The 115,343-nt window shown below is 66.1% G+C and carries 96 protein-coding genes and 1 tRNA gene (1 of these 97 running past the window's edge); 53 read left to right on the top strand and 44 right to left on the bottom strand.

The window, feature by feature from the left end; all coding sequences use genetic code 11:
- Together nagA and ACZYZ7_RS18050 are read left to right on the top strand one after the other, a co-directional pair.
- On the top strand, nucleotides 1-1,084 hold the 3' portion of the coding sequence (nagA, locus tag ACZYZ7_RS18055; RefSeq protein WP_463741469.1) for an N-acetylglucosamine-6-phosphate deacetylase. Its footprint begins 62 nt before the window's first position; 1,084 of the gene's 1,146 nt are visible here — the last part of the coding sequence; the start codon falls outside the window, past its left edge; the stop codon is at nucleotides 1,082-1,084.
- 64 nt (nucleotides 1,085-1,148) lie between these two features.
- On the top strand, nucleotides 1,149-3,857 hold the full coding sequence (locus tag ACZYZ7_RS18050; protein WP_463741468.1) for a helix-turn-helix transcriptional regulator: 2,709 nt from the start codon (nucleotides 1,149-1,151) through the stop codon (nucleotides 3,855-3,857).
- Here the strand turns inward: ACZYZ7_RS18050 and ACZYZ7_RS18045 are convergent, their stop codons facing one another.
- Nucleotides 3,858-4,067 (bottom strand): hypothetical protein, encoded by a 210-nt coding sequence (locus tag ACZYZ7_RS18045; protein WP_463741467.1) that lies wholly within the window; start codon nucleotides 4,065-4,067, stop codon nucleotides 3,858-3,860.
- 20 nt (nucleotides 4,068-4,087) lie between these two features.
- On the opposite strand from ACZYZ7_RS18045, the gene ACZYZ7_RS18040 reads away from it, so the two are divergent.
- Together ACZYZ7_RS18040 and ACZYZ7_RS18035 are read left to right on the top strand one after the other, a co-directional pair.
- Nucleotides 4,088-4,447, top strand: a complete 360-nt coding sequence (locus tag ACZYZ7_RS18040; protein ID WP_463741466.1) for a DUF488 domain-containing protein — start codon at nucleotides 4,088-4,090, stop codon at nucleotides 4,445-4,447.
- Between the two features lie 60 nt (nucleotides 4,448-4,507).
- Nucleotides 4,508-5,158, top strand: a complete 651-nt coding sequence (locus ACZYZ7_RS18035; RefSeq protein ID WP_463741465.1) for a GNAT family N-acetyltransferase — start codon at nucleotides 4,508-4,510, stop codon at nucleotides 5,156-5,158.
- Nucleotides 5,159-5,172: 14 nt separating this feature from the next.
- On the opposite strand, the gene mbtN is transcribed toward ACZYZ7_RS18035, so the two are convergent.
- The 6 genes from mbtN to crcB (ACZYZ7_RS18005) are packed head-to-tail and all read right to left on the bottom strand — an operon-like array spanning nucleotide 5,173 to nucleotide 10,064.
- On the bottom strand, nucleotides 5,173-6,342 hold the full coding sequence (mbtN, locus tag ACZYZ7_RS18030; RefSeq protein WP_463741464.1) for a mycobactin biosynthesis acyl-ACP dehydrogenase MbtN: 1,170 nt from the start codon (nucleotides 6,340-6,342) through the stop codon (nucleotides 5,173-5,175).
- A complete protein-coding gene (gene mbtM, locus ACZYZ7_RS18025) occupies nucleotides 6,339-7,904 on the bottom strand; it encodes a long-chain-fatty acid--ACP ligase MbtM (protein ID WP_463741704.1) in 1,566 nt (521 codons plus the stop codon). The genes mbtN and mbtM overlap by 4 nt, the downstream gene beginning before the upstream one ends.
- 5 nt (nucleotides 7,905-7,909) lie before the next feature.
- On the bottom strand, nucleotides 7,910-8,179 hold the full coding sequence (locus tag ACZYZ7_RS18020) for an acyl carrier protein (RefSeq protein ID WP_463741463.1): 270 nt from the start codon (nucleotides 8,177-8,179) through the stop codon (nucleotides 7,910-7,912).
- A 60-nt stretch (nucleotides 8,180-8,239) separates the two neighbouring features.
- Nucleotides 8,240-9,310: a DUF190 domain-containing protein gene (locus ACZYZ7_RS18015; RefSeq protein WP_463741462.1), complete on the bottom strand. Its 1,071-nt coding sequence runs from the start codon at nucleotides 9,308-9,310 to the stop codon at nucleotides 8,240-8,242.
- Nucleotides 9,307-9,672, bottom strand: a complete 366-nt coding sequence (crcB, locus tag ACZYZ7_RS18010) for a fluoride efflux transporter CrcB (protein WP_450072842.1) — start codon at nucleotides 9,670-9,672, stop codon at nucleotides 9,307-9,309. Before crcB (ACZYZ7_RS18010) ends, ACZYZ7_RS18015 begins: the two co-directional genes overlap by 4 nt.
- The gene (crcB, locus tag ACZYZ7_RS18005; protein ID WP_135453418.1) at nucleotides 9,669-10,064 is read right to left on the bottom strand and encodes a fluoride efflux transporter CrcB; all 396 of its coding nucleotides are present in this window, start codon (nucleotides 10,062-10,064) and stop codon (nucleotides 9,669-9,671) included. Before crcB (ACZYZ7_RS18005) ends, crcB (ACZYZ7_RS18010) begins: the two co-directional genes overlap by 4 nt.
- Nucleotides 10,065-10,135: 71 nt before the next feature.
- Between crcB (ACZYZ7_RS18005) and pgm the strand changes: the two genes are divergently transcribed.
- The 3 genes from pgm to ACZYZ7_RS17990 all read left to right on the top strand — a co-directional run bounded on the left by pgm (nucleotide 10,136) and on the right by ACZYZ7_RS17990 (nucleotide 13,151).
- Nucleotides 10,136-11,770, top strand: coding sequence for a phosphoglucomutase (alpha-D-glucose-1,6-bisphosphate-dependent) (gene pgm, locus ACZYZ7_RS18000; RefSeq protein ID WP_463741461.1), 1,635 nt, complete (start codon nucleotides 10,136-10,138; stop codon nucleotides 11,768-11,770).
- Nucleotides 11,767-13,023 carry an MFS transporter gene (locus tag ACZYZ7_RS17995; RefSeq protein WP_463741460.1) on the top strand — a complete coding sequence of 419 codons (1,257 nt, stop codon included), beginning with the start codon at nucleotides 11,767-11,769 and terminating at the stop codon, nucleotides 13,021-13,023. Before pgm ends, ACZYZ7_RS17995 begins: the two co-directional genes overlap by 4 nt.
- A gap of 55 nt (nucleotides 13,024-13,078) precedes the next feature.
- Nucleotides 13,079-13,151, top strand: a tRNA-Ala gene (locus ACZYZ7_RS17990).
- A gap of 95 nt (nucleotides 13,152-13,246) precedes the next feature.
- Here the strand turns inward: ACZYZ7_RS17990 and ACZYZ7_RS17985 are convergent.
- Entirely contained in the window at nucleotides 13,247-14,110 is an 864-nt protein-coding gene (locus ACZYZ7_RS17985) for a hypothetical protein (protein WP_463741459.1), read from the bottom strand.
- A 188-nt stretch (nucleotides 14,111-14,298) separates the two neighbouring features.
- Between ACZYZ7_RS17985 and ACZYZ7_RS17980 the strand changes: the two genes are divergently transcribed.
- Together ACZYZ7_RS17980 and ACZYZ7_RS17975 are read left to right on the top strand one after the other, a co-directional pair.
- Nucleotides 14,299-15,549, top strand: coding sequence for a cytochrome P450 (locus ACZYZ7_RS17980; RefSeq protein WP_463741458.1), 1,251 nt, complete (start codon nucleotides 14,299-14,301; stop codon nucleotides 15,547-15,549).
- Between the two features lie 629 nt (nucleotides 15,550-16,178).
- Nucleotides 16,179-31,373 carry an amino acid adenylation domain-containing protein gene (locus tag ACZYZ7_RS17975; protein WP_463741457.1) on the top strand — a complete coding sequence of 5,065 codons (15,195 nt, stop codon included), beginning with the start codon at nucleotides 16,179-16,181 and terminating at the stop codon, nucleotides 31,371-31,373.
- Between the two features lie 16 nt (nucleotides 31,374-31,389).
- Here ACZYZ7_RS17975 and ACZYZ7_RS17970 read toward each other — a convergent pair whose 3' ends face one another.
- The 4 genes from ACZYZ7_RS17970 to ACZYZ7_RS17955 all read right to left on the bottom strand — a co-directional run bounded on the left by ACZYZ7_RS17970 (nucleotide 31,390) and on the right by ACZYZ7_RS17955 (nucleotide 34,012).
- Entirely contained in the window at nucleotides 31,390-31,815 is a 426-nt protein-coding gene (locus ACZYZ7_RS17970) for a DUF6319 family protein (RefSeq protein WP_450072909.1), read from the bottom strand.
- Between the two features lie 230 nt (nucleotides 31,816-32,045).
- Complete coding sequence (locus ACZYZ7_RS17965; RefSeq protein ID WP_463741456.1) at nucleotides 32,046-32,375, bottom strand: cupin domain-containing protein; 330 nt, start codon at nucleotides 32,373-32,375, stop codon at nucleotides 32,046-32,048.
- A 45-nt stretch (nucleotides 32,376-32,420) separates the two neighbouring features.
- Nucleotides 32,421-33,509 carry an LLM class flavin-dependent oxidoreductase gene (locus tag ACZYZ7_RS17960; protein ID WP_463741455.1) on the bottom strand — a complete coding sequence of 363 codons (1,089 nt, stop codon included), beginning with the start codon at nucleotides 33,507-33,509 and terminating at the stop codon, nucleotides 32,421-32,423.
- Between the two features lie 20 nt (nucleotides 33,510-33,529).
- Entirely contained in the window at nucleotides 33,530-34,012 is a 483-nt protein-coding gene (locus tag ACZYZ7_RS17955) for a flavin reductase family protein (RefSeq protein ID WP_463741703.1), read from the bottom strand.
- A gap of 433 nt (nucleotides 34,013-34,445) precedes the next feature.
- On the opposite strand from ACZYZ7_RS17955, the gene ACZYZ7_RS17950 reads away from it, so the two are divergent.
- The 6 genes from ACZYZ7_RS17950 (at nucleotide 34,446) to ACZYZ7_RS17925 (ending at nucleotide 40,322) form a co-directional block, all read left to right on the top strand.
- Nucleotides 34,446-35,216 (top strand): SDR family NAD(P)-dependent oxidoreductase, encoded by a 771-nt coding sequence (locus ACZYZ7_RS17950; protein WP_463741454.1) that lies wholly within the window; start codon nucleotides 34,446-34,448, stop codon nucleotides 35,214-35,216.
- A gap of 114 nt (nucleotides 35,217-35,330) precedes the next feature.
- Nucleotides 35,331-36,185, top strand: a complete 855-nt coding sequence (locus tag ACZYZ7_RS17945; RefSeq protein WP_135451340.1) for a mycofactocin-coupled SDR family oxidoreductase — start codon at nucleotides 35,331-35,333, stop codon at nucleotides 36,183-36,185.
- A 13-nt stretch (nucleotides 36,186-36,198) separates the two neighbouring features.
- Entirely contained in the window at nucleotides 36,199-36,756 is a 558-nt protein-coding gene (locus ACZYZ7_RS17940; RefSeq protein WP_135451341.1) for an acyl-CoA thioesterase, read from the top strand.
- On the top strand, nucleotides 36,719-37,810 hold the full coding sequence (locus tag ACZYZ7_RS17935; protein ID WP_463741453.1) for an S-(hydroxymethyl)mycothiol dehydrogenase: 1,092 nt from the start codon (nucleotides 36,719-36,721) through the stop codon (nucleotides 37,808-37,810). The genes ACZYZ7_RS17940 and ACZYZ7_RS17935 overlap by 38 nt, the downstream gene beginning before the upstream one ends.
- Nucleotides 37,807-38,439, top strand: a complete 633-nt coding sequence (locus ACZYZ7_RS17930) for an MBL fold metallo-hydrolase (RefSeq protein WP_463741452.1) — start codon at nucleotides 37,807-37,809, stop codon at nucleotides 38,437-38,439. The genes ACZYZ7_RS17935 and ACZYZ7_RS17930 overlap by 4 nt, the downstream gene beginning before the upstream one ends.
- Before the next feature lie 488 nt (nucleotides 38,440-38,927).
- Nucleotides 38,928-40,322 carry an APC family permease gene (locus tag ACZYZ7_RS17925; RefSeq protein WP_167857777.1) on the top strand — a complete coding sequence of 465 codons (1,395 nt, stop codon included), beginning with the start codon at nucleotides 38,928-38,930 and terminating at the stop codon, nucleotides 40,320-40,322.
- A gap of 13 nt (nucleotides 40,323-40,335) precedes the next feature.
- Here the strand turns inward: ACZYZ7_RS17925 and ACZYZ7_RS17920 are convergent, their stop codons facing one another.
- Complete coding sequence (locus tag ACZYZ7_RS17920) at nucleotides 40,336-40,872, bottom strand: TetR/AcrR family transcriptional regulator (RefSeq protein WP_167857778.1); 537 nt, start codon at nucleotides 40,870-40,872, stop codon at nucleotides 40,336-40,338.
- Nucleotides 40,873-41,372: 500 nt separating this feature from the next.
- Between ACZYZ7_RS17920 and ACZYZ7_RS17915 the strand changes: the two genes are divergently transcribed.
- The gene (locus ACZYZ7_RS17915) at nucleotides 41,373-41,615 is read left to right on the top strand and encodes a hypothetical protein (RefSeq protein WP_135453425.1); all 243 of its coding nucleotides are present in this window, start codon (nucleotides 41,373-41,375) and stop codon (nucleotides 41,613-41,615) included.
- Entirely contained in the window at nucleotides 41,612-42,265 is a 654-nt protein-coding gene (locus ACZYZ7_RS17910) for a 3,4-dihydroxy-2-butanone-4-phosphate synthase (protein ID WP_463741451.1), read from the top strand. The genes ACZYZ7_RS17915 and ACZYZ7_RS17910 overlap by 4 nt, the downstream gene beginning before the upstream one ends.
- A 76-nt stretch (nucleotides 42,266-42,341) precedes the next feature.
- Here the strand turns inward: ACZYZ7_RS17910 and ACZYZ7_RS17905 are convergent, their stop codons facing one another.
- Nucleotides 42,342-43,838, bottom strand: coding sequence for a potassium/proton antiporter (locus ACZYZ7_RS17905; protein ID WP_450072854.1), 1,497 nt, complete (start codon nucleotides 43,836-43,838; stop codon nucleotides 42,342-42,344).
- Nucleotides 43,839-43,917: 79 nt separating this feature from the next.
- Between ACZYZ7_RS17905 and ACZYZ7_RS17900 the strand changes: the two genes are divergently transcribed.
- Nucleotides 43,918-44,610: a potassium channel family protein gene (locus ACZYZ7_RS17900; protein ID WP_450072910.1), complete on the top strand. Its 693-nt coding sequence runs from the start codon at nucleotides 43,918-43,920 to the stop codon at nucleotides 44,608-44,610.
- Between the two features lie 140 nt (nucleotides 44,611-44,750).
- Here ACZYZ7_RS17900 and ACZYZ7_RS17895 read toward each other — a convergent pair whose 3' ends face one another.
- Nucleotides 44,751-46,025, bottom strand: coding sequence for an HNH endonuclease signature motif containing protein (locus ACZYZ7_RS17895; protein ID WP_463741450.1), 1,275 nt, complete (start codon nucleotides 46,023-46,025; stop codon nucleotides 44,751-44,753).
- A 57-nt stretch (nucleotides 46,026-46,082) separates the two neighbouring features.
- Here ACZYZ7_RS17895 and ACZYZ7_RS17890 point away from each other — a divergent pair, with 57 nt between their 5' ends.
- The gene (locus tag ACZYZ7_RS17890; RefSeq protein WP_463741449.1) at nucleotides 46,083-46,367 is read left to right on the top strand and encodes a hypothetical protein; all 285 of its coding nucleotides are present in this window, start codon (nucleotides 46,083-46,085) and stop codon (nucleotides 46,365-46,367) included.
- Between the two features lie 3 nt (nucleotides 46,368-46,370).
- Here ACZYZ7_RS17890 and ACZYZ7_RS17885 read toward each other — a convergent pair whose 3' ends face one another.
- The 3 genes from ACZYZ7_RS17885 to ACZYZ7_RS17875 all read right to left on the bottom strand — a co-directional run bounded on the left by ACZYZ7_RS17885 (nucleotide 46,371) and on the right by ACZYZ7_RS17875 (nucleotide 49,601).
- Complete coding sequence (locus ACZYZ7_RS17885) at nucleotides 46,371-47,753, bottom strand: NtaA/DmoA family FMN-dependent monooxygenase (protein ID WP_463741448.1); 1,383 nt, start codon at nucleotides 47,751-47,753, stop codon at nucleotides 46,371-46,373.
- A gap of 19 nt (nucleotides 47,754-47,772) precedes the next feature.
- Complete coding sequence (locus ACZYZ7_RS17880; protein ID WP_463741447.1) at nucleotides 47,773-48,933, bottom strand: LLM class flavin-dependent oxidoreductase; 1,161 nt, start codon at nucleotides 48,931-48,933, stop codon at nucleotides 47,773-47,775.
- Nucleotides 48,934-49,088: 155 nt separating this feature from the next.
- Complete coding sequence (locus ACZYZ7_RS17875) at nucleotides 49,089-49,601, bottom strand: methyltransferase family protein (RefSeq protein WP_463741446.1); 513 nt, start codon at nucleotides 49,599-49,601, stop codon at nucleotides 49,089-49,091.
- Nucleotides 49,602-49,689: 88 nt separating this feature from the next.
- Here ACZYZ7_RS17875 and ACZYZ7_RS17870 point away from each other — a divergent pair, with 88 nt between their 5' ends.
- Nucleotides 49,690-50,286: a TetR/AcrR family transcriptional regulator gene (locus tag ACZYZ7_RS17870; protein ID WP_450072860.1), complete on the top strand. Its 597-nt coding sequence runs from the start codon at nucleotides 49,690-49,692 to the stop codon at nucleotides 50,284-50,286.
- On the opposite strand, the gene ACZYZ7_RS17865 is transcribed toward ACZYZ7_RS17870, so the two are convergent.
- Genes ACZYZ7_RS17865 through ACZYZ7_RS17855 form a run of 3 tightly spaced genes read right to left on the bottom strand, consistent with a single transcriptional unit; the run spans nucleotide 50,283 to nucleotide 52,727 of the window.
- Complete coding sequence (locus ACZYZ7_RS17865; protein ID WP_450072861.1) at nucleotides 50,283-50,921, bottom strand: nucleotidyltransferase domain-containing protein; 639 nt, start codon at nucleotides 50,919-50,921, stop codon at nucleotides 50,283-50,285. The two genes, ACZYZ7_RS17870 and ACZYZ7_RS17865, sit on opposite strands and share 4 nt — an antisense overlap.
- Complete coding sequence (locus tag ACZYZ7_RS17860; RefSeq protein WP_450072862.1) at nucleotides 50,908-51,714, bottom strand: Fic/DOC family protein; 807 nt, start codon at nucleotides 51,712-51,714, stop codon at nucleotides 50,908-50,910. The genes ACZYZ7_RS17865 and ACZYZ7_RS17860 overlap by 14 nt, the downstream gene beginning before the upstream one ends.
- Complete coding sequence (locus tag ACZYZ7_RS17855) at nucleotides 51,708-52,727, bottom strand: putative nucleotidyltransferase substrate binding domain-containing protein (protein ID WP_450072863.1); 1,020 nt, start codon at nucleotides 52,725-52,727, stop codon at nucleotides 51,708-51,710. The genes ACZYZ7_RS17860 and ACZYZ7_RS17855 overlap by 7 nt, the downstream gene beginning before the upstream one ends.
- A gap of 171 nt (nucleotides 52,728-52,898) precedes the next feature.
- Here ACZYZ7_RS17855 and ACZYZ7_RS17850 point away from each other — a divergent pair, with 171 nt between their 5' ends.
- The 5 genes from ACZYZ7_RS17850 to atzF are packed head-to-tail and all read left to right on the top strand — an operon-like array spanning nucleotide 52,899 to nucleotide 59,537.
- Entirely contained in the window at nucleotides 52,899-54,440 is a 1,542-nt protein-coding gene (locus ACZYZ7_RS17850) for an amino acid permease (RefSeq protein ID WP_450072864.1), read from the top strand.
- 3 nt (nucleotides 54,441-54,443) lie between these two features.
- Nucleotides 54,444-55,271: an urea amidolyase associated protein UAAP1 gene (locus tag ACZYZ7_RS17845; RefSeq protein WP_450072865.1), complete on the top strand. Its 828-nt coding sequence runs from the start codon at nucleotides 54,444-54,446 to the stop codon at nucleotides 55,269-55,271.
- Nucleotides 55,268-55,888 carry an urea amidolyase associated protein UAAP2 gene (locus ACZYZ7_RS17840; protein ID WP_450072866.1) on the top strand — a complete coding sequence of 207 codons (621 nt, stop codon included), beginning with the start codon at nucleotides 55,268-55,270 and terminating at the stop codon, nucleotides 55,886-55,888. Before ACZYZ7_RS17845 ends, ACZYZ7_RS17840 begins: the two co-directional genes overlap by 4 nt.
- A 5-nt stretch (nucleotides 55,889-55,893) precedes the next feature.
- Entirely contained in the window at nucleotides 55,894-57,879 is a 1,986-nt protein-coding gene (locus ACZYZ7_RS17835) for a 5-oxoprolinase/urea amidolyase family protein (RefSeq protein WP_450072911.1), read from the top strand.
- A complete protein-coding gene (atzF, locus tag ACZYZ7_RS17830) occupies nucleotides 57,876-59,537 on the top strand; it encodes an allophanate hydrolase (protein ID WP_450072867.1) in 1,662 nt (553 codons plus the stop codon). Before ACZYZ7_RS17835 ends, atzF begins: the two co-directional genes overlap by 4 nt.
- 18 nt (nucleotides 59,538-59,555) lie before the next feature.
- Here atzF and ACZYZ7_RS17825 read toward each other — a convergent pair whose 3' ends face one another.
- The gene (locus tag ACZYZ7_RS17825) at nucleotides 59,556-60,134 is read right to left on the bottom strand and encodes a TetR family transcriptional regulator (protein WP_450072868.1); all 579 of its coding nucleotides are present in this window, start codon (nucleotides 60,132-60,134) and stop codon (nucleotides 59,556-59,558) included.
- 183 nt (nucleotides 60,135-60,317) lie between these two features.
- Here ACZYZ7_RS17825 and ACZYZ7_RS17820 point away from each other — a divergent pair, with 183 nt between their 5' ends.
- Nucleotides 60,318-61,919, top strand: a complete 1,602-nt coding sequence (locus tag ACZYZ7_RS17820) for an FAD-dependent oxidoreductase (protein WP_450072869.1) — start codon at nucleotides 60,318-60,320, stop codon at nucleotides 61,917-61,919.
- Here the strand turns inward: ACZYZ7_RS17820 and ACZYZ7_RS17815 are convergent.
- Together ACZYZ7_RS17815 and ACZYZ7_RS17810 are read right to left on the bottom strand one after the other, a co-directional pair.
- The gene (locus tag ACZYZ7_RS17815; RefSeq protein WP_450072870.1) at nucleotides 61,897-62,796 is read right to left on the bottom strand and encodes a DMT family transporter; all 900 of its coding nucleotides are present in this window, start codon (nucleotides 62,794-62,796) and stop codon (nucleotides 61,897-61,899) included. The genes ACZYZ7_RS17820 and ACZYZ7_RS17815 overlap by 23 nt on opposite strands.
- Nucleotides 62,797-62,823: 27 nt before the next feature.
- Nucleotides 62,824-63,456, bottom strand: coding sequence for a TetR/AcrR family transcriptional regulator (locus tag ACZYZ7_RS17810; RefSeq protein WP_450072871.1), 633 nt, complete (start codon nucleotides 63,454-63,456; stop codon nucleotides 62,824-62,826).
- A gap of 97 nt (nucleotides 63,457-63,553) precedes the next feature.
- Between ACZYZ7_RS17810 and ACZYZ7_RS17805 the strand changes: the two genes are divergently transcribed.
- From ACZYZ7_RS17805 to ACZYZ7_RS17790, 4 genes are read left to right on the top strand one after another with little or no spacing between them, the layout of a single operon-like run.
- A complete protein-coding gene (locus ACZYZ7_RS17805) occupies nucleotides 63,554-65,131 on the top strand; it encodes a bifunctional 3-(3-hydroxy-phenyl)propionate/3-hydroxycinnamic acid hydroxylase (protein ID WP_450072872.1) in 1,578 nt (525 codons plus the stop codon).
- Nucleotides 65,128-66,003, top strand: coding sequence for an alpha/beta fold hydrolase (locus tag ACZYZ7_RS17800; RefSeq protein ID WP_450072873.1), 876 nt, complete (start codon nucleotides 65,128-65,130; stop codon nucleotides 66,001-66,003). Before ACZYZ7_RS17805 ends, ACZYZ7_RS17800 begins: the two co-directional genes overlap by 4 nt.
- Nucleotides 65,996-66,997, top strand: coding sequence for a VOC family protein (locus ACZYZ7_RS17795; RefSeq protein WP_450072874.1), 1,002 nt, complete (start codon nucleotides 65,996-65,998; stop codon nucleotides 66,995-66,997). The genes ACZYZ7_RS17800 and ACZYZ7_RS17795 overlap by 8 nt, the downstream gene beginning before the upstream one ends.
- 12 nt (nucleotides 66,998-67,009) lie before the next feature.
- Nucleotides 67,010-68,041 (top strand): amidohydrolase family protein, encoded by a 1,032-nt coding sequence (locus ACZYZ7_RS17790; RefSeq protein WP_450072875.1) that lies wholly within the window; start codon nucleotides 67,010-67,012, stop codon nucleotides 68,039-68,041.
- Nucleotides 68,042-68,140: 99 nt separating this feature from the next.
- Here the strand turns inward: ACZYZ7_RS17790 and ACZYZ7_RS17785 are convergent, their stop codons facing one another.
- Both ACZYZ7_RS17785 and ACZYZ7_RS17780 read right to left on the bottom strand, forming a co-directional pair.
- Nucleotides 68,141-69,283 (bottom strand): acyl-CoA dehydrogenase family protein, encoded by a 1,143-nt coding sequence (locus ACZYZ7_RS17785; protein ID WP_450072876.1) that lies wholly within the window; start codon nucleotides 69,281-69,283, stop codon nucleotides 68,141-68,143.
- On the bottom strand, nucleotides 69,284-70,516 hold the full coding sequence (locus tag ACZYZ7_RS17780) for an acyl-CoA dehydrogenase family protein (protein WP_450072877.1): 1,233 nt from the start codon (nucleotides 70,514-70,516) through the stop codon (nucleotides 69,284-69,286).
- 161 nt (nucleotides 70,517-70,677) lie between these two features.
- On the opposite strand from ACZYZ7_RS17780, the gene ACZYZ7_RS17775 reads away from it, so the two are divergent.
- Entirely contained in the window at nucleotides 70,678-71,079 is a 402-nt protein-coding gene (locus ACZYZ7_RS17775; RefSeq protein ID WP_450072878.1) for a PAS domain S-box protein, read from the top strand.
- Nucleotides 71,080-71,083: 4 nt separating this feature from the next.
- Here the strand turns inward: ACZYZ7_RS17775 and ACZYZ7_RS17770 are convergent, their stop codons facing one another.
- Entirely contained in the window at nucleotides 71,084-71,737 is a 654-nt protein-coding gene (locus ACZYZ7_RS17770; RefSeq protein ID WP_135453451.1) for a ScbR family autoregulator-binding transcription factor, read from the bottom strand.
- A gap of 1 nt (nucleotide 71,738) precedes the next feature.
- Nucleotides 71,739-72,449, bottom strand: coding sequence for a TetR/AcrR family transcriptional regulator (locus ACZYZ7_RS17765; protein WP_135453452.1), 711 nt, complete (start codon nucleotides 72,447-72,449; stop codon nucleotides 71,739-71,741).
- A gap of 372 nt (nucleotides 72,450-72,821) precedes the next feature.
- On the opposite strand from ACZYZ7_RS17765, the gene ACZYZ7_RS17760 reads away from it, so the two are divergent.
- Nucleotides 72,822-73,700: an FAD-binding protein gene (locus ACZYZ7_RS17760; protein WP_450072879.1), complete on the top strand. Its 879-nt coding sequence runs from the start codon at nucleotides 72,822-72,824 to the stop codon at nucleotides 73,698-73,700.
- On the opposite strand, the gene ACZYZ7_RS17755 is transcribed toward ACZYZ7_RS17760, so the two are convergent.
- From ACZYZ7_RS17755 to ACZYZ7_RS17745, 3 genes are all read right to left on the bottom strand, one after another.
- Nucleotides 73,680-75,479 (bottom strand): putative bifunctional diguanylate cyclase/phosphodiesterase, encoded by a 1,800-nt coding sequence (locus tag ACZYZ7_RS17755; RefSeq protein ID WP_450072912.1) that lies wholly within the window; start codon nucleotides 75,477-75,479, stop codon nucleotides 73,680-73,682. The two genes, ACZYZ7_RS17760 and ACZYZ7_RS17755, sit on opposite strands and share 21 nt — an antisense overlap.
- A gap of 80 nt (nucleotides 75,480-75,559) precedes the next feature.
- Nucleotides 75,560-77,650 (bottom strand): Rv1355c family protein, encoded by a 2,091-nt coding sequence (locus ACZYZ7_RS17750; protein ID WP_450072913.1) that lies wholly within the window; start codon nucleotides 77,648-77,650, stop codon nucleotides 75,560-75,562.
- Between the two features lie 74 nt (nucleotides 77,651-77,724).
- On the bottom strand, nucleotides 77,725-78,480 hold the full coding sequence (locus ACZYZ7_RS17745; protein ID WP_450072880.1) for a hypothetical protein: 756 nt from the start codon (nucleotides 78,478-78,480) through the stop codon (nucleotides 77,725-77,727).
- Between the two features lie 459 nt (nucleotides 78,481-78,939).
- Here ACZYZ7_RS17745 and purU point away from each other — a divergent pair, with 459 nt between their 5' ends.
- The 4 genes from purU (at nucleotide 78,940) to ACZYZ7_RS17725 (ending at nucleotide 82,710) form a co-directional block, all read left to right on the top strand.
- Nucleotides 78,940-79,830 (top strand): formyltetrahydrofolate deformylase, encoded by an 891-nt coding sequence (gene purU / locus ACZYZ7_RS17740; protein WP_450072881.1) that lies wholly within the window; start codon nucleotides 78,940-78,942, stop codon nucleotides 79,828-79,830.
- Nucleotides 79,831-79,852: 22 nt separating this feature from the next.
- Complete coding sequence (locus ACZYZ7_RS17735) at nucleotides 79,853-80,305, top strand: MaoC family dehydratase (protein WP_450072882.1); 453 nt, start codon at nucleotides 79,853-79,855, stop codon at nucleotides 80,303-80,305.
- A gap of 147 nt (nucleotides 80,306-80,452) precedes the next feature.
- Nucleotides 80,453-81,805 (top strand): flavin-containing monooxygenase, encoded by a 1,353-nt coding sequence (locus tag ACZYZ7_RS17730; RefSeq protein ID WP_135460177.1) that lies wholly within the window; start codon nucleotides 80,453-80,455, stop codon nucleotides 81,803-81,805.
- Nucleotides 81,802-82,710, top strand: coding sequence for an alpha/beta hydrolase (locus ACZYZ7_RS17725; protein WP_450072883.1), 909 nt, complete (start codon nucleotides 81,802-81,804; stop codon nucleotides 82,708-82,710). The genes ACZYZ7_RS17730 and ACZYZ7_RS17725 overlap by 4 nt, the downstream gene beginning before the upstream one ends.
- A 17-nt stretch (nucleotides 82,711-82,727) precedes the next feature.
- Here ACZYZ7_RS17725 and ACZYZ7_RS17720 read toward each other — a convergent pair whose 3' ends face one another.
- The 3 genes from ACZYZ7_RS17720 to ACZYZ7_RS17710 are packed head-to-tail and all read right to left on the bottom strand — an operon-like array spanning nucleotide 82,728 to nucleotide 86,265.
- Entirely contained in the window at nucleotides 82,728-84,218 is a 1,491-nt protein-coding gene (locus tag ACZYZ7_RS17720) for a class I adenylate-forming enzyme family protein (RefSeq protein WP_463741445.1), read from the bottom strand.
- A gap of 6 nt (nucleotides 84,219-84,224) precedes the next feature.
- Nucleotides 84,225-85,046 (bottom strand): mycofactocin-coupled SDR family oxidoreductase, encoded by an 822-nt coding sequence (locus ACZYZ7_RS17715; protein WP_044517170.1) that lies wholly within the window; start codon nucleotides 85,044-85,046, stop codon nucleotides 84,225-84,227.
- Nucleotides 85,047-85,083: 37 nt separating this feature from the next.
- On the bottom strand, nucleotides 85,084-86,265 hold the full coding sequence (locus tag ACZYZ7_RS17710; protein ID WP_450072885.1) for an acyl-CoA dehydrogenase family protein: 1,182 nt from the start codon (nucleotides 86,263-86,265) through the stop codon (nucleotides 85,084-85,086).
- A 90-nt stretch (nucleotides 86,266-86,355) separates the two neighbouring features.
- Here ACZYZ7_RS17710 and fabG point away from each other — a divergent pair, with 90 nt between their 5' ends.
- The 5 genes from fabG (at nucleotide 86,356) to ACZYZ7_RS17685 (ending at nucleotide 91,499) form a co-directional block, all read left to right on the top strand.
- The gene (fabG, locus tag ACZYZ7_RS17705; protein ID WP_167857920.1) at nucleotides 86,356-87,144 is read left to right on the top strand and encodes a 3-oxoacyl-ACP reductase FabG; all 789 of its coding nucleotides are present in this window, start codon (nucleotides 86,356-86,358) and stop codon (nucleotides 87,142-87,144) included.
- Nucleotides 87,141-88,358: an acetyl-CoA C-acetyltransferase gene (locus ACZYZ7_RS17700; protein WP_450072886.1), complete on the top strand. Its 1,218-nt coding sequence runs from the start codon at nucleotides 87,141-87,143 to the stop codon at nucleotides 88,356-88,358. Before fabG ends, ACZYZ7_RS17700 begins: the two co-directional genes overlap by 4 nt.
- Entirely contained in the window at nucleotides 88,355-89,548 is a 1,194-nt protein-coding gene (locus ACZYZ7_RS17695; protein WP_135456661.1) for an acyl-CoA dehydrogenase family protein, read from the top strand. Before ACZYZ7_RS17700 ends, ACZYZ7_RS17695 begins: the two co-directional genes overlap by 4 nt.
- 3 nt (nucleotides 89,549-89,551) lie before the next feature.
- Nucleotides 89,552-90,220, top strand: a complete 669-nt coding sequence (locus ACZYZ7_RS17690; protein ID WP_090434129.1) for a GntR family transcriptional regulator — start codon at nucleotides 89,552-89,554, stop codon at nucleotides 90,218-90,220.
- A gap of 91 nt (nucleotides 90,221-90,311) precedes the next feature.
- Nucleotides 90,312-91,499, top strand: a complete 1,188-nt coding sequence (locus tag ACZYZ7_RS17685) for a CaiB/BaiF CoA transferase family protein (protein ID WP_450072887.1) — start codon at nucleotides 90,312-90,314, stop codon at nucleotides 91,497-91,499.
- A gap of 2 nt (nucleotides 91,500-91,501) precedes the next feature.
- Here ACZYZ7_RS17685 and ACZYZ7_RS17680 read toward each other — a convergent pair whose 3' ends face one another.
- From ACZYZ7_RS17680 to ACZYZ7_RS17650, 7 genes are all read right to left on the bottom strand, one after another.
- A complete protein-coding gene (locus tag ACZYZ7_RS17680) occupies nucleotides 91,502-92,329 on the bottom strand; it encodes a TIGR03619 family F420-dependent LLM class oxidoreductase (RefSeq protein WP_450072888.1) in 828 nt (275 codons plus the stop codon).
- 78 nt (nucleotides 92,330-92,407) lie between these two features.
- A complete protein-coding gene (locus ACZYZ7_RS17675; RefSeq protein WP_463741444.1) occupies nucleotides 92,408-93,901 on the bottom strand; it encodes a class I adenylate-forming enzyme family protein in 1,494 nt (497 codons plus the stop codon).
- Nucleotides 93,894-95,330 (bottom strand): class I adenylate-forming enzyme family protein, encoded by a 1,437-nt coding sequence (locus ACZYZ7_RS17670; RefSeq protein ID WP_463741443.1) that lies wholly within the window; start codon nucleotides 95,328-95,330, stop codon nucleotides 93,894-93,896. The genes ACZYZ7_RS17675 and ACZYZ7_RS17670 overlap by 8 nt, the downstream gene beginning before the upstream one ends.
- Nucleotides 95,323-96,771, bottom strand: a complete 1,449-nt coding sequence (locus ACZYZ7_RS17665) for a class I adenylate-forming enzyme family protein (protein ID WP_450072891.1) — start codon at nucleotides 96,769-96,771, stop codon at nucleotides 95,323-95,325. Before ACZYZ7_RS17665 ends, ACZYZ7_RS17670 begins: the two co-directional genes overlap by 8 nt.
- On the bottom strand, nucleotides 96,771-97,544 hold the full coding sequence (locus ACZYZ7_RS17660) for an enoyl-CoA hydratase/isomerase family protein (RefSeq protein ID WP_463741442.1): 774 nt from the start codon (nucleotides 97,542-97,544) through the stop codon (nucleotides 96,771-96,773). The genes ACZYZ7_RS17665 and ACZYZ7_RS17660 overlap by 1 nt, the downstream gene beginning before the upstream one ends.
- Nucleotides 97,544-98,350, bottom strand: coding sequence for an enoyl-CoA hydratase/isomerase family protein (locus ACZYZ7_RS17655; RefSeq protein WP_463741441.1), 807 nt, complete (start codon nucleotides 98,348-98,350; stop codon nucleotides 97,544-97,546). The genes ACZYZ7_RS17660 and ACZYZ7_RS17655 overlap by 1 nt, the downstream gene beginning before the upstream one ends.
- Before the next feature lie 12 nt (nucleotides 98,351-98,362).
- Complete coding sequence (locus ACZYZ7_RS17650) at nucleotides 98,363-99,157, bottom strand: enoyl-CoA hydratase/isomerase family protein (RefSeq protein WP_463741440.1); 795 nt, start codon at nucleotides 99,155-99,157, stop codon at nucleotides 98,363-98,365.
- A 91-nt stretch (nucleotides 99,158-99,248) separates the two neighbouring features.
- Between ACZYZ7_RS17650 and ACZYZ7_RS17645 the strand changes: the two genes are divergently transcribed.
- The 3 genes from ACZYZ7_RS17645 to ACZYZ7_RS17635 are packed head-to-tail and all read left to right on the top strand — an operon-like array spanning nucleotide 99,249 to nucleotide 102,136.
- Nucleotides 99,249-100,022, top strand: a complete 774-nt coding sequence (locus ACZYZ7_RS17645) for a FadR/GntR family transcriptional regulator (protein WP_463741439.1) — start codon at nucleotides 99,249-99,251, stop codon at nucleotides 100,020-100,022.
- Nucleotides 100,012-100,908, top strand: coding sequence for an enoyl-CoA hydratase/isomerase family protein (locus ACZYZ7_RS17640; protein WP_463741438.1), 897 nt, complete (start codon nucleotides 100,012-100,014; stop codon nucleotides 100,906-100,908). The genes ACZYZ7_RS17645 and ACZYZ7_RS17640 overlap by 11 nt, the downstream gene beginning before the upstream one ends.
- A gap of 52 nt (nucleotides 100,909-100,960) precedes the next feature.
- Entirely contained in the window at nucleotides 100,961-102,136 is a 1,176-nt protein-coding gene (locus tag ACZYZ7_RS17635; protein ID WP_135456641.1) for a thiolase family protein, read from the top strand.
- Nucleotides 102,137-102,199: 63 nt separating this feature from the next.
- On the opposite strand, the gene ACZYZ7_RS17630 is transcribed toward ACZYZ7_RS17635, so the two are convergent.
- Entirely contained in the window at nucleotides 102,200-102,964 is a 765-nt protein-coding gene (locus ACZYZ7_RS17630) for a TetR/AcrR family transcriptional regulator (RefSeq protein ID WP_463741437.1), read from the bottom strand.
- Between the two features lie 260 nt (nucleotides 102,965-103,224).
- Between ACZYZ7_RS17630 and ACZYZ7_RS17625 the strand changes: the two genes are divergently transcribed.
- From ACZYZ7_RS17625 to ACZYZ7_RS17585, 9 genes are all read left to right on the top strand, one after another.
- Nucleotides 103,225-103,986: a crotonase/enoyl-CoA hydratase family protein gene (locus ACZYZ7_RS17625; RefSeq protein WP_135456637.1), complete on the top strand. Its 762-nt coding sequence runs from the start codon at nucleotides 103,225-103,227 to the stop codon at nucleotides 103,984-103,986.
- A gap of 7 nt (nucleotides 103,987-103,993) precedes the next feature.
- Nucleotides 103,994-104,788: an SDR family NAD(P)-dependent oxidoreductase gene (locus tag ACZYZ7_RS17620; protein WP_463741436.1), complete on the top strand. Its 795-nt coding sequence runs from the start codon at nucleotides 103,994-103,996 to the stop codon at nucleotides 104,786-104,788.
- Between the two features lie 23 nt (nucleotides 104,789-104,811).
- Entirely contained in the window at nucleotides 104,812-105,819 is a 1,008-nt protein-coding gene (locus ACZYZ7_RS17615) for a dihydrodipicolinate synthase family protein (RefSeq protein WP_463741435.1), read from the top strand.
- A gap of 111 nt (nucleotides 105,820-105,930) precedes the next feature.
- Nucleotides 105,931-106,752, top strand: a complete 822-nt coding sequence (locus ACZYZ7_RS17610; protein WP_463741434.1) for an enoyl-CoA hydratase — start codon at nucleotides 105,931-105,933, stop codon at nucleotides 106,750-106,752.
- A 4-nt stretch (nucleotides 106,753-106,756) separates the two neighbouring features.
- Nucleotides 106,757-108,007, top strand: a complete 1,251-nt coding sequence (locus tag ACZYZ7_RS17605) for an amidohydrolase family protein (protein ID WP_450072901.1) — start codon at nucleotides 106,757-106,759, stop codon at nucleotides 108,005-108,007.
- 5 nt (nucleotides 108,008-108,012) lie between these two features.
- The gene (locus tag ACZYZ7_RS17600) at nucleotides 108,013-109,644 is read left to right on the top strand and encodes an acyl-CoA synthetase (protein WP_463741433.1); all 1,632 of its coding nucleotides are present in this window, start codon (nucleotides 108,013-108,015) and stop codon (nucleotides 109,642-109,644) included.
- Nucleotides 109,641-110,477, top strand: coding sequence for an amidohydrolase family protein (locus ACZYZ7_RS17595; RefSeq protein WP_463741432.1), 837 nt, complete (start codon nucleotides 109,641-109,643; stop codon nucleotides 110,475-110,477). The genes ACZYZ7_RS17600 and ACZYZ7_RS17595 overlap by 4 nt, the downstream gene beginning before the upstream one ends.
- Entirely contained in the window at nucleotides 110,477-111,541 is a 1,065-nt protein-coding gene (locus tag ACZYZ7_RS17590; RefSeq protein WP_463741431.1) for an acyl-CoA dehydrogenase family protein, read from the top strand. Before ACZYZ7_RS17595 ends, ACZYZ7_RS17590 begins: the two co-directional genes overlap by 1 nt.
- 10 nt (nucleotides 111,542-111,551) lie before the next feature.
- Nucleotides 111,552-112,742, top strand: a complete 1,191-nt coding sequence (locus ACZYZ7_RS17585; protein ID WP_463741430.1) for an acyl-CoA dehydrogenase family protein — start codon at nucleotides 111,552-111,554, stop codon at nucleotides 112,740-112,742.
- Between the two features lie 108 nt (nucleotides 112,743-112,850).
- Here ACZYZ7_RS17585 and ACZYZ7_RS17580 read toward each other — a convergent pair whose 3' ends face one another.
- Together ACZYZ7_RS17580 and ACZYZ7_RS17575 are read right to left on the bottom strand one after the other, a co-directional pair.
- Nucleotides 112,851-114,083 carry an amidohydrolase family protein gene (locus ACZYZ7_RS17580; RefSeq protein WP_450072906.1) on the bottom strand — a complete coding sequence of 411 codons (1,233 nt, stop codon included), beginning with the start codon at nucleotides 114,081-114,083 and terminating at the stop codon, nucleotides 112,851-112,853.
- Between the two features lie 90 nt (nucleotides 114,084-114,173).
- A complete protein-coding gene (locus ACZYZ7_RS17575) occupies nucleotides 114,174-115,322 on the bottom strand; it encodes a thiolase family protein (RefSeq protein WP_450072907.1) in 1,149 nt (382 codons plus the stop codon).
- Nucleotides 115,323-115,343: the final 21 nt, after the last annotated feature.

Genomic DNA, 115,343 nt, shown 5'->3' with positions numbered 1-115,343 from the left:
CGTGTCCGGTGACCGGGTGACGGCGGTGGGTGCGGGTGCGCCACCCCGGCCCGCCGATCGTGATCTCGGCCCGGTGACCGTCGTGCCGGGTTTCGTCGACACCCATACGCACGGTGGTGGCGGCGGCAATTTCTCGGTCCCATCCGAGGCCGACACGTCGGCCGCTGTGGCGCTGCACCGGCGGCACGGCACCACCACCATGATCGCCTCCCTGGTCACCGCGAGCCCGGACGATCTGCTGCAACAGGTCGGTGCGCGGGCCGAGGACGTTCGGGCCGGGCGGATCGACGGAATCCACCTCGAAGGTCCGTGGCTGTCGACCGTGCGGTGCGGGGCCCATCAACCCGCGCTCATGCGCGACCCGGATCCGGCGGAGATCGACCGGGTGCTCAGCGCCGCCGCGGGGACGATCCGGATGGTGACGATCGCGCCCGAACGTAGCGGTGCGCTTGAGGCGATCCGGCAGTTCGTCGGCGCCGGTGTGGTGGTGGCCGTGGGTCATACCGAGGCGACCTACGAGCAGACCCGCGCAGCGATCGCAGCCGGTGCCACGGTGGGCACGCATCTGTTCAACGCCATGCGTCCGATCGACCGGCGCGAACCGGGCCCGGTGATCGCCCTGCTCGAAGACCCCGCCGTCACCGTCGAACTCATCACCGACGGGGTCCACATCGATCCGGCCATCTACCGGCACGTCACGCGTTCGGTCGGTCCGGATCGCGTTTCGCTGATCACCGACGCGATGGCGGCCACCGGCATGTCCGACGGGCGTTATCACCTGGGGCCGGTGCGGGTCGACGTGATGGACGGGGTCGCGTTCGTCGGCGGCACCGACACCATCGCCGGGAGCACGGCGACCATGGACCGGGTGGTTCGATTCGCCGTGGCCCATTGCGGGTTGACGAGTGACGAGGCTCTGCTGCTCGGTGTTCGCCAGGCGTCGATCAACCCGGCGCGGGCGCTGGGCCTTCCCGGTGGCGGCCTGATCCCCGGGGCCGCAGCCGATCTCGTGGCACTGGATGCGGATCTGACCGTCGCCGCGGTGATGCGCCGAGGCGTGTGGGAGCTGGAACCGGCGGCGTAGTCGCCCAATGGGCATGTGGGCCCGAGAAGTGTTTTCTGAGGCAAGGATTCGCGTTGCTGCGGCGGTGATTAGCCGTTACGAATTCTTGCACCGGCGTACCGTCACCCGGGTAACGCCGCAGAGCATCTGGGGGTCGTTCTTGCCGGACTGGCCGTTTGTCGCACGGGATTCCGAACTGCGCGAAGCCGCGCAGGCGTTGCGGGGCGGCGCCCGCGGGGTGGTCTTGGCAGGTAAGGCCGGAGTGGGAAAGTCGGCGCTGGCCCGCGTACTGGCTGAGGGCCTTGAGACAGACGGTTGCGCCGTCCGGTATGTGCTGGGCACCGAGACCGGGCAGGCGGTGCCGCTCGGGGCATTTCGCCACGCGCTCACCCTGACCGACGCGCGTGACCCGACGGTGATGCTCGCCGTGGCACATGAGATGTTGGCCACCGATCCCGACCTCGTCATCGTGGTCGATGACGCTCAGCACCTCGACCCGTTGTCGGCGCTGTTGGTCCAGCAACTGGCCGTGCACGGCGCGCCGAGGCTGATCGTCACCATCGGGAACGGCGCGGCTCCGTCCGATGCGGTGACCGCCTTGTGGAAAGAACAGCTGTTGCTGCGGTTGGACCTCGAACCCTTCACCCGGGAGCAGACCGCTGAGTTGGCTGCCGCGGTGTTGGGCGGCGAAGTCGACGAGCGTGCGGTCGGAGAACTGCACCGGTTCTCCTCGGGAAGTCCGCTCTACCTCCGGGGTTCGCTCAACGCGGCCCTGGGCGACGCGGTGTTCGTCTGCGAGCAGGGACGCTGGCGGTTGCGCGGGCAGCTGCGGGCGAGTGCCGATCTGCACGCACTGATCAATTCGCGGTTCGACACCCTCACACCGGACGAACGCGACGTGATGGAGGTGGTCTCCACCGCCGAGGTGCTCGACTGGGACGTGTTGGTGGGAGCCTGCGACCTCGACGCGATCGCCAGGCTCGAGCGCAGGGGAGCGATCCAGGTGCTCAACGACGCGGCCTGCACCCTCGTGCAGCCCGGCCACCCCATCATCGGTGAGGTGGCCCGCAGCCGGTGCCCGAAAACCCGTTCCCGGCAGATCAATACGCAGTTGGCGGCCCTGCTGGGCGCGCACCTGGAATCGCCGAACAACGGCCGGCTCCCTGACGTCCGGGGACGCATACAGCTGGCACGATTCATGGCGGGAGGCAATGGTCCGGCCGATCCGGGCGCCATCGCCGACGCCGCGGCCAGTGCGGTCACGATGTCCAATCTGGCGCTGGGAGAAGAACTGGCGCGATACGCACTGGATCACGGCGCCGGGGTGCCCGCGGCGATCGTCCTGGCCGACGCGATGAGCTGGCAGGGCCGCGGCGAGCAGGCCGAGGAGTTACTGGCCCGGTCGGTGCCACCGGCCGACGACGAACCGATGCTGGCGCGTTGGGGCTGCCTGCGGGCATCCAACCTGTTCTTCGGGTGTGCCCGACCTGACGCCGCGCGTTCCGCACTCGCCATGATTCGGCGGCAGGTGCACTGCCCGCAGACGTTGAGCCTGGTCGTGGCGATGGAGGCGGTTTTCGCGTTCTTCGCCGGTGAGCTTGCCGGTGCGATCACGCTGGGCATCGAAACACTCGGCGCTGAGGCGTGGTCGATGGCCAACAGGTCGACGGCCGACGTATGGGCGGCACTGGCCACCTCGAGTGCGCTGGCCTTGTCTGGTCGCCCGGGTGAGGTCGCCATGGTGGCGCAGGCGGGTGAATTGGCCGCCGAGGATTGCGAGTCGGGGCCGCAGCGTTACTGGCTGGCCTTTGCACAGGTCGCGGCGGCCGCGGCCGAAGGGGATCTGGCACGGGCGCAGCGGGTCTGTGACCGCTACGCGGTGTTGGCGGCCGGTTCTCCGCAGGCCGAGGCCATCGTCACCGCGCTGAGTGGGCGGGTGGCGTTGGCCCGCGGCTGTCTGCCTTCGGCGGGTGAAGCACTGCAGGCCGCGGTGTGGACCACCCCGCAGGTACTCCCGCCGGGGTGGTTGATGGTGGTCGCCGCGTGGCTGGCCCAAGCCGAGGGGATGCGCGGTAACGGCTCCGCCGCGGGCGCCGCGTTGCTACAGGCCGAGTCTGCCGCGGTCGGGCCGCTTGAGGTGTTCCGGCCCGAGCTGGAGTTGGCCAGAGCCTGGACGGCGGCAGCGAACGGTGACACGGGATCGGCCGTGGACCACGCTGCCCGGGCGGCGCAGTGCGCCAAAGCGGGCGGAATGAACACGGTCGAGCTCACGGCCCTGCACACAGCGTTGCGATTCGGGCAGACCGCGGGTGACCGCAGGATCCAGCAACTGGCGCGCCGCCATGGTGGCCGGCTGGCCGAGGCCATCGCCGCACACAGCCGCGGCCTCGCCCGCCATGATCCTGATCAACTCGTCGCGGCCACGGACCGGTTCGAGGCGATCGGTGCGTTGGGGCTGGCCGCCGATGCGGCCGCCCACGCGGCCAGGGAGTATGCCGGGGCCGGCTGCCGTGGCGGTGAATTGGAATCGGCTGCCAGGGCACTGTGGCTGTCGGGCCAGAGTGGTGCGATGACGCCGGCCCTGTGCTGCGCCGGAGACCCGCTGCCGCTCACCGAGCGTGAGTGGGAGATCGCCACTCTCGTCGGTATCGGGATGAGCAACCGCCAGATCGCCGGCAAGTTGTGCGTGTCGGTGCGCACCGTCGACGGACATCTGTACCGCATGTTCGCCAAGCTCGGTGTGGAGGACCGCGACCACCTGGCCCGGCTGGCGCGCTTCGGCCCGGCCAGTTGATCAGGCGGGGTGTTCGGGGTCCTCACTGGAACTCCGGGCACCCACGAATTCGAGGAGACGCGGATCTGTGGAGGTGAACCGGTCCGCTTCCTCGCCGCCGTCGCATCGCAGTAACGCGATCGTGAGGCTGTCGGCGGTGCGGGTGAGGACGCGCCAGTGTGCGCCGGAATCCTCCCAGCGCTGTAGATCTGCCAACCGGTCCGGGCCCATGCCTCCTACGATGGCATGTCATGGCCCCAAAAAACCGGGTGCGGGTGGCCCGTGTGTACACCGAACCGGAACCCGATGAGGGGCAGCGGGTCCTGGTCGACCGATTGTGGCCCCGGGGCCTGAAGAAGACCGATCTGCGGGTAGGGCGTTGGCTGCGCTCGGTTGCCCCGTCCACGGAGTTGCGTCACTGGTACGACCATAAGCCGGAGCGGTATGACGAGTTCGTCGCGCGCTACACCCAGGAGTTGCAGTCCGGCGAGGAGGCCGCGGCTCTCGATGAGTTGCGGGCGTTGGTCAGCGACGGCCCGGTCACCTTGGTGACCGCCACCCGTGAACTCGACCTCAGCCACCTGACCGTGCTGGCCAAGCTGCTGACCTGAGCTTCGAGCCCGGAGGAAGGTAAACCTACCCTCATTCGCTGCGGTAGGCTCGGCGCTCAAATGAGCGATATCGATACCGACGTGACCGACGTGCCGGGGGCCCCCGTACTGAAGCGCGAGCTGACCGACATCACCGCCGAGGTGCGCGCCGTCGAGGCCCCTCGCACCCCGGTCCTGGCTGAGCCGTACGACATCCGTCCGGCCGACGCCGGTGCCGACGCCGAGCTGGTGTCGGAGTGGATGAACCGCCCGCACCTGGTGGAGGCCTGGGAGTACGACTGGGCGCCGGAGCGCTGGCGCCGGTACCTGCAGGCTCAGCTCGACGGTGAATACTCACGGCCTTTCATCGCGAGCTTCCGCGGGAAGCCCGTCGGGTACATCGAGTTGTACCGGGCGGCCAAGGATTCCATCGCGCCCCGCTACGCCGCCGATCCGTACGACATCGGCATGCATGCCGCGATCGCCGATCTGAGATTCGTCAACCGCGGCATCGGCCCGATCCTGTTGCCGCGCATCGTGGCCAACGTGTTCGAACTCGAACCGAACTGCCGGCGGGTCATGTTCGATCCGGATCATCGCAACACCGGCGCCCGGCGGGTGTGCGAATGGGCGGGGTGTGAATTCCTGGGCGAGCACCAGATGTCCAACCGGCGGATGGCCCTCTATGCGCTGCCGCGCACACCCGACGACGCCCTCGGCGCCGCCGGGTAACTCCGACAACCGGTTCAGGCGCCGGCGAATTCGGCGTAGCCGTCGTAATCGGGCTTCATGGCCGCGGCCACCAGCTCCCACAGCACCTCATCGGTGCCACCACCGACGCGGGCCAGCTTCATGTCGCGCCACCACTTGCCCAGCGGCGTCTCGTCGACGAGATAGCCTGAGCCGCCGAAGATGTGCATGCACTCCGACGCGACCTCCTCGCCCAGCCGTGCGGCGGTCACCTTGAAGGCGGCGGCGGCTCGGAGATCGAGCTTGCCCTGCGCGGCTGCCCCGGCCAGGGCGTAACGCAGCAGGTCGACGCGAGCCTGCAGATCGGCGATCCGCATCCGCAGCGCCTGGTGCTCATAGAGGGTGTGGCCGAACTGCCGGCGTTTCATCATGCGTGCCAACGTGATTCCGAGGATCCGTTGTGAACCTGCGGCGACCTGTCCGGCGATCGACATGCGTTCGTGGGCCAACCCCCAGGAGATCGCCGCCAGCCCGGTGCCGGCCCTGGCCACCAGATGATCGGCGGGCACCCACGTGTCGATGTGCACCGCAGCAGTGGCCAGCGGGCCGTTGCCGACCTTGCGATAGGGCGGCTGGATCTCGACCGCCGAGGTCGGCACCGCGATGACGACGACGTTGCCGTGCCTGCTGGTCGGATCGTGGTCGACGCTTCGGGCCACCACCATGATGTGGTCGGCGATCGTCGACAGGGACACGAACTTCTTGATGCCCTTGATCTCGAATCCGTCTCGGGCCGTGCGGACTTCGGTCTCCACGATCTGCAGGTCCGAACCCCCGGATTCCTCGGAGGCCGCGATGCACAGCACGGCTTCGCCGTGGACGGCCTGTTCGCAGATGGTGCGCAGGTGATCGGATTTGCCGAAGCGGCGTAGCAGGGCGATGGCCGAATCATGCAGGCTGACACCCACACCGATACCCGAGGAACCGGTCCGGCCCAGTGCGGCGGCCAGTTCGATCAGCTTGGCCACGTCGGGTTGTTGACCGTCACCCCACTTCTCGCTGAACACCCCGTTGCGGCCGAGGTGTTCGATGAGCCGGCGCGGAAAGCTCTCGGTCTCTTCGGCTTCGGCGGTCCAGGCCTTGACCTGATCGTCGAAAACCCGATCCAGCAGGTCTCGGTACTCCTCGACCGTGGTGGTGGCCGGCGTTGGCGTGAGCGCGGTCATGACTTCGCTGTCTCCAATTGTCGTTTGACCTCCAGGCGGCGCAGCTTGCCCGAGGAGGTGCGGGGGAGCGACCCCGGCGTCAGGAACACCACGTCGGCGGGCACGATGCCGCACTCGGATGCCACCTGTTGGATGACCTGGCTGCGGGCCCCGGCCTCGTCGGGTCCACGGAACTCGGCCGCGATCACCAGGCCGGAGCGGACCGACTTCTCGCCGGCACCCACGGCCACGACGGCGCCTTCCCGAACGCCCTTGACCTGAGCGGCAACTCGCTCGATCTCGGTGGGGAAGATGTTGCGCCCGGCCACCGTGATCAGTTCCTTGGTGCGCCCGCAGACCACCAGTCCGCCGTCGACGAAGTAGCCGAGATCGCCGGTGGCGAACCAGTCGTCAGGCTTCAGCGGTGGCTGACCGAGGTAGCCCGACATCATCGAGGTGCCGCGGATCTCGATCTCGCCCACCTCGCGGTCGACGATGCCCGCGTTGTCCTCGCCGGGCCGCAGGCGCACTTCCATCCCACCGATGGCGTCACCGAGCACGGCGAGCTGCTGCCGATTGGACCCGGCGTCCGTCGCGACGGTGATCTCGTCGAGGACCACACCGTGCCCCGGCACGGGAACCGTGACCGCGCAGGATGATTCGGCCATCCCATAGGACGGTGAGAGGGCGCCGGGGTTGAAGCCGAAGCGGGACAGTTCGGTGCCGAACCGGCTCGTCGCCTCGCAATCCACCGGCTCGCCGCCGTTGAGCGCGAACCGCAGGGCCGACAGGTCCAGATCGGTCAGGCGTCTGGAGTACTTGCCGATCAGGCCGTAGGCCATGTTCGGCGCGGCGGTCAGGGTGGCGCGGCTCTCGGTGAGCCACCGCACCCAGCTGAACGGTGAGGCTGCGAAGGCCATTGTCGGGGCCTGCCACACCTCGATGCCGTTGACCGCTCCGGCCAGCAGGAAGGTCAGTCCCATGTCGTGGTACAGCGGCAGCCATGAGCATCCGATGTCGCTGTGCGACAAGCTGATCCGATCGCTGAGCCCACGTAGGTTGGCCAGCACCGCCGATGGCGTCAGCTGGGCGGTGCGAGGAGTGCCGGTGGAGCCGGCGGTGCCCTGCAGGACCGCGACCGGGCCGGTTCCCGGCGCCAGCGTGGTGGAGCGTTGAGCGTGGGCGACGACGGCGTCGTCGTGGATCCTCAGCGAGGTCTCGGCCGTCCGCAGCAGATCCAGGTGGGCGCCGTGGCTGAATACCGTGCCCGCGCCGATGTCGGAGAGCCGGTTCACCGTGGACTGCGCCCAGGTATTCGCGTCCGCGCCCCGGATCGGGCCGGGCAGTACGGACAGTGCCGCGCCGGCCAGCAGAGCGCCGAGGACCGTTGCGATGCCCTCCACGGTGGGCTCACCGACCACGCCGACTGCGGTCGAACCGTCCTGGCCGATCTGTTCGGCGACGTTCTCGGCGCGCGTGTACACCTGGCCCCATGGATGGCGGGCCCAGGTGCGTGTCTCGTGGTCGTAGACCACGAGGTCGGCGTCGGTGGTGGTCAGCGACGCGGCGAGCGCCGTGGCCAGCACGCTCACTGGCTGCTCTGCGCGGCAGGCACTTTCGCCAGGATGGCCGCCTCGAGATCACCGACGGTGTCGCAGCTGAGCAGGTCCTCTTCGGACAGGGCGACCCCGAGCTTGTCCTCGATCGCCACCATGCCGACGGCGAACGCCACCGAGTCCAGGCCGACGTCGTCGATGAGTCGGGATTCCCTGGTCACCCGGCGGACATCGACATTCATGTCGTCACGAAGGATATCGGTGAGAGCGGCGCTGACCGCTTCGGGTGTTGTCGACTGCATGGGGTGGCACGGTACACGCCGGAGGAAAGGTAGGCTAGCCTTACCGGGCCGCCTGTGAGGTCAGTAACTGAAGCGCGCCAGATCGGTCCCGCCGTGCCGGTGTCCGGCATCGACAACCGTTGCCGAGGGCACCATCTCGGCGCTGACCACGCCGTGCTCGCGGGTGATTTCGTCGACGATCTCGAACGATGCGGCGATCCGGTCGGGGGTGTCCACCACGATGGTCGTCACCGGGACGTGCCGTCCCATCTGGAAAAGCTTGTCCCCGCGGGGTTTACCGTCATCGCTGTAACCCCAGACCCCACGCAGCACCGTCGCGCCGCCGGCCACATTGGACTCCAGCAGCCTGCGGACGATGGCCCGGTGGATCGGCACCCCGTCATGTTGTGCGGTTTCGGCGGTGTGGACCATCAGCTTCTGCCACAGCGGACGGCCCTGAGCGTCGGCGCCGGGCAGCGCGGCCGGCCGGGTCAGCAGCTGCCCGCCCTGCTTGCACAGTTGCGCCCGTTCGACGGTGAGCAGCGGGTTCTCCAGCAGCTCGGTGAGTTCGCCCAGCACCGCATTCACCTGCGCCCCGGTTCCCAGCCCGATGATCATGAGCGGCACCTCGGCATTGCGGCTGAAGAACGCGGCGCGTCGACGCTGGCCGTGGGCGGTCCCGTCCACCCCGAGAAACACCGTGGTCGCGGCGAAGCCGCGCCGGTGCAGCAGATCGCACACCGCGCGGTAGGCCGGAATACCGGCGACCCGGTGATGACGGCCGACGTACACCGTCAGCTTGCAGACGTCGGTAACCGTTGGGGCCGGCGACTGGCGGCGGACCAGCTGGGCCCGCTCCAGGGTGATCAGGCCACGGGGAAGCAGCTCCACCGTCTGCTCGGCCAGCGCGGAGATCTTGTCGGCCGCATCGACAGCGGCGATCGCGACCGGGGGATCCTCTGAGGCACTCAGTGTCTCGTCGGTGCGCAGGTGGTGGTGTGGACCGAAGCTGGAGATCCCGCGCAGCATCACGCTGATCGCGATGTCGCTGGCTCCGTACAGGTCCAGGAGCGCATCGGCGACGAAGCGGTGCTCGTGGCGCAGCCGCTCGGCGAAGTACGCGGTCAGCTTGAGGTAGTCGGTGGTGGTCACAGCCGGCTCCCCAGTGACATGCCGAGCCACGCCGCGGCCAGGCCGAGTACCACGCTGACGACGATGTTGCCGACCGCGGGCCAGATCCGGCGCTCCTCGCCCAGGCGCTGGGTTTCCAGCATCCAGGTGGAGAACGTCGTATAGGAGCCGACGAATGCGGTGCCGGCCAGCAGCGCGGCGTGCCGGTCCAGGGCCAGGCCGCCGAGGAAGCCGAGCAGGAAGGCGCCGCTCAGGTTCACCGCCAGGGTGCCGAACGGGAACCCCCGGGTGTGGCGTGCGGACACCGCACGGTCGAGCAGGAACCGGCAGACCGCCCCGACGCCGCCGAGCAGCATCACCCCGGCCCAGACGACGGCGGTCATCGCACCGCGGCCCGGCGCACCAGAGCGGTAGCGAGGACCACCGCGAGTAGACCGGCGGCGATGCTGGCGGCGGTGTAGCCCGCGGCCAATGCCCAGTTTCCGTGCTCGAGCATCGTGATCGTCTCGACCTGCATCGTGGAGAACGTGGTCAGCCCGCCGCACACCCCGGTACCCAGCAGCGGCCGTCGGTAACTCGACACCGGCAGCCGCTCCAGCAGTCGCGTGGTGAAGTACCCCAGCATGAACGCGCCGATGATGTTCACGATGAACGTCGGCCACGGCCAATGGCCGGGTTGAGGTGCCGCGAGCACCGCCAGGACGGCGCGCGCCAGCGTGCCCAGGGCGCCGCCGACGAAGACCGCGGCCAATTCTCGGGGGTCATGGCCAAACATGAAGTAAAAGTATGGCGGCAACTGCGCGACTGGCGGGCACCGACATCCGTTCGGGAGCAGAATCGGGAACCATGGCTGCCAATCCCCGTGCCGGGCAACCGGCTCAACCCGAGGATCTGATCGACATCGCCGCGGTGGTGACCGCCTACTACACCAGGCGGCCCGACCCCGATGACATTGCGCAGCAGGTGGTGTTCGGTACCTCCGGGCACCGCGGCTCCAGTCTGGATACGGCGTTCAACGAAGGCCACATCCTGGCCACCACCCAGGCCATCGTCGAGTACCGGGCTGCACAGGGCACCACGGGCCCGTTGTTCCTCGGCCGCGACACCCACGCCCTGTCGGAACCGGCCTGGGCCTCGGCACTCGAGGTGCTGGCCGCCAACGATGTTGTGGCGATGATCGATTCGGCCGATCGCTATACCCCGACCCCCGCGGTCAGCCACGCCATCCTGACGTTCAACCGCGGCCGTGACGCCGACCTGGCCGACGGCATCGTCGTCACCCCGTCGCACAACCCACCGCGCGACGGCGGCTTCAAGTACAACCCACCCAACGGCGGTCCCGCCGATACCGATGCCACCGGGTGGATTGCCAAGCGCGCCAACGAGATCCTGCGTGAGGGCTTCAAATCGGTCAAACGCATGCCGCTGTCGCGGGCGTTGCAGATGGCCCAGCGCCACGACTACCTGGACGCCTATGTCGCGGACCTGGCGAATGTGGTGGATCTGCACGCGATCCGGGCCGCGGGCATCCGCATCGGTGCCGACCCGCTCGGCGGGGCCAGCGTGGACTACTGGGGCGCGATCGCCGAGCGGTACGACCTGGACCTGACCGTGGTGAACCCGCTCGTCGATGCGACGTGGCGGTTCATGACCCTGGACACCGACGGCAAGATCCGGATGGACTGCAGCTCACCGAATGCCATGGCTGGGCTCATCGCCAACCGGGATTCCTATCAGATCGCCACCGGCAACGACGCCGACTCCGATCGGCACGGCATCGTCACCCCGGATGGCGGGCTGATGAATCCCAACCACTATCTGGCCGTGGCGATCGACTACCTCTACACCCACCGGCCGAACTGGCCGGCGGCCACCGCGGTGGGCAAGACCGCGGTGAGCAGTTCGATCATCGACCGGGTGGTGGCCGGGCTGGAGCGCAAGCTGGTCGAGGTGCCGGTCGGGTTCAAGTGGTTCGTGGACGGGCTGATCGGCGGCGGCATCGGTTTCGGCGGCGAGGAGAGTGCCGGGGCGTCGTTCCTGCGAATGGACGGGTCGACGTGGACCACCGACAAGGACGGCATCATCCTGGCGCTGCTGGCTTCGGAGATCCTGGCGATCACCGGGTCGACGCCGTCGCAGCGGTATGCCGAACTGGCCGAACGCTACGGGTCGCCCACGTATGCGCGCATCGACGCGCCGGCCGACCGCGAGCAGAAGGCGCGGCTGGCGAAACTGTCGCCCGAGCAGGTCAGCGCCACCGAGCTGGCTGGCGAACCCATCACCGCGAAGCTGACCTCCGCGCCGGGCAACGGCGCGCCGCTGGGCGGGCTGAAGGTCACGACGGAGAACGCCTGGTTCGCGGCCCGACCGTCGGGCACCGAGGATGTCTACAAGATCTACGCCGAGTCCTTCCTCGGCCCCGACCATCTTGCGGAGGTGCAGGAGGCCGCCAAGGACGTGGTTAATACAGTCATTGGGTGAGCGTTACGGAGGATGACTGTCAGACCAGGGCGAAGCTACCTGGTGAAGTCTGGGTCCTGATCGTCGCCAACGCCGTCATCGCGCTCGGCTACGGCGTGGTGGCGCCGGTGCTGCCGGCCTACGCTCGCCACTTCGGGGTCAGCATCAGCGCCGCGACGTTCGTCATCACTGCGTTCGCACTGATGAGGCTGTGTTTCGCGCCGGCCACCGGTGTGCTGATCCAGCGGCTGGGCGAGCGTCGGATCTACGTGTGGGGTCTGCTGATCGTCGCCGTCACCACCGGTGCCTGTGCGTTCGCGCAGACGTATTGGCAGCTGCTGCTGTTCCGGTCGCTGGGCGGGATCGGCTCGACGATGTTCTTCGTGTCGGCGCTGGGGCTGATGATCCGGATCAGCCCGGAGGACGCCCGCGGCCGCGTGGCCGGCATGTTTTCCTCGGCGTTCCTGGTCGGGTCGGTCGGCGGGCCGGTGCTGGGGAGCATGACCGCGGGTCTGGGCCTGAGCGCTCCGTTCGTCATCTACGGCGCCGCTCTGTTGGTGGCGGCCGCGGTGGTGTTCATCAGCCTGCGGCACTCGTCGTTGGCCGCGCCCGCGCCGGATGAGGGTGCCAAGGTGACCGTCCGCACGGCGCTGCGCAACCGCGCCTACCGGGCGGCGTTGTTGTCGAACTTCGCCACCGGGTGGTCGGCCTTCGGGCTCCGAATTGCCTTGGTGCCGTTGTTCATCGTCGACGTGTTGCATCGCAGTCCCGGGATGGCGGGGCTGGCGCTGGCCACTTTCGCCGTCGGCAACGTGTCCGCGGTGATCCCCAGCGGGTATCTGTCCGACCGGGTGGGGCGACGCCATCTGCTGATCGTCGGGCTCACCGCGGCCGGGATCTCGACCGTGATGGTCGGGTTCACCGACGGGCTGACGCTGTTCCTGGTGAGTGCCTACATCGCGGGCTTCTCGACCGGCATCTTCACCGCACCGCAGCAGGCTGCGGTGGCCGACATCATCGGCAACAAAGCCCGTGGCGGCACCGCGGTGGCGACGTTCCAGATGATGGCCGACGTCGGATCGGTCGGCGGGTCGCTGCTGGTCGGGCTGATCGCGCAGTACCTGTCGTTCTCGTGGGCCTTCGTGATCAGTGGGGTGATCCTGCTGGTGGCCGCGGTGGGCTGGGTCTTCGCTCCGGAGACCCGCGGGCGGCCGTCTGCCGAGCACACCCCGGCCCGTGCGCTGGGCCCAGAGGCCGGTGGAGAGGTTCCCTGACCAGCGATTTTGAATGGGGGGTAGCGGTGGTGTAACTTCGTGGAGCACGGAAAACGGGGCTATGGCGCAGTTGGTAGCGCACCACACTGGCAGTGTGGGGGTCAGGGGTTCGAATCCCCTTAGCTCCACGTTTGAAAAACCCGCTCTGACTTCGGTCAGGGCGGGTTTTTTGGTTTGCTGCCGGGTTCTGTTTTTCAGTGAATATTCACAGCGAACCGTGCGTTCACGCAACGGGTATGAGGCGTTTGATGAGGCGTGCGGGGACAGCGGGCGAGAGGTTCCAGACGGCCGCGTTGTCGATCCCTGAATAGGCGGGTATGCCGTCGACGAGTAGGCCCGGAACGCGTGACTCGCCGAGCTCGTCGGCTGACCACGTGAACAGTGCGTCGATGCGTGGGCGGATCAGCCCGACGTCGAGGACGTGGCCGAAGCTGTGTTCAGCGTCCACGAAGTCCGAGAGGTTCCCCTGTAGCGGGTACGTGTCCGGCAGAACTCGCGAGAGGGACAGGAAGATGCCGGTCATGCCGAGGCGCGGGTCGCCGAGCAAGGGGGCCAGCGGGGCGCACCAGCCGAGCGCGAGACGGGGCGCTGAGACGAGTGCGTGAGCGAACAGCACCCGCACCAGCACCAGGTTGATGAAGAACCGCTCGATCGGGTTCTCCTTCGCCGCCAGCTGTTCATGGTCGAGATAGGCCGCGACCACAGCGGCGTTGTGGGCGCGGTACCAATTGTGAACCGTTGGGCACCGGGCGAATTCGATGCACAGCCGTGCGCTGGGTGAGGATGCCTCGTTCTTGTACCCCTCCAGAACCGCCCTGGATTCAGCGGTGTCGTGAAGCAGTCGCTCGTTCACCGCGCGCCACCACGGGCTTCCTGGTGGAATCTCGCCGGCCGGCCGGGCGGGATTGAGCAGCCCGCGGCGGAACTGCCAGTCCATGAACGCCAAGGCCGCGCGGCGGTAAGGCAGATGGTCGCCCCGTCGGTTCGGAGAGCCCTCGTAGAGCGCGGCCATCAGGGCGACCCGTCCGGCCGGGTCGTCGCGGACGGTTGCCACCTGGTCGGCGGCGCGGTCGGCGGCGCTCTTCATCAGGAGAAATTCTGCCTCGGAACAGTGGCGCAGGCGGCGTTCCCGCAGGAGCCGCACCAAGTCGGACAAGACCTTGCGGGCCGCTTCGACCCGCGACCGTCGCCGCACGCCCTGCGCCACCCCTATGTCGGCTGTTTTCCGTACCTCTGCTGAGCGCCTAGCATTTGTGTAGCCCCAAGGGAGGCGAAATGAGCGGACCCGAGGACCTCGACTTCTTTACCGACAAGTCGCTAGTCGATAACCCCTACGACTATTACGACGCCCTCCGCCGTTGCCCTTTACGGCGCGAGCCGGCGCACGGCGTAGTGATGGTGTCGGGGTACGACGAGGCCATCGCCGTGCAGCGCGACACGGAGGAGATCTTCTCGGTATGCAATATCGTCAGCGGACCATGGTCGGGGATTCCGATCGCAGCCGACAGCGATGACGTCTCGGATCTGATCGAGCGGTACCGCGACAGGGTTACATTCGGCGACTACTTCATTACGTTCGATCCTCCGCGACACACCGCACACCGCTCGCTGTTGAACCGGCTGTTTACGCCGAGGCAACTCAAGAACAACGAGGAATTTTTGTGGCGTCTTGCCGATGAGCAACTCGACCATGTTGTTGCGGATGGCAAGTGCGAGATCGTCGTCGACTACAACTTTCCGTTCACCCTCGACGCGATTACCGACCTGCTTGACGTGCCCCAGGCCGACCGTGAGCGATTCCGCCGCGCGGCGATAGCCAGCAGGCTCGAAGGCGAACGCAGCGGTTTCGTTGGTGTGAAAGAGGAGTGGTTCGTCGACTACATCGAGGAACGTCGGCGCGAGCCGCGCGACGACGTCCTCACTGAGCTTGCGCTGGCAAAGTTTCCAGACGGCACGACACCCGAGGCCATCGACGTCGCCCGTGTCGCCACGTTCATGTTCGCCGCCGGCCACGGCACGACGATCGACCTGCTGAGTCTCGCGATGCTGATGCTGGCGGAGCGACCGGACTTGCAACAGCAGCTGCGCGAGGACACGTCAAAGATCCCCGGCTTTATCGAGGAGATGCTGCGCTTCGAAAGCCCGATCAAATCGAACTTCCGCATGGCGCGGCGCAGTACCAAGATCGGCGACGTCGATGTGCCGGCCGGTACCAGTTTGCTGGTGATGAACGGTGCTGCGAACCGCGATCCGCGACGGTTCGACGAGCCCGGAGAGTTCCGCCTCGACCGTCCAAACGTATTGCACCACATCGCGTTCGGTCGTGGTATTCACACTTGTCCGGGGGCTCCGATTGCACGCGCCGAAGTGCGGGTGAGCCTGGAACGTATCCTTGACCGGATGGCCGACATTCGGCTTTCAGAGGCCGAGCACGGTTCTGCAGGCGCGCGTCGATTCAAATGGGACCGCACCGTTCTGTTCAGGCGCCTCAAGGAATTGCACCTCGAGTTCACTCCGGTTCACTGAACATTTCCTTGGTGAACACCGACGATCGCGGTCGAGTAGGCAATTGTCAACCAACGGAACGGCTGGGATCTGTGAACTAGCAAGCAAATCCGGGCTGCGCTTCAACCTCTGGGTGGGTATCCGAGGGCGGGACATCGTCTCGCCGGATGTTTGGTCCAACGCCCGCCCGGGAATTTGAACTTAGGTTCGGGGGTCTTCGTAACATCTGTTAGGAGGACGCTTACGACGAACATCGCTAGTGCGCTGGCAGCCCCGGCTGATCAATGGACTCGTCGTCGAATCGGACCACCCGAGCCGCCTGCCCGATCTGTTGGTGCGTCACCGAGGACGCCCAGCGGCTCGCACGGACTCGGGCGAACCGATGACGAGAGGCGGCGAGCCATGCTGGGCACGACCTCCCGGCAACCCGCGTGGCGCACCGAAGTGTGGCCGTCTGAATCACGCCGAAAACCCCGCCCACTCGGCTGCCCTCCAGCGGGGCTTGGCCCTGGTCACGGCGACGCGGGGGTTGGAGAACACATGAGCGTCAACCTTTTTGACGACAACGAAGGCAGCTCTTTCGACTTGGCCGTACACGGGGAAGCGGACCAACCGACAAGGGTCAGGCGTCGGCTTGATGGGACAACTCGATGGAAACACGGCTAACTGATCGTGTGTTTCCGCTGATGCGGGGACAGCTGGACATATGGCTTGCGCAGGAAACGGATCGTCTCGCTGCGAGGTGGCAGCTGGGCTATCTCGTGCGACTCGAGGGCACGGTCGACCCCGGTTCGCTTGAGTGGGCGGTCCGTCAGGTGGTGCGCGAGGCCGAACCACTTAGAGCCGTCTTTTTCCAGGTGGATGGCCAGGTTTTCCAGAAGACGGTCGATTGCCCGGATGTTGAGCTTGCCTGCCATGACCTCAGAGGCGCGCAGGATCCCGTCCGGGAAGCCCATCGGCTGGCATCCTCGATTCAGCGCACGGTGATGGCGCTTACTGGCCCGCTGTTCAAATTTGCGTTGTTGCAGACGCGGGTAAATGAATTCTATTTTTTCGTGTGCTGCCATCACATAGTGGCAGACGGAATTGGCCTTGCTCTTGTTTGTCATCGGATCGGCGATGTCTACAGTGCGGTAGCTTCGGGCGCATCGATTCCCCCGGCTTATTTCGGGTCGCTGGGAGATCTGATTGCTTGCGAGTCGGAATACGAAGCGTCCGCCGACTATCTCGATGATCGGGCCTACTGGACCGAGAACCTGCCGCAGGAAAACGAAACACGGTATCGGTTGGCGCCCGCGGCCGCGGCCGCGGGCGAGCGTGATCCGTATGAGTCGTCTGTACCCGTTGAATTGGACCCTGTCGTCGTCGCCGGGATCCAGGCGTTCTCTGAGGCGTTGGGGGTGCGGCGCTCATCGGTGCTAACCGCGGCGTGCGCGCTGCTGGTGCTTGGGTGCGACGTCGAGAGTTCAGAGGTGGTGTTCGAATTTCCGGTAAGTAGGCGTGTGCGTCCGGAGGCGCAGACCGTGCCCGGAATGGTTACCGGGTTCGTCCCACTGGCGTTGAGAGCTTCGCCGGGGTCTGAGGTTTCCAGCTTTTGTGAACACGTCGATGCGCGACTGCGGGAAGCGCTGCAGCATCAGCGGTTCCCGGTGCGTGCCATCGAGAACAAGGCACATCTCCGCGGCTCCGCGCAGGCGCCAAATCGCGTAATTCTCAATTTCATTCCGACCACGCACCTGGCGAATATTGCCGGCGCGACGGCAACGGGGACCCTGACCCATACCAACCTCGTCGATCAGTTCGGACTGGACTTCTTTATTGACGATGATCGGCTGTTTCTCGGCGCGCAGCCGAGCGAGACGACGAGTGGGTCCGCGGGTGCTGGGCAATGGCTTTCGGATTGTGGTGCCCGCGATTTGGTGCAGCGGTTGGAGCGGGTGTTGGTGGGGTTGACTGCTGATCCGACTCGGTTGTTGTCGTCGGTGAATCTGCTTGGTGCCGATGAGCGTGCTCGCTTGGATGGGTGGGGTCATCGGGGGGTGTTGAGTAGGTCGGGGCTTGCGCCGGTGTCGGTTCCGGAGTTGTTCGCCGAACAGGTGGCTCGCTCACCGGAGGCGGTGGCGGTCAGTTTTGAGGGCCGCGACCTGACGTACCGAGAGGTGGATGAGGCCGCTAATCGGTTGGCACACTTGCTGGCTGCTCATGGTGTGGGCTGCGGTCGGTGTGTGGGGGTGTTGTTGCCACGGTCGGTTGAGGCGGTTGTGGCGATTTTGGCCGTGCTCAAGACGGGGGCGGCGTATTTGCCGATTGATCCGGGGCATCCGCGAGAGCGGATTGGGTTCATGCTCGGTGATGCTGCGCCGTTGGCTGTGGTGACTGCCACGGGTTTGCGTTCGCGGTTGGATGGGTTTGATGTGGTGGTCATCGATGTGGATGATCCACGCATTCAGAGCTTTTCGTGTGCGGCGATGCCGGCGCCGGCTCCTGACGATGTGGCGTATCTGATTTACACCTCGGGGACTACCGGTGTTGCGAAGGGGGTGGCGATCACCCACCGCAATGTGACCCAGTTGTTGGTGTCGTTGGATGTGGGGCTGCCGACGGCGGGCGTGTGGAGCCAGTGCCATTCGTATGCCTTCGATGTTTCGGTGTGGGAGATCTTCGGTGCGTTGTTGCGCGGCGGGCGGCTGGTGGTGGTGCCCGAGACGGTGGTGAGTTGCCCGGAGGATTTCGCTGAGGTGCTGGTTGCGGAGGGGGTCAGTGTTCTGACTCAGACTCCGTCTGCGGTGGCGGCGCTTTCGCCGGTGGGGTTGGGGTCGGTGGCGTTGGTGGTGGCTGGTGAGGCGTGTCCGGCTGAGGTGGTGGATCGGTGGGCTCCGGGGCGGGTGATGGTTAATGCCTATGGTCCGACTGAGACCACGATGTGTGTGGCGGTCAGTGCGCCTTTGGTGGCGGGGTCGGGGGTGCCGCCGATCGGGTCGCCGGTGGCGGGGGTGGCGTTGTTTGTGCTCGATGGGTGGTTGCGTCCGGTGCCGCGCGGTGTGGTGGGGGAGTTGTATGTGGCTGGTGCGGGGGTGGGGGTTGGGTATTGGTGTCGGGCTGGGTTGACGGGTTCGCGGTTTGTGGCGTGTCCGTTTGGGGTGTCGGGGGAAAGGATGTATCGCACTGGGGATTTGGTTTGTTGGGGTGCTGATGGGCAGTTGCGGTATCTGGGGCGTGCTGATGAGCAGGTCAAGATTCGTGGGTATCGGATTGAGTTGGGTGAGGTTCGGACGGCGCTGGCGGGGTTGGCTGGGGTTGAGCAGGCGGTGGTGATTGCTCGTGAGGATCGTCCGGGGGATCGGCGGTTGGTGGGTTATGTCACCGGGGTGGTAGATCCGGTCGAGATCCGCGCTGCGCTGGCCGAGCGGTTGCCGGAGTTCATGGTGCCGGTCGCGGTGGTGGTGTTGGACGCGTTGCCGTTGACGGTCAACGGCAAGTTGGATGTTCGGGCTCTGCCGGCACCTGAATATCGAAGTGGCGGTGGTGGTTACCGTGCTCCGGCTGGTCCGGTCGAGGAGATCTTGGCAGGTATCTATGCTGACGTGCTCGGGCTGGGTGTGGAGCGGGTCGGGGTCGATGACTCGTTCTTCGATTTGGGTGGGGATTCGTTGTTGGCGATGCGGGTGGTCGCCGCGGCCAACACCGCACTGAATGCTGACCTTTCGGTACCCACCGTGTTCGACACACCTACGGTTACCGGGCTGGCGCTGCGCATCGGCGCGGATTCGAGTCGGCCTGAGCCATTGGTGGCAGGTGAGCGGCCGGCGGTGGTGCCGTTGTCGTTTGCCCAGCAGCGGTTGTGGTTTATCGACCAGTTGCAGGGGCCCTCAGCGGTATACAACATACCGGCGGCGTTGCGGCTGGAGGGGCACCTGGATGCCGAGGCGCTGGGAGCGGCGCTGTCCGATGTGGTGGGCCGCCACGAGAGCCTGCGCACCTTGTTTGTGGCGCCCGAGGGCATCCCCCAGCAGTTGGTGGTGGCGCCCGAGCGGGCCGACTTCGGTTGGCAGATCATCGATGCCACTGGGTGGCCGGAGAGCCGGCTGGGTGGGGCCATCAACTCGGCGGCGTGCTATTTGTTCGATCTCGAGAATGAGATCCCTTTGCGTGCATGGCTTTTCCGAGTGGCTGACGATGAACACGTGCTGGTCGCGGTGGTGCACCATATCGGCGCGGATGGCTGGTCGATCACCGCGCTGGTGCGTGACCTAGGTGTCGCCTATGCCAGCCGGTGCGCGGGGCGGGCCCCGGGCTGGGCGCCCTTGCCGGTGCAGTACGTCGATTACACGCTGTGGCAGCGCGCCCAGTTCGGTGATCTGGAAGACAGCGGCAGCAGCATCGCTGCGCAGCTGGCGTACTGGGAGCAGGCCCTGGCCGGGATGCCTGAGCGGCTGCAGCTGCCCGCCGATCGGCCTTATCCGCCGGTGGCCGATTACCGCGGCGCCAGGGTGTCGGTCGATTGGCCGGCCGCGCTGCAGCAGCGCGTGCGCGAGGTGGCCCGCGAACACAATGCGACCAGCTTCATGGTGATACAGGCCGCCCTGGCGGTGCTGCTGGCGAGGCTCAGTGCCAGCCCCGAGGTGGCCGTCGGATTCGCGATCGCCGGCCGACGCGATCCCGCGCTGGATGAGCTGGTGGGGTTCTTCGTCAACACTCTGGTGCTGCGGGTCGATGTGGCCGGTGATCCCACCACCGCTGAACTGTTGGACCAGGTGCGCGCGCGCAGCCTGGCCGCCTACGAGCATCAAGATGTGCCTTTCGAGTTGCTCGTCGAGCGGCTCAGCCCCACCCGCAGCCTCGCCCATCACCCACTGGTTCAGGTGGTATTGGCCTGGCAGAACTTCCCCGGGCACACCAGCGACCCTGCCGCCGGGTTGGCCTTGGGCGATGTGCAGGTCACGCAGATGCCGGTGGACACCCAGTCGGCCCGCGTGGATCTGACATTCACGCTGGCCGAACGTCTCACCGATGCCGGTGAGCCCGCCGGGATTTATGGAGACGTGGAATTTCGCACCGACGTGTTCGACGCGGCCGGCATCCAGGCGCTGATCGAGCGGTTGGAGCGGGTGTTGGTGGCGATGACCGCCGACCCGGGCAGGCGGCTGTCGTCAATGGATCTCCTCGATGCCGGTGAGCACGCTCGTCTGGATGAGATCGGTAACCGGGCGGTGTTGACCCTGCCTGCGGGCACGCCGGTGTCGATTCCGGCGTTGTTCGCCGAGCACGTGGCCCGCACACCGGAGGCGGTGGCGTTGACCTTCGAAGGCCGCTCGATGACGTACCGCGAGCTGGACGAGGCCGCCGACCGCGTGGCGCACTTGTTGACCGCCCATGGTGTGGGCCCCGGCGAGTATGTGGGGCTGTTGTTGCCCCGCTCCGCCGAAGCGATCGTGGCGATCCTGGCGGTGCTCAAGACCGGGGCGGCCTACCTGCCGATCGACCCGGCCCACCCGGCGGCCCGCATCGAGTTCATGCTCGCCGACGCGGCACCGATGGCGATCGTCACCACCGCCGGGCTGCGCCCGCGGCTGACCGGGCACGACCTGACGGTCATCGACATCGAAGACCCCCGCATCGCCACCTACCCCTGCGTCGGATTGCCGGCACCGGACCCCGGCAACATCGCGTACCTCATCTACACCTCGGGCACCACCGGGGTCCCCAAAGGCGTGGCGATCACCCATCAAAACGTCACCGCACTGATGGGGTCTCCGTATGCGAATCTGCCGACGGCAGGAGCATGGACGCAGTGTCATTCCTATGGCTTTGACTTCTCGGTCCACGAGATATGGGGTGCACTTCTCAGTGGCGGGCGGCTGGTGGTGGTGCCCGAAGCGGTGGCCCGCTCGCCGGAGGACTTTCGCCGGGTAGTGGTTGCTGAACGCGTCAGCGTGCTTACCCAGACCACTTCGGCTCTGGCGGTTTCGTCGCCGCAGGGGTTGGAGTCGGTGACGACGTTGGTGTTCGGCGGTGAGGCCTGCCCGGCCGAGGTGGCGGATCGGTGGGCGCCCGGGCGGGCGATGATCAACCAATACGGTCCGACCGAGACCACAGTGTTTGCGGCGGTCAGTGCGCCCCTGGTGGCGGGGTCGGGGGCGGCGCCGGTCGGCTCGCCGGTGCCGGGGGCGGCGTTGTTTGTGCTCGATGAGTTGTTGCGCCCGGTGCCGGTGGGCGTGGTCGGGGAGTTGTACATCGCCGGTGCCGGTGTGGGAGTTGGGTATTGGCGTCGGGCCGGGTTGACCGGGTCGCGGTTTGTGGCGTGTCCGTTCGGGGCAGCGGGCGAAAGGATGTATCGCACCGGGGATTTGGTGTCGTGGGGTGCTGACGGGCAGCTGCAGTACTTGGGGCGTGCCGATGAGCAGGTCAAGATCCGCGGGTATCGCATCGAATGTGGTGAGGTGCAGGCGGTGTTGGCTGCACTCGACGGGGTCGAGCAGGCGGTGGTGATCGCCCGCGAGGACCGCCCCGGGGATAAGCGTCTGGTGGGCTACATCACCGGGACGGCCGACCCGGCTCAGACCCGCGCGGCGCTGGCCGAGCGGCTACCGGAGTTCATGGTGCCGGCCGCAGTGGTGGTCATCGACGCCATACCGTTGACGGTCAACGGAAAACTGGATAGCCGCGCCCTGCCGGAACCCGAATACCAAAGTGGCGGTGGTGGTTATCGCGCTCCGGCGAGTCCGGTCGAGGAGATCCTGGCCGGCATCTACGCCCGGATACTCGGGCTGGAGCGGGTCGGGGTCGATGACTCGTTCTTCGATCTGGGTGGGGATTCGCTGCTGGCGACGCGGGTGGTCGCCGCGATCAAGACCGTCCTGGATACCGGCCTCGCGGTGCGCACCTTGTTCGACACGCCCACGGTTGCCCGGTTGGCGCCTCGTCTCGGCGGGGATGGGGGTGGGCGTAAGCCGTTGGTGGCGGGTGAGCGGCCGGCGGTGGTTCCGTTGTCGCATGCTCAGAGCCGGCTGTGGTTCCTCAACCGGTTCGAGGGCGGGGCGGCGACCTACAACATGCCGACCGCGTATCGGATCAGCGGAGCGCTGAATATCGAGGCGCTGAGCGCGGCCCTCGATGATGTCATCGCCCGCCACGAATCGCTTCGCACCATATTTCCCGACATCGACGGTGTGCCGTTCCAGCAGGTGCTGCCGGCGCAAGCCGGGATGTGGCGGCGCGGGGGCGCCGCGGTGGTGTCGTTGCCGGAGTCGGGTGTGATCAGCGAGTTGACGGCGCTGGCGGGGTACCGGTTTGAGTTGGCGACCGAAATTCCGATTCGTGCGCAGATCTACTCGTTAGGGACCGAGCGGTATGTGGTGGGAATCGTGGTGCACCACATTGCTTTTGATGGGTGGTCACTGGCCCCGATGGTCAGGGATGTAGGCGTGGCGTACGCCAGCCGGTGTGCGGGCGCCGAACCCGATTGGGCGCCACTGCCGGTGCAGTATGTCGACTACACGCTGTGGCAACAGGAGTGGTTGGGAGCTGAGTCCGATCCGGACAGCGTGATCGCTGAGCAGTTGCGGTACTGGCAGCACGAGCTGGCCGAGCTGCCGGAGGTGGTGTCGCTGCCGACGGATCGGGCCCGCCCGCCGGTGCCCAGTTATCGCGGTGATGGGGTGGGGTTGTTCATCAACCCGCAGATGTGGGCGGGTATCAAGCGGTTGGCCGCGGCGCATAACGCGACCGCCTCGATGGTCCTGCAGTCCCTGGTGGCGGTGTTGTTGTACCTGGTCGGGGTGGGCGAGGACGTGGCGATGGGCACGCCGATCGCCGGACGAGTCGATGAGGCGCTCGACGATCTGGTTGGCTTCTTCGTGAACACGTGGGTGTTGCGGGTGGGTGTCAATGCTGCGCAGCGGTTCAGCGATGTGCTTGAGCAGGTGCGTCGGAAAGCGCTGGACGCCTACAGCAACCAGGATGTGTCGTTCGAGCTTCTCGTCGAGCAGCTCAACCCGACGCGCTCCACGTCGCACCATCCGCTGTTTCAGGTAGGCATGGCCTTCCAGAACAATGTGCTCCCCCAGGTGGCATTCGACGGGGTCAGCGTCGAACCGGTGACGGCGCCCGTCCTCACCGCAAAGTGGGATCTGGATTTCGATCTGAGAGAGGTGGCCACCGAGGACCCGGCCGCGCCGATGGTCACCGGGACGGTCTCGTATGCCACGGACTTGTTTGACCGGACCACCATCGAGCGATTGGTCGGCTGGTTTGGGCGGTTGGTCGAGGCGGTTGTCGCCGACGCGTCGGTGGTGGTCGGGGAAGTGGCGCTGCTGGACCGTGACGAGCGTGATCTGTTGCTGGATCAGTGGTCTGGTGTGGGTGTGGCAGCTCCGGTGGGGGTGGCTCCGCAGTTGCTGGAGGCGGCCGTAGCCGCCGATCCGGATGCAATGGCCGTGCTCGATGGTGCGCGGGCGCTGTCCTATCGCGAACTTGACGAGGCATCGAACCGATTGGCGCGGTTGCTGATTGAGATGGGGGTGGGTCCAGAGCGCACGGTCGGTGTAGCGATGGATCGGTGCGTCGAGCTGGTGGTGGCGTGGTGGGCTGTGGTCAAGGCCGGTGGGGTCTATGTACCGGTGGATCGGACCCATCCCGGTGAGCGGATCGCCACGGTGTTGGACACGGTGGCCGCGGTGTGTGTGCTGACCTGTGGCCCCGACATGGTGGCCGGCGCCGCGGGGCGTCCGGTGATTCGCATCGACGCTCTGGACCTGTCGGGGCGATGCGCAGAGGCGATCACCGATGCCGACCGGTTGGCGGCGCTGGGGGTGGATGACGCCGCCTATGTGATCTTCACGTCGGGGTCCACCGGTGTGCCCAAAGGGGTGGCGGTCAGCCACGCGGGTCTGCTGGGGATGGCCCAAGCGCAACGAGCGGTCTTCGGGCTGGGCGCGGATGCGCGGGTGCTGATGGTGGCCGCGCCGACCTTTGACGCATCGGTGTTCGAGTTGTTGTTGGCGGCGGGATCCGGGGCGGTGTCGGTGGTGGCCCCGCCGGACGCCTATGCCGGGGAGGCCTTGACCGCCCTGCTGCAGAGCCAGGGGGTCAGCGCAGCGGTGTTGACCCCGACGGTGCTGGCGTCGCTGGATTCGGCTCAGGTGGACGGGGTGGACACGCTGATCACCGCGGGCGAGGCCTGCCCGGCCGAGTTGGTGGCCTCCTGGGCGCCGGGTCGACAGATGTTCAACGCGTATGGGCCCACCGAGACAACCGTCTGGGCCACCTGCACTGCGCCGCAGCCGGTGGGCCGGTCGGTGAGCATCGGCGCCCCGATCCCAGGGGTGTGCGCGTTGGTGTTGGATGCTCGGCTGAACCCGGCACCGTTCGGAGTAGTGGGCGAGCTTTATCTGGCCGGACCCGCGTTGGCGCGCGGCTATGTCGGCCGGGCGGAGTTGACCGCCGACCGGTTTGTGGCCAATCCCTTTGGGGCTGCCGGGACACGCATGTACCGCACCGGCGACCTGGTGCGCTGGACCCCGGTTGGCACCCTGGACTACCTGGGCCGCGCCGACACGCAGATCAAACTGCGCGGACAGCGCATCGAACTGGGCGAAATCGAAAATACCCTGCTGGCCTGCCCGCAAGTCATACAAGCGGCCGCCACTGTGCACCACGGCATCACCGGCTCCCACCTCATCGCCTACGTCACGCTGGAGCACGCCAGCACCGCCGAGCAGGACGCCGAAATCGTCGACCGGTGGCACCACATGTACGACGAGCTGTACGGCGCCGAGGTCGCGGCACCCGCGTTCGGCATGGATTTTCGAGGCTGGAACAGCAGCTACACCGACGATCCGATTCCGCTCGAGGAGATGGCGGAGTGGCGGGCGGCCACGGTGGATCGCATCCTGGTCATGCAGCCGCGGCGCATGTTGGAGATCGGCGCGGGCTCCGGGCTGATGTTGTCCCAGATCGCCCCGTACTGCGAACATTATGTCGGCACCGACGTCTCGGCGGTGGCCATCGACGCCCTGGCCCGATCGCTGGAGCAGTTGCAGATCGGGTGGCGTGATCGGGTCCAACTGCTGACCCAGCCCGCCCACGTCACCGGTGCCTTGCCGCAGGGTTACTTCGACACCATCATCCTCAACTCGGTGATCCAGTACTTCCCCAACGCGGCCTATCTGGCCGAGGTCATCGACAACGCCATGGATCTGCTGGCTCCCGGCGGGAGACTGTTTCTCGGTGATGTGCGGAACCGCACCCTGCAGGGCGCGCTGCAAACCGGGGTCGCACTGGCCGGCGCCACCGCCACGTCCGATGCCGACGAAATCCGCCAACGTGTCCAGCGTGCGGTGCTCGGCGAAACCGAATTACTGCTGGCCCCAGAGTTTTTCACCACCTGGGCCGCCGACCGCCCGTCGGTTGCCGGACTCGGCATCGAAGTCAAACGCGGAGTGGCCGACAATGAACTCAACCGGTACCGCTACGACGTCACCATCCATAAGACCCCCGCGCCCGTACGCTCGCTGGCCGCGACAGAGTGCTGGGCGTGGACCGAGTGCGCAGGCCTGCGCGGGCTGCACGAACAGTTGACATCCCGACGCCCCGTTGCCGTTCGCGTCACCGAGATCCCCCGCGCCGGACTGCTCGGCGACGTCCACGTCGAACACGCCCTCGCCGACGGACTGTCCCTGGCCGACGCACTGGCTGAAGCCGGCGCCGCCGATGCCGTTGTCCCCGAAGAATTGCACCGCCTCGGCGAAGCTACTGGATACCAGGTCGCGGTCACCTGGGGCGCCCAACCCGGCACCCTGGATGCCGTCTTCATCATCCCCGTCGACCCCCACCGCCAGCGCACCCCAGCGCTGACCGACCTTTACATCCCACCCGACGGCGCCCGCCAACGCAGCACCCACGCCAACGACCCCCGCACCAACTCCAAACTCACCGCGGTGCGTCAGCGGTTGAGTGCGTGGTTGCCCGAATACATGGTGCCGACGCACATCGTGGTGCTCGACGAGTTCCCGTTGACCCCATCGGGCAAGCTCGACCGAAAGGCCTTGCCGGCACCGGTGTTTGCCGCCACGGCCTTCCGGGCGCCGCAGACCCCGACCGAAAAAATCATCGCCGGGGTGTTCGCCGAGGTGCTGGGGATGGACGCGGTCGGTGTTGACGACTCGTTCTTCGATCTGGGTGGGGATTCAATGTCGGCGATGCGCTTGATCGCCGCGGTCAACAACGCCCTGAGTGCCGATCTCTCGGTTCGCACAGTGTTCGAGGCGCCCACGGTTGCCCAGTTGGCGCCCCATGTCGGTGCGGATGCGGGGCGGCTGCCGCCGTTGGTGGCGGGTGAGCGGCCGGCGGTGGTGCCGTTGTCGTTTGCCCAGCAGCGGTTGTGGTTTATCGACCAGTTGCTCGGCCCTTCACCGCTTTACAACGTGGCGGTGGCGTTGCGGCTGGAGGGGCACCTGGATGCCGACGCACTCGGTGCCGCGCTGTCCGATGTGGTGGGCCGCCATGAAACCCTGCGCACCCAGTTGCCGGCGGTCGAGGGTATCCCCCGGCAGTTGGTGGTGGCGTCCGAGCGGGCCGACTTCGGGTGGCAGATCATCGATGCCAGCGGCTGGCCGGAGAGCCGGCTGGGTGAGGCCATCAACGCGGCGGTGCGCCACACATTCGATCTGGCAACCGAGATCCCGTTGCGGGCAGGGCTTTTCCGTGTTGGCGACGATGAACACGTGCTGGTGGCCGTGGTGCACGAGATCGCCGCGGATGGCTGGTCGATGACTCGGCTGGTACGTGACTTGGGTGTGGCCTATGCCAGCCGGTGCGCGGGGCAGGCCCCGGGCTGGGTGCCCTTGCCGGTGCAGTACGTCGATTACACGCTGTGGCAGCGCGCCCAGTTCGGTGATTTCGATGACAGTGAAAGCAACATCGCTGCGCAGCTGGCGTACTGGGAGCAGGCCCTGGCCGGGATGCCTGAGCGGCTGCAGCTGCCCACCGATCGCCCCTACCCGCCCGTGGCCGATCAGCGCGGCGCCAGGGTGTCGGTCGATTGGCCGGCGGAGCTACAGCAGCAGGTTGCTCGGGTGGCCCGCGAGCATAATGCGACCAGTTTCATGGTGGTACAAGCGGCGCTGCTGGCCCTGCTTTCGAGGCTCAGCGCCAGCAGCGATGTGGCGGTGGGGTTCGCGATCGCCGGGCGCCGCGACCCGGCACTGGATGAGCTGGTGGGGTTTTTCGTCAACACCTTGGTGCTGCGGGTCGATGTGACTGGTAATCCCACTGTGACAGAACTTTTGGACCAGGTGTGCGCGCGCAGCCTGGCCGCCTACGAGCATCAAGATGTGCCGTTCGAGGTACTCGTGGAACGGCTCAACCCAACCCGCAGCCGGGCCCATCACCCTCTGGTTCAGGTGATGCTGGGCTGGCAGAACTTCCCCGGACAAGTCAACGTCCCCGCAACCGGACTGCGTTTGGGTGATCTACAGGTCACGCCGCTGCTCGCGGATACCCAGGCCGCGAAAATGGATCTGGTGTTCTTCCTGAAAGAACGCTTCACCGATGCCGGTGAGCCCGCCGGGATTTATGGGGAAGTGGAATTTCGGACCGACGTGTTCGACGCGGCCGGCATCCAGGCGCTGATCGAGCGGTTGGAGCGGGTGTTGGTGGGGTTGACTGCTGATCCGGCTCGGTTGTTGTCGTCGGTCGATGTGTTGGTTGCCGGTGAGCGCGCCTGGTTGGGTGAGGTTGGTAATTGGGGCGTGTTGGGCGAGCCGGTGGGTGCTCTGGTGTCGGTTCCGGAGTTGTTCGCCGAACACGTGACGAACACCCCGGAGACGGTGGCGCTGGTACACGAGAGCCGCTCGCTGACGTACCGCGAGCTCGATGAGGCATCGAACCGGCTGGCGCACTTGCTGATTGGCCGTGGCGCGGGTCCCGGCCAACGGGTGGCATTGCTGTTGCCGCGCACGATCGAGGCGGTCGTGGCGATTTTGGCGGTGCTCAAAACGGGGGCGGCGTACCTGCCGATCGACCCCGCAATGCCGGAAACGCGGATCAGGTTCCTGCTCACCGATGCCGGGCCGATCGCCGCGATCACCACTGCGGGGCTGGCCGACCGGCTCGACGGGTGTGACCTGCCGGTCATCGATGCCGAAGACCCCGCCATCGAAACCTACCCGTGCACGGGCTTGCCGGTGCCCGCGGCCGATGACATTGCCCAGATCATCTACACCTCCGGCACTACCGGTGTCCCGAAAGGGGTGGTCGTCACCCACCACAACATCACCCAGCTGCTGTCGTCACTGGATGCCGGCCTGCCGCGCGCAGGTGTGTGGGCGCAGTGTCATTCCTTGGCCTTTGACGTCTCGGGCTGGGAGGTATTCGGTGCGCTTTTGCGCGGCGGGCGGCTGGTGGAGGTGCCTGAGTCGGTGGCCGGCTCACCGGACGACTTCCACGCCGTGCTGCTCAGTCAGCATGTCAACGTGTTGACTCAGACTCCGTCTGCGATTGCGGCACTCTCGCCGGAGGGGTTGGAATCGGCGGCATTGGTGATGGCAGGTGAGGCCTGTCCGGCCGAAGTGGTGGACCGCTGGGCGCCTGGGCGGATGGTGATCAACGCCTACGGCCCGACCGAGACCACGATGTGTGTGGCGATCAGCGCCCCGCTGACAGCGGGGTCGGGGGTGCCGCCGATCGGGTCGCCGGTGGTGGGGGCCGCGTTATTCGTGCTGGATGGGTGGTTGCGCCCGGTGCCGCGCGGCGTGGTGGGGGAGTTGTATGTGGCCGGCGCCGGGGTGGGGGTTGGGTATTGGCGTCGGGCCGGTTTGACCGGGTCGCGGTTTGTGGCGTGTCCGTTCGGGGTGTCGGGTGAAAGGATGTACCGCACAGGGGATCTGGTGTCGTGGGGCGCTGATGGGCAGTTGCGGTATCTGGGGCGCGCGGATGAGCAGGTCAAGATCCGCGGGTATCGCATCGAGTTGGGTGAAGTCCGGACAGCGCTGGCCGGGCTGGATGGGGTCGAGCAGGCGGCGGTGATTGCCCGTGAGGACCGTCCCGGGGATCGGCGGTTGGTGGGTTATGTCACCGGAACTGCTGACCCTGCCCGGCTACGCGGCGCGCTGGCCGAGCGGTTGCCGGAGTTCATGGTGCCGGCCGCCGTGGTGGTGTTGGACGCAATACCGTTGACGGTCAACGGCAAGTTGGATGTTCGGGCTTTGCCGGCACCTGAATATGTGGACGGCGGTGGTGGTTACCGTGCTCCGGCTGGCCCGGTCGAGGAGATTCTGGCTGGGATCTATGCCGATGTGTTGGGTGTGGAGCGGGTCGGGGTCGATGACTCATTCTTCGATTTGGGTGGGGATTCGTTGTTGGCGATGCGGGTGGTCGCCGCGGCCAACACCGCTTTGGATGCCCACCTTTCGGTACCCAACGTATTCGACACGCCATCCGTAAGAAGCTTGAGCCAGCAGGTGGAAAGGCAATCCAGCTCGTCGGATGTGGCTGCCGCCAACGGGCCCAGCTTCGAGTCCGTGCATGGCTGCGACAGCACCGAGGTGCACGCCCGCGATCTCACACTGGACAAGTTCATCGACGCCACGACGCTGACCGCGGCCCCGACGCTGCCACGCGCGAGCGCCAAGTTGCGGACGGTTCTGTTGACCGGGGCGACCGGTTTCCTCGGGCGTTACCTGGCCCTGGAATGGCTGGAGCGGATGGACCTGGTGGACGGCACACTGATCTGCCTGGTGCGCGCCAAGTCCAATGAGGATGCGCAGCAACGCTTGGAGAAGACCTTCGACAGCGGCGACCCGGGACTGTTGCGGCATTTCCAGGAGCTGGCCGCCGATCATCTGGAGGTCCTCGCCGGCGACAAGGCCGAAGTCAACCTAGGCTTGGACCAGCAGACCTGGCAGCGGCTGGCCGACACCGTCGACCTGATCGTCGACTCCGCGGCTCTCGTCAGCGGCGTCCTTCCTTATCGTGAGCTGTTCAGGCCCAACGTCGTGGGCACCGGCGAGCTGGTCCGCCTCGCGCTCACCACGAAGCTGAAGCCCTACACGTACGTGTCGACAGGCAACGTAGGCGACCAGGTCGAGCCGTCGGCGTTCACCGAGGACGCCGACATCCGGGTCGTCGGCTCCACTCGCACCATCGACGGCAGCTTCGTCAACGGCTACGGCACCAGCAAGTGGGCCGGCGAGGTGTTGTTGCGCGAGGCCAATGACCTGTGCGGGCTGCCGGTCGGAGTGTTTCGTTGCGACCTGATCCTGGCCGACACCACGTATGCGGGTCAGCTCAACGTGTCGGACCTGTTCACCCGAATGGTGCTGAGCCTGTTGGCAACTGGCATCGCGCCCGCCTCGTTCTACCAACTTGACGGCGACGGCAACCGGCAACGCGCGCACTTCGACGCGCTGCCTGTCGAATTCATCGCAGAAGCGATCACCACGCTGGGTGCCCGCGTGGCCGACGGGTTTGAGTGCTATCACGTGATGAACCCGCACGACGACGGCATCGGGCTCGACGAGTACGTCGACTGGGTGATCGAGGCCGGTTACCCGATCCAGCGCATTGGTCACTTCGGAGAGTGGTTGCCGCGGTTTGTGACCGCCCTGCGGGCCTTGCCGGATCGACAGCGCCGGCGCACCGTGCTGGAGATGTTGCCGTCGGGCGATGCCACGAATTTGCAGCCTGCAGAGCCGATGTGCGGGTCCTACGCGCCGACCGACCGGTTCCGTGCGGCGGTGCAGGAAGCGAAAATCGGCCCCGATCACGACATCCCGCACGTCTCGGCGCCGATCATCGTCAAATACGTCACCGACCTGCAACTGCTCGGCGTAGATCAATGGCGGTAGGCATCCACAAGCCCCCTCATTCCAAGTCGGAGAGGGCCTTTCGGGCAGCTTCGAGTTCGGCCTCGAGTGCGGCGACCTTGGCGGCCTGCTGGGAGCGTGCCTCCTCGATCACCTCGTCGATCGGAGTGGAGAGGTCCTCGTGCAATTCCTTGGCCGCACGCGAGACGGCAGCGGCCGCGACCGCGACGTTGCGAGCCAGGTAGGTGGTGCCCTGCTTGAGCTCGGCGTGCCATTCGCCGTCGGCGGTACCGGTGACGGTGAGAGTCAGCTCGATCGTCTTGGCTTTCTTGCTCACTGCCTTCTTGGCTGGAGCCTTCCTCGGCTTCTCGTCGGTAGGAGCTTCAGCGGCGGGCGTCGGTGTGCCATCGAGAGGAGTAACCAAGTCGTCGGGAGCGTCGGACTCGGTAGGTGAGGTTTCTGCTACCTGAGCGTCTACAGTCATCGTCACGCGAAACTCCTTCTGAACATCGCCCGCAGTAAGCGGGATGGGCGGCGTCCAGTATTAGAACACACGTTCGACGGTTTGGGTCAACCTGTGCGCGTGTCGGGCCACGAGGGTCACGGGTCGCATGGCGGCACCCGGTGAAATGTTCTGGTCCCCAAAGACATCGCGAAGCAGACGCCGCAGGTGGGCGATGCGGGGCATCCTTTCGGACGCCCCGCACCAATTGTCTAGCTGTTTATGACGAACACCTTGCGGATGGTTTCGTGAACCTTCCAGGTGGTGACCTCGCCGGCGTCGATGAAGACAAGGTCCCCGGCCGCGACGTCGATGCTGTCGCCGTTCTGGCCGCTTACCGTGGCCTTGCCGGCGAGGATGACGACGGTCTCCTGTCCGGGGAGATTCGCGTGAGTGCCCGGTTCGGCCTGCCAGACTCCGTGGAACTGTGTGTCCTCGTCATTGGCGTATAGCCGCTGCAAACGCACTGCGGCATCGCTGTCGGGGCGGGGCTTGTCCTCCAGGTCGATCGTCATCGGGTCGAACTTGCGGATGGTGGCCATATCCTTCTTTCGGTCGTGCTGAGTGGGTTTCTTTGGGGATACCGGCTATTCGCCGGTCAGATGGGCCAGGGCGGGGCGGACCTTGGTGCCCATCAGTTCGAAGCTGCGGCGGTACACGTCGGGCTCGTCGTAGTACTCGTGGCAGAAGGTGACCATGCTGCCGAAGCCTCCGACGTTCTGGTACAGCTCCTCGACCTTGCCGATAACCGTGTCCGGCGAACCGACGATGAGGAAGTTCTCTACCATCCACTCGATCGACAGGTCCTCGGGGGCGATCGTCCCGCCCGAGATCAGATCTCCGATGTGGAGCTTGTGAACGAACGTCGGGATGTTGTACTCGCCCCACAGCTTGCCCAGCGCACCGTTGTACACGCGGTCGAGGGCTTCGTCGTCCGTCTCGGCGACGAAGTAATCCCTGCAGATGCGCCAATCAGCGCGTGATGGCGTGCGTCCGGCCTCGGCGGCCGCTTTCGAGTAGGCGTCCCAGTGTTGAACGAGTACGGACTCGTGCACCTGCTGACTCATCGGGATCGCGCCCCGTCGCCCGGCCTCGGTCAGGGATGGCGAACTGGGTTGCATGCCGGTGATCATCAGCGGGATACCAGGCTGCTGGAGCGGTTTGAGATGGGGGCCGACGATATTGGGATCGAATGCCGGCATATCGACGGAGAAGAACTCACCTTCGATCTTGAACGGTCCGATCCGGGTCCAGATCGCTTCGATGATGTCGAGGGCCTCGACGAGCATCTTCGGATTGTTCTTGCCCGTGCCGAACAGTTGTGCATCGCTCGGGTAGGCACCTGGTGCGACACCGGCGATGTACCGGCCGCCGGTCATGTGATCCAGCCACATCATGCGATGCGCCAGGCCGACGGGATTGTGGTAGGGCAGCAGGTGGGCAGCCGCACCTAGCGTGATGTTGGACGTGAGCTGCGAAGCGGCGGCGATCATCTGGTCCGGTGCAGGGGACGGCTCGTCACCGAGCGTGTAGTGCTCGGCGAAGAACGCCTCGTCCAATCCGTACTCGTCGGCCCACTTGGTGATCTGCAGATCCCAGTCGATGACCTGGCGCGCAGTCCGCCGGCCTGACGAGTATCCCAGGGCATAAGGGATGTTGAAGACTCCGAATTTCATTGCACCAGTTTCCTTTCGATTCAGATGTGACAACAGGAGTTCAGGCGGGGGAAGCCCGACCGATGAAATACCAACGGCGCCATGGCGTGATGTTCGTGCGGTGACACGCTGGCGCCCAGGACCTTCGCCACCACGATCGTGTGGTCGCCGCCGTCGTAGTGGGTCTCGGCGCGGCAGTCGATCCAGGCACTGGCACCGTCGAGCCTAGGGCCGCCCTCAGTGGCATCGGACGTGTAGCCGATGCCCGCGAACTTGTCCGCGCCGCTCTGTGCGAACTGGCGGGCCAATCCGGACTGATGCTCGGCGAGCACGTTGACCAGGAAACGCCCACCAGTGGCAATTCGCGGCCAGCTCACCGATGTCTTCGCAACCGACAGGAGCACGAGTGGAGGATTCAGTGACAACGAGAGAAAGGACTGGATGGTCATCCCGATAGGTTCGGAATCACCTGTGGCCGTGATTATTACGACTCCAGTGGGGAAGTGTCCGAGTACTGACCGCATCGTGGATTCATCGACATGCGAATTCTCAGGGGTGCTCATGGAACGTCATCCTTGCGCCGGGTGCTCAACCATTCCGCTATATATGAACATTTGTTCAATGTTTCGATGAAGGTACTCGCAGACCCACCGGCCGTCAACCGTTTGGGTGCGGGAGTTTCCACTCGGCCATGTGGCGTCCTGGTGAACACGGAAACGGGTTGTTGAAAACTGCTGCAGTGAAGGTCATTTCAGCCCGGCTTGATGTGGCATCGGTTTGATGATCGGTCGACCAGTGGTCGGGGGTTGACAGCTCGAGGGTGGGGAGTGATCATGGATCCACCCAAGGTTGAACAAAAGTTCAAATTGGAAAGCCTGGTCCTCCTCGGCCGGCCCGTGCGGCATCCGGACATGCGGGTGGCGAGAGCGAACAACTGACAGGAATGGGGTAGCGAACGTGACTCTTGAGTTCGCCGGCAAGACGGTACTGATCTCGGGGAGTGCCCGAGGTCAAGGCGCCGCACACGCAATGCGTTTCGCCGAGGAGGGTGCCAACGTCGTCGTCTCCGACATTCGCGACGAGCTCGGGGAGGGCGTCGCCGAGCAGATCCGGCAGAAGGGTGGTCGGGCTGTCTATCAACACCTGGATGTCCGAGTCACGGATCAATGGGATCAGGCCGTCGCGCGCGCCGAGGAGGAATTCGGCGCCCTGGACATCCTGATCAACAACGCCGGAATCGTCAGCTGCGATGCGGTCGACGCGTGCAGCGATGACACCTGGGGCACCGTGCTCGATACGAACGCCGCCGGAGTGTTCAAAGGTATGCGCGCGGCAGTCCCGGCGCTGAAACGGGCCGGCGGCGGCGCGATCGTGAACACCGCATCGATGATGGGTGTCGTCGGATCGTGGGGCTACGCGGCCTACGTGTCCAGCAAGTTCGCCGTCGTCGGGTTGACGAAGTCGGCTGCACTGACCTATGCCGCCGACAACATCCGGGTGAACGCTGTCGCCCCGGGCTGCGTTGATACCCCCATGCTCGACGAGGAAAAGGCGATCATGGCATCGAACCCCTACTGGGACTTCGACGAATGGGTTGCCACACAGCCGATCTCAAAGATTGCCCAGCCCGAAGAGGTCAGCGAGCTGGTGCTGTTTCTGGCGTCGGACCGCACCCGCTACTGCACAGGCGGCGTGTATCCCATCGATGGCGGTTCCACCGCGGGCTGAACATCGCTGGTGCACCCGGCCGTCCTTCCGCGGCCGGCCCCACCACGCGCAACGTGTGCCCTCGGCCAGAAGGCACCCCGATGTCGACTCGACACTGAAAGAGGAGTTCCAAGAATGGGTTTACTGGACGGAAAAGTCGTCTTCATCACCGGTGGAGCCCGGGGGCAGGGACGTGCGCATGCCGTCGCCTCCGCACGTGAGGGTGCCGACGTGGCCCTGCTGGACCTCGCACACGATATCGACACCGTCGGTTATCCGCTGGGCACCGCAGATGATCTCGAGCAGACCGTGTCGCTCGTCGAGGAGTTTGGCCGGCGCGCTCTGCGTTTCACCGGTGATGTTCGGTCGCAGTCCGATCTCGACAGTGCGGTAGCGGCGACCATCAGCGAGTTCGGAAAGATCGACGCACTGATCGCCAACGCGGGTATCTGGGCTACGGGCCCGTTCTGGGAACTCTCAGACGAGCAGTGGTCGGACATGATCGGGGTCTGCCTGACCGGGGTGTGGCGATCCGCAAAAGCGGTGGCACCGCACATGATCGAGCGTCAATCGGGCTCGATCGTCATGACGTCCTCGGTGGACGGCCTGGAACCGGGCGGGATCTACGCCCACTACACCGCCGCCAAGCATGGTGTTATCGGATTGATGAAGAGCGTGGCGCTTGAATTGGCGCCCCATGGTCCGCGCTGCAACTCGGTCAATCCGGGAGCGGTGGATACCCCGATGCTCGACAATCAGCCCGGCTATGACCTGATCTCGGGTCATCCAGGCGGTACCCGGGAAGATCTCGTCGAGGGCGGTCACCGGTTCAATGTTCTGAGAGGCACTGACCTTCTCGACCCGATGGAGATCGCAAACACCGCGGTCTATCTGAACTCGGATCTGGCCGCCAAAGTTACCGGTACGACGGTGTTGGTAGATGCCGGGCACATGCTACTGACCGGCTATAACCACAGCCCGGTCCGCTGAGACGCGAGCGTAAATGAGCGGTTCCGCACTCAGCGCGAACTCGCCCCCGAGTGACTGCCGGTCCCTGGTCATGACGGTCCTGATGACACCCGATATGGCCAACTTCTCCGGAAATGTGCACGGAGGTGCCATATTGCGGATACTCGACCAGGTCGCCTACTCGTGTGCGAGTAGCTATGCCAAGAGCTATGTGGTGACGTTGTCTGTCGACCGGGTGCTGTTCCGCGATGCCATCCATGTCGGGGAACTCGTCACCTTCGCTGCGTCGGTGAACTACACGGGTCGGACATCGATGGAGATCGGCATCCGGGTCGACACAGCAGACATCCTCACCGGTGCGTCCAGACACACCAACAGCTGCTACTTCACCATGGTGGCCGTGGACCATGCCGGCGTGCCGGTGGACGTGCCGACCCTCGTTCCGCAAAACCCAGTTGAGACACAGCGATTCAACTCCGCGAGGTTGCGACGTAGGGCGCAACGCCGGCAGTTCGACAGCGCCCACGGGTGCGACCAGACAGGAGAAAGAAAGAATGAGTCAGACCGTTCGGGGTGTGATCTCCCGGAGTAAGAAGCAGCCCGTTGAGTTGGTCGACATTGTCATTCCCGATCCGGGTCCCGGCGAGGTGGTGGTCGACATCATCGCCTGCGGCGTGTGCCATACCGACCTGACCTACCGCGAGGGCGGGATCAACGACGAGTACCCGTTCCTGTTGGGCCATGAGGCCGCGGGCACCGTCGAATCGGTGGGTGAGGGCGTCACCCATGTCGAGCCGGGTGACTTCGTGATCTTGAACTGGCGTGCGGTGTGTGGGGAGTGCCGGGCCTGCAAGCGGGGCCGTCCGCAGCTGTGCTTCGACACCCACAACGCGGCTCAGAAGATGACGTTGACCGATGGCACCGAGCTGACCCCGGCGCTGGGCATCGGCGCGTTTGCCGACAAGACCTTGGTGCATGAAGGGCAGTGCACCAAGGTCGATTCGGCGGCGGATCCGGCGGTGGCCGGGCTGCTGGGTTGTGGCGTGATGGCCGGAATCGGTGCGGCGATCAACACCGGCGCGGTGACCCGCGATGACACGGTCGCGGTGATCGGCTGCGGTGGGGTGGGTGATGCGGCGATCGCCGGTGCCGCCCTGGTCGGGGCCAAGAAGATCATCGCGGTGGATCTTGATGAGCGGAAGCTTGTCCAGGCCCGTGAGTTTGGTGCCACCCATACCGTGAATGCGGCTCAGGTTGATGTGGTCACCGCGATCCGGGAGCTGACCGGTGGCTTCGGTGCTGATGTGGTGATCGATGCGGTGGGGCGGCCTGTGACGTGGGAGCAGGCGTTCTACGCCCGCGATCTGGCCGGCACGGTGGTGCTGGTCGGTGTCCCGACCCCGGACATGACACTGCAGATGCCGTTGGTGGACTTCTTTTCCCGCGGCGGCTCATTGAAGTCCTCCTGGTACGGCGACTGCCTGCCCGAGCGTGACTTCCCGACCTTGATCTCGCTGTATCTGCAGGGTCGGCTGCCGTTGGAGAAGTTCGTCTCCGAGCGCATCGAGCTGGACGCGATCGAGGACGCGTTCCACAAGATGCACGCTGGCGAGGTCCTGCGCTCTGTCGTGGTGTTGAAGAAATGAGCGGCCCCGCCCAGATCCAGCGGGTGGTCACCAGCGGCACGTTCGAGCTCGACGGTGGCAGCTGGGACGTCGACAACAACATCTGGATCGTCGGCGATGACTCCGATGTGGTGGTGTTCGACGCCGCCCACACCGCGGACCCGATCATCGAGGCCGTCGGCGGACGCAACGTCGTCGCGGTGGTCTGCACGCACGGCCATAACGACCACATCACCGTCGCCCCCGAACTGGGCAAGGCACTCGATGCGCCGGTGCTGCTGCACCCTGCCGACGAGATGCTGTGGCGAACAATCCATCCGGACGAGGATTTCCGTCCGATTGTCGATGGGGTCGGCGTGTTCGCCGGTGGTATCGAACTGCGGCCGTTGCACACTCCGGGGCACTCGCCGGGATCGGTCTGCTGGTCGATCCCCGACCTGAACGCGGTGATCTCCGGCGACACCCTATTTGCGGGCGGGCCGGGTGCCACCGGACGGTCCTACTCCGACTTCCCGACCATCCTGGATTCGATCTCCAAGCGGCTGGGCCTGCTGCCCGGTGAGACGGTGGTCTACACCGGCCACGGCGACACCACCACCATCGGCAACGAGATCGTGCACTACGACGACTGGGTGGCCCGCGGCCACTGATAGGTATGCCGAGGGCGTGAATTCGCCCGCACCCGGAGAGGTCACCAACGCACATCGGGGCGACCTCTCCGGGTTGTGTCATCGCTACGGCCAACGGCCGCATTGCAAGACTGGTTCACGATCACCGATTGACGGTGCCCGGGCCGGCCAACGCAGCCATTCTGCGCTCTGGCCGGTCCGATTTTGGTTTGTCGACTATCTGGTCGCAATCTCTAAAACCGCAAGGCGGCAAGGTATTTCGCCGAAACAGCCGCTCGGCTGCGCTGTGTGCGGTATTGCGCGAACATCTAGCACGGATGACGCAATCAGGCATTGACGTAGATCACACATGCGCTTATATTTTCCATCGGTTGAACTTTTGTTCAAAGTAGGCCGCGGCGAGACATGTCTCAGAAGGAGACCGTATCGAGATGACCACCACCCAAGACCCGACGGAGAGTGCGGGAGTGACGCCGCAGCAGCTCGTCGGTCGCCTGACCACGACCAAGTTGATCCTCACCGTGCTTGCCATGTCGGCTCCGCTGGGAGCGGTCGCCGGGATTGTGCCGCTGGTGATTTCGGAAGGCAATGGCATCGGTGCGCCGATGACCTACGCGGTCATGGGCCTCATCTTGCTGATGTTCGCCGTCGGTTTCACCACGATGGCACGCAATTTCCCTCGCACGGGCGCGTTCTACGCCTACATCACCGGCGGCCTGGGTAAGCCGATCGGCTTGCCGGCCGCTTTCCTCGCTCAGCTCGGTTATCTTGCTCTGCTGGTGGGCACGTACGCTTTCTTCGGCGACTCGGCCAAGGTATTGATGGTCTCGCTCTTCGGGGAAGCCTTTGTGCCGTGGTGGATCTGGGCGATCGCGCTATGGGCCGCGGTGTCGGCACTGGGGCACTTCAACGTCGAACTGTCCGGCCGCATCCTGAGTGTTCTGATGGTTCTTGAGGTCGTCATCGTCTTGATCTTCAACGTCAGCTTGACCGCCACGGGGGGACCTCACGGACTGCAGTTCGAGTCGTTCACTCCCTCGGCGTTCACCTCTGGTTCGGTCGGGGTAGCCATTCTCTTTGCGAGTGCCACGTTCCTCGGTTTCGAGGGAACCGCGATCTACCGGACCGAAGTCAGGGATCCCGCACGGACGGTGCCACGTGCTACGTACCTGGCGATCATCCTGATTGGCCTCTTCTACGTGTTCTCGTCGTGGGCGCTGGTCACCTTCTACGGCGTCGACGGTGCGGTGGATGCCGCGAGAGCGGACTCGACCGGAATATTCGCCGCTGGGCTGCGTTTCTATGCCGGCGACGTGGTCGCGGAGATCATGACTTGCATGGTGGTGACAAGTCTCTTCGCTGCCACTTTGTCCGCTCATAATCCATTGGCGCGCTACACGTTTGCACTTGCACGCGATGGTGTGTTGCCGCCGGCGTTGGGTCGCGTGCATCCGAGGCACGGGTCCCCGGCAATCGCCTCCGCAACGGTGTCGACCGTCGCGCTCGCGCTTACCCTCCCGTTCGTCTTCCTGGACGTGAATGCCGTGACGTTCTATTCGTGGATGTTCGGTATCGGCACGTACGCCATCCTGACTCTGATGGCGCTGACCTGTCTTGCCGTGCTGGTGTACTTCCGCCGCGTGCCGCATCAGGAGCGTCCGTGGAATACCCTGATCGCGCCTGGCCTGGGCCTGGCCGGTCTGATCACGATGCTGGCGATCAGCAGCTACTACTTCCCGTTGCTCGTCGGTGGCAACTTCGCCATCGGACTGGGGCTGCAGCTGTTCATTCTCGGACTCGCAGTATTCGGATTCGTTCTCGCTCTGGTGTGGCGCCGGACGCGCCCCGACGTCTACAGCAGGATCGGTGGCGAGGCAGCGACACCCGAAGGCGTCGATGTTTAACCCAGCGGTGCCGTCAGCCGGCCTTGGCCACTTTCCTGGAGGCGTTCTTGCGCTTGCCGGCTTTCGGCTTCTCCTGGCTCAGGATCAATCGGAACAGCGGTTCGGCGTCGCTCGCGGACTTCACCGAGCCGCCCATGACCAACTGGACACCGATACCTTCCCAGGCCGCTTCAAGACGTTGGGCTGTTTCGCTGCTGTAGAGGCGCGCGAGTTCCGAGCGGGTGGAAGCCGACCAGTTCTCGACCAACTTGTGATACGCGGGATCGCGAACGGAGTGGGCGTAGATCTCGAAGAGCAGGATTCGGTCCTTCTCGTCGCCGTACATGACGGAGAGCAGGTGGAGCACTGCGGCTACCAGCGTGTCCTCATCGACAGCAGTTCGGAACGGCGGCATGAAGCGGTCGCTCTGCGTTTGCACCCAGGCCGCAAACGCCTCGAACATCAGTTCATCGATGTTCTCGTAGTGATAGCTGGCCGAGCCGAGGGCAACAGATGCCGCGGCGGCGACGCGGCGGTGGGTGACTCCCTTGACGCCGTACTCGCTGGCCACGTCGAGAGCCGCTTGCCGCAAAGCGGCCCGTGTCGGTTCGGACCGGATGTTGTCTCGGGGCACCTGAGCTCTGCCTTTCCGCACCGTTCTTTCAACGTATGTTCATGGCTCAGAGTAACAGGGCGCCGGGGCGTACCTGTGCACGACAGGTGCGGTGAAGTGGTTCATACGAACACATCTCGGTCCTGTCGGACCAGGTCGACGACGCCGATCCGGCTTTCGCGGCCAGTCTCGCCGAAAATGCCGCAACGCATGGCTTTCCTCAACCAAATCAACAGTGGTGGGAGATGATGGTGAGACAGGACAGCGCACCGATTGTGCGCGAGCAAGCAGCCCAATCCAGTTCCGGCGCAAGGGCGCAAACTTCCAGTCGGCAATCGCGGAAGGTTCCCACGGCGGCCGCAGCTCCTGGTGATGTCGATACTCTCTCGGAATTCGATTGGGATTTGATCACTTTCGTGGTCCGGTGGGCTCGGTACGGTGGGCCTGACCCTGAAGAGGTGCTCCCGAACTTCGGGATGAGCTGCGCTCGCCTGCGTGAACGCCTCGGGCAGATCGTGGAGTACACGGATCGCCATCCCAACCGGGTGACCACCGCACAACGGGAACTCGTTGGGCGTGCGGAGCGCTGGTTGTCGACGGTTGACGCCGGTCGGCCCAACGGCACGCGGCCCGGTGGCGCTGACCTCCTCGAGTTGCTCGGCCGGCCGACGTTGAGGCGAGGGGTCTGGCGGTGGCGGTGAGCAGCGCATCTCAGGGCCTCGACGAGTTCGCACCCGCGCGTGTCGCTCAACTGCCACAGGGCTTCGAGGCAACGGTGGCCGATTATGCGCAGGGGGACCCGGTCATCATCGGCTACGGTGCCGAATGTTTGATGGCTCTTGCCGGGGCCCAGGCGACGCCCCACGGGACGGCCGAATTGGTCCGCTACGGAGCCGGGGTGATCTTCGTTGCGATGCACAGTCAACGGCTAGACGCCCTGCGCATCCCGCCTATGCCGGCCGATCATGGCTCTCGGTGCCCAAACAGCTACGTTGCCGTGGATGCGTCGAGCGGAATCAGCACCGGCATCTCGGCATTCGATCGGGCCACGACCATCAGGAGGCTCAGTGACCCCGACAGCACACCGGATGCTTTTCGACGCCCCGGCCATGTTCTACCGGTGGCGGCCGACCTGGTCGTAGGAGCGGTTGCCACGGCTCCGCAGATCGCGCTGATGTTGGCGTCTCTCGCCGGCATCGAGCCCGCGGTCGTAGCTTTCACTGCCCTGCCTTCGGTGGAACTTCCTTGGGAGAACGCCACTTCGGTTGAAGGTCGGCGTATCGCCAAGCGATTGGGCCGCAGTTTCATCGACAGGCTGACGATCGCGGCCGCCTTCTACGGTTGTCGGTAGTCGGCGCGGGTCTTATCCCGTCGTTCCGGCCGAGGCCGGAGTGCGTTGCTGGACGATCGCCAGCGGCGATACTCGTTCAGTCCTCCAGCCCGTATTCGTCGAACCAGTAGGCGAGTTTGCCGCGCCGGCTCACGGCCCGCATCCGCGCCTCGGCGGCGTGCCGCGTCTTGCTGGTGGTGACGATGAGCAGTTCGTCGCCGACGGCGATGCGGGTGTCCGGCAGCGGGACGAACGTGCGGCCGTTGCGGATGATCAACGTGATGACCGCGGGATCAGGAAGCCGCAATTCGAGGATCGTCACGTTGTGGAGCCGGGAATGGGGCTGCACGGTCATGGTCAGCAGCTCGGCGTCGAGCACATCAAGCGGAGCGGCTTCGACCTGGATCTCGCGGGTGATGTCGCGGGTGATCAGACCCAATGCATTGGCCACGAATCGAATACTGGGCGCCTGCACCAGGGTGAAGATCACCACGAGGACGAACACGATATTGAGCAGCCGGTAGCTGTCGGGCACGCCGGCGACGATCGGGAAGGTCGCCAGCACGATCGGCACCGCACCGCGTAACCCGGCCCACGATAGAAAGAGTTGTTCGCGCAACGGGATCCGGAATCCGGCCAGGGACAGCACGACCGATACCGGCCGGGCGATCAGCAGCAGCACCAGCCCGATGACGATCGCCGGGATGATGTCGCCGGCCAGATCGTGCGGGTTCACCAGCAACCCGAGGAGCACGAACAGCCCGATCTGGGCCAGCCAGCCCACCCCCTCGGCGAAGGAACGGGTGGCGGACTTGTGCGGCAGGCCCGAGTTTGCGAGGACCACCGCGGACAGGTACGCGGCGATGAAACCGCTCGCGTGGGCACTGCCCGCGGCGGCGAACGCAATGAAACCCAGTCCGAAGGTAGCGATCGGGTAGAGACCCGAGGCGGGCAGCGCGATCCGGCGCAAGGCGAACGCACCGGCGAACCCCACGCCCAAGCCCAGCAGAGAACCGGTGACCAGTTCGTAGAGCAGGTCGGTGATGGCACCTTCGGGGTGGAACACGAACGGCACCACGCTGAACATCAGCACGAGGATCACCGCGGGCGCGTCGTTGAAACCGGATTCGGCCTCCAACAGGCCCGCCAGCCGTCGCGGCAGCGGCAGGATCCGAAGCACCGAGAACACCGCGGCCGCGTCGGTGGAGGCCACGATCGCCCCGAGCAGTAGCGCGAGTTGCCAGTCCATGCCCAGCAGCAGGTGCGCACCGAAGGCGGTGATGAGGGTGCTGACCACCACGCCGACGGTGGCCAGCACCGAGGCGGGTGCCAGTACGCCGCGGATATCGGAGAACCGAGTGGTCAAACCACCTTCGACCAGCACGATCGCCAGTGCGGTGGTGCATACATTGCGGGCCAGTTCGACGTTGTTGAACTCCAGCCCGATCCCGTCGACGCCCAGCACCATGCCGACGAGCAGGAAGAACAGCAGGCTGGGGAACCCGATCCGGGTCGCCACGCGCGTGCCGATGATGCTCGCCAGGAGCACGATGCCGCCGGTGAGCAAGGTCAGGTACAGCTGGTTCAGGCTCATCGGGATTTAGTTAATCAGGACGAAGGGTCGTGAGTGTGCCGTGCGAATAGGCGAAAATGGCTGAGTGGCGGAACGGAACATGCGAGTAGTGGTTGCCGGTGCGGGCAATGTGGGCCGTTCCGTTGCGCGCGAGTTGCTCGAGAACGGTCATAAGGTCTTGCTGATCGAGCAGCTGCACCGCCGATACGAGCCGCACACGGTGCCGGGCGCCGACTGGTTGCTGGCCGACGCCTGCGAGCTCTCGGCGATGGAGGAGGCCGGGATCGAAACCTGCGACGTGCTGATCGCCGCCACCGGTGATGACAAGTCCAATCTCGTGGTCGGGTTGCTGGCCAAGTCCGAGTTCGGCGTGCCGCGGGTGGTGGCCCGCATCAATGACATCCGTAACCAATGGTTGTTCGGTCAGGACTGGGGCATCGATGTCGCGGTGTCGACGCCGGGCTCGTTGGTGGCCGGTGTCGAGGGCGCCATCGATGTCGGGCACATGGTGCGGTTGATGACACTGCGCGGGGGCCGGGTGGAGCTGACCAAACTCACGCTGCCCGAAGACAACCCCGTGGTCGGTCAGCGGGTGGACCGCCTGGATCTGCCGGTCGACACCGCGCTGGTCACCGTGGTCCGCGGCAACAAGGTCAGGTTGCCCAAGCCCGACGATGTGCTCGAAGCCGGCGACGAGCTGCTGTTCACCGCCAACCGCACCTCGGAGAATTCGCTGCTGGCCGCCATCCACGGTGGACAGTTCCTCAGGGAAGTGGTTTCCGAGGAGCCGTAGGTCGTCGTCGCCTTTCTCGACAAGGTCGCACTCGCGATCCAGTCGGCTGTGCCATCAGCTCACCTGATGTGCAAACACTTCCGGCAGGTCAGCGCGCCCTGGACCACCAGGGCTGGCTGCATCCGACATGGCCCCAGGGGCTAGGCGACTTTCGGTGGTGGTTGGGGTTGGAAGGGTTGGTACCACCACCATTCGGCGCGTTCCCCGGTCGGTCCGGGACACGGTGGAACATCCGGTGGGGGTGTCGTGGGTGGACGGGCCAGCGACCCGCCGTGCAACGGTCTGCCGGCACTGTCGGTGACCACCAGCCGATCAGCGGGCCCGGTGATCGTGATGAGGCGGCGGTGGTGCAGCCGGTGGTGATACGGGCAGACCAGCACCAGGTTGTCCAGTTCGGTGGATCCGCCGTCCTCCCAATGCACGATGTGGTGGGCGTGCAGACCGCGGGTGGCCCCGCAGCCAGGCACCGCACAGCAGCGGTCGCGGTGCTCGAGGGCCCGGCGCAGCCTGCGGCTGATCTGCCGGGTGCTGCGCCCGGCGCCGATCACCTGCCCGGATCGTTCGAACCAGGCTTCGTAGGTGGTGTCGCACAGTAGGTAGCGTCGTTCTTCGTCGGTCAGCAGCGGCCCCAGATGCAGTGCGGCGACCGGTTTGTCGCCGTCCTTGTCCAGGTCGACATGCACGACCACCGTGGTGTGCTGCCCATGCGGACGACGCGCTGCCTCGGTGTCCCAGCCGGCCTCGATGACACTCATGAATGCATCCACGCTGTCGGGAAACGGCTGCTGCTGCCCGTTGTCGCCGTCGGAGTGGTTGTCGTCGGTGTCGTGATCGCGCTTCCAGTCGGCGATCAGCCCATCGTGATGGGCTTGCCGGGCGGCGTCGAACTTCGCCGCCTCGATCCGCGGCAACCGGATCCGGTAGGTCGTGTACTCGTCGTTGACGGTTTTGGTGATCGAGCGTTCGGGTTCGGGCTGTGCATCGGGTTCGGGGCGTGGCTCGAGCTTTACGGCCGTGCGCAGCTGAGTAACCGTCGCCATCGCCGCCAACTCCGCATAGTGCTCATCGGATCCGTCGGCAGCCTTCTCGGCGATCACCCCGACCTGATCCAGCGACAGCCGACCCTCCCGCATGTCTTCGGCGCAGCGGGGGAACTCCTCGAGCCGCCGCGAGACGGCCACCACGGTCTCCGCGTTGCGCGGGCTGACGCCGGTCTTCCAGGCCACCAGCGCCTTCATCGAGCGGGCGCCGGTGGTACCGCACAACTCGTCGCGTTCCATCTCGGCGACGATCTCGACGATGCGTCCGTCGATCGCGTTACGTTGGCCGGTCAGCTCCTCCAACTCCTCGAACAACGCCTCCAACCGCTGCGCAGGACTCACTTCAGCGTCGAAAGTGGCTGCGGCCGAGGACATAACCCCATCATCGCAGAGGGGTACGACAAGTTCTGGATCAAGCTTTAGTCTGATGCCATGGACGCCGAAGACGCCGAACCGGAACGCCGGCTGGTCATCAGGGTCAACTCGAACGCCAAGATGTCGCGCGGTAAGGCCGCGGCGCACGCGGTGCATGCGGCGCTCAAGCTCTACGGCATCGAATACGAGCATCCGGTCATCGTGATCGGCGGTAAGCCCGACGAGATCCTGGCGCAGACGGTGCACGTGCGCGACGCCGGGCGCACCGAATTGGAGCCCGGCACACTGACTGCGGGGGCGAGCTGGGAGTACAAGGACGAACCCGACGAGGCCGACGATTAGCCGCTAACCCGTTGCGGCCGTGTGCTCCCCGTGCCCCGGATGCTCGGGCAGCGTCAATCCCAGATGCTCGCGCAGGGTCGTTCCCTTGTAGTCGGTGCGGAACACACCGCGCTCCTGCAGGAGCGGGACGACGCGCTCGACGAACGGGTCGAGCCCGCCCGGGGTGACGTGGGGGACCAGGATGAATCCGTCGCTGGCATCGGATTGCACGAGAAGGTCGATCGATTCGGCGATCGTGGCGGCCGACCCGACGAAGTTCTGCCGCCCGGTCACCTCGACGATCAGCTCACGGGTGGTCAGGTTCTGTGCCTCGGCCTTGGCGCGCCATTCGTTGGCGACCGCGATCGGGTCCCGGTGCATCCGCACACTGGCCCGGCCCTTGGCGATGGTGTTCTCACCGACCACCGGGTCGACCGAGGGTAATGGCCCGTCCGGGTCGTGATCGGAAAGGTCCCGGTTCCATAGCTGTTCGAGGAACTTGATCGCGGTGGCGGGGGACACCTGGGCCAGACGCACCTCGTGGGCCAGGTCGGCGGCCTCGTCGTCGGTGTCCCCGAGGACGAAGGTGGCCGCGGGCAGGATCAGCAGCTGGTCGTGACGGCGGCCGTACTTGGCCAGGCGGCCTTTGACGTCGGCATAGAACTTCTGACCGTCCTCCAGCGTCCCGTACCGCGAGAAGATGGCATCGGCGGCCGCCGCGGCGAACTCACGCCCGCGATCGGAGTCCCCGGCCTGGAAGATCACCGGACGCCCCTGCGGGCTGCGGGGGACGTTGAACCGGCCACTGATATCGAAATGATCGTTGCGGTAGGCGAACTCACCGGCAGCCGGATCGGACAGGAACACACCCCGGTCTTTGTCGGCGACGATTTCGTCACCGTGCCAGGAGTCGAACAACGTATGGGTGGCGGCCAGGAAGCTCTCGGCGCGCTCGTAGCGCTGGTTCTCGGGCAGGAAGCCGCCGCGGCGGAAGTTCTCGCCGGTGAAGGCATCCCAGGAGGTGACGACGTTCCAGGCGGCCCGGCCGTCGGACAGGTGGTCCAGCGAGGCGAATTGCCGTGCCACTTCATAGGGTTCATTGAAGGTCGAGTTGATGGTGCCGGTCAGCCCGAGCCGATCGGTCACCGCGGCCAGCGCCGCCAGCACCGTGAAGGTGTCCGGGCGCCCGACGACGTCGAGGTCATAGATCTGGCCGCCTTGTTCGCGCAGTCGCAGCCCCTCGGCCAGGAACAGGAAATCGAACTTGCCGCGTTCGGCGGTCTGCGCGAACCGGACGAACGAATCGAATTCGATATGGCTGCCGGATTCGGGGTCGCTCCACACCGTGGTGTTGTTGACCCCCGGGAAATGTGCGGCCAGGTGAATCTGTTTGACGGGCTTGCTCATGGGCGTTTCCTGGTCCGTGTCAGACGGTCGTGTAGCGGTTGGCGGGGCGGGTGAGGCCGAGCAGCCCACGCAGCGTGGATGCTTCGTAAGCCTCGCGGAACAGACCGCGGCGCTGCAGGTCGGGGACCAGTGCATCGGTGATCTGCTGCAGGTCGTGAGGCAGGGATGCCGGGCGAAGCCGGAAGCCGGTGGCGCCGGCGGTGTGCCAGTCCTGCAACAGATCGGCCAATTGGCTCGCTGTCCCGACGAAAATCTCGGCGTCACTGCGGTATTCGGTGCCGGCCAGCTCATCGAGGCGGTCGCGTCGGGCCTGCGCCCCGTCGGTCGTGTCGTCGAGGAACACCACCAGGTCGGCGAATACCCGCACCGGCGGGGCCTGCGTGGGGCGGAGCGCGGCGATGGTGTCGACCAGGGCGGTGACTTCGTCGGCGCTGTGCGGGGTGACGAAGCCGATGTCAGTGCTGTCCGCGATGAGTTGGTAGGCGGGGTCGACGTGGCCGAGCGCGGCCACGATGGGTTGGCCCTGCGGTGGCCGCGGGGTGATGGAAGGCCCCTTCACCGAGAATGTCGCGCCCTCGAAATCGATGTAGTGCAGTTTGTTTCGGTCGATGAACCGTCCACTGGCCACGTCGCGGATCTCGGCGTCGTCCTCCCAGCTGTCCCACAAGCGGCGCAGCACTTCCACGTAATCCGCGGCCTCGCCGAACAATTCGGTGGTGAGCATGGCGCGGTCCTCGGGCAGTTCGCGCCGGCCGAAGTGGGCTGCGGCATCCCGGCGGGAGGACACCTGGACCCGTACCCCGGCCCGGCCGGTGCTCACAAAGTCGAGTGTCGCGATGGCCTTGGACGCGTGGAACGGCTCGGTGTGGGTGGTGACGACGGTGGGCACCAACCCGATATGTCGGGTGCGGGGCGCGACGCGCGCCGCGATGAGCACGGCGTCGAGGCGGCCGCGCACTCGGTCGGTGCGGTCGTCGGGGCGGAATGGATGATCGGACTGCAGCGTGAGTCCGTCTTCGATCGTGACGAAATCCAGTAGTCCGAGTTCGGCCTGGCGGACCAGGTCGGTCCAGTACCGCGGCGCGAGCGTCTCGGTAGGGCGGGCCAGAGGCTCGCGCCAGGATGCCGGGTGCCAGCCGGTGCCATCGAGTGCGACGGCGAGGTGCAGTGGGGTGCCCATCGACGGTTCTCACTTTCAGTCGCGGTCTCTGGCGACAACGCGAGCTCACACCCGGGTAATCCCGGGCGGGAGCCGCTGCGAGTGTCCAACCCAGTCTGACCTGGATGAAGAGATCCACGCAGGGTGATGCGAAACCGGTGATGGTCGGCGGGGGGTCAGGCCTGGGCCCAGGGTGTCACCCGGGGAATCCACCGCGGCACGTGCCGGCGGTACGCCTCGTACTGCGCGCCGAACCGCCGGAGGAGGTGCGGTTCCTCGATGGTCGGGATGGCGATGGCGACGATCGTGGCGAACAGGGCAAACCAGGCGAACAGCCAGGGGGAAGCTGTAGCGACGGCGGTACCGAGCTGGATACAGAACACCGCTGTCATCATCGGGTTCCGGACGTGCCGATACGGTCCTCGCAGGACCAGGTGGACCGGGGAGCCGATACCCAACGTGCCTTCGCCGACGCGGTCGAACAACACCACAGTCCAGACCAGGAACCACAGCCCGAGCGCGATCAGTGCGGCTCCCACGAGGGCGAGGAGGACGCCTGTCGGGGTGCTGAGGTCGGGTGCTTTCACCCCGGTGAGCCAGATGATCAGGCCCGGAATGAAGACCGTCATGGTCGCCGGGGCGATCAGCACGGATATCAGGTGTCGCCACCAGAGGCGCCGTTTCGTCATGTCGAACTCCTTTCTTCAACTCATGTTGAAGAAAAACGCTACGCTCGCCTCCTGCATAGGTCAACGGGTGTTGAAGTAAGCTCCGGCCATGTCGGAGACCCGGCGGAGCGGCCGGTGGCGCACCGGTCAACAGAACAAACAGCGGATCATCGATGCGGCCCGCGAGCACTTCATGCGCGCCGGCTATGAGCGCGCGACGGTGCGCGGAATCGCCACCGATGCCGGGGTCGATGTCGCGATGGTCTACTACTTCTTCGGCAACAAAGAGGGCTTGTTCAATGCGTCGGTGCTCGATACTCCGCAGCATCCGTTGCACCAGTTGGCGCTGTTGCTCGACGAGGGAACCGCGGATATCGGCGCACGTCTGGTCCGTGACGTCGTCCAACGCTGGGACGCCGCCTCGTTCGATCCCTTGCTGATGGTGTTCCGGTCCGCGGGCGTCCAGCCGTTGGCGCGCAAGCTCTTACACGATTCCCTGGCCGGACCGGTGGCCCAACGGGTGGCGACGGAGTTCGGCGTCGACGATGCCGAGCTTCGAGTCGAATTGGTGACCGTGCACCTCGTCGGACTGGCGTTCGCGCGGTATCAACTCAAGATCGAACCGATGGCGTCGGCCGGTGTCGACGAGCTCGTCGCCTGGATGGGGCCGACCGTGCAGCGCTACCTGACGGATCCGAATCCCTAAGCGCGTAATAGAGCCGACCAGGGATGGTCGGGGCAGAGCCGGGTCAGCCAGCTCAGGAGCCGTGTTCGCCCCGTGCTCGTCAGTCGTGGTGCTACGCGGCGGAAGTCCTGCTCGTCTTTGGCGGCAGTGCGGTGCGCCTTGAATAGGAGCGCGACTTCCGGCACCAGGTAGGGGATTCCGTCGCGGAAGCCGATCAGTTCCGGGTAGGGCAACGTGATCGACGGATCGCGCCGACACAACCATTGATCCCCGCTGTGCGGCTCGCGGAAGACATCGAGGTGATACCGCCCGGTGGTCGGGTCGCGGCACCAGGTTTGGTGCAGGGCGGGGTGATCGCTCACGTCCGAGTAGGGCCACAACCGGCCGGCACCTGCCACGTCCCAATCGAATCCGTCCAGTGCGGCGGCGATCTGCGGAAAGTCTCGGCGGGGAACGGCAATCTCGATGTCGGCGTGTGGCCGCGGCGGATCACCGAGGTACAGGTCGATCGCCCATCCTGCGGCTACGCACCACGGAGTATCGACGCCGGCCAACCGGCGGGCCACCTCGGCCGGAGTCCATGGGTCCCAAAGCTGGTCGGCCTCATCGGCGCTTATTGCCAGGCCGTGCGGGGGAAGGTCATCAGACATCGGCATCCAATATCCTCCGTGGCCGCAGCCGTCCGCGCAGCACCGCCATGATCGGGCGCGGATCGGCGCGCCCGTCGCGCCGGAACGGCATCGAGTCCCGAGATGCACTGATCCACTCGGAGCGGGCCATGTCATCGAGGAACAACCGGCGACCGGCCCGGCCGGCGAGCAGATGCAACAGCAGCGTTCCGGTGCGCCCATTGCCTTCGCGGAACGGATGGATCTGGTTGTAGTCGGCATAGATTCGGGCCAGCCGATAGGACAGCGTGCCGTCGTCGATCTCGGTGCCCTCGTCGGTGAGTCTGCCGATCTCGGTGTGCAGTGCCTCCAGGGCGTGTGGAATGCGGGCACACGGGCCGAACGCGCTGTCACCCTTGCGGAGTTCGACGATGCGCGGCTCGCCTGCCCACGCGTACACATCCCCGAACACATGCTGATGCAGTGACCGGATGTCCAGATCGGTGTCCTGGGTGCGCAGGTGCACCTGCAGGATTCGGCCGGCGGTCGCCACGAATTCCAGCTGCGCGAGCACCGTTGCGTCCTGCACGCCGAAGTTGTTGCGCAGCACCGACGTTCCCGGGATGAAATACGGGCGGCGGCGGGCGAACACCCGGCGGCGTGGCGGTGGGGCAGAGGTGGGGAGTTGCCGCCCCAGGTACTCGCCGAAGGTCTCCGCACCGGACAGTAAGGCGGTCAGGGAATCGATCTGCTCCGGTGTGGGCTGCCAGCCCTCCAGGCGTTCGGCGGCGATGGTCTGGGCCAGGGCATGACGGTCGGCCCCATCGAGTTCGGCTACCACGAGGAGAACGTCGAGGTCGACGCCAGGTAGTCGAGTTTGCGTCGGACGCCGGTGAGTTCACGCCCGATGCTGCGCAGGGCGGTGCGGTCCTGCGGCGGGAGTTCTGACAATTCGACCCGCTCCGCGAAACCGGCGGAGTCGCCGTCGGAAGCCGGCCAGCGGGCGGCCCGCACCCGCCAGCGGATGCTCGACCCGATCGCGTGACATTTCGCAAGCACCCGGGCGTCGTCGGCATCGAGGTAGCGGGTGCCGGCCGCCGCGGCGATCCGGTCGGCGGTGGGCAGTGCGTCGGACCCGCAACTCAGCGCGGCCCAGCGTGCGATGCGGACAACCGGGTCCACCGCGGCGAGTTTGATGTCGACGCTGCCCTCGCTGGACGTCAGCGCGCGTAGCCGAGACGGGACGTGGGCGCGGGGGAAGGTGGAGTCCTGCAGCATCGCGGCCAGCGCCGCGGGTTGCGCCCGCGCTGCGATACCGACCTGATCACGGATGTCGGGTCCGTCACCGACGGGGACGGCGTCGGCCAGCAGGCCGATCATCACCACACCTCGATCGGCAGCCGGGTCGGCGGCCCACCGGCCGATGCCGACCGCCCAGTCCTGGGCGGTGCGGTTGAACCGCGTCCGGGAGGCGACTGCACCGTTGTCGTCGGCACGGATCCCGCAACAGGCCAGTAGATCGTGGACATGCGCGGCCTGCGTCAGAGCCGACTCTACTGTCACGTCGGGGCTGCGGACCACCAGGGTTTCCAGGTCTGATCCAGGCAGTGCATCGCCGCGGCCGACGCTGCCCGAGGTGTACCAGTAGAGGCGGGGGGTCACCAACCGCGCTGCGGTCGACAGCGCGGCGCGGACCACGGCCGACCACGCCTCGGCGACCGGGGCGGCCCCGACGCGGGTGTCGATCACTTTTGTCACCGCATCGTGGGCTGCGGCAGCGGCCGTCACCAGGTCGCCCTCGCTGTCCGCCGACGCGATCCGCCGGTGGGCATCGTCCAACGGAGCCACAGCCATGTCGGCGATTGTGACAGGCGATGGGTCCGGTGAGGATTCGGCAACCCAATGCTTACTGCTGGCTACATGAACGAAACACGTGGGTGACAGCTCGGACACGCCGAGAGGCTTATCTGTCAAGTGACAGTTAAGGAGCTGGCGGCATCGCCCCCGAGCCTGAGAGAAACGCCTATGACCAGCAGCGCTACCGAGAGCCAGCGAGATGTGGCCGGCCGTCTTGGCGACCATGACGACCTGGCCGAGTTTGGTTACGACCAGCAGTTGCACCGTCGGCTCGGCAAGTTCGAATCGTTCGCCGCGGGCTTCTCGTTCGTGTCCATTCTGACCACCATCTTCCAGTTGTTCGGCCTCGGGTTCGGCTTCGGCGGTCCCGCCTTCTTCTGGACCTGGCCCGCGGTGTTCCTCGGCCAGTTCCTCGTTGCGCTGTGCTTCGCCGAGTTGGCCGCGCGCTACCCGATCTCGGGGGCCATCTATCAGTGGTCCCGGCGGATGGGTGGCGAGGTGATCGGCTGGTTCGGCGGCTGGTTCATGATCCTGGCGCAGATCGTCACCGCGTCGGCTGCGGCGATCGCGCTGCAGGTGGTGCTGCCCACGATCTGGTCCGGATTCCAGATCATCGGCGAGGACCCGGCCCTGACCTCACCGAGCGGGGCGGCCAACGCGGTACTGCTCGGCACGGTCCTGCTGGTGCTCACCACCACGATCAATTGCCTTGGTGTCAAATGGATGTCGCGCGTCAACAGCGCCGGCGTGATCTGCGAGATCGTCGGTGTCATCGCGGTCATCGGGGTGTTCTTCACCCATGCCCAGCGCGGCCCGCAGGTGGTTTTCGACACCGGCCACGCCGGCGGCCAACCCGGCTACGTGTGGGCCTGGATCATGTCCGGGCTGATGGCGGCCTACGTCATGGTCGGTTTCGGCTCGGCGGGTGAACTCGCCGAGGAGACCCGCAATCCGCGTCGCGTCGCGCCCCGCACCATCCGTCTGGCCCTGTCGGTCTCGGCACTCGGCGGCGGGCTGATGATCTTGGGCGCGCTGATGGCGGCCCCGAGCCTGACCGACGGACGCCTGGCCACCGAAGGTCTGCCGTACGTACTCGACACCGTGCTGTCCTCACCGTGGGGCACGGTCCTGCTGATCGACGTCTGTATTGCGATCACGATCTGTACCTTGGCAATTCAGACGGCCGCCTCCCGGCTGATGTTCTCGATGGCACGTGACGGGCGACTGCCGGCGTCGGCGATCCTGTCCCGGGTCAACAGCCACACCGGAACACCCATCTGGCCGTCGGTGCTCATCGGCCTGCTGTGCATCGGGGTGTTGCTGGTCAACGTCGGCAATTCGGCGATCTTCGCGACCCTGGCCAGCGTCTGCATCATCCTGATCTACCTGGCATATCTGCTGGTGACCGCTCCGCTGCTGTATCGCCGGCTCAAAGGCTGGCCGGCCCAGCGCAATCAGGTCGATGCCGAAGGGTTGCCGCTGTTCTCACTCGGCAAATTCGGCCTCGTCGTGAACGTCCTGGCGGTGCTCTACGGCGCCGTGATGATCGTCAACCTCGGGTGGCCGCGTGCCGAGATCTTCAACCCCACAGGTGAACTGCCGATCCTGCAATGGGCCGGACCCCTGAGCATCGCGGCCGCCGTCGTCCTCGGCGCACTGTGCTTCCCGCGCGGCAAGACCCACCCCAATCCCGTCACGATCGGAGCCTGACCGATGACTACCGCGACAACCACAGGCGCCCGCGACCACGCCCGGGCCCAGGCCGGCACCCTCACCGACTCGATGCCCGTCGTACCAGCATCGGCGTGGCCCACGCCGCCGCAGAACGTTGCACCTGAGCAATTGACGTGGGCTGAAACAGTTCCCGGCGGCCGCTACACCAGCAAGGTGCTGGCCCGCGGCACCCGGCTGCGTTTGCGTGATCTGGACGGCACCGCGTGCGCTCACCTGCTGCTGTGGCGGGCCGACGCACCCTGGGAGCGGCTCAACGTCGCCGACACGGTGAAAGTGCCCTGGCAGGCCTACCTTTCGACAGGACATCCGCTGCTCAGTGACCAGGGGCGGGTGCTGGCCACCCTGGTGTCGGACACCTCGGGGCACCACGACGCGTTGTGCGGCACGACCACCCGGACCGGCAATGCGGTCAAATACGGTGCGGGCGAGGTGGAGTCATCCAGCCCTGCCGGGCGTGAACTGCTCGCCCTAGCCGCGCTCAAGAACGGCCTGACCCGTCGCGACGTGGCACCGAGCCTGTCTTTCTTCCACGGTGTGCGGGTGGACGCCGACGGCACGCTGGTGTCCACCGGATCGGCCGGTGCCGGCACCGCCGTCGAACTGGTCACCCATCTCCCGCTGATCGTGGCGATCGCCAATACCGCCCACCCACTGGATCCGGCACCGCAGTTCACCGTCGGCCCGCTTGAGGTCCTGGCTTGGTCGGCGCCCGGCGACCTGGCCGAGATCGGCGCCACGGTCGGTGACCGCGATCCCGAATATCAACGCGCCTACCTGAATTCCGAAGACGTTTGGAGTGCCCGATGACGATCACCGCCGCCAACACCCTTGTCGATGAAATCGTCGCACCGCGCGCCCCGTGGTCGAAGATCGTGTGCGCCGGGGATGTGCTCACCATCGTCGACCTGTACGGCAACCAAGCTGTGGACACCCTGTTCTACGGCGCCGAGGACCACACCGTGCGCTACAGCGCTCCGGCCACGATAGTGGCACAGGGCAACATCTTCCTGACCACCGGATCGGTACTGCGCGACAGCGACGGCGAGCCGATGCTGACCATCGTCGATGACGAGGTCGGTTATCACGACACCCTCGGCGGGGCCTGCTCGCAGGAATCGAACACCTTGCGCTACGGGCACCACACCAAACACCAGCACGCCTGCGTGGAGAACTTCATCGGCGAGGGTGCCCGGTGGGGGCTGACCAAGGCCGACATCGTCAGCAACATCAACTTCTTCATGAATGTCCCGGTGGACCCCGACGGCTCACTGGGCATCGTCGACGGCCTCTCCGCTCCGGGTAAGACCGTGTCGCTGCGCGCCGAGATCGACACCTTGGTGCTGGTGTCGAACTGCCCGCAGATCAACAACCCGTGCAACGGATTCGACCCGACGGCCGTGCGGATGATCGTGACGCGCCCGTGACCACGATGGAAGTCATCCGGCCCGGCATGGCCACCACGGTCCAGGATTGGCCGGGTCGGACCGGGTACTGGCAGATCGGGGTGCCGCCGTCGGGCCCCATGGACGATGTGTCCTTCCGGCTGGCCAATATCGCGGTGGGCAATCCGGAGGGCGCGCCCGGTCTCGAGGCCACGATGGGCGGGCCGGCGTTGCGGTTCGACACCGACACCTGGGTATGCGTCACCGGTGCGCCTGCACCGGTGACCGCCGACGGGACGCGGGTCGCGCAGTGGGTGCCCGTCCTGGTCAAGGCCGGCCAGGTCCTGGACGTGGGAATGGTCGACGGCCCGGGCCTGCGGATCTACATCGCGCTGGCGGGCGGGCTGCAGTCCGATGAATACCTGGGCAGTGCATCGACATTCACTCTCGGCCGGTTCGGCGGCCACGAGGGCCGGGCGCTGGCCGTGGGGGACAAGCTGGAAACCCTGGATGTGCCGACCGGAACACGGCGCCGCATCCTGTTCGAGGAACAGCCGGCCATCAGCAACCACTGGTACATCGCGGTGACCGTCGGCCCGCACTCCGCGCCGGAGTTCTTCACGCGCAACGACATCGACACACTGCTCAACCATGACTACGAGGTGCACTTCAACTCCGACCGCACCGGCGTCCGGTTGATCGGACCGAAACCGGAATGGGCCCGCCCCGACGGCGGCGAAGCCGGATTGCACCCGTCGAATATCCACGACAACGCCTATTCGGTGGGTTCGCTCGACTTCACCGGGGACACCCCGATCCTGCTCGGCCCGGACGGCCCGAGCCTCGGCGGTTTCGTCTGCCCCGTCACCGTCACCGCTGCCGACCGCTGGAAACTGGGTCAACTCGCCCCCGGCGCCACCATCCGGTTCGTCCCGGTCCGGGCGTCCGCGGCACCCGCGCCGGCCACGGTCGGTCCTGCGCGGCGCGCCTCGATCCCCGCGGTGTTCTCCGCCGGCGGTGACGAGGACGACGGAATCATCGCCGGCACAACCTCATCCGATGGCACGACGGCAGTCACCTACCGCCGGATCGGGGACGACAACGTCCTGGTCGAGTACGGCGAGATGCGACTGGACCTGGCGCTGCGGGCCCGTGCCCACGCACTGCACCACGCGCTCGAACAACACCGGCCGGACGGGCTGATCGACCTCACACCCGGGATCCGTTCGCTGCAGGTCAAGGTGGACCCGGCCCGGCTCCCGCAGGCCAAGCTGGTGCCGCTGCTCACCGAGCTCGAAGCGTCGTTGCCCGCCGCGCAGGATCTCGTGGTGCCCAGTCGCACCGTGCGGTTGCCGCTGAGCTGGGACGACCCGTCGACCCGGGAAGCGATCGAACGCTACATGCACGGCGTGCGCGCCGACGCGCCGTGGTGCCCGTGGAACATCGAGTTCATCCGCCGGATGAACGGCCTGGCCTCGGTCGACGATGTGCACCGAATCGTCTATGACGCCGAGTATCTGGTGCTCGGTCTCGGCGATGTCTACCTGGGTGCGCCGGTCGCCACCCCGCTGGATCCGCGTCACCGTCTGGTGACGACCAAGTACAACCCGGCGCGGACCTGGACCCCGGAGAACGCGGTCGGTATCGGTGGGGCATACCTGTGCATCTACGGGATGGAGGGGCCGGGCGGATACCAGTTCGTCGGCCGCACCACCCAGATCTGGAACCACCGGCACCCACTGGTGGCCCAGGGCTTCGAACCCGAACACCCCTGGCTGTTGCGGTTTTTCGACCGCATCCAGTGGTATCCGGTGTCCGCCGAGGAGCTACTGGACCTGCGTGCCGACATGGCCGCCGGACGCGGCCAGGTCGAGATCACTGACGGAACGTTCTCACTGGCCGAGCATGAGCGGTTCCTGGCCGCCAATGCCGGGGACATCGCGGCGACCCGCGCGACGATGGAAGCCGCCCGGGGTGAGGAGCGCGAGCGTTGGGCAGCGGCAGGAGAATTCGCACGAAAGGAGTCTGCGTGACCCGCATTGCCGAGATCTACCGCGCCATCGCCGAGAGCGGACGCGACGAGGTGTTCATCCACCTGCGCCCGCAAGCCGAGGTGGAGTACGAACACCGCGCCGCGCTTGCCGGTGACGGCCCACTGGCCGGGTTGCTGCTCGCCGTCAAGGACAACGTCGACGTGGCCGGGATACCGACCACTGCGGCGTGCCCGGATTTCCGTTATATTCCCGATGCCGACGCACCGGCGGTGACCGCTCTCAAGGCCGCCGGTGCTGTCGTCATCGGGAAGACCAACCTCGACCAGTTCGCCACCGGATTGGTGGGGACACGCAGTCCCTATGGCGCCGTGCGGGATTCCCGCCGACCGGACTACATCTCCGGCGGGTCGAGTTCGGGGTCGGCGGTGGCCGTCGCGCTCGGCTTCGCCGACATCGCCATCGGCACCGACACGGCAGGGTCAGGTCGCGTTCCGGCCGGACTGCAGGGCATCGTCGGAATCAAAGCCACGGTCGGCCTGGTCTCCACCGAGGGTGTGGTCCCGGCTTGCGCGAGCTATGACTGTGTGACGATCTTCGCCGCTGACCTGGTCACTGCCCAGTCGGCGATGGCTGTGATGAGTGCCGGTGCGCCGCAACGGCAGTGGCCGGCCGACGTCCCTTTCGCCGCGCCGGTGACTCCCAGAATCGCGATACCGGACACATTGGCCGGGCTCGATGATGACTGGCAGGCCGCGTTCGGCGCTGCCGTACGCCAGGCGAACGACGCCGGATTCGACACGGTCCCGATCCCGCTGGACGACTTCTTCGCCGCCGCCAACCTTCTTTACAGCGGCGCACTTGTGGCTGAAAGGTGGGATGCGGTAGGGGAGTTCGTCGGCGCAGCCGGTCCCGATGCCAGGCTGGACCCGACGGTGTCGGCCATCATCACCGCCGCTGGAGCGCATTCGGCGGCGGATCTGCTGCGGGACCGGCGGCGGGTCGAGGAGCTCAGAGCCAAAGCGCTGGCCCAGCTCGCCGGTTGTCATGCGCTCATGGTCCCGACGGCTCCCGAGCATCCCCGCATCGACGAGGTCGCGGCCGACCCGGTCGCGGTGAACTCCCGGATGGGCCGGTACACCAACTTCTGCAACCTGTTCGACATGTGCGCCATCGCGATTCCCGCGGGGGTGGTGCCCGACGGTGCGCAGTTCGGAATCACCCTGCTGGCACCGGGATTCCACGATGGCGTCATCGCCGATCTGGCAGCTCGGTTCCTCGACGTTCCGTCGGCTGCGACCTGGCCGGAGTCGGGCGGCGCGCCACTGACCGAACTCGCGGTGTTCGGTGCGCATCTGCGCGGGCAGCCGCTGGAACATCAGCTCACCGGGCGGGGCGCGCGCTGGGCGGGTCCGATCACCACCGCGCCGCACTACCGCCTGTATGCGCTCGACACCGTTCCACCCAAGCCGGGTCTGACCCGCGTCGACGAAGGCGGGGCACCGATCGTGGGTGAGCGGTGGCTGTTGTCCCCGGCCGCACTGGGGGAGTTCCTGGCCGAGTTACCCGCGCCGATGTTGCTCGGGAAGGTGGAGCTCGACGACGGCCGCTGGATCACCGGATTCGGCTGTGACCACATCGCTCCCGCGCAAGGCCGCGACATCACCGAGTACCGGGGCTGGTTGGCCGCGATGGCGTAAGCCGGCACGAGTGGCGTGTCAGCTCCCGGGCACGATCAGCGAGACCATGGTCTCGAGCTGGCGGGCCATCTGCCGGTAACTCATCGCTCCCGATTGCGCCTGCAGCAGTGCGCCCCAGAACACTGATTCCAAGGTGGCGAGTACCTCGGGCCATGCTCCGCCGCCCAAGGCGGTCGAGATTCGGCGCGTGATCTCAACCGCGATCCGCCCACGTACATCGTCGACCATCTCGTCGTCGGTGCTCATCAGTGCCTGGGTGCAGGCGCGGGCCAACCGAGGCTCATCGGCCATCAACAGCGTGAGTGCGGTGAGCTGCTGGGTGACGCGGTCGGTGGTGCTGGTCGCGGGATCGATGTCGAGCGGCAGCTGAATCACCCGGTCGAGGTACAGCTCGGCGAACACCACCTCGATGGATGAGAAATGTGCGTAGAGCGCCGCGGGCGCCATCTTCGCGCGAGCTGCCAGCGCCGGCACCGAGACGTCGTTGTCTGCATCGAGAAGTTGCGTCGCCGCACCGAAGACACGGCGTTGCGTGCGGATGCGCTGACACTGTGCGTCGTGTAGGCGAGTGACCGTAGCCACCGCTGGCCTGGACATGTGTCCAAGATATAGATCCGCGGCACGATTGGCAATTGTTCAGTGAAATTGCTTGTATCAGCGCATTTTCGGCTGTGATTTTTGTCCAGTTCGGCCACCCCGAGCTCTAGTGGTGCCACCTGCGTCTCGCGAAATCGGACATGTGTCCAGTATGATCTGCCCAGATCTGACAGGGGAGGTCCGATGGCTTACGTGATCACGCAGAACTGCTGCAAGGACGCCAGCTGCGTGCCGGTGTGTCCGGTGGACTGCATCCGTCCGGCCGAGAGCGGGCTGGATTCCGCGTCGGCCGAGATGCTCTACATCGATCCGGAATCGTGCATCGACTGCGGAGCGTGCTTCGAGGAGTGTCCGGTCGGCGCGATCCACTACGAAGAGGACCTGCCCGGCGAACTGAAGCGGTTCAAGGACCTCAATGCCGCCTATTTCGAGCGCCATCCGCTCGAGCCGGTGATCGGACCTGCGCCGGTGTCCCGCGCGCGGGTCGAGTCGGGATCACTCCGGGTGGCCATCGTCGGATCCGGGCCGGCCGCCTGCTATGCGGCCGCCGAGTTGATCGATGTCGACGGTGTGGAGATCAACCTGTTCGAGCGGCTGCCCACGCCGTTCGGCCTGATCCGGGCGGGAGTGGCGCCCGACCACCAACACACCAAGTCGGTGGTCGACATCTTCGAGCGGGCGTTCACCAACCCGCGGTTCGCCAGCCATTTCAACGTCGAGGTCGGCCGCACCGTCAACCACGATGAGCTGCTGGCCCATCACCACGCGGTGATCTACGCGGTGGGCGCGGCCACCAGCCGGCGACTGGGCATTCCGGGTGAGGGCTTGGTGGGTCATCACGCCGCGGCCGAGTTCGTCGGTTGGTACAACGGGCATCCCGACCACGCCGGGCATCAGTTCGACCTGTCGGGCCAGCGAGCGGTCATCGTCGGCAACGGCAACGTGGCGCTCGACGTCGCCCGGGTGCTGCTGATGGACCGGGCCGCACTGGCCGCCACCGACGTCGCCCAGCACACCCTTGATGCCTTGGCCGGCAGCGCAATCCAGGAAGTGGTGATCCTGGCCCGGCGCGGCATCGGCCACGCCGCATTCTCGGCGGGGGAGTTCCTGGCCCTGGGACACCTCGAGGGTGTCGACGTCGTCGTCGACCCTGCGGACCTTCCCCGGGACGACGAGCATGACGACATCGAAGCCTCGTTCAAACTCGCCATCGCCCGGGAGTACGCCGAGCGCACCCCGACCGCTGGAAACAAGCGTGTGGTCTTCCGCTTCGGTGCTATTCCGGTCGCCGTCCAGGGTGCCGACCGGGCCGAAGGGTTGGAGATCGAGAGTGACCGACGAGGCACCGAGGTGATCGAGACGTCACTGATCTTGCGGTCGATCGGCTACCGCGGCCTGCCTGTCGCGGGACTGCCCTACGACGAGGACTCCGGAACCGTGCCCAACGAGTCCGGACGTGTCGTCGACGGTGCACCGGTGCCCGGTGCCTATGTGACCGGTTGGATCAAACGTGGACCGCGCGGGGTGATCGGTACGAACCGGTTGTGCGCCGAGCAAACAGTGGCCCAGTTGTGGGCGGATTTCGATGCCGGCCTGCTGGCCCGTGACGTAGAGGGCCGGGAGTCGCTCGATGCGCTGTTGGCCGCACGGGGAGCCGAGCCGGTCGGCTGGCCGGGTTGGCGCGCGATCGATGCCGCCGAGCGGGATCGCGGCGTGCAAGCGGCGCGGCCCCGGGTGAAGTTCGTGTCGGTCGAGGAGATGCTCAGCGCGGGCTTGCGCGGCTGACCTCGGCCTCGATCCGCGGATCGGGATCGCGCGGAGTGCGGGTGGCCAAGATCGATCCGGCGAGGATCAGCGCGAGCCCGGCCACGTTGTAGACGGTCAACGGCTCACCCAGCACGATGACCCCGGCGGCCAGCGCTACTGCGGGGTTGACGTAGGTGAACACCAGTGCCCGCGCGCCACCGACCTCGCGGATCAGCGCGAAGAACACCACGAAGGCCAGTGCCGTGCAGATCACGGCGAGTGCGGCCAGCGCGATGAGCACGCGCCGCGACGGCATCTGGTCGGGCCAGGTCAGCAGCGCCGGGGTGGTGTAGATCAGCGCCGCGATCGTCAGACACGCCGCCGTCAGCGGAAGGGTGGGTACGTCGCCCAGATAGCGCGCGGCGATCAGTGGCGCGATCGCGTAACAGGTTGCCACCAGCAGCACTTCGGCGATCGGCCAGCCGTGCCCACCGGTGAGCCCCGGCCCGGCGAGCACCGCCACTCCGGCCAGGCCAATACCAAGGCCGGTGATTCGCTTGGCGCTCAACCGTTCTCCACCGGTCAGCCGGTCGAGAACCGCGGCGATGATCGGTGCGGTGGCGATCAGCAGGCCCGTCAACGAGCTGCTCAGGTGGCGTTCGGCATCCGAGAGCAGGAACCACGCCGCGATGATCTCGAAGAACGCGAACGCCAGCACGGGCCGCCAATGCCGCAACACCGGCGCCCACGCGGCGCGAGACATCACGAGTGGCAACAACACGGCTGCGCCGACGGCCGTGCGGGCCAGGACCAGCACGGGTACCGAGACGCCGTCGACGGCGATTTTGATCAGCAGGTACGGGATGCCCCAGATGATGCTCATCGCGCCCAGCAGCAGCCAGCCCCGCACACTCACCCGATCCAGATTACGGATGCTGGGGAGCTAAGGGCCGGCCTTGTTGACCAGCCGGCGGGCCGCGTCGATCAAATTCAGCGCGTGCAGCTCGAAAAGCGCGATGAGATCCACTGAATCGCCACCGATCTCCCTGGCGATGAACAGCCCGTCGGCGCCGGCGATCGCATAGGTCGCCAGGTGGGAGACGTCGGCGTCGCTGAGTTCGGGTGTCCAGCTCCGGATCGTCTCGGACAACTGGCTCAGTGCCTGCGCGCGCGCCTGCAGGAACATTGCCCGGGCCCGGGGCTCGACGGGGCGCCGTTCCAGCGCGAGCATCAGACCCAGCCGGATGAAGTCGGGGGAGTCCACCAGCGCTTTGGCTACGTGTGCGCCGAGGCCTACGGCGCGATCTTCGGTGCTGCCGTCGTCAGGCACCTGCCAGGCCGCCAGCCAGGTTCCGAAACTGCGCTCGATCACTGCCGCGATCAGATCGTCCTTGTCCTTGAAATGCCAGTAGATCGAGCTGGCCGGCAAGCCGCACTTCTTGCTCACCAGCGCGATGCTGGTGCCTTCATATCCGCGCTCGGCGGCGATTTCAGTGGCGGCGTCGAGGATCCGTTGCCGCGACTGCTCGCCATCGAGGCGGCGACGGCGTGGCTTGGGCTGCTCGCCAGCGGGCATGTGGACTCCCGTCATTTCCTTCTTGACGCTGTAGTGATCGCTACATTACCGTAGCGATCACTACGGAAACAAGTTCTGGACGATAAGAGATGCCACTGTGACTGCAGACCTCTATGACGTAGCGGTGATCGGCTATGGGCCCACCGGGGCTACTGCGGCGAACCTGCTGGGGGCGCAAGGGTTGAAAGTGCTTGTCGTAGAGCGTGATCCAGATGTGTATGGCAGGGCCCGGGCGATCAGTACCGACGAAGAGGTGCTGCGCATCTGGCAGTCGGTCGGACTCGCGGATAGGTTGCAGCAGGACATGCTGCCCGACCGGCCCGCGGCATTCGTCGACGCCGAGGGCGTGCCCTTCATCGAGACGACGATCGTCGCGCGAGGATCAGGCCACCCGCCGCAGCAATTCATCTACCAGCCCGCGGTCGACCATGTCCTGCGCGAAGGCGTGGAGCGCTTCGACACCGTCGCGGTGCTGCTCGAACACGAATGTCTGCGGGTGCTGGCCAAATCGGATCACGTCGAGCTGATGCTGGCCGACCTTCGCACCGACACGTTCAAGCGAGTGCGGGCCTCCTATGTCATCGCCGCCGACGGCGGATCCTCCCCGACGCGTGGGCAACTGGGCATCGGGTATTCGGGTAACACTTACGCCGAGCGATGGGTTGTCATCGACACCAAGGTGCTCACCGAATGGGATGCCCACGACCGGCTCCGATTCCACTGCAATCCGGACCGTCCCACCGTCGATTGCCCGACACCGCTGGGGCACCACCGCTGGGAGTACCCGGCCCGGGCTGGTGAGGACGAGCAGAAACTGGTCAGCGAGCCCGAGATCTGGAAGGTGCTGGAGGATCAGGGCATCACTCGCGAAAACGTCGAGATACTTCGGGCCGTGGTCTACAGCCATCATGTCCGGGTTGCCGACCGCTGGCGGGTGGGGCGCATCTTCCTGGCCGGCGACGCTGCGCACGCCATGCCGCCATGGATCGGCCAGGGTATGTCGGCCGGTGTGCGCGATGCGGCCAACCTGTGCTGGAAGCTCGCCGCGGTGCTGGTCGGCCAGGCCCCGGATGCGCTCCTGGATTCCTATGAGGCAGAACGCAAACCGCACGTCGTCGAAGTCACCCGCCGCGCCTGTCTGGTCGGCCGCGTGATCACCGAGCGCAACCGGGTTCTCGCCGCCGTCCGCAACCACACCCTGCGGGCACTGACCAGGCTTCCCGGGGTGCTGGGCGGCGGCCAGAAGCTCTATTGGATCCCGGATGCGCGATACGACGAGGGCCTCTTCGTCCGGACCGGCAATCGGGCAGTGGGTTGGCAGCTCCCGCAGCCGTGGGTCATCGACGACACCGGCGTGACGCGTCGCCTCGATGACGTCGTGGCTGGGCGATGGACGGTGCTTCACACCGGCGTGGCCCCGGCCGGCGCGCAGGCGTGGACCGACATGGGCGTGCCTGCGATCGCGTTGGCCGGTCCTCGGAGCGGCACCAGACCCGGTGCGGTCCGCGACATCGACGGCACTCTCGTCGCCTGGCTGCGACGGAAGAAGGCCGCCGCCGTGGTGCTACGGCCTGACGGATTCATCTATGCCGCAGCCGAACCCGGGCAGCGGCTACCCGCACCACCAACCGGCTACACGCCGGCTACCCCGATCAGAACTGGAGTCCGCGCATGACCACGACCGAACTTGCCGAACACACCGTGACGGTCGCAGGCCGATCCATCTTCTATGCCGAGGCCGGCGCCGGTCCTGCCGTGGTGATGTTGCACGGTGGCGGTCCCGGGGCCACCGGGCTGTCCAACTACGGCCGCAACATCGACGCTCTCGCAGCACATTTCCGGGTGATCGTGCCGGATATGCCCGGCTATGGGCGCTCGGCCAAGGGAATCGACAAGGCCGATCCATTCGGGTTCCTTGCCGACGTGATCCGCGGCCTGCTCGACGAACTGGGCATCGAGACAGCGCATCTCATCGGCAACTCATACGGCGGCGCGGCAGCATTGCGGTTGGCGCTGGACACCCCACACCGGGTGGAAAAGCTGGTTCTGATGGGCCCCGGCGGGATCGGGACGACCAGAGGCTTGCCGACCGCGGGCCTCAACAGCCTGCTGGCCTATTACACCGGCGACGGTCCGAGCCGCGAGAAGCTGGCTACCTTTATCCGCAATTTCCTGGTCTACGACGGCAGTTCGGTGCCCGATGATCTGATCGACCTGCGGTACCGGGCATCCATCGATCCCGAGGTGGTCGCCGATCCGCCGTTGACCCGGCCGTCGGGACCGAAGGCCTTGCGCACGCTGTGGCGCATGGATCTCACCCGTGACAGCCGGCTGCAGAACCTGCAGACGCCCACCCTGATCCTGTGGGGTCGCGACGACAAGGTGAACCGGCCGGCCGGCGGCCCGATGCTGCTCAACGCCATGCCGAACGCTGAACTCGTGATGACCTCGCACACCGGCCACTGGATGCAGTGGGAACGCTCCGCGTTGTTCAATCAACTTGTTACCGAGTTCCTCCGACAGAACTCGAATCTCGCTCATGCCTAGCGTATTTGGCAATGTGCACCTCGGCTACGTCGTCATCGAGACCGAGAAGTTCGGCGATTGGCGGCGTTTCGGCCGCGACGGGGTCGGCATGCACGTCGACGACGCGGTGTCGGATGTCCTTCGCTTCCGGCTCGACGACCACGAATGTCGCTTCCTGCTGCGGCGTGGACCGGCCGAGGACGTCACGGCGCTCGGATGGCAGCTCGACGACCATGCCACGTTCGACGACATCGTCGGACGCATCGTGGGTCACGGTGTGCCGATCACCGAAGGCAGCTTAGAAGAAGCCGCCCTGCGCGGGGTGGAGCGGCTCGTGCGGTTCCCAGGCCCCAACGGGTTGACGCAGGAGATCTTCACCCGCGCCCATTCCGCCGCCGCACCACTGCAGATGGCCGTGCGCGGTGGGTTCGTGACCGGTGACTGCGGCATCGGGCATGTCGCGATCGCCACGAAGAAGCCGCACCAGATGCGGGGCTACTACAACACTGTGTTCGACGCCCGGCTGTCCGATTTCATCGACGAGACGATCGGCGGCGTCAAGATCAAGATCCGGTTCCTGCGGGTCAATCAGCGCCACCACTCGGTGGCCATCGCCTCAGTGCACCGCCTGCCCGTCAACCCGATCCGTACCCGTGTCCAGCACCTCAACATCCAGGTCGCCGACCTCGACGATATGACCACGTCCTACCGGCGGATCAAGGAACTCGGCTTCGATATGGCATTGGGAGTCGGGCAGCACACCAACGACCGGCAACTGTCCTATTACGCGATGACGCCGTCGGGGTTTGAATGGGAGGTGGGGTGGAACCCGCTGGTCGTCGACGAGATGACCTGGGAGCCCACCACCCACCAGGGCATCAGCATCTGGGGCCACACCCCGGAAGGACAGACGGTCATCGACAAGCTCGCCCAGTTCAAGGCCGGCGCCCGCTCGCTGCTGCGGGCCGAGGACAGCGTCGCGGCGCTGGCCGGTGCCGGCATCGCCGACAGCTAGGGAAGGACGATCATGAACCGAATCGATACCCATCACCACATGATTCCGCCCGCCTACGGAAAGGCGTTGCAGAAAGCGGGGATCGACGAAGCCGGTGGACGGGCAATGCCGGACTGGAGCCCGGAGGGCTCATTGCAGACCATGGCAGAACTCGATATCGCCACCGCGATTCTGTCGGTGTCGACGCCGGGAACCACCTTTCTGCCGAATGCGTCCGACGCTACGGCTCTGGCCATCGATCTCAACGATTACGGAGCCGAGGTGTTCGCCTCGCAGTCGGATCGGTTCGGTTTCTTCGCCACGCTTCCGATGCCGCACGTCGAAGCCGCGACAACAGAGGCCATCCGCGCGCTCGACACCCTCGGTGCCGACGGAGTCGTCCTGCTGGCCAACAACGGCGGGACATATCTCGGGCAAGGGGGACAGGACGAGTTGTGGGCTGCGCTCGACGCCCGGTCCGCGGTGGTGTTCATCCACCCGGCCGAGTTGCCCGGGCCGACGGTGCCAGGCGTGGTTCCGTTCGCCGCAGACTTTCTGCTCGACACCACTCGTGCGGCTTACCTGTTGGTGCGTAACGGGATACGGCGCAAGTACCCGAACATCAAATTCATCCTCAGCCACGCCGGCGGGTTCGTCCCGTACGCCTCGCACCGCATGGCGGTGGCCATCATGGCGGATACCGGCCGCAGTCCAGCCGACACCCTCGACGACTTCGCGAGTTTCTACTTCGACACCGCGCTGTCGTCGAGCGCCGCCGCGCTGCCCACCTTGCTCGCGTTCGCCAAACCCGGCCACATCACCTTCGGTTCCGATTGGCCGTTCGCCACACTGCCCGCGAGTCAACTGTTCGCCGGGGGCCTGGACACCTACGACGGACTGGATGCCGCTGCCCGTCGGGCGATCAACCGCGATAACGCGCTGGCGCTGTTCCCACGGCTCGGCACCGCCCCGGCGGCCCGGGCGCCGTCACCGCTGGATCAGGTGCGGCACCAGGCCACCCGGGTGGTGATGCGCGGAGTCGCCCGCCTCATCAACACCAGATGAACCCGTCTGGAATACCGAAACTGAAGCCAGGGACAAAATCGGCGCTGATTCTGTCCCTGGCTTCAGTTTCGGTTCGGGCGGGTCCCTTGGTGCAGTCCCTCAGGCCCGCGTCAGCTCCGCGTAGCGGGTGACGTGGTAATCGGTTGAGCCGAACTCGTACTGCACTGCGGTGAGCCGTTTGAAGTAGTGACCGATCGCCAGTTCCTCGGTCATGCCCATGCCGCCGTGTAACTGCACGGAGTTCTGCCCGACGAAGCGAGCCGCCCGTCCGATGGTGGCCTTGGCCGCCGATACCGCCTTGGCCCGTTGCGCGGGCGCGGCGTCGAGGTTCAGTACGGCGAGATAGACCGCAGCCGAAGCCTGTTCGACTTCCATGTGCATATCCACCATCCGGTGCTGCAGCGCCTGGAAGCTACCGATGGGCAGGCCGAACTGCTGGCGTTGTTTGCAGTACTCGACCGTATCGGCCAGTACCTTGCGCATTCCGCCCACCGCCTCGGCGCACACCGCCGCCGCTCCCTCGTCCCGGGCCAGGTCCAGCGACGGCCAGGCCTGACCCTCGGTCCCCAACAACGCCCCGGCAGGCAACCGCACATCGGAGAACGTCAGGTCCGACGCCCTGCGGTCGTCCACCGTGCGATACGGGTGCGCGGTGAATCCCGATGTCAACGAGGCGATGTCGGCCAGGAACAGGGAGATCCCGTCGGTATCGGCGCGTTCCCCCGAGGTACGCGCGGTCACCAGCAGATGGGTGGCCAGCGGTGCGTCGACGACCATCACCTTGGCGCCGTCGAGCACCCACTCGTCGCCATCACGGCGCGCGCTGGTGGACACGTCGCGCCAGTTGTCCCCGGAGGTCGGCTCGGTGGCCGCAAGTGCGACGATCGCCGAACCCGCCACGATGTTCTCCAGCAGGGCTGCGGCGGCCGCGTCACCGGACCGGTGCAGCAGGCCACCGGCAACCACCACGGTGTCCACGAACGGCTCGATCGCCAGGGCGCGGCCCAAAGCCTCAGCGATGACCATGGTTTCGACCGGGCCACCACCGATGCCACCGGCCTCCTCGGGCAGGGTGGCGCCCAGGATTCCCAGTTCGTCGGCGAAGCCGCGCCAGATCTCGGGCTGCCAGCCGGGACCGGTCTTGGCCGCGGCACGGCTCGATGCCAGGTCGTAGCGACTGGCCAGGAACTTGGTCAGCCCGTCGCGCAGCAGTTCCTGTTCGTTGGTCAGGTTGAAGTCCATCTAGAGCCCCAGTTCTGCCTTGGCGAGGATGTTTCGCTGAATTTCGTTGCTACCGGCGTAGATCGAACCGGCCCGGTCGTTGAAGTAGCGCAGCGGGGCGACCGCCTGCCAGGGCGCTCCGCTGTGATAGCCGTCGGCGGGCGGTTCGTATTCGGCCACCGGGCCGCCCGGGAACGTGGCGTGCGGTTGGTAGGCGCGGGCGAGCGGACCCGCGGCCTCCATGGACAGTTCGGTCAGGGTCTGGCTGAGTTCGGTGCTCAGGATCTTCAGCATCGACGACGCCGTGCCCGGATGGCCGCCCTCGGCAACCGCGGCCAGTACCTGGTACTCCAGGATTTCCAGCACATCGGTGCGGATCCGGGCGTCGGCGAGCCTGCGGCTGAAGGCCGGGTCATCGATCAGCCGGCCGCCGGCCGGTCCGGGCTGTTCGGTTGCCGCCGTGGCAATCTCTTCGCCGAGTACCTGCAGGGCCGGCGCGTTGGCGCCGCCGCCGCGCTCGAATTCCAGCAGATATTTGGCCACCGTCCAGCCGTCGTCGATCGTGCCGATCACGTTGGACTTCGGTACCCGGACTTCGTCGAAGAAGACCTGATTCTGAACCTCTTCGCCGGAAGTCATGACCAGCGGGCGGATTTCGATGCCGGGGGAGGTCATGTCGATCAGCACGAACGTGATGCCCTGCTGCTTCTTGGGCCCACGCGTGGTCCGCACCAGCGCGAACATCCAATTGGCTTCCTGGGCGTGGGTGGTCCAGATCTTGCTGCCGGTGCACACCAGGTCGTCCCCATCGGACACCGCTGCCATCGACAGCGCGGCCAGGTCCGAGCCGGCCTCGGGTTCGGAGTAGCCCTGGCAGAAGAACACCTCGCCGGTGAGGATCCCGGGAAGGAAGTAGTCCTTCTGCGCCTGTGTGCCGAATCTGATGATGGCGTGGGCCACCATGCGGATGCCCATGGGTGACAGCGACGGGGCGCCGGCCAGCGTCGATTCGCGGCTGAAGATGTAGTGCTGGGTGAGGCTCCAGTCGCAGCCGCCGTGTTCCACCGGCCAGGCCGGGGCCGCCCAGCCACGCTCGTGGAGGACCTTCTGCCAGGCCATGCTGGCGTCGTGATCGGCATACACGCTGGTCATCAGCTGACCGGCCTGCCGGAGTTCGGGAGTCAGATTCTCGGCGAGAAAGTCGCGAACCTCGTCGCGGAATTCCTGGTCGCTCGTCGACCACTTCAGGTCCATGCCTGCCCCTGTCTGCTGGTGTCGCTCCACAGAGTAAACCTAGTTAGTCAAGTGGCGCAGGCCACCCCGGCCCCGCGGCTCGGCCCGGCAGGGATGCGTCATCGCCGCACGTTGCTGGGCGGTGGTGGCACCTGCAGGGGGCCGCGGGCGATAATCGACGCGTGGAGCGTCGCCAGAGCGGTCAGGACCCCGAATCTCCGATGGCACTGCTGCAGAACATTCCCGCGCTCGTGGTGCTGGAGCGGTTCCCGGTGCCGGTGTTGGCAATCGCCGAAGACGGAACGATCCTGTTCGCCAACACTGCTTTCGGCGAGATGGTCGGCCGCGACACCGATGCGGTCAAGAGCATGCAGTTTGCTGAGGTGTTCCACTCGCTGCCGGCCGACGAGTCGGCGGTCTCGGTGATGCGGGCCCACGCCGGCCTGCTGGTCGACCTCGTCCACCGTGACGGTTCGATCGTGCGGGCGCGGATGAGCAAGTCGGCGCTGCTGCGCGGCGACGACCCGGTGGCGCTCGCGACGTTCCAGGACCTCACCGAGCGGTTGTGGGCCGACGAGCTGTAGGACGTCAGCCGGCAGCCTGCGTCCGGCGCAGCGATTCGCGGGCCAGGAACTCGTGGAAGTAGTCCAGCGATTCCCGGCTGACGATCGCGGGGAGCAGAAGATCCCAGGTGTGGACCACCCGTTCGCGCAAGTCGGTGTCGGTTGCGTTCGCGCGCGAGAGAGCCTCGGCGCCCAGCATGGACCCCAGGATCACCTCGGCGGCGCCCGCGATGTCCAGGCTTTCCCGTAGGTCGCCTTCGTCGGCCGCCTGGATCAACTGCTTCCTGAGCTCATCGAGCCAGCTCATGTACACGTCGGTGGCGGCGGCATTGATGCCGCTGAACGTTCGCAGCAGTTGCATCCCGATCTGCGCCACCTTGTCCGAGCGGGCGAAATCGGCCACCACGAACAATCCGTGGATGGTGTTCTCCAACGCCGGTGATGAGGATTCGGCGATGACGCGGAACGCGGCCAGCATCGCGGTGCCGCCGTCGCTGATGATCGCCTCGGCCAGTGATTCCTTCGAGTCGAAGTGGTAGTAGAGCGCGCCCTTGGTCATCTCGGCCCGCGCGATGATGTCGCCGAGCCCGGTCGCCGGATAGCCGTGCTCGCTGAACAGGTCGACCGCGGCGGTGATGATCTTCTGCCGGGTCAGCTCCGATCGAGCCTGGCGTGCCATGTCAGGCCGGCCCGACGGCTGGGTTGGAGGCGCCGTCCGGTGCGTGGGGGCGCAGGGCCACGACCTTCTTGGCGCCCACCGCGGTGCGACGCCGGATGAACTGCCTGAGGTAGGCGAGCCGCTCCGGCTCGACGAACCCGGGTAGCGCCAGCCGCCAGCTGTGCTCGAGGTCGGTGAGGAACCGCGGGGGATCGTCGAGGTCACTCGTCTGGCGCACACCCAGGTAGATCGACACCAACAACCGGGCGACCGCTTCCGGGTCGCTGTCTGCGGTGAAATCACCCTCACCGATGGCGCGTTTGGCGATCCCGGCGAAACCCTGTACCCATTCGTCGATCACCCGCGGCCCCAGGCCGTCCGTCCGGCCGATGGATTCGACCAGGTTCAGGGCTGCCCGGGCCATCGGATCACCGATGTCTTCCGCGGCGACCAGGCAAGAGAGGTCGATCAACGTCTCAGCTCCGGACAGATTGCGGGCCAGGACGTCTTCGACGGACTTGTTGCCCCGTGCGGACCGGTGCTCGACGATCGAGACTGCCAGCGCGTGCTTGGACCGGAAGTGGAAGTACAGCGCGCCCTTCGTGACATTGGCGTCGGCCAGGATGTCGTCGAGGCTGACCAGGCTGTAGGGCGTGTGGGCGAACTGCCGCGCTGCCGCCTGCAGGATCTGGAGGCGGGTCAGCTCTGCTCGCCGGTCGAGCTGCTCAGTCACCTCGGGGCCTTCCTGACTCTGAGCGGCCGGTGGCGCTGTCTGATTTCGCCATCACCACCAGCAGACTCAAAGTCTTCGCCGTACGTGCATTACATTCTAAAGGTATGTATCGTGCTTAGCGTGATAACTCTTGGTTCGTCACGGGTTGCCCGCCCGGCGGTGGCGCACGCCACGGCCGCGGGCGCTGTGATGAGCGCCCCCTTTTGGCGGTCGACAGTAGCCAAGGGCTATCCTGGAAGCGTTGCCATGGCCTGCACCGGCAATCCCCCTCGAATCCCGGTGCGGGCCATGGCGACCCCATCTCCCGGTGTCTACCAAGACGATTCGATCTTGATGTGGCACCGCGCGGTACGTTCGGAGTGTCGCTAGCCGATGTGGGATGACGAAGTCGACGTCGTTTGCTACGGCTCGGGCGTCGGGGCGTTGGCGGCGGCGGTCGCGGCAGCGGATGCCGGGCTCGACGTGCAAATCGTGCGGCCAGGCGTAGCCGGCAGCCCCCAACCCGTGACGCCCAGCCCCGAGGCCCCATGGTTGGGCGTGGGCATCGAGGATCCCGAGACCCGTGACTACCTCGACGAGTTGGCGGCGGATCTGCCGCCTGTCGAGGATGCCGAATACGACACCGCCCCCAGCGTCCGGCCGGTCAGCGACTGGACCCCGGTTTCCGGACGCGGCCGGATCGCGCCGTTCTACGGTGCTCGGCTGCAGGAATGGGCGCAGCGGTGCCTGACGTCTCCCTATGGGGTGCTCTACACCCGGTTGGCGGATCGGGGGACGACCTCGATGAAGACCCGCGCCGGCGAGGAGATCCAGGTCAAGGTGCTCGGGACGGTGGACGCCGAGAGCGAGTCCGGCGCCGCGTCGGTGCTCGCTGACTGGCTGTCGGCGCAGGTGCACGACCGGCAGATCCAGACCCTGGACGGCGGCACGCTGCTGCGCGTCGTGTTCGAGGAGGGCGAGGTTGTCGGGGCGGTATTCGACACCGCCGACGGGCCGCTGGCCCTGCGGGCGCGCCATGGCGTGGCACTCTCGACGGAACCACGCGCTGCAGGCGGCGCCTCGGTGGCCGGGCAGCTCATCGAGCCGGGAAAGCCCCTGCAGGTAGGACTGGTCGGCTACAGCGCCAGCAGATTCGGTCGGGTCGAGTTGCTGGACTTCGAGCCTGACACCGGACGATCGGACTACTGCCGGTCGGGAGGAGTGCACGACTCACCGCGTGAGTCGTACCGATCACGTGCGCGGCGCGGCTGAGAAGTGCACCGGTACCCGCCCTTTGGCCAGTAACGCGGCCATCTCGTGGCCGAGGATCGGCTTGGACAGCAAGAAGCCCTGTGCGCGGTAGCAGCCGTGCCGCAACAGGGTCAGCGCGGCCCGTTCGGTCTCCACCCCTTCGGCCACCAGCTGTAGGCCGAAGGCGCCGGCCAGAGCGATCACCGCGCGCACGATCGGCAGGTCACCCGGGTCTGATCCGAGCCCGGCGACAAAGCTGCGGTCGATCTTGAGGGTGTCCACCGGGAGCGATTTCAACAGGGACAGCGCGCTGTAACCGGTGCCGAAGTCGTCAATGGCCACCTGCACGCCCACCTTGTGGAGTCCGGTCAGCGTCGAGCGGGTGGTTTCGATGTCCTGCACGACGATGCTCTCGGTGATCTCCAGGCATACCGATCCGCGGGGCAGGCGGAATTCGTTCATGATGCCGGCCACCGACGCGACGAATCCGTCGGTCACCAACTGCACCGGCGACACGTTGATCCGCAGCACGATGTTGCGGCCGACGCCGTTGGACCGCCACCGGGCGAACTCGGCGCACGCGGTTCTCAGTACCCAGCGGCCCAACTCTCCCGCCAGGTTGATCGATTCGGCCACGCCGATGAACGAGTCGGGGGACAGCAGGCCTCGGGTCGGGTGCTGCCATCGCACCAGAGCCTCGGCGGCCAGGACCTCGCCGGTCCGCATGTCGATCTCGGGTAGGTAGTGCAACACCAGCGCGCCGCTCTCGATCACGCTCTGCAGGTGCAGCTCGATGTCGTTGCGGAAGTCGATCTCCATCGCCATCTCATCGGAGAACACCGCGACCCGGTTGCCTCCGGAGTTCTTCGCGGTCAGCACCGCGTGGTCGGCCCGGTTGAGCAGATCGGAGGTGGAGTCGCGGCCCGGAATACCTTGGGCCAGACCGATGCTGACGGTACGGGTGAGCATCTCGCCATCGATGGTCACCCGCTCGCGCAGCACCGACTGGAGTCGGTAGGCCAGTGCCGTGGCGGCCTCGATCGTCATCGAGGCGGCGGGGACCACGACGAACTCGTCACCGCCGAGTCGTGCGATGAGCTTGGGGGAGTCGTCACCGCGTTGCAACCGCTCGGCCAGGATGCTGATGAAGGCGTCACCGGCGGTATGACCCAGATAGTCGTTGATCGCCTTGAGCCGGTCCAGGTCGAAGAACATCACCACAACCGGGCCGGGTTGTCCCGGAGCCAGCCGGGCCTGCAGATGGGCCATGAGCGCCCTGCGATTGTGCAGTCCGGTGAGGTGGTCATGATCGGCCAGATAACGCAACCGGTCCTCGGCCTCGATGCGGGCCTGCACCTGGGCGAACAGCGAGGCAATCGCCTTGAGCGCGTTGAGCTCCGCGGGTAGCCACTCGCGATCACCGAATTTGACGAACCCCAGGACGCCGGTGGTGATGTCCCCGGACAACAACGGCACACATGCCATCGAGGTGCTGGGGATGTGCCGTCCCGCCTCGATCGTGCGCTGGTAGTCGTCGGTGGCCGGCTCCGGACGGAACACCGCCGGTTCCTTGAGGTGCTCGGCCATCGCGAACACCGGATCGGCATCGGCGAAGTGGATCACCGCGATCGGGTCGGTCAGGGCGTCCGGCGGGCGCGCCGGCCACTCGGCCACCAACCGCGTCGCATGCGCCTCGTGATCGTTGTGACGCAGGAAGCTGACGTCCACGTCGAAGAACGAGACCAGCTCTGCCAGCACCTGCTGGCTCACCGTGACCGAGGTCGCAGCGTCGACCGCCATCAGTTGTGTGGCAACCGATGTGACGAGCAGTTCGAGGCTGCCTGGCACCAGATACCTCCGCGTATACCTCGGCACGTGACTCAGCCGTACTGCGATGTCGAACCCGTCCGGGCTCGGCGCCGGCTGCGTACGGTCGGCCGCGGCGCGTAGGACAACCTCAACACCAGCGCCTGTGATTCGTCGCGCTCGGTGCTGGTCAACCTGCGAAAAGCGTACTGCAGGTCGCGTAGCGCGTCGGCGTGACCAGGAGATAGTGCACTGCGGTCCCGGTCATCGTGGGCGTAGAGGAACACCGGCGACACCGGTTGAACCGCCAGCCCGTGGCGTTGGGCGCCCACCCAGACTGCTTCGACGGCCGATCCGGCCTGCGCGTAGTCGGTCAGCCGGCGGCCCCGAACCGAGACGACAGCCAGCGCCGAGCTCGAGGTGACCCGTTCGTAGGTGTCGTCGCCGAGAGCCGAGCCGGCGTCCCAGTCGGACAACTTCGACATCACCTCGGGCCGGCGCAGGATGTCGAGCACCACCATGTCGGCCGGGTCCAACCCGAGCGTCGTCACCTCGATACCGGTATCGGGGTCTGGATCACCGGGCCAGCGCAGCTCCGACATCATCTCCCGGTGCAGGTTCGGGGTCAGATAGCGGATCCGGTCCGCTTCGGCGAGTAGGCGCGCGGCGTTTTCGATCTCGGCCCGGTCGTCGAGGATCGTCAGTTCGGCACCCTCGTTGGCGGCGGCGGCCCGCAGACCGTCGAGCACGTCGGCGGCGATCGGAGTCGCCGTGCCCCGGAGTCGGTTGGTCTCTCTGGCCAGCATCGGTTCGTAGAGCTCAGCCAACTCCGGTGCGTTGCCAGCGGAGAATTCTGCGATCCCGTACAGGGGCGTGCCCTCGTCGCCGCGGGACCACTGCACATGCCCGGTCAGACCGTGTGCGGCCGCGGCCACCCTTGCGTTGAACGCGGCCGCCCCCAGCGCCACTGCGCTGCCGCGGTACCCGACGTCCATGGCCGTGGTGTATTTCGTCGCCAACCGGAGGCTGATCTGGTCGTCACTCGCGTCGATGTGCCACGGTTGGACATTGCCGCCCGAGGGCGCGCGCGTCGCCGCGTCGGTCAGGATGTCTGCCATCCCGACCGGTTCGGCTTGGGTGTCCTCGGGGATGGGCGGGGGCATGGGGGCGGACCCGGCTACCAGCGGATCGTCGATACGGTCGAGCACGTCGGCGATATCGACGCGGACCCGCCCCGACGGCATCGGCTCACCCAGGCCGATACGCCGCACGGCATTGGCCACGACCGTCGCCCCGAGCACGACCTCGGAGGCGAGTTGGGGCCAGGTGCTCAACGTCTTGCCGACTTCGACCAGCGAGGCCGCCATCCGGGGTGAGAGCTGAGCCGCGTCGAGAATGCGCAGCACGTGGGGCACTTTGTCCTTGCTGCTGAGCCCGGCCAGGTCGCGCGCGGCGATGTCGCCGAGCAGGCCGTGCAGGATCGGCCGCGTGGGTTCGAGGTCGAACCGTTCGACATCGAGTAGCCCGCGATCACCCGTGGTCATCAGCACAGGCAGTCGTCGGGCCCGGGCAGCCTCGCGGACAAGCACTTTGGCATCCAGTGAGTCGCATTCCTCGACGATGACGTCGAGCCCCTCCAGGAACTGGTCGATGGACTCGGGCACCGCACCGTTGCGGTCGATCCGAACCTTGATGTAGGGGTCGATCTCGGCGATTCGGCGTGCGGCCACCACCGCCTTGTTCAACCCGAGATCGAACACGGTGCCGGGGACCCGGTTGAGGTTCGCCAACTCGAGTGCGTCGAAGTCGGTGAGGCGAATCTCGCCGCACAGCCCCTCGGTGGCCAGGTTGTAGGCGATGGCGTGTCCGACGCTGAGACCGATGACACCGATCCTCAGGCCCGACAATCGTCGCTGTTCGCCGGCGGTGACGAGGTTGCGGTTGCGGTCCAGGCGCAACCGATTGAACGCGGCCGGCCCCAGAATATGCACCAGGCTGCGACGCCATGGGTAGTAAGCCCACCGGGTCGGCTCGTCGTGCACTTCCTGGCCGACCGCAGGAACAAGCGTGCGCAGTGCGGACCGCTGCTCGTGACACTCATCGATGACGGTGATGCGCGGGTCCCGACGCAGCTGGTCGAGGGTGAATTCGTCGTCGATGAACATCGCACGATGCTGATCGGGGTGGTTGAGTTCGCCCAATTCGGAATTCCCGATGCTTGCGTGGGTGTTTTTGTCGGTCATCGTCCCACCGCGGTCTGAGTGTGGGCGTTGAAGCCGGCTGCGGCCGTGTGCGGGCCGATCCTCTGAGCCTCGGCGAAGTAGCGCGACAGCTGCCCCGGGTCCGCGTGGTTGGCGAATGTTCTGCTATCCCACCACATCATCTTCGTCTGGTATCGCTCGTCCGGATAGGGCGTCGCCGGAATTCTTGCCGCGAGCACCCCGCCCGATGACAACCAGCGTTTGAGCACATAGGCCGCGGCTGTTGCCATGGCAAATTGAATGTCCAACAGTGTCATGGCGTGCAGCGGCATACGCGCCAGCGTATCGGTGAGTGCGCGGCTCTGTTCCGGGTCGTCGCATACCCAGGCGGTCTTCATCTCGACCACTCCGAACGGCAGGCGGTCGGCGATCATCTTGCGTACCGAATCGAGTGCGGGCTGTCCGCTCCATTCGACGATTGCATGGCTGTCCTCGACGTGCTGGTGCGGGCCCTTGGCCCGCAGGCCGCCGACGACGTCGCCGGCACTGTTGATCCCGACGCAGAACAGCGCCGTATCCTCGCCTGTCCTTAGGGTTTTCGGATCCAGCGCGCATTCCACTCCGTGTTTGCGGTAGTTGGACTGGGCGCCGTAGACGTATTCGTTCCACAGCTCACGTTCCGCGGCCGGCCGGGCCACGACGATCGTGCACTCGCTTTCGGGGTCCCACCAGCTTGGGCTTTCGTCCAATGTCACGCAGCGGCGGCCTGCGGCATCGAGTTGGGGAGCGGTCATCTGGAATCCATTTCGTCGGTCAGCCGTGCCTTTCGACTGGGACGGCTGATTTTGGCGTGTAGCACGGTTGTGCGAATACGTGTGATGAGTATTGCGCCGCCTCGTAGGGGAATTCCAGCGAGCTGAGAAATCTTGTCCAGGAGGGCGGTGAATTCTGTCCGGACGTCTCCGATTTACTGACGGGTACATGCAATTCTGGCAAATTCGGATCGCGCTATTTATCCCGTATACGTCGATTGAAGATGGCGGTGGCAAAAATTCTGAATTGACGGCGATGTCGAATGGGTGGTGTCCGGGTGCGGCGGCGAGCTTTTGCTGTGACGGCCCTCAGCCAGCGCTTCGGGGATAGCGCGCCACGGTGAATGGCGATCGACTTCGCGTCGGCTCGGCCCTTTCGGGCCGGTGATGCATTGGTGGGTAGTGTCCGGGCCTCGCAGCCCAGGTGACATTCTGTTGGTGATGACCGAGGAGTATCCGAAAGCAACCGCCCTGCCGGCTCGCGATGTCGGCAGGCTGCTGCTGCGTTGTGCAGACCGGCCCGGCTTGGTCGCTGCGATCAGCGGCTTCCTCACCGGCGCCGGCGCCAACATCGTGTCGCTGGATCAGCACTCCACCGAGCAGACCGGCGGCACCTTCATTCAGCGGACGATCTTCCACCTACCGGGGTTGGCCGCGGCGCGCGACGAACTTGAGCGCGACTTCCGGCGGCAGGTGGCCGAACCGTTCGAGATGGACTTCCGTCTGACCGAGGCCGCCAAACCCAAACGGGTGGCGCTGATGGCCTCCCGCGAGGATCACTGCCTACTGGATCTGTTGTGGCGCAACCGGCGCGGTGAACTCGACATGTCCGTGGTCATGGTCATCTCGAACCATCCCGACCTTGCCGATCGGGTGCGTGCGTTCGGTGTGCCGTTCCTCTACGTTCCCGCGACCCCTGGGAACCGGGTCGAAGCCGAACAGCGCCTGCTGGAGTTGTTGCGCGGCAACGTCGATCTCGTGGTGCTGGCCCGGTACATGCAGATCCTCACTCCCGAGTTCCTCGATGCCGTGGGCTGCCCGCTGATCAACATCCATCACTCCTTCCTGCCGGCGTTCATCGGTGCGGCGCCGTACCGCAGGGCAAAGGAACGCGGGGTCAAGTTGGTCGGTGCGACAGCGCATTACGTGACCGGAGATCTCGATGAGGGGCCGATCATCGAACAGGACGTGGTCCGTGTGGACCACCGCCATTCGGTCGGTGACCTGGCGCGGCTGGGTGCGGACGTGGAGCGGCTGGTGTTGTCGCGCGCGGTGCTGTGGCACTGTGAGGACCGCGTAGTCCGGTTCGGAAATCAGACGGTGGTCCTCTGACCACGGTTCGAGAGGAGTGAGCGTGAAAGTCTTCGACGGTCTTGACGAGTTCGTGGCGGCCAAGGGCAGCGAGTTGGGCCCGACCGAATGGATGGAGATCACCCAGGACCGGGTGAACCTGTTCGCCGACGCCACCGATGACCATCAGTGGATCCACGTCGACCCGGACAAGGCGGCGGGCGGACCCTTCGGCGGGACCATCGCACACGGCCTGCTGACCCTGTCGCTGTTGCCGCACTTCACGCATCAGCTCTATCGCGTCGACAACATCGCGATGGCGATCAACTACGGCTACAACAAGGTTCGGTTCATCACCCCGGTTCGGGTCGGCTCCAAGGTGCGGGCGAGTGCGACGATCGCCGATGTCGCCCAGCTCGACGGTGCGGTGCAGGCGACCATGACCGTGACTGTCGAGATCGAAGGCTCGGACAAGCCGGCTGCGGTCGCCGAGTCGATCGTCCGCTTCATCGCCTGATCCCAGGCCGGTTTCCGGCGGAATTTCCGACGAGCAGTCTCCCGTTCGGGGGACTGCTCGCGGCGTTTCTGACACTTGTCAGAATTCATTGACGTCCGTCAAAGCCCGCTGTTAGTGTTCTGCATCACAACGTGAAGGAGCACTGTGTTGCAGCGTTCACTGCCGCGGACCGCGATCATCGGCGCGGGCATCAGCGGGCTCACCGCCGGGAAGATGCTCAAGGACTACCGGGTGCCGTACACGACGTTCGAGACGTCGGACCGAATCGGTGGGAACTGGGCCTTCGGCAATCCGAACGGGCACAGCAGCGCGTACCGATCCCTGCACATCGATACCAGCAAGCACCGGTTGTCGTTCAAGGACTTTCCGGTTCCCGAGCACTTCCCGTCGTTCCCGCACCACTCCGACATCAAGTCGTATCTGGATGCCTACGCGAATGCGTTCGGGTTGTCGGAGAACATCGAGTTCACCAACGGAGTGGTGCACGCGGCCCGGATCGACGGGGGTGGTTGGGAGATCGAGGATCAGGCCGGCGCCCGCCGCGAGTTCGACCTGCTGGTCGTTGCCAACGGTCATCACTGGGACCCGCGACTGCCGGAGTTTCCCGGGACGTTCACCGGTGACGAGATCCATTCGCACCACTACATCGACCCGAAGGAACCGCTTGAGCTGACCGGCAAGCGGATTCTGGTGGTGGGCATCGGGAACAGTGCCGCCGACATCACCGTGGAGTTGTCATCCAAGTCGTTGCAGAACGAGGTGACGCTGTCCACCCGCTCGAGCGCCTGGATCGTCCCGAAATACATTGCAGGACAACCAGGTGACAAGTACTTCCGCACCAATCCATATCTGCCGTTGTCGTGGCAGCGCAAGATGGTCCAGCTGATCGGGCCGATGCTGGGTACCGATCCGACGATGTACGGCCTGCCTGCGCCGAATCACAAGCTCTTCGAAGCGCATCCGACGCAGTCGGTGGAGTTGCCGTTGCGGCTGGGGTCCGGCGATGTCATCCCCAAGCCGAACGTGTCCCGCCTGGACGGCGCCACCGTGCATTTCGAGGACGGGACGAGCGGCGACTTCGATGTGATCGTCTATGCGACGGGCTACAACATCACCTTCCCGTTCTTCGACCGGGATGTGATCAGTGCACCCGACAATCACATCCGGCTCTACAAGCGGATGTTCAAGCCGGGCATGGACGATCTGGTGTTCATGGGTTTCGCGCAGGCGATTCCGACGCTGTTCCCGTTCGTGGAATGCCAGTCCCGGTTGTTGGCGGCCTACGCGGTCGGACGCTACGCCCTGCCGCCGGTGCCGGAGATGGAGCGGGTGATCGATGCCGATCAGCAACTGCACGGTGGACATTGCACTGACCGGCCCCGGCACACCCAGCAGGTGGACTACTTCTATTACGAGCACGATATCCGCACGCGCGAACTGCCCGCCGGGGCCAAGCGAGCAGCCGACCGCGCCGGTCTGACCGCCGGAGTGACGGCATGACCTACACCGAGCTCACGTTCTTCTCGGCCGGTGACCGGTGTAGCGCCTGGCATTTCGCCGCGGCCGGTGACGGGTACACCGGGGCGGCGGGACGACCGGTGGTGGTGATGGCGCACGGGTTCGGCGGCACCAAGGACTCCGGCCTGCAGCCGTTCGCGGAGCGGTTCAGCGCAGCCGGGTTGGACGTGGTGGCCTTCGACTACCGCGGCTTCGGAGCCTCCGACGGGCAACCGCGGCAGAGCGTTTCGGTCGAGCGCCAGATGGCGGATTACGCAGCAGCCATCGCCGCCGCTCAACAATTGCCGGGGGTGGATCGCAGCCGGGTGGTGCTGTGGGGATCGTCGTTCTCGGGTAGTCACGTCCTGCGCGTGGCTGCACAGTGCGCCGACGTGGCCGCGGTGATCGGCATGACGCCGCTGACGAGTGGGCTGGCCGCCAGTCGTGCGGCCGTGGCGCATGGCGATGTCGCATCGGCGCTGCGCTGGACCCTGGCGGGGGTGAAGAGCCGCATGGCCGTTGCGGCCGGCCGGGCACCGACGTTGATGCCGCTGGCGGCCCAACCAGGGGAGGCCGGCGCGCTGGCCCTCGACGGTGCATACGACAGCTACCGTGCCATCGCCGGGCCGACGTGGCGCAACGAAGTCGATTCGGCCATCGGGATGGAACTGGTGCAGATCCGCACCGGCGCCGCGGCCAAGGCACTGAAATGCCCTGTGTTGATTCAGATCGCCGACTTCGACCGGTTCGTGCCGGCCAACTCGGTGATGAAGACGGCCGTACAGGCCAGGGCTCAGGTCCATCACTACCCGTGCGATCACTTCGACGTGTGGCCGGGCCATGACTGGTTCGACACCGCCGCCGAGGATCAGGTGAAGTTCCTGGCCCGGACCTTGGGTTCGGTCTGACCTATTCTGTCGAAGAGTTATGGGCCGTACAGCGCCGCAACGTCTCCCGGCCGCACCTTGAGGGCGGCATTGCGGGGGAGCGCGTCGACGACCGCCACGGCCACCGGCACGTGATGGCTCGGAAGCGCCTCGCGCACCAGGTCTTTCAGTTCGGCTTCGGTGGGAGCGACAGCATCGCGGCGTAGCTCGACCGCGGCGAACGGAACCGCGCCGAGGCGAGCATCCGGAACACCCACGACGCAGGCATCGAGCACGCTGGGATGCGAGATCAGGACCCGCCGAACCGTTTCCGGGAGAATCTTGAAGCCACCGCGGTTGATCGCGCCGTCGCCTCGCCCGTGCAGGGTGACGAACCCGTCCTCGTCCACCGAGGCCAGATCGGTGGTGCGCACCCAGTCCGGTCCGATGACTGCGACGCTGGCTTCGAGCAGCCCGATGCTGCCCGCCGAAACCTCGGCCGCAGTGTCTGGATCGACGATGCGGACGCGCACACCGGGCAGCGGCCGGCCGACGCTGTCCGGCTTGTCCGCGCCATACCGGCGGTACAACTCTGGTGTCCAGCTGCACACCGATCCGGCGAATTCTGTTGCCCCGTAAGCCCATAACAATGGTATGCCGTAGCGACTCTCGAACTCCGTCCGCAGTTCCGGCTCCAACGGTCCGGAGCCGCCCGAGAGTCCCTGCAGCGACGCCAGATCCTCGGGAGGAACGTCGGCCTGCAGCAGCATCCGGAGGATCGCGGGCTGCACGCCCGCCCGGGTGATCCGGTAGGTCTTGATCGCCTGGACCCACTCGGCGACGCTGAACTTCTCCAGCAGCACCATGCGCTTGCCCGAGCACGGTGCGGCCAGCAGCTGGCACACGCCGATGCTGCCGAACGGCCAGTAGACGAGCGCGGGTGGAGCGTCGGGGCCGACCACTTCGGTGCCCGCACCGATCGTCATGCTCAGCACGGTGTGGGCAAGCACCTTGGTGGCGACCGGGATTCGCTTGGGTGGGCCGGTGGTGCCGCTCGTGAGGATGTGCAGGCCCGACTGTTCCAGGGTTGGGTCGTGTCGGCTGCCGGGCTGCCGCGCCGCGATCGTGCCGACCCCGAGCGGCTCACCGGACAACGAGACACCGGCCGATCCGGCCGCGCGCACCGCGCCGTTGAGTTCCGGTGTCCAGTCGTCGATATCGGCGAGGATCGCCGGCAGACGCAGGCTTTCGGCATCGCGGGCGATCGCGGTGGCCGATTGGTACGAGTAGATCATCACCACCGGGCGGCGCGACGCGATGAACCCGAGGATCGCCGCGGCGTGGGCCACCCGGTTGCGCACGACGATGCCGACCGGCTCGTCGGGCCCAACGCCCGCGTCCCGCAGCACGACCGACACCTGCTCGATGAACTGCGTGATCTCGTTGCCCGAGTACCATTTTCGGGCGAACTCGATGAACGGTTGGTCACGGTAGGTGTCCAGCCCGGTGGCCAGACTGTCGGCGAAGTCCGTGGATATCGGGCTGGACATGCCGGCCTAGAACTGGGTGGAGCCCAGATCGACGGCCACCCGGCTGGCGGTGACATACCGCGACTCGTCGCTCGCCAGCCAGATCGCGGCATCGGCGATGTCCTCGGGTTCGGCGATGTAATCCGGCAGGAACGGCGTCACCATCTGCATCAGGCCGGGGTTGGTGTCATTGGCCCGGTTGAGGGCGGCCAGCATGTCGCCGGTTCCCATCGGGGTGTTGACCGCACCCGGATGCAGGCTGTTCACCCGGATCTTGTGCTTGCCCAGTTCGGCCGCGAACGCCCGGGCCATACCGGCGACGGCGTGCTTGCTGGCGGTGTAGTGCACCATGAACGGCTGCATCTTGATGCCGGCGGCCGAGCTGATCAGGATGATCGACCCGCCGCGGCCGCCGTCGATGATGTGCTGGGCACCGGCCATCACGGTGTTCCAGGTTCCGGTGACGTTGATGTCCATGACGTCGCGGAACGACTCGGGGGTGGTCTCGTTCCACGGCTCGGGCACCGTGATGCCCGCATTGGCCACGATGACGTCGAGCCGGCCGAACTCGGCGACACCCTTGCCGACGATTTCCCGCAGCGCGTCGTGGTCACGGGTGTCGGCGGCGGTGGCGATGATGCGCTTGCCGGTGGCCTCCACCAGGCGCACGGTCTCGGTCAGATCCTCGGGGGTGGCGGAGTCGTAGGGCACACTCGGCGGCAGCGGCCCGGCGATGTCGACCGCGATGATGTCGGCGCCCTCTTTGGCCATCCGGACCGCGTGCGCGCGTCCCTGCCCGCGGGCAGCTCCGGTGATGAAGGCGACCTTTCCGGCGAGCCGCTCGGTCATGGATTCTCCTTGGTGAGTCTGTTGATGGGTGGGTGGTTCAGTGCTGGCGCTGGGCGGCCTTGACCAGCCCGCCGCCGATGATGAGTCGCTGGATCTCGCTGGTGCCTTCGTAGAGGCGCAACAGTCGGACCTCCCGGTAGATGCGCTCGACCGGGACTTCGCGCATGTAGCCGGTGCCACCGTGGATCTGGACCGCGAGATCGGCTACGTTGCCTGCCATTTCGGTGCAGAACAGCTTGGCCGCCGAGGGGGCGATGCGGCGATCCTCGCCGGACACCCACTTGGCTGCGGCGTCGCGCACCAGAGCCCGGCCGGCCATCACTCCGGTCTGCTGGTCGGCGATCATCGCCTGCACCAACTGGAAGCTGCCGATCGGTTGGCCGCCCTGGGTGGCCGCGGCGGCGTAGGCGACTGACTCGTCGAGCGCGCGTTGGGCGGATCCCACCGCGAGTGCCGCGATGTGGACCCGGCCCCGCGCCAGGGAGGTCATCGCGGCGCGGTAGCCGACATCTTCGCTACCGCCGACAAGTGCGCTGTTCGGCACCCGCACATCGGTGAAGTTGACGTCGGCGGTCCAGGCGCCCTCCTGGCCCATCTTGGCGTCCTTGGCACCGACTTCGACGCCGGCAGCGTCGGCCGGCACGAGAAAGACAGCGATACCGGCTCCATTCTCGTCGGCGGGACGGGTGCGCGCGAACACGACGAACAGGTTCGCGGTGGGCGCGTTGGTGATGAACCGCTTCTGGCCGTTGATCACCCAGTCGTCCCCGTCACGAACAGCCTTGGTGCGCAGGCCCGCCGGATTGGATCCGGCACCGGGCTCGGTCAGTGCGAACGAGGCGACGACGTCGCCGGAGGCGATGCCCTCCAGCCACCGGGACTTCTGCTCATCGGTGCCGAACCCCACGAGCACCTGCCCGGCGATGCCGTTGTTGGTGCCGAACATCGACCGCAATGCCAGCGACGTATAGCCGAATTCCATTGCGAGTTCGACGTCTTGGGCCAGGTTGAGCCCGAGCCCACCCCACTGCTGAGGTATCGCGTACCCGAACAGCCCCATGGCCTTGGCCTGTTCCCGCAGATCGTCGGGCACCTGATCGGTGGCCAGGATCTCGTTCTCGCGGGGCACCACAGCGGTGCGGATGAAGCTGCGGGTCTGCGCCAGGATCTCCTGGAAGTCCTCGTCGCTGACTTCGGCGGTGGCCGCGGTGGTGGTCACAGAGGAACTCCATTTCTTCGCGCGAGATCCGTGGGGATGACCCTGGGCATGACCCGTGGGGTGACTGCTCGCCAATATCGTATATGAAATATGATCTGGCTCAGACAGAGCCCCCGGGATCGAAAGTTAGGTGATCAGGTGTCGTTGCTGACCGGTCAGACTGCAGTGGTGACAGGCGGTGCCCAGGGTCTGGGCCTGGCCATCGCGAGACGTTTCATCGACGAGGGCGCCCGGGTCGTTCTCGGCGACGTCAACCTGGAGGCAACGGAAGCGGCCGCCCAGGAACTCGGCGGGCCTGAGGTGGCGACCGCGGTGCGTTGTGATGTGACCTCGTCTGCTGAGGTCGAGGCCCTCGTGCAGGCCGCTGTCGAGCGGTTCGGCGGGCTGGACATCATGGTCAACAACGCCGGCATCACCCGCGACGCCACGTTGCGCAAGATGACCGAGGAGCAGTTCGACCAGGTCATCGCGGTGCACCTGAAGGGCACGTGGAACGGCACCAAGTCGGCCGCGGCGATCATGCGGGAGAACAAGCGTGGCGCGATCGTGAACATGTCCTCGATCTCGGGCAAGGTCGGACTGGTCGGTCAGACCAACTACTCGGCGGCCAAGGCCGGCATCGTCGGCATGACCAAGGCATCGGCCAAAGAACTCGCCCACCTCGGCGTGCGGGTCAACGCCATCCAGCCGGGGCTGATCCGCTCGGCGATGACCGAGGCCATGCCGCAACGGATCTGGGACCAGAAGCTGGCGGAGATCCCGATGGGTCGCGCCGGTGAACCCGACGAGGTGGCCAAGGTCGCGCTGTTTCTGGCCAGCGACCTGTCGTCGTACATGACCGGCACGGTGCTCGAGGTGACCGGCGGTCGGCACGTATGACCCGCGACGCGGTCATCTGTGAACCGGTCCGCACCCCGATCGGCCGCTACGGCGGCATGTTTCAGTCCCTGACGGCCGTCGAACTCGGTGTCGTGGCACTCAAGGGTCTGCTGGAGCGCACCGGGGTGGCACCCGCGCAGGTGCAGGATGTGATTCTTGGGCACTGCTATCCCAACAGCGAGGCCCCGGCCATCGGCCGCGTGGTGGCGCTCGACGCCGGCCTGCCGGTCACGGTTCCCGGTATGCAAGTCGACCGGCGATGTGGCTCCGGGCTGCAGGCCGTGATCCAGGCGTGCCTGCAGGTGCGCAGCGGGGACAACGATCTGGTGGTGGCCGGCGGCGCCGAGAGCATGAGCAACGTCGCGTTCTACTCCACCGACATGCGTTGGGGTGGGGCTCGGAGCGGTGTGCAGATTCACGACGGGCTCGCGCGCGGACGCACCACTGCCGGTGGGCAGTTCTACCCGGTGCCCGGCGGAATGCTGGAAACCGCCGAGAACCTGCGCCGCGAATATGGCATCACCCGCGCCGAGCAGGACGAACTTGCGGTGCGCTCGCATCGAAGTGCTGTGGCGGCCCAGGAGTCCGGCGTTCTGGCCGAGGAGATCATTCCCGTGACGGTCCGCTCCCGTAAAGGCGAGACCACGGTCGACACCGATGAACACCCGCGTGCCGACACCACGGTCGAGGCGCTGGCCAAGCTGAAACCTGTTCTGCTCAAGCAGGACCCGGAGTCCACCGTGACCGCGGGCAACTCCAGCGGTCAGAACGATGCCGCGTCCATGTGCATCGTCACCACCCCGGAGAAGGCTGCCGAGCTGGGCCTGCGGCCGCTGGTGCGGATGGTGTCGTGGGGTTCGGCGGGTGTCGCCCCCAACGTCATGGGCATCGGTCCGGTTCCGGCCACCGAAGTGGCGCTGGCCAACGCCGGCCTGCAACTCAGCGACATCGACCTGATCGAGCTGAACGAGGCGTTCGCCGCCCAGGCGCTGGCCGTGATGAAGGAGTGGAAGTTCGGCGAGGCCGACTTCGAGCGCACCAACGTCCGGGGATCCGGCATCTCGCTGGGGCATCCGGTCGGGGCGACCGGCGGGCGGATGCTGGCCACGCTGGCGCGGGAACTGGATCGGCGTCAGGCCCGCTACGGGTTGGAGACCATGTGCATCGGCGGCGGTCAGGGGCTGGCCGCTGTGTTCGAAAGGGTGGCATCGTGACCAGACTCGCCCAGACGCTGGGGCTGACCGAGTTCCAGACCGAAATCGTCTCGACGGTACGGCAATTCGTCGACAAAGAGGTCATCCCGACCGCCCAGGAGCTGGAACACTCTGACACCTACCCGCAGGCCATCGTCGACCAGATGAAGGACATGGGCCTGTTCGGGCTCATGATCCCCGAGGAGTACGGCGGGCTCGGCGAGTCGCTGCTGACCTACGCGCTGTGCGTCGAGGAGCTGGCCCGCGGCTGGATGAGCGTGTCCGGGGTGATCAACACCCACTTCATCGTCGCGTACATGATCCGCCAGCACGGAACCGACGCCCAGAAGCAGAAGTTCCTGCCGCGCATGGCGACTGGTGAGACCCGTGGGGCGTTCTCGATGTCCGAGCCCGAGCTGGGGTCGGATGTGGCGGCGATCCGCACTCGGGCCAAGAAGAACGACGACGGTACGTACACGATCGACGGCCAGAAGATGTGGCTGACCAACGGCGGCAGTTCAACCCTGGTGGCCGCGCTGGTCCGGACCGATGAGGGTGCCGACAAGCCGCACCGCAACCTGACCGCGTTTCTGGTCGAAAAGCCCACCGGCTTCGGTGAAGTCGTTCCCGGGCTGACCATTCCGGGCAAGTTGGACAAGCTCGGCTACAAGGGCATCGACACCACCGAGCTGATCTTCGACGGCTACCGCGCCAGTGCCGACGACGTGCTCGGCGGAGCCACCGGGCAGGGTTTCTTCCAGATGATGGACGGGGTCGAGGTCGGTCGCGTCAACGTCTCGGCCCGGGCCTGCGGCGTGGGAATCCGCGCCTTCGAGCTGGCAGTGCGGTACGCGCAGCAGCGGGAGACGTTCGGCAAGCCGATCGCCGAACATCAGGCCGTGGCATTCCAATTGGCCGAGATGGCAACCAAAGTCGAGGCCGCGCATCTGATGATGGTCAACGCCGCCCGGCTCAAGGACTCCGGCGAGCGCAACGACGTGGCCGCCGGCATGGCGAAATATCTGGCCAGCGAGTTCTGCTCGGAGGTCACCCAGCAGAGCTTCCGGATCCACGGCGGGTACGGCTATTCCAAGGAGTACGAGATCGAGCGGCTGATGCGCGATGCACCGTTCCTGCTGATCGGTGAGGGCACCAGCGAGATCCAGAAGAACATCATCAGCAAGCGACTGCTGTCCGACTATCGGGTCTGAACCGTGTCCATACCCGATTTCGCTTCTCGGCCACAGCTGGCCGAAGATGTGGCGCGACTGATCCGGCGCCGGATCTTCGACGGCACCTATCCGGCGGGCAATTACATCCGGCTCGAACAACTCGCAGCTGAACTGGGGATCAGCGTGACGCCGGTGCGCGAGGCGTTGTTCGGCCTGCGCACCGAGGGGCTGCTGACGCAGCAGCCCCGGCGCGGGTTCCTGGTGCTGCCGGTCACGCGGCGGGACATCGACGACGTGGCCGGCGTGCAGGCCCATATCGGCGGGCAGCTGGCGTCCCGGGCAGCCGGCCAGATCACCGACGGTCAACTCGGTGAGCTCGCCCGGATCCAGCGGGAGCTGGAAGACGCCTATGCGCAAGACGATCATGAGGCAGCGGTACGGCTCAACCATGCGTTCCATCGCGGCGTCAACCGGGCGGCCGAATCGCCGAAGCTGGCCCAGCTGATGTCTCAGATCACCCGGTACGCACTGGAATCGGTGTACCCGACGGTGGAGGGCTGGCCCGAGCAGTCCACGCACGACCACCGCCGGATCCTGGCCGCACTGAAGGCCCGCGACGGGGATGCGGCCCGCGACGCCATGGCCGAGCATTTGTGTGCCGCGTCCAAACCGCTGACCGAGCACCTCGACCGGCTGGGCGTACTGGAGTAGCGAGTTGACCCCGCGAGCAGACACAAACCTGCCTATTTTCACGCCTAGATGGGCAGGTTTGTGTCTGCTCGCCGAAGAAAGGTGAGCGGGAATGCCAGGTGTTCTCGACGGAATTCGGGTGCTCGACTACGGCCGGTTCATCGCCGCGCCCTGGTGCAGCGCGATCCTCGCTGACATGGGGGCCGACGTGCTCCGGGTGGAGAAACGCGAAGGCGGGGAAGACCGTTGGGTGCAGGCCGTCACCGAGGGCGGCGAGGGCGGCACCTTCCTGCAGTGCAACCGCAACAAGCGCTCACTCACGCTGGACTCCACCACCGCTGAGGGCGCGGAGATCACCCGCCGGCTGGTGGCGCAAGCCGACATCGTGATCGCGAACATGCCCGCGGCGGGGATGCGGGCCAGCGGGCTGGACTACGAGACGCTCAAGGCGGTCAAGCCCGACATCATCCTGGCCAGTGCGACGGCCTACGGCGAGGGCGGTCCGTACAGCGAGAAGATCGGCTTCGACGGCGCCGGACAGGTGATGTCCGGGGCGGTCTACCGGCAGGGGCTGCCGGACCAACCGATCCGAACGGTGGTTCCCTACGCGGATTTCGGGACCGCGCTCACGCTCGCGATCGGCGTCATGATGGCGCTGTATCACCGCGACAAGACGGGGGAGGGGCAGCATGTCGAGGGTGCCCTGCTGCCCACCGCGCTGATGTTGTCGAACGCCTTCCTGATCGAGCGGGAACTGCTGCAGGTCGACAAGCCCCGGATGGGCAACAAAGGTGCGTCGGTCGCGCCGTGCGATCTCTATCGCACCGCCGACGACCAGTGGGTCCTGCTGCAGGTCGCCGGACAGCCGATGTTCAAGCGCTGGTGCCGGCTGGTGGGTCGCGAAGAACTGTTCGACGATCCACGCTTCGCCAACGACGACATCCGTTGGGCCAACGGCAACATCCTCAATGACATCATGGCCGACTGGTGTGCGGACAAGACCAAGGTCGAGGTGTTGGAGCTGTTGGAGAAGGCGAAAATGCCTGCGGCTCCGCTGCATTCCACACAAGACGTGCTCGATGACCCGCACGTGCAGGCCATGGGTTACCTGAAGCGGGTTCCGTTCCCGGGTGCGTCGCGCGATGTGCCGATCATCGAGACTCCGTTCCGGATGTCGGCGACGCCGGGGACGATCCGCCGACGGGCTCCGCTGTTGGGTGAGCACACCGACGAGGTGCTCGCCGAGATCGGTTATGACGCAGCGCAGATCGCCGAGCTGCGGACGAACGAGATCGTGTGAATCTACAGCGCTTCGCCCATCGCGTGGAGCGCCGCGAGTTGATCGCAGAAGTGTTCGGCATTGTGCGCCTGCACCGTGCAGTTGGCGATGGTGGCTCCGGCGTCGCGCAACCGGACCAGACGGCCGCGTGCGGTATCCGGGTCGCCCAGTGGGTCCAACGCGGTACCGGGGGAGAGGACGACATCGAAGTCCGCGGGCAGCTGGTGCGGTGCGAGGAACTCGGCGATGGTGGCAGGCGAGAGGCCGAAAGGCATCCAGCCGGTGCCGAGTTCGACGGCACGACGTAGCGAGCGTTTGGTGCGCCCACCCACCCAGACGGCGAGATCCGTACTGGTGGCGTGCGGTTCGATGACGAAACCGTCGACCTCGCGCTGCCCCCAGGCGGCGCGAAGCCTGGCGATGTCCTGGTCGGCCGCGGCCCCGCGATCCTCCCACTGCGCGCCGAGCAGTTCGAATTCCTCGGTCAGCGATCCGACGCCGACGCCGAGGATCACTCGTCCACCGCTCAGCCGGTCGAGGGTCCCATAACTCTTCGCCAGCGCCACCGGGTGGTGATAGGGGAGCACCACCACGGCGGTGGCCAATCGGATGCGTCGGGTCCGGGCGGCCAGGAACGACAAGGTGGCCAGCGGATCCCAGTACACCGTCCCGCGTACCGCGGCGGCGGAGGCGGGTATTCCGGTGTGCTCGGCGCACGTCAGGTGGTGAAATCCCAAGCCGTCAGCGGTCTCGGCGATCAACGCCAGCTCGTCGGGGCCGGCGCCGGCCTCCCACGGTGAGAACTCGCCGGGGTGTTGCATGACGATGGGTGTGGACAGTCCGAGCTTCACGACGTTGCCTCCTTGATATGGATCATCGCAAAGCTGACGCCGGCGACGACGGCCAGGTCAGATGTTGGTGGTCAACGGTCAGTCCCTCTCCAGCATGGCCCGCAATGCAGCGTTGTCGACTTTCCCGGTGGCCCCGCGCGGGACGGCATCCTCGTCGTCGAGGAGCAGCCACCGCGTGGGCACCTTGAACGCGCTGATGGCTGCCTGGGTGGCCGAGCGCAGTGCTTCGACCGACAGCCCGTCGCCCACCACGGTCGCACCGACCCGGTTGGTCTGGCCGTCAGGAACGTTCACCACGTACGCGGTACGTACCCGGGGAATGGACCGCAGCGCCCGCGCGACTTCACTCGGATACACCGTGGCGCCACGGACCTTGAACATGTCGTCGGATCTGCCGCGGTAGAACAGAAACCCCTCCGCATCCAGATGCCCGAGATCGCCGGTCGGGTAGTAGCCGTCGGCAGTGAACACGTCTTCTCGGTTACGCCGGCAGATTCCGCGCATCACGTGCGGGCCGCGGATCTGGATCGCGCCGGTTTCGCCGTGGCGCAGCGGCCCGCCGGTATCGGCGTCGACGATCCGCACCTCCATACCGTCGAACGGTTTCCCGCAGCTGCCCCACGCGGACTCCGGCATGTCGGTGTCGGCGCGGTATCCGCTGTACGGGCCGAACGATTCGGTCATCCCCAACAACGAGGCCCGTGCCCCCGGCCGTGACCGCATGCCGTCCGGCAACAGCGCGTCCAGACTCCCCGGCTGCAGCGAGCGCAGATCCGCGGTGCCGGCGTGGCGGGCCAGCGCCTCGGCCTGCTCGGGCCAGCCTCGGAACAGCGTGACCTGTTCGCGCTGAAGCAGCTCGAGTGTGGATTCGGGGTGGGGGATGGGTTCAGTCACGAGGGTGGCCCCGGCGAGCAGGGCCGAGAGGATCCCCGCACCGAAACCGCCCACCCAGAAGAACGGCATGGGCAGATACAGCCTGGTATCAGTGGTGATGCATCGCGCGGCAAGCCCAGAGCGCACGGCGCCCAGGGCATTTCGGTGTGAGTGAATGGTCCCTTTGGGTGGCCCGCTGCTTCCCGAGGTGAACATGATGACCATCGGGTCGCTTTCGCGCACGCAGGCCGCCAGCGCATCGGCCGCGCCACGTGTTCCACTGAATCCCAGTGCTTCCTCGGCGGTCCACACTGCGCGCAGCGCGGGCACCTGATGCCGGTCCAGCGGGTAACGATGGCCACGGAACTCTTCGACCGCGATGAGGAACTGCACTGACGCCATGCGCAATTGCGCCGTGAGTTCGCCCGGGCGCAGCAGTGTGCTGAGCGGGACCAGCACGGCACCGATCCGCATCAGCGCGATGGCGATCCGCACCCACTCCACCCCGTTGGGCATGATGAGGCCGACCCGGGACCCCTTGGTGATGCCCGCGGCGATGAATCCGGAGGCCAGTTCGGCTGTGCTGGAGTCGAGTTCGGCGTAGGAGATCCGGACTGAGGGGTCCACCACCGCAGTCTTCCGGGATGATGAATGAGCGCGTACCAGCGCGTCGATGGTGTCAGGCTCGCGATCAGGCACTGAACAGCCTCGCCAGTGCGGGTAGATCGAGCTTGCCGCTGGAGAGTGTCGGTACCTCGTCGGTCCCGCACAACGCGAACACCCGAGGGACCTTGTAGGCCGACAGCGTGGCGCGCAGGTCGCTTCGCACCGCCTCGATGTCGACGGGGTCGTCGGTGACGATCACCGCCGCGACGATCTGCCCGCGAGTCGTGTCGGGCAGGCCGAGGACGTGGGCGGTGAGTCCCAGTACCGCCAACGCCTTCTCGACCTCACCGGGGGTGACGTTGGCGCCGGCGGTCTTGATCATCGCGCCCGCGCGGCCGAGGAAGTAGAAGTAGCCTTCGTCGTCGACGCGTACCAGATCGCCGGTGTGAAACCAGCCGTCGGCGTCGAAGGAGTCTTCGCGGTTGCGTCCGTAGTAGCCCTGCATGACGTATGGCCCGCGTACGCACAATTCTCCGGAGTCGAGCACCTTCGTGTCGAATCCGGGTGCGGGCCGGCCATAGCTGCCACGACGATGCTCGGGTTGGTCGCCGTCGTCGCCGTCGACCAGGACCACGCTGCCGGTCTCGGTCATCCCCAGCATGTTGTGACGTAGCTCGGGATCGGCGGGCCGGCAGTCGGCCGCCATGACGGGGTAGAGATTGCCTCGCCGTGCCGAGAAATGACGGTTCGGGTAGCTGGGATGGCTGCTCAGATGGCTGATGCCGGCGACAAAACCATTGGTGATGGTGGGTTTCTCGGCCTCCAATAGGTCGAGGGTGGCACCCGCGTCGGTGGCGTTCGAACAGATCAGGGTGGCCCCGGCGGTGATAGTGGCCAGCAGGCCGAAGGCGAACCCGCCGATCCAGAAGAACGGCGAGTTGCAGAACAGCCGGTCGGCCGCGGTGAGGCCGCGGATCCCGTTGAGGTTGCGCTGATGTTCGATCAGTGATGCGTGGGTGTGGACCACGCCTTTGGGGGAGCCGGTGGATCCCGAGGTGTAGATGATCGCCAATGGATCACTCCCATCCACATCGTCTTCGAAATCGGCAACCGTTCGGACGTTGGCGCGCGGCAGATCGAACAACACCTGCCGCAGGCAGGGTGCGTCGATACCGGCGAGGCGTTGCGCATAGTCGTGATTACGGAAACTGCGTGCCGACAGCAGGATCGCGGTATCGCTGTCGCGCACCTGGGTATCCAGCTCGGCCGCGGTGAGGAATGTGGAGTACGGCACCACCACCGCACCGATGCGGGCGGTCGCGAGCATCCCGACCACGAAATCGACACCGTTGGGATAGAGGAGCCCGACGTGCGTGCCCTTCCCGGCGCCGAGCGCGAGCAGGCCGCCGGCCACCTCGGCGGAGCGGCGCTGTGCCTCGGCGTTGCTGATCCGCTCCTCATCGCAGACCAGCAACGGGCGATCGGCACACCCGCGCAGCAGCCCCGCAACGGTGTCAGACACGCGAGGCGAAATGGTCCCGTACGGCGCCGAGATCAGCCTTCCCCGAAGGGGTTCGGGGAATCGCCTCGACAATGGCGATATCGGTGGGGATCTCGTAGCGGGCCAGTCGGCCGCCCAGGTACTCGAGCAGAGCATCGACGGTGGTGGCGCCGTGCAGTTCCACCATCGCCACCGGAGTCTCGCCCAGACGGTCATCGGATGTGCCGATCACGGCCGCACCGCGCACCGCGGGGTGGCTCTCCAGGGCAGTGCGGACATCGTCGGGCATCACCTTGAACCCGCCGCGGATGATGGCCTGGTCGGCGCGGCCGAGGATCCAGACGAATCCGTCGTCATCGATACGGGCTAGGTCGGTGGTGCGCAACCACTCCGCGTCGGCGTCGAACTGTGCCGGTTTGACCTCCAGCAAGCCCTTTTCGTCCGGCCGCAGTGGATTGCCGTCCTCGTCGACCACCCGCAGCCGGGCACCGGGGTTGGCCCGGCCCACACTTCCGCGCTTGGCTTTCCAGTACTTCCGGTGATCTGCCAACGTCCAGCCGGCCACCCCACCGCCGAACTCGGTCGCGGCATACGAGGTCAGTACCGGGATGCCGAACTTCTCGGTGAATGCGTCGGCGTCATCGGCGGACAGGGGCGCGGTACCGGAGGTGACCGCACGGACGCCGGCGAGATCGTCGCGGGTCAGGTCGGAGTGCAGCACCATGCGGAGCGCCGCCGGGACCAGTGACACCGCCCTCGGTTGGTGCTCGCGTACGGCGTCGGCCCAGCGCGTGAGGTCGAATTTGGCCAGCAGCACGAATGATCGGGCTTCGGCGATGCACAGCAACACCCGGTACACGCCGCCGACATGCACCAGCGGCGAGTTGACGATCGCCACGCCACGCCGCAGTTCGGTTGGTGCCGGGGAATTTTCGGGATCCCGTCCGATCACGCTGCGGGCCAGCATGTCGTAGGTCAGGTCCACCCGCTTGGGCGGGCCGGTGGTTCCGCTGGTCAGCATCCACACCGCCACACCCGGACGCCCCGCATCACGGGACGGGCTCCGGGCGGGCCTGACCTCGGGTTCGGTATGGAGATCGCGGATCGTCACGGTTGTCGTCGCAGGCGAGGGGGTGGCCAGTGCGGCGATGTCCTCGGCCAGGCCGATGAGCACCGGCAGACCGAGGGCTTCGATGTCGGCGCGGGTGCGCTCGTCACCGCGGGACGGGTTGATCACGACGACGGTTCCGCCTGCGGCCAGTACCCCGAGCAGTGCCGCCACATGCTCGGGCTGATTGCGCAGCATGATGCCGACCCGCGTGCCGGAAGAGACCGCGCTGATGCGCCGCGCCAGCGTCGCGACCTGGCCCCAGCTGTGCCACTGGCCGTCGTACTGGATGGCGTTCGCGTTCGGGTCCAGGTCGAGTACGTTGTCGATGCGCTGCGAAAGAGGGTGGGCCATCAGCGGATCCGGGGCGCTGTCTTTGGCAGCGGGCGCTCTGTCAGCTCGGCCTTGGCGATCGGATTGCCCAGCCGGGTGTAGATGAGGCCCTGGTCCATGGCGGCACGGTAGGGCTTGTCCAGCGATTCCCAGATCGCCTTCACGGTTCCTTGCGTGGCGGTCGGCGGTTTCGCGGCGATGGTGGTGGCGATCTCGTTCGCGCGTTCCCACAACTGGTCCCTGGCCACCACCTCGGTGACCAGTCCGATGCGCAGCGCGGTCTCGGCGCCGACGCGTTCGTCGTTGCCCATCAACGCCATCCGCAACGTGTCGCCGAGCCCGACCCGGCGCATCAGGCCGATCGGCTCCAACGCCGACACCAAACCGGCGCTGACGTGGGAATCGAAGAACGTGGCCTCCGGTGAGCAGATCACGACGTCGGACTCGTTGACGAAATAGAGTGCTCCGGCCGTGCACATGCCCTGCACCGCGCACACCACCGGTTTCCACATCTTCTGCCACTTCGGGCTGAGCAGTTCGCCGGGATCTTCGTGGTTCCAGACGATCTCGGGCTGGCCGTAGCTGGACTTCACGTCCAATCCCGCACTGAATGCGCGGTCGCCCGCCGCGCGCAACACCACGGCATTGATGCCTTCGTCATCTTTGATGGCATGCCAGGCGCCACGCATCTCATTGCACATGGCGCGGTTGAACGAGTTCAGCGCTTCGGGGCGGTTCAGGGTGACCGTGGCGACCCGTGATTCGTGGTCGAAGTCGAGGAGAATCGTGTCCACTACCGTGCCTGCCAGTTGGGCTTGCGCTTCTCCACGAACGCCCGCGGCCCCTCCAACGCATCCTCGGTGCGGACCACACGCTCGCGGAACGTCTCGGCCAGGATCTCGCCCTCGTGTAACGGCAGATCCAGGGTCTTGTGAATGGCCAGCCGGGTTCCCCTGACCGCCAGTGGGGCGTTGAGACACACCGTGTCGGCGATCTCATGTGCGCGTTCCAGCAGCTTGTCGTGTTCGACGATCTCAGTGATCAGTCCGAGTTCGTAGGCGCGCTCGACCGTCATGCGTTCGTGCTTGCCCATCAACGCCATTCGCAGGGCCACCGAACGCGGCAGCGCCTTGGCCAGGCGGACCATCTCGCGGGCGGCAACCAGGCCGATGCTCACGTGGGGGTCGAAGAACGTCGCCTTGTCCGAGGCGATCACGATGTCGCCGGTGGTGACCCAGTCCAGTCCGGCGCCGCAGCAGATTCCGTTGATCGCGACCACGACGGGCTTGGCCATGCTGCGAAACGGCGGGGTGCCCTCCTGCGGTGCCTCCCATTGTTCGTAGGTGGACAGGTAGGGCCGCTCGTTGAGCACCTTGCCGTCGCCGGGGATTTCCTTGACATCGGCGCCCGTGCAGAATGCGCGACCGGTCGCGGTGACGATCATCAGCCAGACGTTGTCGTCGTTCTCGGCTTCGTCGTAGGCGGCCCGCAACTCCGTGATCATGTGCGGCGACAGCGCATTGAGCGCGTCGGGCCGATTCAAGGTGATGGTGGCCTTGTGGCCGTCCACCTCGTACTTGATGGTCTCGTAATCGGTCATCTTTTCCTCTGGTTATCGGCCTTGGAAATTCGGGTCGCGACGTTCCCGGAACGCGGCCAGGCCCTCTTTGAAATCGGTGGTGCGGCAGGAGAGTTCCAGGTTGGACAGCTCCTGGTTGAGTGATTGCGCGAGCGTTGCGTGCTGGCCGTAGGCGATGGCCTGCTTGGCGAGCCCGATTGCCACGGTCGGTCCGGCGGCCAGCCGCGCCAATAAGGAGTCCACTGCCGTATCCAACTGGTTGGCGGCAACCGCATCGTGGATCAACCCCCAGTCGGCAGCCTGGGACCCGGTGACCTGCTCGCCGAGCAGCAGCATGCGCTTGGCCCGGGCCACCCCGGCCAGCCGGGGCAACAGCCAGGTCGCGCCGGAATCGGGGGTGAACCCGCGGCTCATGAATGGTTCCCAGAAGGTGGCGCCGGTGTCGGCGATGGTGAAGTCGGCGGCCAGTGCCAGGTTGCAGCCCAGCCCGACGGCCCAGCCCCGCACCGTGCACACCACCGGCAGCTGGATGGTGGCGACCAGTTCGATGACGCGGTGCGCGGTATGGGGGATCCGCCGGACCAGATCGCCGGTGCGGGGCCGCTGACCTGAATCGTTGGTGGCGACCCAGTCGGCTCCGGTGCAGAAGTCGTCACCGGCCCCGGTGATGGCGATCGCCCGCAGGGAATCGTCGTAGGCGGCCGCCGACAGGATGCCGACCAGATCGTCGATCATCTGATGGTTCAACGAATTACGCCGCGACGGGCGGTCGAGAATGATGCGCAGGGTGGAGTCCGCGCGGGACGTGGTCACCGAACCGTCACTCACCTGGATTCCAGCCTTTCCCAATCCATACAGTTGCCCATACAGTAGGCGATGCGGTTACTATCTTGTACAAGTTAGCAAGGAAAGGGCGCTGATGGAAGGACGCGTGAGGCGCATCCGGCAGCCTCGGGTTGCCGAGATCGTCGCGTCCAAACTGCGCGACGACATCCTGTCGGGCCGCCTGCGTGAGGGCGACATCCTGCCTACCCAGGAGAGCCTGTTCCAGGAGTTCGGGGTCAGTCCGCCGGCGTTGCGTGAGGCCATTCACCTGCTGGAGGCCGACGGGTTGATCTCGGTCCGCCGCGGCAACGTCGGGGGAGCGGTGGTGCAGATGCCCTCGGCCGACCGCACCGCCCACATGATCGGCATGGTGCTGCAGACCCGGGCCGCCACGCCGGCCGACGTGAGCGAGGCGCTGCTGCACCTGGAGCCGATCTGTGCCGGAATGTGCGCCGCCCGGGAGGACCGCGCCACCGAGGTGGTGCCGTACCTACAGGCCGAGATCGACCGTCAGGCAGCGCAGTTCGACGACACCGCGCAGTATGTGCCCAACGCCCGGCGGTTCCACGAAGCCCTGGTGTCCCGATGCGGCAACGAACCGATGATCCTGCTGATCGGCTCGCTGGAGCTGATCTGGTCGACGCACGAGTCCGGGGTATGGACGGGTGAAGGCGAGGCGGGCATGTCGGCCCCCACCATGCGGGCCGCACTGCGGGACCATCAACGGCTGGTGGAGGCGATCGCCGACGGCAATACGGCCCGGGCGACCAAGCTCGCGGCCGATCATCTCACCGCGGCGCGGCGCACCACGCTGGCCGCCAACAACGGAAAAACCATTGAAGCGAGGTTGATTTCGCATGACAGATGACCGGGTGCTGTTCGAGGTCGATGCGGACCACCGCATCGCCACCATCACGCTGAACAATCCCAAGCAGCGCAATTCCTATGACGCCGCGATGCGCGACGAGATCGCGCGCTACCTCGACATCGTGGCCGACGACGACGATCTGACCGTGGTGCTGCTGCGTGGCGCCGAGGGGGTGTTCAGCACCGGCGCTGATATGAACAACGCGTACGGCTGGTATGGCGATGAGCGCTCGCGCGAAGAGCAAGGTAGTGGGGCGGGGAAGGGCTCACGCAAGTCGCGCCCCAGCCAGCGTCGCCGACTCACGGTGGACCGCAAGTCTTTTGGCTTCTACCACAACTTCATGGGGTTCCCGAAGGTCACCGTGGGCGAGATCAGTGGTTACGCACTCGGCGGTGGATTCGAGATGGCGTTGATGACCGACATCTCGGTGATCGCCCGTGACACCAAGATCGGGATGCCGGCCACCCGGTTCCTCGGCCCTGCGCTGGGCAGCCTGCACATGTTCTTCCACCGCCTCGGGCCGGTGCTGGCCCGGCGGATGTTGCTCACCGGGGACATCGTCGAGGCCGGTTCCATCGAACACCTCGGTGTCTTCACCGACATGTGCGATGCCGATCAGGTGACGGCCCGCGCGCAGTACTGGGCGGCCAAGGTGGCCAAGATGCCGGCCGACGGGGTGGTGATCGCCAAGGAGGCGTTCCGGCTCGTCGAACAGAGTCAGGCCTACCAGGGCGAAGAGGTGGCGAGCTACATCTTCCACGCGTACGGCACCAACCTGCAGTTCTCGCCCGGCGAGTTCAACTTCGTCAAGACTCGCGCGCAACACGGCACGAAGGAAGCGTTCCGGCTGCGTGACGAACATTTCCACGTCCCCGAGCCGCAGTAGAAACCCGTCCTGATACCGTTACATAAACACGATATAGCGTAAAGGTGAAACCATGCCAACACCCGTCATCGTGGGCGCTGCCCGCACAGCGATCGGCCGCTCCTTCAAAGGAACGCTGGTCAACACCCCGCCGGAAACCCTGATCACCACCGTCCTGCCCGAGGTGGTGCGTCGGGCCGGCATCGCTCCGGAGGCCATCGACGATCTGATCTTCGCCGAATCCAATTACGGTGGCGGCGATATCGCGCGCTACGCGGCCGACGCGCTGGGCTGGGAGTCCGTGCCCGGCCAGGCCGTCAACCGGCACTGCGCGGGATCGCTCACCGCGATCGGTAACGCCTCGGCCCAGATCGGCTCCGGCATGGAGCGAGTCCTGGTGGCCGGCGGCGTGCAGTCGCTGTCGTCATCGCCGCTGATGAAGTGGCGGGTGCCCGGGCCGGAGCTGACCTTCATCGAGCCGTGGATGACCCCGACGCATGTCGAGACCCCGGATGCGCCGATGCGCGACATGTCGATCACGGTCGGCTGGAACACCGCGCAGGCCGCCGGGATCACCCGCGAGGACATGGACGCCTGGGCCGCCCGATCGCACCAGCGGGCCATCGCGGCCATCGATGCGGGCAAGTTCCTCGACGAGATCGTGCCGTTGAAGGTGACCCAGCCCGACGGCTCGGTCATCGAGTTCAGCGTCGACGAGCATCCGCGCCGCGGTACCACCGCCGAGAAGCTCGCCGAACTCAAGGTCCTGCACCCGGAGATCGAAGGATTCTCCATCACCGCGGGCAACAGCAGCGGCACCAACGACGCTGCCGCTGCTGTCGCCCTGGTCGGCGACGACTATGCGGCCGCGGAGAACCTCAACGTGATGGCCAAGGTCAGGGCCTGGGGTGCCGTCGGTGTGCCGGCTCGTGACTGCGGCCTCGGCGGTGTCGAGGTGATCGGGAAGGTCCTGGACCGGGCCGGGCTCAAGCCCTCGGATGTGGCGCTGTGGGAGATCAACGAGGCGTTCGCCTCGGTGCCGATCGCCGCGGTGCGCAAGTACGGCATCGACGAGGAACTGGTGAACTTCTCCGGCAGCGGCTGCAGCCTCGGCCACCCGATCTCGGCCTCCGGTGCCCGCATGGTCACCACGCTGATCTACGAACTGCAGCGCCGCGGTGGCGGTATCGGTGTCGCCGCGATGTGTGCCGGTGGCGGCCAGGGCGGCGGGCTGGTCATCGAGGTCTGAACCAGGTTGGCCCTCTGCGTCCCCGGCGCGAAGCTCCGAAAAGGATGCGCCGTGGACGCAGAGTCAGCTGGCTGTGACCTTGCGCCGGGCGGGCGTCTTCTTGGCCTTGCCGGCGTTCGCCGCTATCCGTTGAGCGGCGTGGTCGAGGATGCACTCCAGGCCGTACTCGAAGTTCTTCTCGTCGGCCGCGCCGATACGGTGGCCCTCGCTGGTGACCTGTGCCAGCAGCGGGGTGACCTCGGGGTCGATGACCATGGTCTCTTCGTAGTCGCCGGGGGCATTGTCGTTGGCCCGGTTCTTCTCGTAGAGGCGGTGCAGTACGACCGAGCCTCGGACGTGTACCGACACGGCCGAATAGGTGTCGAAGGCATCCTCGACCGACAGCCCCGCCTCGACCAGCCCGGAGATCGCGGTCTCCATCTCCTGCACACCCAGGCGTGCGGCGCGCGGGCTCAGTGCCGACCGAATGAGAATGAGATCACACAGAATCGGGTTACCCATGAAGGCTTTTCGCATGGTCCGGGCGTGGTTGGCCAGTGACTCGCGCCAATCCTTGGCCTCGACGTAAGGGGTGGCGACGACGAACTCACGCAGCGCGCGGTCTGTCATCGCGTTGAGCAGATCGTCCTTCTTGCGGAAGTACCAGTAGATGCTCGTGACACCGACGCCGAGATGTTTGCCCAGCAGTGGCATGCTGAGGTTGTCGATCGACACCTGCTCGGCGAGTTCGAATGCGCCGTTGATGATGTCGTCAGGATTGATGGACCCACGTTCGCGCCGTTGACGTTTCTCAGCGGTCGGTTGCTTTGCCACTGCGGGCACCTCCATCGAATCGATTCTGCTCAAGTCGTCCCTGTGCCGCGGCTCAATCGCAGGTGAATTTACCGCCGGCCACCAGCTGAACTGCGCCTATGGGCGCGTGTCGCGGGGTCTTGTCGCTGTCAACCTTACCGGTAGCCCTTCCGTGGAGGCCTTCCACCGTTCGCGCCGATGCGTCGCTCGCGCACTGCCGATGGGGTGCCGCCTTTGTACTGTAATCCCTATAGTAGGCTTTTCCGGGTTATTGGGCCGCGAGTAAAGGGGCAGCGATGTCGGACGAAGTTCTCACCGAACGACGGGGGCGCACCCTCGTCATCACCATCAATCGGCCCGAGGCGCGCAATGCGTTCAACCTGCCGGTGGCGGAGGGTCTGGCCGCGGCGATGGACGAGCTCGACGACAGCCCGGAGCTGTCTGTCGCGATCCTCACCGGTGCGGGCGGGAACTTCAGCGCAGGGATGGATCTGAAGGCATTCGCCTCCGGTCAGTTGCCTTATGTGGAGGGTCGCGGGATCGGCTTCACGGAACGGCCGCCGCGCAAGCCCGTCATCGCTGCCGTCGAGGGCTACGCGCTCGCCGGCGGAACCGAGATGGTGCTGGCCACCGATCTCATCGTGGCATCGCGGACGGCCAAATTCGGTATCCCAGAGGTCAAGCGCGGCCTGGTGGCCGGTGGTGGCGGGCTGCTGCGGCTGCCGCACCGCATTCCGTACCAGAAGGCGTTGGAACTCGCGCTCACCGGTGAGAATTTCACCGCCGAGGAAGCGGCCGACTGGGGGTTCGTCAACAAGCTGACCGAGCCCGGCGAGGCGTTGGCGGGTGCACTCGAGCTGGCCGAGAAGATCACCGCGAACGGGCCGCTGGCGGTCGCCGCGACCAAGGAGATCATCGTCAAGTCGGCTGAGTGGAGCCAGGCCGAGATGTGGAAGAAGCAGAACGAGCTGCTCGGGCCGGTGTTCGCTTCCAAGGATGCCATCGAGGGGGCGACGGCGTTCGCCGAGAAGCGTGCGCCCAACTGGACCGGTTCCTGACTCTCCGATGGATCTCGGGTTCGCAGGTGCGGCCACCGTCGTCGTGGGCGGTGGCCGCGGGATGGGCTTTGCGACGGCGCAATGCCTGGCCGAGGACGGTGCGCGGATTGCGATCGTCGGGCGGTCCAGGGACGTACTTGATGCTGCCGCAATGGAGCTGGCCCGCCTGGGATCGCCGGAGGCGGTGGCGATCGTCGCCGATACCTCGGACAGCTCCCAGGTCGAGCGGGCCTTCGCCGAGGTGGGCGAGCGTTGGGGTGAGCTCAACGCACTGATCAACACGGTCGGCCCGGGGGCCGCGGGCAACTTCGAGGAGTTGACCGATGACCAGTGGCAGGAGGCGTTCGACGCCGGCCTGATGGGCATGGTGCGCTGCGTACGTGCGGCATTGCCGTTGCTGCGCAATGCCGAATGGGCACGCATCGTCAACTTCTCCGCCCACTCCACCCAGCGGCAGAGCACGCGGCTGCCGGCCTACACGGCGGCCAAGGCGGCCGTGAACAGCGTGTCCAAGAACCTGTCGCTGTTGTTGGCCAAGGACGAGATCATGGTCAATGTGGTTTCCCCGGGCAGCATCTCGTCGGAGGCGCTGCGGGGCTGGGCCGGCACTGTGGGTGTCGACGGCGACGACCCGTATGCGTTGATGGCGGCCATCGACGAGCATTTCGGGCACCCCGCCCACTTGCCGCGTGCCGGACTTCCCGGTGAAATCGGGCCTGTAGCAGCATTTCTCGCGTCCAAGCGCAACTCGTACATGACGGGCGCGAACATCAACGTCGATGGCGGTAGCGACTTTATCTGAGCCCAGATCTAGAGGAGCGCGATATGGCAACGGCAGGCGAAGCACGGGACTGGGCCCGCGGTGCCCTGCGCGGGATCGGTGACTCGCTATATACCCCGTTCTGCGGAACCGACGGCGACGACATCGACTGGGATGCCTACCGGTACCTGGTGCGCTACTGCGTCGGCGACCTCGGTCACCAGATGCTTTGGTGTACCAGCGGTTTGGCCGAGTTCTGGGCGCTGACCCTCACCGAGCGCAAGCAGTTGCTCGAGGTGGCGATCGAGGAGGGGCGCCGGGCCAACCCGGATGTCGTGATTCAGGCCTGCACCGCGGCGACCTCGGCCAAAGGCTGTCTGGAACTCACGCTGCATGCGCAGCAGTCGGGTGCCGACATCGTCTACATCCAGACGCCGATGATGGAGGCGCACGCGGGAGAGGGCGTTCTGCGCTTCTTCCGATACATCGCCGACCGCACGGATATCGCGCTGGGGATGTTCAACTCACCGTCCTCGGGCTACGTACTGGCACCCGACGAAAGCGCCCGGATCGCCGAGGCGATCCCCGCCGTGTGCGCCACCAAGGAGGGCGCGTTCCGCCCCGCGGCGAGCCGTCGACTGCACGAACTGGCGCCATACCTGGCGGTCTGGGAATGCGACACCACGGTGTACCGGGCCGGCTGGCTGCGGGAGGGCATCGTCTGCCCGGCCCAGTTGGGCACCGCCGGATACCTCTATGAAACGCCGCAGCACCGCATCTTCACCGAATACTGGGACCTGGTGTACGCCGACCGGCTCATCGAGGCGATGGACTTCGGCCGGGAGTCGGGGTTGGACCAGTTCAGTCTGGACATGGGGTCCTGGTTCACCTGCTACCCGGGTCGCGCTGACTATTTCACCCACTGGTCCGACGCCTTCAAATACGCGGCCTCGGTGCTGGGATTGCCCGTCGGCGGCTACCCGCATTCCCGTCCGCCCCAGGCATTGCTTCCGGACGCGGCGAAGACTCAGATCGAGACCGCCTATCGAAAGCTCGGTTTGATCGACGCCTGAACCGTCTTTGCGCAGGTCGTGGGGGCGACACGAGGCTTGCGGAATGCACTACCGATAGGTATACAGTATGTATGTCTGAACGGCTGGTGGGGCATCGGGAGGTATCTGCGCATGACGGTCGCTGACAGTGTGGGAACCGAGGCGGTCCTCTACGAGGTCACTGGCGGCGGGGTCGCGGTTATCACCCTCAACCGTCCGGATCGGCTGAACTCCTGGGGTGCGGACATCTCCACCGGCGTGTACGCGAGTTTCGATCGCGCAGAAGCCGATCCGGCCGTCCGGGCGATTGTGCTGACCGGTAGCGGACGCGGCTTCTGCGCCGGCGCCTACATGGGTGCCATGCAGGATCTGGGTGCCAGCATCAACGAGGACACGGATGTCAGCAAGATCGTCGGCGAGCGGCACCCGCATTTCCTCACCGAGCTGCGCAAGCCGGTCATCGCCGCCATCAACGGGGCGTGCGTGGGTATCGGCCTCACCCACGCGCTCATGTGCGACGTCCGATTCGCCGCGGCCGGTGCGAAATTCGCCACCGCGTTCCCGCGCCGCGGGCTGATCGGCGAATACGGCATTACCTGGATCCTGCCCCGACTGGCCGGTTGGGGCGTCTCGGCGGACCTGCTGTTGTCCGGCCGGACGTTCTTCGCCGAGGAGGCCTTTGCGCTCGGGTTGGTGAAAGAGGTTGTCGCGCCTGAGGATCTGCTGACCCGCGCGGTGGAGTACGCCGAGGATCTGGCCCGCAACTGCTCGCCGGCTTCAATGGCGGTGATCAAGCGGCAGCTCTACGGCGACGCCAATGACAACGTCGTCGACGTCAGTGACCGCGCCGAGAAGCTCATGCACGAGTCCATGGTCCGCCCCGATCTCGTCGAGGGCATCACCGCGTTCTTCGAGAAACGGCCCCCGAATTTCCCGTCCCTGAAAGAAGGTTGATGACATGACCGAAGCTCCCGAACGGCTTCCGTACCTCGCCGTCGACGTCGACAACCATTACTACGAGCCGGTCGATGCATTCACCCGGCACCTGCCCAAGGAGTTCCGGAGCCGTGGAGTGCAGATGGTGCAGGACGGCAAACGTACGTTGGCGATGTTCGGTGGGACGGTCAACCATTTCATCCCCAACCCCACCTTCGATCCGATCATCGAGCCGGGCTGCCTGGATCTGCTGTTCCGCGGCGAGATCCCCGAAGGGGTGGACCCCGCGTCACTGATGAAGGTCGACCGGCTCGCTGACCATCCCGAATACCAGAATCGCGATGCCAGGGTGAAAGTACTGGACCGCCAGCATCTGGAGACCGTGTTCATGCTGCCGACCTTCGCCTGCGGTGTGGAGGAAGGACTCAAGCACGACATCGAGGCAACCATGGCTTCGGTGCACGCCTTCAACCTGTGGCTCGATGAGGACTGGGGATTCGACCGGCCCGACGGCCGATTCGTGTCGGCTCCCATCATCTCGCTGGCCGATCCCGAAAAGGCCGTCGAGGAAGTCGAATTCGTGCTGAGCCGCGGCGCCAGGCTCGTCTGTGTGCGGCCGGCACCGGTACCGGGTGCGGTCAGGCCCCGCTCACTCGGTGACCCGCTGCACGACCCGGTGTGGGCCCGCCTGGCCGAAGCCGGTGTCCCGGTCGTCTTCCATCTGTCTGACTCCGGGTACATGGCGGTCCCGGCATTGTGGGGCGGTAGCGGAGTATTCAAGGGGTTCGGCAAGCGTGATCCGCTCGACATGGTGATCATGGACGACCGCGCCATCCACGACACCATGGCCTCGATGATCGTGCACCAGGTGTTCACCCGGCATCCCAAGCTCAAGGTCGTGAGCATCGAGAACGGTTCGTACTTCGTCTACCGTCTGATCAAACGGCTCAAGAAGGCGGCCAACAACGCGCCGTATCACTTCAGAGAGGATCCGGTCGAGCAGCTCCGCAACAACGTCTGGATCGCGCCGTACTACGAGGACGATGTGAAGCTGCTCGCCGACACCATCGGTGTCGACAAGATCCTGTTCGGCTCCGACTGGCCGCACGGTGAGGGTCTCGCGGATCCGACAACGTTCACCGCCGACATCCCGCAGTTCCCCGAGTTCAGCCTCGAGGACACCCGGATGGTGATGCGCGACAACGCACTTACCCTGCTCGGTGACGTGAATCGTGTTGCAGCCGGTGCCGGGCACCTGACGGTGCCGGCGTAGTCAGCATGGCGGAGTGGACGATCGGCGCCGTCGTCGATGCGATCGCCGAGGCGGTGCCCGACCGGGAGATGACGGTGTGCGGCACCCGCCGCACCACCTTCGCCCAGGGCGCCGACCGGACCCGCCGGCTGGCCAACTTTCTGGCCTCCCGGGGCCTGGGTGCGTACCGGGAGCGTCGGGACCTGAACCGTTGGGAATGCGGTCAGGACGTGGTCGCGCTCGTCATGCACAACGACCGGTATCCCGAGATGGTGATCGGCTGCCTCAAGGCGCGGACGGTCCCGGTGAACGTGAACTACTACTACTCGCCGGGCGAGGTGGCCGACTTGTTGGCCTACCTGAAGCCCCGCGCGGTGATCTACCACCGATCGCTGGGGGCCAAGTTCGCTTCCGTATTGGGGGATGAAGCGCTGCGGCCCGAATTGCTCATCTCGATCGACGACGGCAGCGGAGCCGAGTTGCCGGATGCGGTGACACTGGAAGATGCTCTGGCTCAGGGAGATACCGACCGCGACGTCGCCCCGTCACCCGATGACCTGCTGATGGTCTGTACGGGCGGTACGACGGGCCGTCCCAAAGGCGTGATGTGGCGTCAGGGCGACATCTACGTGTCATCGATGAACGGCGCCGACCACGATGAGGTGAGCGAGATCCACGACAAGGTGGCCAATGCCGGCCCGCCGTGGTTCGCGGTGTCGCCATTGATGCATGCCGCCGGGATGTGGACCGCTTTCTCCGGCCTGCTGTCCGGCCAGACCGTGGTGCTGCACGACACTAAGCCACGCTTCGACCCGCGCACTGTGCTCGAAACCGCGCAGCGGGAGAAGATCGGGCTGATGACGATGGTGGGCGACGCCTACGCCGCCCCGATCGTCGAGGAGTTGGGCCGGCGTTCCTACGACCTGTCGTCGATGTTCGCGATCGGCACGGGTGGTGCGGCCACCAACCCGAAACATCAACGCGCACTGCTGGAACATATCCCGCAGATCACCATCATCAACGGGTTCGGCTCTTCGGAGACCGGCAACATGGGATTCGGTCACACCCAGCGCGAAACTGCGACTGCCGAAACCTTCCAGCTACGGGCCGGCGGGCTGGTGCTGGCCGACGATTACTCCCGTTTCCTTGATCCCGGCGACACCGAGGTGGGCTGGGTGGCGCGCAACGGCCGGATCCCACTCGGCTACTTCAACGACGAGGCGGCGACGGTGAAGACCTTCCCCGAGGTTGCCGGAGAACGGGTGGTGGTCTCGGGTGACCGCGCCTCGCTCGACGCGGACGGCACCCTGCGCCTGTTGGGACGGGATTCGTTGGTGGTCAACACCGGCGGCGAGAAGGTGTTCGTCGAGGAGATCGAAGAAGTCTTGCGTGCGCATCCCCAGGTGGTGGACGCGCTCGCGGTGGGCCGGCCCAGCGAGAGGTGGGGCGAAGAGATCGTCGCCGTCGTGGCAGTGCGCGACGACGTGAGCCCAGATGCGTTGAAGGATCACTGCGCGAATGTGCTCGCGCGTTTCAAGATCCCCAAGGAAGTCGTATTCGTCGAGCAGATCCGACGGCTCGGCAACGGTAAGGCCGACTATCGCTGGGCCAAGGGGGTAGCGGTGGCTGCTGGCCAGACGGAGAGGGAACGGGTATGAGTCACAAGGTGATCGACTGTCTGGCCAACGTGCACTTCGGCGAGACCGAGAACCAGCCCACCTTCATGAAGAAGGTGCGCGACGATTACTTCAAGGGTCCGAAGTCGATGTACGACCAGATCGACCTCTCGGAGATGCTCGATGAGATGGACACCCATGGGGTACGCAAGGCCATCTTGATGGACAACCTGGCCAAGCCGTCGGTGACGGCGCGTAAGTTCGTCGAGGCCCACCCCGATCGGTTCGCGCTGGCGATCGGCGGGGTCAATCTGTTGCGCCCCATTCCGTCGCTGCGTGAACTCGCGGCCGTCGTGGCAGATCTCCCCGTCGCCTATACCGTTGTCGGACCGAGCTTCTGGGGAGACGGGCAGTACCCGCCCAGCGACGCGGTGTACTACCCGCTGTACACCAAGTGCGCCGAGATGGAACTGCCGCTGTGCGTCAACACCGGGCTGCCCGGCCCGCCGATTCCAGGTGAGGTACAGAACCCCATCCATCTCGACCGCGTATGCGTGCGCTTCCCGGAGCTGAAACTGTGCATGATCCACGGCGCAGATCCGTGGTGGGACATCGCGATCCGGATGCTGATCAAATACCAGAACCTGCGGTTGATGACATCGGCGTGGTCGCCCAAGCGGCTGCCGGAGTCCCTGCTGCACTTCATGCGAACCAGGGGGAAGGGCAAGGTCATCTTCGCCTCGGATTTCCCGGTGCTCCGCATGCAGCGCGTTGTGCCAGAGGCGCTGGCACTCGATCTGCCGGCTGATGTGCTGGACAACTACCTCTACAACAATGCCGCGGAGTTCTTCTTCGGCGAGAATCGGGAGAGCTGATGGACCGCTACGAACTGCGCAGGCTGGATTACAGCCTGACCGAGGACCACGTCGACCTCCAGACCGCATACCGGCAGTTCTTCAAGACGCACTCCGACATCGAAACCGTGCGTGCGGCCGAGCCGTCGGGCTTCGACAAGAGTTTGTGGGAACGGTTGTGCGCCATGGGTGCCACGACGATGGCACTCCCGGAATCCGCCGGCGGTGACGGGGCGACACTCGTCGACCTGACCTTGGTGGCCGAGGAGCTCGGCCGCTCGTTGGCGCCCGTGCCGTGGATCGACCATGTCGTGGCGGCGCGGTTGCTGGCACGACTCGGTGCGCTCGAGTCAGAGGACATTGTCAACGGCACCCAGATCGTCGGGCTCGACCCGCAGCAGGTGGCGCCGACCGGCACCCGGCTCATTCCGGTCGGATCGATCGCGGACCACATCATCGTCCGCGACGGCGATGGAGATGGAGCTGTCGTGCTCCTAGGTTTCTCCACGCGCCCGGCACGCGTCGACAATATCGGCAAGCTGCCGATGGCCTGGGTCGACCCGGCTACCGCAGACACCCGGGTGGTGCTGGCCAGCGGTGCCGATGCCCTGGTGGAATATCAACGGGCGTTGGATGAATGGCGTCTGCTGACCGCAGTGGCGCTGGTCGGCCTGGTCGAGGAGACCATGACGATCGCCGCCGAGTTCGCCAAGTCCCGCTACACCCTGGGCGTGCCGATCGGGACGCTGCAAGGCATCTCGCATCCGCTGGCCAACATCGCCATCACCGTCCAGAGCGGGCGGGGCCTGGCGCGTCGAGCCGCATGGTTCCTCGACAACGAGCCGGACGAGCGGCCGGAATTGACCCCCTCGGCGTTCGTCTTCATGGCCGAGGAGGCCGCCAAGGCCGCCACCATGGCGGTACACGTTCAGGGTGGACTCGGGGTGTCCGCGGAGGCGGCGGCCACGGCGTATCTGGTGCGGGCGCGCGGTTGGGCGCTGGCCGGTGGTGACCCGGGCGCCACCGCGGTGCACATCGCCCACATCGTCGCGGCTCGCGAGAGCCGGGAAGTCACAAAGGTTTAGGGGAGCAGGCGTGGATTTCTCAACAGTCGAACTGTCCGCCGAGGACGACGCTTTCCGCACCGAAGTGCGCGAGTTCCTCTCAAGTGTCGTTACCGAGGACGTCATCCGCCACGACCGCGAAACCGGCGACAACTTTCACGAGGGAGTGCACCTGGCCCTGGGCGCCGCCGGGTATCTGGAGAAGGAATGGAAGAACGAGGCCGATGGCGGGTTTTCCCGGGTGCGCAGGCGCATCTGGGAGCTGGAGAAGCGCCGGGCCGAGGTGCCGTGGGTGACCTGGGGGACCACGTCGATGGTGGCGCGGTCGGTGGCGAAGTTCGCCTCCCCGGAGATTCGTGATGATGTGTTGCGCGGGGTGTTCGACGGCACCGTGCGGTTGTGCCTGGGCTACACGGAACCCGAGGGTGGCTCTGATGTGGCGACCTGCAAGACCCGCGCGGTGCGTGACGGTGACCAGTGGGTAATCAACGGCTCCAAGATGTTCACCACCGGCGCGCACAACTGCCAGTACGTCTTCCTGATCACCAACACCGATCCGGAGGCGCCGAAACACAAGAGCCTCACCATGTTCCTGGTGCCGCTGGACTCCGACGGCATCGAGATCCAGGGCATCCGCACCGTCGACGGTGACCGCACCAACATCGTGTACTACTCCGATGTCCGGGTCGACGACAAGTATCGGCTCGGTGACGTCAACGGCGGTTGGACGGTGGTCCGTGAACCGCTCGACGCCGAGCACGGGGCGGTCGCGGCCGCCGACGACGGTCTGGCCGATGTCGCGATCATGATGCATCAGGCCGGATTCATGGCCGAGGCCGCGGACAACGTGGCCGCGCTGGTCGGCACGCCGGATGCCAGTGGGCGCGCTGCGGTCGACGACGGATCGGTCGCATATCGGTTGGGGCGCAGTGTGGCTCGCCTGGAGGCGTCACTGTCGGCGCCCAGCATTTTCGGCCGGGTGGCGTTGGCGCAGACCATGCGTGATATCGCCCCGGATCTGATGGATATCGGGGGATCAGTGGCCGCGCTGCCGATCGGGGTCGACGGGGGAGCCGATGACCGCAGCGAGTACGTCTACCGCTTCGCGCCCTTGGTCGGCATCTACGGCGGCACGCTCGAGGTGTTCCGCAACATGATCGCTCAGCATGTGCTGGGCCTGGGGAAGCCGAATTACTCGGCCCCCAAGGCGAAGGCCTCATAGCGCGAGCAGACGTGAATGTGCCCCGAAACGCTGGTTTCGGGGCACATTCGCGTCTGCTCGTCGAGGGAAGTCCCCGTGTGGGCGCCAGCAAGCTCCCGGCAGAGCGGGTCAGCAACTGGTCAACGCCGGCGGTTTGGCGGCTTCGGGATCGGGGTTGGCGATCGGCAGGCCCATGAAACGTCGGGCGTTGTCACCCATGAAGTCATAGGTGCGACGGATGTCCATGCCCTCGGCGTACTTCCAGAAGCCCTTGGGCTCGGCCAGCCCTTCGGGATGCGGATAGTCCGAACCGAACAGCACCTTGTCCCACCCGACCGTCTCCACCACGTCGGACACGCAGCCCTCCCAGAACGGGCTGACCCAGATGTTGCGGCGGAACACGTCATGGGGATGCTCGGGGAAGTTCTGCGGCATCTTCTTGTACAGGTCGGCGAAATCGTGGAACAGCGGGAAGATCCAACTGCTGCCGTTCTCGACGCTGGCGATGCGCAGGTTCGGGAACCGGGTCAGGGTGCCGTGGCAGATCAGCGCGGTCAGCATGTCGGCGATCTCGCGGTGGCCCAGCACCATCCAGCGGAACGCGCTCTGCGCCATGAAGTTCTGGGTGTACGGCGGCTCCCACTTGTTGACGTAGTCATCGAGCGGGGGATAGCTGGCGTGCAGGACGATCGGCAGGCCGGCGGCCTCGACGTCACGCCAGAACGGGTCGAACTCCGGCAGTGCGGGGGAGCGCCAGCCGTGCAGTCCGTTGACCGGGCCCGGTTTGATCAACGCGACCTTGGCGCCATTGGCAAGGATGTAGTCGAGTTCCTTTTGTGCCGCATCGACTTCGGACAGGTTGATGATCGGAGTGGAGAACACCCGGTTGGCGTGGTTGAAACCCCAGTGCTCGAGGATCCACTCATTGAGGGCGTGGACGATCGCCAGCGTCAGCTGCGGGTCGTCGGCACTGGAGTGCTCGACGAGGCTGCCCAGGGTGGGATAGTTCAGCGCCTCGACCACGCCTTGGCGGTCGAGTTCCTTGATCCGGTCCTCCGGGTTGCGGGTGGCCTCGGGTGCGTCGATGGCCTTGCCCTGCATCTCGCGCAGGGTCAGACCTTCGGTGTTCTCGCCGGCGAAGAACTTCTCGTGTGCCCCCGGTGCCGCGACGCGTTCGAAGGTCGGGTTGGGGATGAAGTCCGTGACCCGGTTGTTGATCACCACCCGGGTCTGACGGCCGATCTGCGCGTACTGCACGGCACGTGAGTATTTTTCGGGGAGGAACTTCGTCAGCGCATCGCCGGTTTCGTACATGTGCTGGTCGGCATCGAAAATCGGTGCTTCCCTGAACTGTTCGGTCATGTCAGTGGTTCCTTTTCTCCCGCGAGCAGACGCAAAACTGCCCTTTTCGGCCGGGAAATGTGCAGTTTTGTGTCTGCTCGGCGATGAAAGTCAGAGCGTCAGGACGGTGGCGCCCGCGGTGCCGGGGGCGCCGTAGAGCTGGGCGAAGCCGACGCGCGGGTTGCCGGGCACCTGCCGGTCGCCGGCCTCGCCGCGCAGTTGGCGCACCAGTTCGTGGATCTGGCGCAGGCCCGACGCGCCGATGGGTTCGCCGTTGGCGATCAGGCCGCCGTCGGTGTTGATCGGAAGCGATCCGCCGATTTCGGTGGCGCCGTCGGCCAGCAGCTTCTCCTGGTCGCCGTCGGCGCAGAACCCGCATTCGGCCATGTGGATGATCTCGGCACCCGCGTCGGTGTCCTGTAGCTGTACGACGTCGACGTCTTCGGGTGCTACCCCGGCCTTCTCGAATGCCGCGCGCGCGGCGTACACCGTGGGTGCCACGTCCTCTTCCACCGGCGCGCAGGTGGTGTTGACCTCGTACGCGCCGTAACGCCGGGTGCGGACCTCGACGGCTTTGAGGTACACCGGCTTGTCGGTGTAGCGGTGGGCGATGTCGGCACGGCACATCACCACCGCGGCCGCGCCCTCATCGGGTGCGCAGAACATGTACTGGGTCAACGGATAGTTGAGCATCGTCGAGTTGAGTATGTCGTCCTCGCTGATCGGCTTGCGCCGGAAGGCGTTCGGGTTCAGCGCACCGTTGCGGAAGTTCTTGTTGGCGACCTTGGCCAGTGTGCGTTGCGAGATGTTGTGCTCATGCAGGTAGCGGTTGGCCTTCATGCCGAAGAACTGGGTGGTGAGGTACTGGCCGTTCTCGGCGTACCAGCTGGGCATCCCGACCAGGGCGGGATCCTCGGTGAACGCGCCGCGCGGGTGCTTGTCCAGGCCGACGGCGATGCCGATGTCGTAGTCGCCGAGCCGGATCCCGTCAGCGCAGGCCTTGGTGGCGCTGGCTGCGGTGGCACACGCGTTGAATACGTTGGTGAACGGGATGCCGGTCAGCCCGACCATCCCGACGATGGCGTCCGGGTTGGCCACCGTCCAGCTGCCTCCCGTTGCAGCTTGGATGTGGCGCCACTCTATTCCGGCGTCGGCGACCGCGGCGAAGATCGCGTCGACCCCCATCTGCATCGCGGACTTGCCCTCGAAGCGGCCGAACGGGTGCAGGCCGACGCCGATGATGGCTACGTCATTGGTCATGTGCGCGGCCTTTCTGGACGG

Source organism: Mycobacterium sp. IDUB_17 (assembly GCF_055419465.1).
The sequence above is the reverse complement of the archived record's forward strand: the minus strand, read 5'-3'. Positions and strand labels throughout refer to the sequence as shown.

Coding starts and splice junctions, on each gene's coding strand:
- ACZYZ7_RS18045 (WP_463741467.1), bottom strand. CDS start 4,067: ATGGGCCCGGACCGGTTGGCAGATCTACAGCGCTGGGAGGATTCCGGC.
- ACZYZ7_RS18040 (WP_463741466.1), top strand. CDS start 4,088: ATGGCCCCAAAAAACCGGGTGCGGGTGGCCCGTGTGTACACCGAACCG.
- ACZYZ7_RS18035 (WP_463741465.1), top strand. CDS start 4,508: ATGAGCGATATCGATACCGACGTGACCGACGTGCCGGGGGCCCCCGTA.
- mbtN (WP_463741464.1), bottom strand. CDS start 6,342: ATGACCGCGCTCACGCCAACGCCGGCCACCACCACGGTCGAGGAGTAC.
- ACZYZ7_RS18020 (WP_463741463.1), bottom strand. CDS start 8,179: ATGCAGTCGACAACACCCGAAGCGGTCAGCGCCGCTCTCACCGATATC.
- crcB (WP_450072842.1), bottom strand. CDS start 9,672: ATGACCGCCGTCGTCTGGGCCGGGGTGATGCTGCTCGGCGGCGTCGGG.
- crcB (WP_135453418.1), bottom strand. CDS start 10,064: ATGTTTGGCCATGACCCCCGAGAATTGGCCGCGGTCTTCGTCGGCGGC.
- pgm (WP_463741461.1), top strand. CDS start 10,136: ATGGCTGCCAATCCCCGTGCCGGGCAACCGGCTCAACCCGAGGATCTG.
- ACZYZ7_RS17985 (WP_463741459.1), bottom strand. CDS start 14,110: ATGAAGAGCGCCGCCGACCGCGCCGCCGACCAGGTGGCAACCGTCCGC.
- ACZYZ7_RS17980 (WP_463741458.1), top strand. CDS start 14,299: ATGAGCGGACCCGAGGACCTCGACTTCTTTACCGACAAGTCGCTAGTC.
- ACZYZ7_RS17975 (WP_463741457.1), top strand. CDS start 16,179: ATGGAAACACGGCTAACTGATCGTGTGTTTCCGCTGATGCGGGGACAG.
- ACZYZ7_RS17970 (WP_450072909.1), bottom strand. CDS start 31,815: ATGACTGTAGACGCTCAGGTAGCAGAAACCTCACCTACCGAGTCCGAC.
- ACZYZ7_RS17965 (WP_463741456.1), bottom strand. CDS start 32,375: ATGGCCACCATCCGCAAGTTCGACCCGATGACGATCGACCTGGAGGAC.
- ACZYZ7_RS17960 (WP_463741455.1), bottom strand. CDS start 33,509: ATGAAATTCGGAGTCTTCAACATCCCTTATGCCCTGGGATACTCGTCA.
- ACZYZ7_RS17955 (WP_463741703.1), bottom strand. CDS start 34,012: ATGCGGTCAGTACTCGGACACTTCCCCACTGGAGTCGTAATAATCACG.
- ACZYZ7_RS17945 (WP_135451340.1), top strand. CDS start 35,331: ATGGGTTTACTGGACGGAAAAGTCGTCTTCATCACCGGTGGAGCCCGG.
- ACZYZ7_RS17940 (WP_135451341.1), top strand. CDS start 36,199: ATGAGCGGTTCCGCACTCAGCGCGAACTCGCCCCCGAGTGACTGCCGG.
- ACZYZ7_RS17935 (WP_463741453.1), top strand. CDS start 36,719: ATGAGTCAGACCGTTCGGGGTGTGATCTCCCGGAGTAAGAAGCAGCCC.
- ACZYZ7_RS17930 (WP_463741452.1), top strand. CDS start 37,807: ATGAGCGGCCCCGCCCAGATCCAGCGGGTGGTCACCAGCGGCACGTTC.
- ACZYZ7_RS17905 (WP_450072854.1), bottom strand. CDS start 43,838: ATGAGCCTGAACCAGCTGTACCTGACCTTGCTCACCGGCGGCATCGTG.
- ACZYZ7_RS17900 (WP_450072910.1), top strand. CDS start 43,918: ATGCGAGTAGTGGTTGCCGGTGCGGGCAATGTGGGCCGTTCCGTTGCG.
- ACZYZ7_RS17895 (WP_463741450.1), bottom strand. CDS start 46,025: ATGTCCTCGGCCGCAGCCACTTTCGACGCTGAAGTGAGTCCTGCGCAG.
- ACZYZ7_RS17890 (WP_463741449.1), top strand. CDS start 46,083: ATGGACGCCGAAGACGCCGAACCGGAACGCCGGCTGGTCATCAGGGTC.
- ACZYZ7_RS17885 (WP_463741448.1), bottom strand. CDS start 47,753: ATGAGCAAGCCCGTCAAACAGATTCACCTGGCCGCACATTTCCCGGGG.
- ACZYZ7_RS17880 (WP_463741447.1), bottom strand. CDS start 48,933: ATGGGCACCCCACTGCACCTCGCCGTCGCACTCGATGGCACCGGCTGG.
- ACZYZ7_RS17875 (WP_463741446.1), bottom strand. CDS start 49,601: ATGACGAAACGGCGCCTCTGGTGGCGACACCTGATATCCGTGCTGATC.
- ACZYZ7_RS17870 (WP_450072860.1), top strand. CDS start 49,690: ATGTCGGAGACCCGGCGGAGCGGCCGGTGGCGCACCGGTCAACAGAAC.
- ACZYZ7_RS17865 (WP_450072861.1), bottom strand. CDS start 50,921: ATGCCGATGTCTGATGACCTTCCCCCGCACGGCCTGGCAATAAGCGCC.
- ACZYZ7_RS17855 (WP_450072863.1), bottom strand. CDS start 52,727: ATGGCTGTGGCTCCGTTGGACGATGCCCACCGGCGGATCGCGTCGGCG.
- ACZYZ7_RS17850 (WP_450072864.1), top strand. CDS start 52,899: ATGACCAGCAGCGCTACCGAGAGCCAGCGAGATGTGGCCGGCCGTCTT.
- ACZYZ7_RS17845 (WP_450072865.1), top strand. CDS start 54,444: ATGACTACCGCGACAACCACAGGCGCCCGCGACCACGCCCGGGCCCAG.
- ACZYZ7_RS17840 (WP_450072866.1), top strand. CDS start 55,268: ATGACGATCACCGCCGCCAACACCCTTGTCGATGAAATCGTCGCACCG.
- ACZYZ7_RS17835 (WP_450072911.1), top strand. CDS start 55,894: ATGGAAGTCATCCGGCCCGGCATGGCCACCACGGTCCAGGATTGGCCG.
- ACZYZ7_RS17825 (WP_450072868.1), bottom strand. CDS start 60,134: ATGTCCAGGCCAGCGGTGGCTACGGTCACTCGCCTACACGACGCACAG.
- ACZYZ7_RS17820 (WP_450072869.1), top strand. CDS start 60,318: ATGGCTTACGTGATCACGCAGAACTGCTGCAAGGACGCCAGCTGCGTG.
- ACZYZ7_RS17810 (WP_450072871.1), bottom strand. CDS start 63,456: ATGCCCGCTGGCGAGCAGCCCAAGCCACGCCGTCGCCGCCTCGATGGC.
- ACZYZ7_RS17800 (WP_450072873.1), top strand. CDS start 65,128: ATGACCACGACCGAACTTGCCGAACACACCGTGACGGTCGCAGGCCGA.
- ACZYZ7_RS17795 (WP_450072874.1), top strand. CDS start 65,996: ATGCCTAGCGTATTTGGCAATGTGCACCTCGGCTACGTCGTCATCGAG.
- ACZYZ7_RS17790 (WP_450072875.1), top strand. CDS start 67,010: ATGAACCGAATCGATACCCATCACCACATGATTCCGCCCGCCTACGGA.
- ACZYZ7_RS17785 (WP_450072876.1), bottom strand. CDS start 69,283: ATGGACTTCAACCTGACCAACGAACAGGAACTGCTGCGCGACGGGCTG.
- ACZYZ7_RS17780 (WP_450072877.1), bottom strand. CDS start 70,516: ATGGACCTGAAGTGGTCGACGAGCGACCAGGAATTCCGCGACGAGGTT.
- ACZYZ7_RS17770 (WP_135453451.1), bottom strand. CDS start 71,737: ATGGCACGCCAGGCTCGATCGGAGCTGACCCGGCAGAAGATCATCACC.
- ACZYZ7_RS17760 (WP_450072879.1), top strand. CDS start 72,822: ATGTGGGATGACGAAGTCGACGTCGTTTGCTACGGCTCGGGCGTCGGG.
- ACZYZ7_RS17755 (WP_450072912.1), bottom strand. CDS start 75,479: ATGGCGGTCGACGCTGCGACCTCGGTCACGGTGAGCCAGCAGGTGCTG.
- ACZYZ7_RS17750 (WP_450072913.1), bottom strand. CDS start 77,650: ATGTTCATCGACGACGAATTCACCCTCGACCAGCTGCGTCGGGACCCG.
- ACZYZ7_RS17745 (WP_450072880.1), bottom strand. CDS start 78,480: ATGACCGCTCCCCAACTCGATGCCGCAGGCCGCCGCTGCGTGACATTG.
- purU (WP_450072881.1), top strand. CDS start 78,940: ATGACCGAGGAGTATCCGAAAGCAACCGCCCTGCCGGCTCGCGATGTC.
- ACZYZ7_RS17725 (WP_450072883.1), top strand. CDS start 81,802: ATGACCTACACCGAGCTCACGTTCTTCTCGGCCGGTGACCGGTGTAGC.
- ACZYZ7_RS17720 (WP_463741445.1), bottom strand. CDS start 84,218: ATGTCCAGCCCGATATCCACGGACTTCGCCGACAGTCTGGCCACCGGG.
- ACZYZ7_RS17715 (WP_044517170.1), bottom strand. CDS start 85,046: ATGACCGAGCGGCTCGCCGGAAAGGTCGCCTTCATCACCGGAGCTGCC.
- fabG (WP_167857920.1), top strand. CDS start 86,356: ATGATCTGGCTCAGACAGAGCCCCCGGGATCGAAAGTTAGGTGATCAG.
- ACZYZ7_RS17700 (WP_450072886.1), top strand. CDS start 87,141: ATGACCCGCGACGCGGTCATCTGTGAACCGGTCCGCACCCCGATCGGC.
- ACZYZ7_RS17685 (WP_450072887.1), top strand. CDS start 90,312: ATGCCAGGTGTTCTCGACGGAATTCGGGTGCTCGACTACGGCCGGTTC.
- ACZYZ7_RS17665 (WP_450072891.1), bottom strand. CDS start 96,771: ATGGCCCACCCTCTTTCGCAGCGCATCGACAACGTACTCGACCTGGAC.
- ACZYZ7_RS17655 (WP_463741441.1), bottom strand. CDS start 98,350: ATGACCGATTACGAGACCATCAAGTACGAGGTGGACGGCCACAAGGCC.
- ACZYZ7_RS17645 (WP_463741439.1), top strand. CDS start 99,249: ATGGAAGGACGCGTGAGGCGCATCCGGCAGCCTCGGGTTGCCGAGATC.
- ACZYZ7_RS17640 (WP_463741438.1), top strand. CDS start 100,012: ATGACAGATGACCGGGTGCTGTTCGAGGTCGATGCGGACCACCGCATC.
- ACZYZ7_RS17635 (WP_135456641.1), top strand. CDS start 100,961: ATGCCAACACCCGTCATCGTGGGCGCTGCCCGCACAGCGATCGGCCGC.
- ACZYZ7_RS17630 (WP_463741437.1), bottom strand. CDS start 102,964: ATGGAGGTGCCCGCAGTGGCAAAGCAACCGACCGCTGAGAAACGTCAA.
- ACZYZ7_RS17625 (WP_135456637.1), top strand. CDS start 103,225: ATGTCGGACGAAGTTCTCACCGAACGACGGGGGCGCACCCTCGTCATC.
- ACZYZ7_RS17620 (WP_463741436.1), top strand. CDS start 103,994: ATGGATCTCGGGTTCGCAGGTGCGGCCACCGTCGTCGTGGGCGGTGGC.
- ACZYZ7_RS17615 (WP_463741435.1), top strand. CDS start 104,812: ATGGCAACGGCAGGCGAAGCACGGGACTGGGCCCGCGGTGCCCTGCGC.
- ACZYZ7_RS17610 (WP_463741434.1), top strand. CDS start 105,931: ATGACGGTCGCTGACAGTGTGGGAACCGAGGCGGTCCTCTACGAGGTC.
- ACZYZ7_RS17605 (WP_450072901.1), top strand. CDS start 106,757: ATGACCGAAGCTCCCGAACGGCTTCCGTACCTCGCCGTCGACGTCGAC.
- ACZYZ7_RS17600 (WP_463741433.1), top strand. CDS start 108,013: ATGGCGGAGTGGACGATCGGCGCCGTCGTCGATGCGATCGCCGAGGCG.
- ACZYZ7_RS17595 (WP_463741432.1), top strand. CDS start 109,641: ATGAGTCACAAGGTGATCGACTGTCTGGCCAACGTGCACTTCGGCGAG.
- ACZYZ7_RS17590 (WP_463741431.1), top strand. CDS start 110,477: ATGGACCGCTACGAACTGCGCAGGCTGGATTACAGCCTGACCGAGGAC.
- ACZYZ7_RS17580 (WP_450072906.1), bottom strand. CDS start 114,083: ATGACCGAACAGTTCAGGGAAGCACCGATTTTCGATGCCGACCAGCAC.
- ACZYZ7_RS17575 (WP_450072907.1), bottom strand. CDS start 115,322: ATGACCAATGACGTAGCCATCATCGGCGTCGGCCTGCACCCGTTCGGC.